A 93,922-nucleotide genomic window follows, 5' to 3' on the forward strand; every position below is an offset into this window, starting at 1 on the left:
CAACGATCTGCTGCAAGCCGCCGGTTTGCCCGCGCATACCCTGGACCGCCGGCTGAAATTCATCCTCGACCTGCAGAAAAAACACCTGCCCGCGTCCTTCAACCTGGCCGTGACCATTGCCCTTGAACACTACACAGCGATGCTGGCCGAGATCCTGCTGAGTGACCCGTCCCGCTTCGGCGAGTCACTCAAGGGCTATCAACAAATGTGGTACTGGCACGCTCTGGAGGAAACCGAACACAAGGCCGTGGCTTTCGATGTCTGGAACACCGTGATCAAGCCCGGGCCTAAGCGCTATCTGCTACGCACCGCAACCATGCTCACCACTACGGTGTTTTTCTGGCTGGTGGTGCTCGACTTCCATTTGCGCCTGCTGATCGCCGACCGCACGTCCGGCGGGCACTTGAAAGGCTTCTGGCGAATGCTGAAGTTTCTGTATGGGCCCAAGGGCGTTTTCCCACGAATGCTGGTGCCGTGGCTGCATTACTTCAAACCCGGATTTCATCCCTGGGACCACGACAACCGTGCCCGCCTGGCCGGGATTGACACGCTGGTCGACGACATCGAGCGGACCCAGCGCGGGTATTAGGCTTGCGCCAACGCGGCGCGCTCACGCACAAAGCCTTCCAACTTGTCCCCTGGCAGTGCCTTGCTGAAATACCAGCCTTGGATGATCAATTCGGCGCCGGTGTTCAGGAAGGCCAACTGCTCGGCCGTCTCCACGCCTTCCACCACCACCCCCAGGTTCAGCGCCTCACAGAAGCGCAGCATGCCAGTCATGACCTGGGCACCTTTGGGGTCGTGCTGGGCCACCACGAAACTGCGGTCAATCTTGATGAAATCCACCGGAAACTGATGCAGGTAACTCAAGGCCGAAAACCCGGTGCCAAAGTCGTCGATATAGACCTTGGCGCCGATGGCTTGCAGCTTCTGGATGGTCTGGCGCGTAACCTGGATATCGTTGACCAATGCATCTTCAGTGATTTCCACGGAGACTTGCCCGTGGGCCTGGGCCAGGATTTCTACCAGGCGCTCTCCGTAGGCAGCGTCGGTCAGGGTCGCGCTGGAAATATTGATGGTCATCGGCAGGGCAAAGCCGAGCTTCTGCCACTTCTGGTATTGGCGCACCGCTTGGGACGCTACCCACACATCCACGTCGGGCATCAACCGCGCCTGGGCCAACCATTGCAGGAACTCCCACGGCGAATGCACCTTGCCCTGGGCATCTCGGGCACGCATGAGGGCTTCGCAGCCGGTGCACAGGCCGGTGCGGGTCGAGACTTGTGGTTGGAATTCGAGGTAGAACTCGTAGTCGCTGATTTGCTGGATGCGGCTCAGTTCATTGGCCTGACGCGCCAGGGTCTTGTGGGACGCGAGCACCGAGTCCAGTTCACGCAGCCGGCCCTTTTCTTCAAGACCACGGAAGGTCATGTCCAGGGACTTGAGGTAGACCGTACCGCCTTCAGCGGCCTGGCGATGAATGGCACGCACGTACGGCGCATACACCAGGGTGCCCAGGCCCAGAAGCCCGAGCTGCAGCGCCACTGCCGCGAGGTCGCCATGCGTGCTCAAGTAGGCATTGAGCAACACCGGCGCGGTGAACGGAACGCTGACCACCGCCGGCGAGACCCAGCCCATCTGCACCACTGTCAACGCCACCATGGCATTCAACGCGGGCACGACCAGAAAGGGAATGAACAAGCGCGGATTAAGGATGATCGGCAAACCGAACAACAGCACTTCACTGACGTTGAACAGTGACAGCGGCAGGCTCGCCATCGCCAACAAGCGCATGGACTGGCTCTTGGAGAACAGCAGGATCGCCAGCAACAGGCATAAGGCTCCGCCCGAACCGCCGATAAACGCGAAGCTGCCCAACAAGCCGCTGTTCAGCATGTATTTGATCGGCTCGCCCGCCGCCGACGCCGCATTGTTCAGCACCACAGCCTGGTCCAATACATCGAACAGCGGCTGCATCGCATACACACCGTGGATGCCGAAGAACCACAGCAGCGAATTCATCAGGGTCACAAACAGGCCGCTGCCGTAGGGCGATTCCAGGGCATGGAGCACTTGGGGCCCTTGAAGCTGCGCCACATAAGGGATCTGCAGCAGCAAAGACAACACCACCACCAACAACAGCGCGGTGATGGCGCCCGGTACCACCATATTGATGGTGCCCCGCAGGTTGTGGCCTACCAAGTCTTCATTGACCAACCGAGTCCAGCGGTAACGGTGCAGCCAGGCAATTGCCGGCACATTCAACAACGGCGAGGCAATCGCTATAAACAGGACGAAGGTGGCCGAAGCCCGGGGATATTCACGCAGGATAAACGTCGCCACCACCACATGGGCCAGGCACAAGAACGCTACCGGCAGTTGTGGCAGACGATGCTGGATTGCCAGCATGTAACCGATGGACGCAGCGACCAGCAGCGGGATCACGGAGCTGATCTGGTTATGCAAGCCGGCGAGGAACGCTACCACTTGCGCATCGAAACCCAGCACCCGTGCGCATTCAGACAGGATCAGGAAGCCTGCCGACACCAACAGGCATGGCAGGATCCACAACAAACCTTCGCGAATCGCTCGAAGAGACTCAGTGCTGGCCAAGGCAGCCAGGCGTTGGGTGAAGAAAAGCTTGAACAGCGTTTGCGCCATGACCCATCCCTCTGCCCATCACCCACTGTCCCTGGAAGGCAGGGCCGGAAACACAGAGTTAACGCTACACGTGCTGGCACAGTGAGCGAAAGCCTTTTGCCATTCACCCTGATGTTTTTTCCGTAATGGATGACAGGTAATTCCCTAGATTTTCTAAAATAATTGAATTTTCTTACGTAGACCACTGACTGAATCTGCTTCGGCACTGAGGACCTACCTGCTATTGTTTTTACTCACCGCCATAATCCAAAGCCCGGCCATCGAATGGAGTAAGCCCTTGTCACCACCCGGCGATAACCACCAGTTGGCATTGAACAGGTTCCTCAACGAACACCCCGATGTCGCTGCAGAACTCGATACCCTGAACCCGCTGGCCGCACAAGCCAAGGGTGAAACCCTGGCGCACTACCGCGCCGAACGGCTGCACGAGGCCTTCGAAGCCGAGGCCGAACGCCTGGGCCTGTTTGCCTGGGAGTTGACCCTGAAACTGACCGCCGAGTCCCCCGAAGCGTTTGAAACCCAACGCCTTGAAGTACACAAGGAAGTGGCGCAGATGGCGGGATTGAGCTGGGAAGAGTACCGTCAGATGCATGATTTGGCCGGTTGACGCATCAGCCCATGAACCATAGGCACCGACGGGCTGCCAACCCCTCGTACAGCTCGGCAACATCGACGGTTCGCTGCTCTGGGTCCATGGCCAGTGCTGAACATAACAAAGGCCAGTACTGCCTGGGCAGTTGCCTGGGCCGCGGCAATCGTTGATTGCGTTGACGCTCTACGGGCCGGCGTCCCTCAGCCATTTCGTAGAGCACTCGGGCCGCCCCATACAAGTCCGCGCTCGCCGACGGCAACCCGCCTGCCATCAGCTCCGGCGCTGCATAGGCGGGAGTCCAGGCATTCAGCCGATTGCGGCTCAAAACGGGTAATCCAGCCTCTGCCTGGGCTTGTGCGTGACCCAAGCCAAAATCGAACAGGCGTACCCCCTGCTCCCCCACCATGATATTCGCCGGTTTCACATCGCCATGCAGGACACCTTGCCGATGGGTATAGGCCAGTGCCTCCAGCAGTTGCAGGGCCATGGGCTGCAACGCTTGCCATGGCAATCCCTGCGGAGATTCCGGGAGTACGCGGTCGAGCGTCAGGCCGGGCATCAGTTCCATGGTGAAGAACGCCACTTGGTGTGCCGTGTCTACCTCGAAAGAAAATGCACGCACCACATGGTCATGTCGCAGGCTTCGGGTCAGGGCGAACTCGCTGTAGAGCAGTACATGCGCGTCGGTGGCCGCGGATAGGGTCTCGCCTAACAATTTCAGCGCCACGCGACAGTCTGGCTCGCCGAACGCTTCATGCAGCAAGTCCCGCGCGCGATAAACCACACCCATGCCCCCGGCACCGAGGATTCGCTCAAGCTGATAGCGCCCCGCCAGCACTTTCGGCAGGCCTGTCGCCGCGCTCATGGCTGGATCACTACGGCGGTGAGGTCATCCCGCGCCGGCCCCTGCAGCACGCCACTGAACAACCGATCCACCACCTGCCGTGGCGTGCCCGCGCTCATGGCACTCCCCAATTCCTGGTGACTGAGCCCCTGGTACAGTCCGTCGCTGCACAACAAAAACACATCACCGGGCTGGACGCGCAGCTCCAGTATCTCAAGGCTCAATGGCTGCCTTGCACCCACCGCGCGGGTCAATGCTCTTGCGCCAGGATGAGCCTGGGCCAGGTCCGGGCTCAACTGTTGCGTGTCGATCAGTTGCTGCTGCAGGGAATGGTCCCGCGACAGTTGATACAGCCGCTGCCCTCGCCACAGGTAGCATCGGCTATCCCCGGCCCAGACACAGGCGGCGCGGTGGTACTCCAGCAATAGCACCACCACCGTACTGCCCATGATGCCCGCTACGCCATCAGCGGGTTGTAACTGACTGTCGAGGCCACGCAAGCATCGCCGAACAGCCTCGATCCGTTGGTCAAAATCGCCTTGGCCTGGCAGTGCGGCAAGGCTGCGGACCACCCATTGGCTGGCCACATTCCCGGCATGATGCCCGCCCATACCATCCGCCACCGCCCAACAGCCACGTTGCGGGCAATCGAGAAAGGCATCCTCGTTGCGTGCACGGCTCTTGCCTTGCGCCGTGCGCCCGGCACTGCGCCATGGCTGCGCACCGCTCACAATTGCTCCGGCAGGCGGAAGCTGCGCCATGTCGCCATATGGAACGGGCTTGGGTCGCGTTGACTGGTCAGCAGGTAATTGGCCCGTAGGCCAGCCAGGTCAGCCTTGAGCACCTGCGCATTCCTGCCGCTCGCGGGCTCGCTTTGCATCAGGTCGAAAAATCGGAACATAGACCAGGCGCCACTGTCTTTCTCAATACCCATTGGCCGTTCGGCGACGCGCTCCAGTACCAGGCTGCTGCGACCATTCTGCGCCTCGCTTGGCCAACGGAACGTCATCGGCATGATCGGGCCATGGCGGTATTCCAACTGCTGATCACCCACCCGCAACGTCGCCCGACTGACCGCCTGGTCAAGGCTGTAGGGCGCCAGCGTGAACCGTACGGCCCAATCCCCCTGATCCTCGGTAAAAAAACCTTGGCGAATGATCTGAGCCTTGGTCAGTTGTTCCAGCAAAGAGCGCGACATCGGCAGGCTGCGCCCCTCCATCCCCCGCAGGCGATAGCGGTTGCCCTCAACGATGACGAACGGCCGCAGGTAACTCTCATAAAAGCGCGCCATGGCGCCCCGTGGCTTGAAAAACGCCTGGAAGTCCGCCAGGGCAACGTCACTGCCCGCATGCGCATCGAAGGGGTAACGGCGCTGAATGGCTTTCGCATAGAACCCGTAGACTTCGTTTTGATAGTGCTGATTCACAAACCCGTAAGCGTCATCGAGCAACTGGCGCCAGCTTTGGTCGGCAATGCCTTCGAACCACCCTTTGAGCGGCTGCGGAAAGCGAGCCGCCGTATCACGTAGGTTGCCCAGCAGGGGCTGCTGTCCATCCATTCGTTGCCTGGCCATTTTGAACGCTGCCTGCTCCGGCGAACTGTCCCGGCTCACTGTCGACAACTGCAACTGCAGTTCATCCAGCAGGCGCAATGCCTGCGTCAACTCGCTCCCTGGGTTTTGCTGTTCGTCCAGCAATTGGTGCAAGGGCTCGAAACGGCGTTGCAAGGCACGCCGGGCATTATCAGGCAGCACCGCTCTGCTCAGCCCCCTGGACGTCGCCGCGCCCAGCTCGCCGACTGGCTGGACTGCCGTTTCAAGGCGATCGGAGACCGACACAAATCGAGTATTTTCGCGCACCTGCTGCAATAGCTGCACCAAGGCCGATTGGGCCGACGTAAGGCTTGCGAGTTGCTCCGCGCCGTGTTGCAGGCTGCCACTTTCCCGCAGTCTGATCCGACCGAGTGCGTCGCTCCATGCATCGGCGTATTCACTGAAATAGCGCTGTTCCAGCTCCAGCATCAGCCTGCGTAGATCCGCGGCGCGCAGGTCCGCCCCCTCTCCAAGGACCCAATTGTCCTGAGCAACGGCATTGACCATCTGAGCGCCCTGCTGTTCGAATAACTGCAGGTATTTCCTGGTATAAAACCCAGGTATAGGCGGCTCGCCCCTGGAAAACGCCGGACCTTCGGCCAAATGATAGGGCTCCAGGCTCCGCGCTTGCTCCCGTAGCGCCCTGTAGACCACCTCCGCCAGCGACTCACCGCGTAATTCCAAGCGAGCCTGGGTCACCAACTCTTCATTCAACGGTGCCAGAAACGGCTGTTCTAGGAGCCGCGCAAAGTGCTCATTCAGGCGCGTGTTCGCCGAAGCGTCTCCCGACCACTGGCCAGACATATGCTCCACCAGCCAGCCCTTATCACGCCGCCCTTGCAGGTTGAGCATCAGATAGGCACGCAAGCTATCCAGCAGTTGTTCGCGGTCACCCAGGCTGCCTCGCACCCGCCCTTCGAGCAGGGCGGTCACGTAGGGCAGAAACTGCTGCTGCAAGGTGTGCTCATAAGCTGCGGTCAGCGGCGCAATAATCAGCGCCCCTTGATACAGGCCGGCCCGCTCTATCCACCGTGCCTCGGCCTGCGGCGAGAACACTTTGGTTGCCGCCAGGCGACTGTCCAGCAGCGTCAGCAAGGCAGGATGCTCGTCCACCCCTCGCGATGTGGCGGGCTGGGTGTTGTTGATCAGCCCCATTAGTTGCGATAGGCGCATATGGTTGAACGAGTAGCTGTGCGCCCACACTGCCCCCGCCGTCCCGATGACCACAGTTGCTGCCAGCACCATCAACCCATGGCGTCGACGTATACGCTGCCGCTCCGGGGTAAGTAGCCTGGCCAGGTTGGCCTCGGCAAAAATCACTCGTTTAAACAACCCTTGGACAAAATGAGAACGTACATCAACGGTTTTCGCACAGGTCAGGTAAAAACCTCGCAGGGCATTGACAGGCTGATTACGACTGACAGAAAACGCCGCTTCGATAAACAGGCACAGGCTGTCACCGATGCGTGCGACCTGCCGCGGAAAGTCAAGCATGCGTCCTCGACACTCGGTATTTCGCTCTTGCTGCAAGCGCGGAATCAGTTCTCCACCCAGGCGTTGCAACAGGTTCTCGAACACGTCCTTCGCCTGGGCGCGGTCCGTAACCAGGCCCCCTCCCAGAACCTGTTCTATGCCATCGCCCTGCTGAGCATCAAAAAACTCGGCAAAACCGGCCAGCCGATCAGACTGGGTCAACACCAGGTACACCGGCACATCCACCTGCAGCGTCTGCTGGAGGTCCTGCAAGCGCGTACGCACATCGCGGGCATGACGCTCCAGGTCGTGCTCATTGCTGCTTGAAAGTGTGTCGACCGACAACGTGACGACTACGCCATTGAGTGGCCGCGTCCTGCGCCGCCACTTGAGCAGATCGAGCAGAGTCGCCCATCCCGCTGCATCCACCGAAGGGTCCGGCTGGCCCAAGTAACGACCCGCGGCCTCGACCAGTACCGCTTCTTCGGCAAAATACCAATCACAGCCAGACATCGCCCCCTTCGGGGCCGCGTCAGGGCGGTCGAGTGGAGACAGCGAGCCACTGGCCGCCAGCAGGCTGGTCTTGCCACTGCCTTGCTCGCCAATCACCAGATACCAGGGCAACTCGTCGCGCCAACGCTCACTGTGTACACCGTAGCGTCGTGAGCTTTTCAACGTCTGCAGCGCTTCTTTGAAGCGCTCCCGCACCTGGCGTATTTCATCGTCGATCAATGCCTTGCGCTGATGACGCGCATGCTCTTGCGGCTGATTCAACCGAGCGGTGCGACGTGCACCCGCCACGACCATCGCCAGCCCCCACAGCAACAGCAACCCGCTGATGGTCAGCAAACGAGACGTTGGACTTTGCCAGAAACGGTAGTCATCCACCGCCAGCAATGGCCCGAAAAACCACACCAGCAGCGCACTGGACAGCACCAGCAGCAAGCTCCATACCCAACTTTTGCGCAGCACCCTACCCACTCCTTTGAAGAATGTGTTCATCCATTGCTCCCAGCGTTACGAGTGTGTCCGAGACAGTCCTGACACCAAAGATTGAAGAGGTTGCAGCGCGGCCTCGCGCTCCTGGCTCAGCACCCAGGCAAACCCTGAATACATCACAAGCAAACACGCCAGCACACAGGCAGTAGCCAACAGGGCGGAGACAATACGTATCCGAGGGGCTTTCCCCCTCTTCGGGGAAATGGATAGCGGCACCCGATCACCTCGCACATGCCTGACCTGGCGAAAAACAGCATCCTGAATCGTTTCCAGTTGCTCCCTTCCCCGCTCCATGACGCGGTATTTACCTTCGAACCCCAACGACAGACACAGGTACATAAGCTCAAGCATGGCAACGTGCTTGACGGGATCACGGGATAAACGCTCCAGCAACTGGAAAAACTTTTCACCACCAAAGGTTTCGTTGTGAAAACGGCTCAACAGGCTCCTCTTCGACCAATCGCTGCAACTGCCCCACGGCGTAGTGACTACCGCCTCGTCGATGACACTGCACAGCACATAGCGCGCCGACATCACCTGGCTATTCTCTGCCCCAACGTGCAAGGCATGGGTTTCAAATGCGCTGATGCCTGATGAAAGCTGATCATTGAGCGCCTGCAAGCTTTCCCGAGCCGGGCTGGCCCTGAGCTGGGCAACCTGTGACAGAAGTTCCCAGGCCGCTGCCAATAGCACGTTGGGGCCCATATTGAAACGCTGCCCCGGCAGGTTGGCGGTGTAGATCATGCGGTCTTCCAACTGTTCGAAACGTGGTGGCGACGGGAAATCCGTGACGGCCCCCTGTGCCGGGCCGTGCCCGTCACGGTCAAGCAATATGGTTTTTTCATCCTGCGGGTATTCACTGTCCATCGTCATGGTGTTCAGTTCCTGATAGCCCAGAAGTTGAGTTCCAGCTCGGCGAACTCGCCGCTGGCGTGGAAGGCAAAACCACCCGACTGCTCCAACTGTGCGATGTCACGGGGACTGAGTTCGAGCATGAAATAGGTCTTGGCGGCGTGGTACGGAATCTGCCGCGGAGCGACCGGCAGCGGCTGGACCTTGATACCGGCCAGGTGCAGATTCACCAGCTCGCGGATGCGTTCAACGGGGCCTATCTTGAGATGCGCCGGCAAACGATGGCGAAGCTCCTCCGACTCACATTGGGCGGTGGCGGCCAAAATGAAGGTGGCGGTACCCAGCAACTTGAGATCGCTGACCGGGCAAACCAGCACTCCGTATTGCCGCTGTTGCAACACCAGTTCGATGGCATGTTGCTCCAGCACCGAAGACAACGCGGTGCGAAGCCCCTCCATCAGCCCTCGAAAGCTCGCGCCCTGATCGCCATGCCTGTAGTGCACGGCAAGTTGCGCGCGTTTGTTGTCGTTGGCAAACGTCGACAGTTCACCGAGGATCGCGAGCAACTCCCGGTACAGCAACTCCGGACGCACTTGAGCCTGCGCCAGATAGTGACGCAGGATCAACTCGGCACGATTGATCAGTTGCAGCATCAGGAAATCACCGACCTGTGCGCCTGTCGAGGCACCCGCTCCCTGGACTCGCGCTGCAATCGCATCGCCACGTGTCGCCAGCAGGCTAATCACCTCTTTGACGCATGACGCCACATAACCGGAGCCCTGGAGATAGATGAACGTCGGTACAAAATCCGCATCCAGGTCTACGCCGCCGTCGCGAGTCGAATCCTGCACCTGGGCGACCTGCAGTTTCACGTAGAACGCATCACTGGGCCCCTCGCCCAGCATCAGGCGCAAGTCCGGGCGTGCGCAGTTGATCTGGCAACGAGAGTCGACGCCGGCGTTGGCGTCGCCGATCTCCGTTTCACAGGAGACGTAACGTGCCAGCACATCGCTTTGCTCCTTCCTGCGCACTTCAACCTGATTCTCCGTCGCCAGCGGCAACGCCAGGTAAACAGCTTGCCTGCCCGCATTGGCAGGTACCTGCAACACCAAAGGTTCCATTGCGCCGCTCAACTCGAACAAACTGCCGTCAGGCAATACCCCGCTGGCCTGGTTGACAACAACCTTGCCTAGATTGAGATACTGCATATCGACGTCCAAGGTCAGGAACCCCCACGCATCACTGCTCAGCAACCTTGTTCGGTTGAGCTGTCGATGGAAGTAACGGTCATTGTGTTGCAAGTGCTGGGGACGCAACAGCATGCCCTCTTGCCAGATAACGTTATGGACCTGCATCTCAATCCTCCGTCCTGTCAGTCTGAGGGGTTGCCATCCGCAGCCCCGTCTGATCCAGCACAACGCCGGCACGGGTCAATTGCCCGGGAGCCACCGGCAGCACCAGCCTCCATTGCACATGAGGCAAGTCGCGATAGGCCGCCAGCACACCGACGTAGCGGCTATGGGGCTCTACACTGAGTTTGAGTTCCAGCTGTTCACCAGGACGCAATGCCAACTCCTCGCTGCGGACCCAATCCCTGGAGAGGGTCTGCTCGGCGCGGTCGTAGAGGCTGAAAAAATCGGCGTTTTCAAAGGCCACGGGGTGCCGCAGTTCAAGCAGGTGCACCACCACGGGTGAAGGGCGACCGTGAAGGTCGGGGTTTACTTCGTCACCTGCGATCAACGTCAGGTCCAGTTTGGTCAGGGTCGAAAAAGGTGAAAGGCTGCCACATCCGGCCAACAGGCACAGTGCTGACAGCATTGATAGGGCAGCAACTCGATACATGAACGTCATCCTGGGCACGCTGCATTCAGGGTAGAAACCAGGCGCACCTGCTCCTTGTAGGCATTGGAAAAGTCATTGCGCAACAACTGATCGCCCAAAGAATCTTCGTCAACCAGGCGTAGATAGTGGCGTCGGTATGCCCGCCAATGTACCGCCTCGGTAAAAAACCTGGGTGGCCTGCCCTCGCGCTCGAAACACAGCAACAAGTGTTCCGGCGCAAAAGCTGCCAATGCACCACGCACCGCGGCCCGACTGGCCACGACCATGGCCAGTTGATGAACCTGCAGGTCTCGACAGACCTGGGCGACCGCTTGCTCGGCATTGAGTTCGCCCGGTTCACCAGCGCCCAGCAGGGACGCCATGGCGGCCTGGCTGTCGGCACACGCTTTCAACGGATTGCGTATGTTGAGCGCTGGCGGGGTCAGTGCAGCGCTGATCTCGCTGTTCAACTCATCGCGGGTTCGCAGGCTTTGCTGCAGCCCTTCGATGGCATGCCTGAACAGCCCTGCCACCTTGATCGCAAGGGCTTCGCGACCTGGGGTATCAAGCGTGTCCAATTGCATGCCCAATGCTTGCGCGAACTGAGGCCAGAACGCTTGCGAGGCTGCAGGCGCGGCCATGACGGGGTCGGGAGGTAGTACTTTCCTGTCGGGTCCAGCCCATGTCGGCACAATCAGATGGTCACGATCCACAGGCCCCGGAATGGGTGACTGGCAAGATACCTGCGTTGACGCATCGAGAGCGTCCAATTCTGCCGAAGCGCTAACACGCAACTGCTCGCGATCCAGCGCATCAACAGGGTCAAGCCCGAGGAACGCATCGTCTGGAATCACGACATTCTGAGCAAACGACCGCCGTTCATTTGCCACCAGGCGGGCACGAATTTCCAGCCGACCCAATTGATACACTTCACCCTCCATGATCGGCCGCGCCTGCCCTTTGTCCAGACGTTCCATGCTGCCGGACACACCGATGCCGTTGCTGCTGATATCCGTCAGGAAGTAGCGGCCTTCTCGATAACTGACCAAGGCGTGATGACTGGAGATCAGCCGATGGGCATCGGGGAGGATCCAGTCACACCCCGCCCCCCGGCCGATCACACCGCCGACACCGTCAAATGTCTTACGGGTCGGCGGTTCATTGTTCACGGCACTGCAGACTTCAAACACTAATTGCATGGCAGAACTCTCCTGCTCACTGCCCACGACGGATCGCCTGAGGATCACCCAGCGGGCGGTAGTTGGCGTCATCAAAGACATAATTGGCGTTACAGCCACTCAACAAACACAGTGCAAGCACCAGCGCTTGCCACGGATGAAAAAACATCAGGTATCTCCCATGAAAATCAGATGGCGACACGTCCCCGCTCAACACTCTTCACGGACTTCGCCTTCGGGGATCTTCAGACGCGCCAGGCGATAGAGCAGCGTGCGGCGGGCGACACCCAGCTCACGTGCAGTTCGGGTGCGATTACCACGGTTCTTGTGTAAACAATCGATCAGGAACACTCGCTCCACCCGCTCCAGACGTTGGCGCAACGTCACATCGACGGATTCATTGGCAGGTGGCGTAGGCAAGGAAAGATGGACGGGCAAGATCACCCCGTCATCGCAGAGCAGTACCGCACGCTCCACCAGGCATTTGAGCTCACGTACATTGCCGGGGAAGGCGTAGCTCGACAGTTGATCGAGGGCCGCACTGGACCACGACACCGATTCACGTCCAAGTGCAATGGAGGCCTGCTGCCCAAACTCCCGCGCCAACAGCAACACATCACCGTCGCGCTCGCGCAAGGGCGGCAGTTCGATGGGAAATTGCGCCAGCCTGTAATAAAGGTCTTCGCGAAAACTGCCTTGGGCTACCATCGCGGCGAGGTCGCGATGCGTCGCAGCGATGATTCGCACATCAACCTTGTGTGCCGCAGTGGCGCCCAGCGGGCGAACTTCGCCGTCCTGTAGAACCCTCAGTAACTTGGCCTGCAGCGACAGCGGCATATCGCCGATTTCGTCCAAGAGCAGCGTGCCTCCATGCGCGGCGTCAAACAGCCCGACATGGTTGCGTTCAGCCCCCGTGAAAGCCCCTTTGCGATAGCCGAACAGTTCACTTTCCAGCAGCCCTTCGGGAAACGCCGCACAGTTTTGCACCACGAACGCTTTGCTTTTTCGCGGCCCTGCAGAATGGATAGCCCGCGCCACCACCTCTTTGCCGGTCCCCGTCTCGCCGCGCAGCAATACGGTGTAAGGCGTCTGCATGACCTTACCGATGAGGCGGTACGTCTCATCCATGGCGGTACTGCTGCCGATCAGCCCAAATTCCGCACGGGGGGCCGGTTTGCAGTCACTCAGGACGGCGGTGCTTTCTGTGGAACGTTGACTCTTCAGCAGAATCCGCTGCATCAAGGCAAAACTTCCCAGTTGGCTCAAGGAGAGTGAGTAGTCCTGCAAATTTTTCCGGTGTTGGCTAGCAAACAGCAACACGCCGTTGATAGCCTTGTCGCGGTTGAACAACGGCACACATGACAACGCCTCCCAGGAGGTCGCCAGCACGGGCAGAAACCCGCATTCGTACACGCTGCCCGTGAGGTCTTCCAGGCTAAGAGCCGTTTGATGACGGACTACATAGTTCAGCACCTGCTCATGCTGGAAGTCCTGGGTGCCGGCCGGATCTCCGGCGCAAAGCGCTCCGGACACGTGCTGGGCAAGCAGCTCAAGCCGGCCAGTGGACTCATCACGCCAATACCACTGACTGAGTTCGCACTGGCTCAACTGCGCCACCGCCGTAACACACAGGCCAGGCAACGTGGCTTCGTCACCCTCGACACCCAGGCGAATGAACCAGCCGAGCAGCGCTTCGGCATAAGCCAGCGAATGGGGTTCCTGGTTGGACCGGTTATCCCTCATTGGCTGAACTCACAGATAGGAGCCCCATTCCCCGCCAGGTACGCATGTACATGCCCCAGGGGTTCGTCTTGGGCCATCGCCTCCAGCAACCGGTCCACTACCTGCGGCAACAAATGAAGCTCGATCCACTGGTCAATGTAACGAGCGCCACTGTCACCGTGTGAGCAACGCTCGACCATGTGTGCAACCAGCTCAGGCGTATAGCTGAATGCCAGCTTGCGCAGGCTCAATCTCTGCCCCAGGCGTTCCAGCTTGAGCCTTGCCAAGTCATGCAGGATCCCACCCGTCACCGGGTAATAGGGCAGCACCCGCATCCGTGCCAGTAACGCAGGTTTGAAGTGGTCACGCAGCAGCGGACGAATTGCCTCTTGCAGCACTTGCACGTCAGGTCGCTGACCGTCTGCGCACAGTTCACCGATGCACTCGCTGCCCAGGTTGGACGTCATCAAGATCAGCGTGTTGCGAAAATCGATTTCCCGGCCTTCCCCGTCATTGGCCAGGCCCTTGTCGAAGATCTGATAGAACAGGTTCAATACTTCCGGGTCGGCCTTCTCGACTTCATCAAGCAGCACCACCGAATACGGGCGTTTCCGTACGGCTTCGGTCAGCACGCCGCCCTCGCCGAAACCGACATAACCGGGAGGTGCGCCAATCAAACGAGACAGCGAGTGTTTTTCCTGGAATTCGGACATATTGAGGGTGGTGACAAAACGCTCACCGCCATACAACAGATCACCCAGGGCCAACGCCGTCTCGGTCTTGCCCACGCCACTTGGGCCGACCAGCAGGAACACCCCGACCGGAGCATCGGGTTTATTGAGCCCGGCCGCAACGGCGCGCAGATTGCGGTCCAGGGCCTGCACCGCTTGTTCCTGGCCGAGAATGCGCGTGCGTAGAGCATCAGCGAAACCCAGCATCCGTGCACTGTGCTCACATGCCACCTGTTCAACCGGGATGCCGGTCCAGCCACTGATGACCTCGGCCACCAGGCGCGGGCATACATGCTGCGTCAATGTTTGTTGTTCCGGCCAACACTGCTCCAGATGCTCACGTTCGCTTTCCATCTCCTCCATGCGAAGGTTCAACCCGTGCAGTGTTTGCTCATCCACGGGAATCCCTGCATCCCTGTCACGACTTATTGCCTGATGCTGGCGCACACCTTCCGCCTGCGCCGCGTACAGGCGTTGCAATGCCTCCGGCGCCATCTCCCTACGGGTACGCAAGCGAGCGCAAGCGGTGTCCAACACATCCACCGCCTTGTCGGGCAACTGGCGCCCAGGCAGGTAACGGGCACTCATTTGCGCCGCCGCAACCACCGCATCGTCCCGCACGTAAACACCATGGCTACGCTCATACACCGAAGCCAGTCCACGCAGGATCGAAACCGCCTGTTCGACACTGGGTTCGCCGACCGTTACAGGCTGGAAGCGCCGCGCCAATGCCGGATCTTTTTCGAAGTATTTCTTATATTCCGACCAAGTGGTGGCAGCGATGGTGCGCAAGTCGCCACGGGCCAAGGCCGGTTTGAGCAGATTCGCCGCATCGGACCCACCCGCCTGAGCGCCTGCACCGACCAACGTATGTGCCTCATCGATGAACAGGATCACCGGATTGGCCGATGCATTGACTTCGTCGATCACACCCTTGAGGCGCCGCTCGAATTCTCCCTTGATGCTGGCACCGGCCTGGAGCAGGCCCATATCCAGCGTCAGCACCCGTACATCCTTCAGCGCTCCAGGCACCTGCGCGGTGGCAACGCGCAGCGCGAGCCCCTCGACAACGGCCGTCTTGCCCACCCCGGCTTCGCCTACAAGGATTGGGTTGTTTTTACGCCGGCGCATGAGGATATCGATCAGTTGGGCGATCTCAGCATCGCGGCACAACACCGGATCGATACGGCCTTCAAGTGCCTGGCGCGTCAGGTCGTGAGTGAAGCGCTCCAGCAATGACTCAGCCGACAGCGCAGGACCATTGCCAGGCGCTTGGCTCAACACGAAGCCAAGTACACGCTGCGAATCCAAACGCTTCAAAAAAGCCTGATACGCACTCCCCGCATGGTGCATCGGGTGACGCAACAGGGCCAGCAACAGGGCACCATGATCGACTTCAGTCTGGCGCAGCTCCAGATGGGCAACCATCGATGCCTGCTGCAGCCATTGCACCAACGCATGGGCAAACACCGGGTTGCGCGATGCACTCGCCTCCCCCTTGGGTTGCAGTACGGCTTGCAACGTACCGACCTCAATGCCTGCATCTGCCATTGCCCGTACCAGAAGGCCGTCATGATGCTCCAGCAGGGCGAGCAACAAATCTTCCACCAGCACTTCCCTGCCGCCGCGTGTTACGCAACGCTCAGCAGCGCGCGCCAAATCTTGGCGGGCCTGGGTGGTCAATGTCTGGATAAGTTGTTGCAGATCAACATTTATCATAATGATTCATCCCTCATGAGCGTTGCTCGGCACCATGACCACACCGTCGGCGTAGTCATGTGCCAGCCAAGTGGTCCAGCCGAGGCGACAGACATTGTGTTCGCCGATGTGCAACGGGCGGATCTCTTCCCTGGCCAGCACCAGGCGCACGTCATAGTCCAATGGATCCCGAGTCGTCAGGCGCACCAACGAACACAGCAGCGGGTAGTCAGGCCCAGTGGGCAGAAACCCATGGAGTTGCTGCCAACTCAGGCCTTGCAGATGCACCCTGAATTTGCCACTACGGTCGGCAACCCGGCAGCCCAATACCTGGTCATGGCCAAGTACGCTATTCGCGGTGCCGAGCCGGTTTTGCTGTGAATCGGCGACGACAACCGTACGCAGTACCCACTGCTCAATGAACAAGCGGTGGTGCTTGAAGTAGTAACGCAACACCGCCTCGATCAAGGCTGCCGAATGCGCCCGCAGGCCAAGTAACCCCAGGTAAGGCAACAGCCGCTTGCAGTTCAATTGCGTGGCACTGCGAATCTGCTGACCGCTCAGGCCGATCAACGCAAACATTTGCTCGGAAAAGGTGTCACGCGCGCCTGCCTGGAAACGCATTGGGTAACGGTACTTACGCCAGATGGGTAGCATCAGTCGTTGCAGACGGTGATGAAACACGTCCAGAAATGCTCGCGTAGTACTGCCACCCGCCCCGTCGGCACACGCCTGCTCGCCATAAAACGCCGGCAATGGCGAACCCGCGCCAGACAAGCCCAAGAGATTGAGGCGAAGACGCGCACGCAACTGCGCGTGTTCAATGAAAAACTCCACCCGGTCAATATCGTGACCGGGAAAGCCAAGACCTGGATTGGCTTGAAACTCCAACAGGTCATACAACGCGTCGTCATCCAACTGGGGATGGGCATCGCGCAAGCGTTTGATCACCTGCAAAACCGCCTGGAACAGCGAATACTCGCGGATGCCCCGGGACAGTCGCGTCAAAGCAGGGGCTGCTGCCCCATCCGTGGTGGCCATAGGTACACGTCTCCTTGTGTGCTGATGACTCTTAGTTCGTGGTAGGCGTTGAGGCTGGCGTAAAGTGCGAAGAATTCATTGAGTACCGACGCGAAGACGAACACTTCGCCGTGCCCCAAAAAGCCTTGGGGGTCGATGCTCAGATCAATTCGTATCCCCCGAAAAGGCAAGCCACGGTGCAATCGGTCGACCGTCGTATGACTGACAGAGCGCATTGCGCCCAGCTTCCTCTCGCTGACTTTCTGCGCTTGTCGGTCGTGGTAGCGTGGCAAGTCATAGGTTTGAAGGACCACCTTCAAAGCGTTGATGTCGCTCAACGACAGATAGTTGAGCGACAGGTTACTGATCAATCGCCAGAGAAAATCCTGATCCAGGGGCGGTGGAAAACTGGCTGTCGGTGCGCAGATATTCCGAAACGACAACCCCTCTGGCGTCTGTTCGCAAGGCCGGTTGATGCCCCCAAGCGGCAACATCCGAGGCAAGTTGTGATTGGTACAGGTCAACTCGATCGACAGTGTTTGCTGCTCAGAATCAGGGCCATTGCCAAACGCAAGCCAGGTTTCAAGCCCTGGATGTTGTGTCGATGGCCGTTGACGAATGCTATAAGTCGCCGGGCCATCCGACAGGTCGGAATCGCCATCATGTTCGAAGGATTCGAAGGGTACGTAGGTCTTGTATCCACGCCCACCCGGTTGCCACCCTGTGACACTGTCGACGGAAAACACACTCGCGTTTTCCCGTGAGTATTCGCCGGGGACGAGCAAATACTCATCCTGCTTCCCGTCTAGACGGATGGGCACGGCATCATGCTTGAACAGGTTCACGATGGGGGTGCAGTACAGTTTGACGTTTTCCAGGGTGGGTGGCCGGGACTCACGCCATGGAGTGCGCAACTCGAAGCGCAACATCACTCCGCACACCTGCTTGAGCAATTCGCCAGGTAATTCCTGCAGCACGCCCAGCCCCCTCACATCGACAAACAGATACTTGTCAGGGAAGGAAAAATACTCCTGCAGGTGGCGATAGCCGGAAAAGGTATTCGGCGGATACGGGATCAATGCCTGCTCCTCACTGAAACCCACCGGCTGCACCTGGTCGGCGCCAAGGCGCAATGATAATGCTTGACCATCGAGCCCGTTGACCGGCCGACCATCGTGACCGAAAGGTAGCAACTCGATACCTTCAAGCTCACGCAGCAGGCTCAGGTACAGCTCCTGGCTGATGTAGCGATCCCCAGCCAGATGCAGGCGCAACTGGTTGAAGGTCCACTCACTGAAATTGCCTTCGGCGCTCATGTCCAGCCGCAGGCTCAACATCCCACGTCCCGCCTGGGCGCCATACTCCAAGGCACTCAGTTGCAGCGGTAGGACCTGCGTGGCATAGCAGGTCCGAAAACGGCATCGCTCGTCATTGACTGCGGCGCTTTCAACCGGCGTGTCCCTTGCCACCCACACGCCTGGGCCTGAGTGCTTCAACGGATCAAATTGCAGCATGCTGAACGCAGGCATCGGGCGCATGTAGTTGGGCCAGAGCAAATGCATCAGAGAATGGGTCAGTTCTGGAAGCTCATCATCGAGTTTCTGGCGCAAGCGCCCCGTAAGAAACGCAAAACCTTCCAGAAGCCGTTCAACATCGGGATCCCGACCGGAGTCTGCAAGAAAGGGTGCCAGCGCAGGGTTGCGCTCGGAGAACTGCCGCCCGAGCTGCCGCAACGCACTGAGTTCGCTTTGGTAATAATGATTAAACGACATCCGGCAAGACCTCTATCCGACCGGAATCGCACAGTCGCGCGGTGAATACCACGGGTTGCTTGACGCCTTTGATCATCAGCGTGGCGTCAATCGCGAAGGCAAGGGCCAGTGGGTCATGATCCCGCGGCAACGACCTGACCCGAACATCCTTCAAGCGTGGCTCGTAGGCGCGGATGAATCGCTCGATCAACAGGCGCGACTGAGACAATGACTCATGCAAGCTCTGGTTCATGTCATTGAGGTCGGGCAAGCCATAGTCCGGCAGTGTCTGCACACTGCCTGCGCGGATACTCAGCATTTTTCCCAAATGGGTCGCGACGGATGTCACGCCGGATACAGAAGCATCCGGATGCTCAAGGCGCTGGAAAAGGCTTTGATGGTTGGGCATTCCCTGGCCTCTGCTCATTCTTTGTCGAGTTTTCCGACCAAGGACAACGTGAAGTCCGCCCCCATGTACTTGAAGTGCGGGCGCACACTCAGGTTGACGCGATACCACCCGGGCTCGCCATCAACATCACTGACAACAATGCGGGCCGCCCGCAAGGGGCGCCTCCCACGCACTTCGGCGCTGGGGTTTTCCTGATCGGCGACGTACTGTCGAATCCACTTGTTGAGCTCCAGCTCCAGGTCGGTGCGTTCCTTCCACGACCCCAATTGCTCACGCTGCAGGACCTTGAGATAGTGGGCCAGGCGATTCACCACCATCATGTAGGGCAATTGGGTGCCCAGGCGGTAATTCAGCTCGGCCTCCTTACCCTCCGGACTGAGACCAAAGTGTTTCGGCTTCTGGACCGAGCTGGCGGAGAAAAACGCGGCATTGTCGCTGCCCTTGCGCATTGTCAAGGCAATGAATCCCTCTTGCGCCAATTCGTATTCGCGGCGATCCGAAACCAATACTTCAGTCGGAATCTTGGTTTCGATTTCACCCATGCTATGAAAATGGTGCAGCGGCAAGTCTTCCACCGCTCCACCGCTTTGAGGGCCGATGATGTTCGGACACCAGCGAAACCGCGCAAAGCTATCAGTCAGGCGCGTGGCAAACGCGTAGGCCGTATTGCCCCACAGGTAGTGTTCATGGCTGTTGACCACGTTTTCCTGGTAGGCAAAGGTCTTGACCGGACATTCAAGGGGATCGTAGGGCGTACGAAGCAGGAAACGCGGCACGGTCAAGCCGATATAGCGTGAATCCTCGCTTTGGCGAAAACTTTGCCATTTGGCGAATTGAGGGCCTTCGAAATGGTCCTTCAGGTCTTTGAGATCCGGCAGGCCGGTGAAACTTTCCAACCCGAAGAACGCAGGGCCGGCAGCGGCGATAAACGGCGCATGGGCCATGCAGGCCACGCTGGACGCGTACTGCATCAGCTTCACGTCGGGTGCACTGGGGGAAAGAAAGTAATTGGCGATGATCGCGCCCACCGGCTGACCACCAAACTGACCGTATTCCGCACTGTAGATATGTTTGTACAGCCCGGACTGGGTCACTTCCGGTGAGTCCTCGAAATCCTCCAGCAGATCTTGCCGAGAGACGTTCAGCAGTTCGATCTTGATGTTCTCGCGGAAGTTGGTGCGATCAACCAACAACTGCAGGCCTTTCCAGGAAGCTTCCAAGGCCTGGAAATCCGGGTGGTGCAGAATTTCATCCATCTGAAGGCTGAGCTTCGTGTCGATCTCGGCAATCATTCGATCGACCAACCGCTTCTTGACGGGCTCGCCACGGTTCTGCGGCTTGATCAACTCTTCGATGAACGCCGAGACGCCACGCTTGGCAATGCCATACGCCTCGTCGTCCGCACTCAGCAGAGTCTGGGCAACGATGTTATCGAGAATGCTGTATTGATCAGCGATTTGTGCAGGCAGCGAGTGCTGTTGTGTCGTCATGAGCTCAGTGTCCTTTTACTGAAAAATGTCAGGCGTCAGGTGTGTCCAGTCCAAGCTCAGCCAATACCCGAGCACGGGAATCGTCATCGGCAAGGGCGTGTTCAATAGCTTTGCGAAAGCTCGGCGTGTTACCCAATGGTCCTTTGAGCGCCATGAGCGCCTCGCGCAACGCCATCAGCTTTTGCAGTTCGGGAACCTGCTCTACCAGGTTCGCCGGATTGAAATCCTTCATGGAATTAATGCGTACCTGAATGGCCAGTTCCTCAATACCTGCATCCTCCTGCAGACGGTTAGGCACGTTCAGCGTCAGGCTCAACGCCTGTTTGGCCAACACGTCATCCAGGGTGTTCTTGTCGATCGCAATAGGCTTGCGATCTTCGAGCTTGCGCACATCTTCACGCTGGGTGAAATCACCCAACACCAACAACTTCAATGGCAGTTCGACTTCTTCCTGCGCCCCGCCGATGGCAGGCTTGAACGTGATGTTGATGCGCTCCTTGGGGGCGACCGAACCTTCTTTGGCCATGGTGTTTCTCCTTATTCAAGTGGCTCGAAAGCCTATTCAAGTACCGCTTCCAGATCGAAGAGGCACAACCTACGATGGGTCTCTTCCTTGCGCTCGCGCACGGCATGGTCTTGTGGCAGCAGGTCGCAGCAGCGATGCAGAAGCTGGGTTACCTGAAGGGCCAGTTCCGGCTCCCAATGTTCAAGACCTGTGTGTTGCAGTTCGTGGTCCAGATGTTCGAGCTGGATCTTCGCCAGCTCGTGCTTGCCGGCTTGTACACACAGCCTCGCCTGGGCAAGCCGCCAATGAAATCGCGCGCGCTCGCTGCGAGCGGCGTACATGCCTTGTTTGAGTTCATGGATTGCGGCTTTGAGCCCGTCCTTTCGCAACCGGGGTGCCACTGCCTGCAAGGCGATCTCCCAAGGCTCGGCTTCGGCATCAATCATCACGGCGGCTGGTTCGGGTATTTGCAGACGACGGCTGACCTGCAGCGTGATCCAGTCACGGCTAGCGGCATCGGCAAAAGGAACGCCGTCGTGAAAACAGAACGACGGCAGGTCCGGCAGACGTTGCAGCAGCAAGGCGAAGGTCACTTCCAACTCAGTCGTGGCCTGTTCGGCCTGCAAGGCTTCCAGGCATTGCCAGAGCATATGCAGCCCGTCGAACCAGAACATCGCGCCGGCGAGACTGGTTTCGAGTTCCAGTATCAGATCGGCGTAATGCCCCTGAGCAAAACGCTCCTGATAACGCTTGAGCTTGTCAGGGGCAGGCCCGCGCAACGCGGTAATCCGTTCGCTGTCGGCATCCGGATACCCGCTCAGTACGAGCCAGTTCAAGGTTCGGTTGAGGCGCAAGGCACGCAGATCGGTGGCGTTCTGGCGCAACCACCAGGCACACAAGGAACGGGCCTGCTCCTGCAGAGTGCGTAGCAACTTGTTGGCGTCTTTTTCGTTGTCCACCACGGCTTCAGGTTTGAGCAGTTGGCTGGTCGCGTGCCTGACTTGCGCTATGACACTGCTAATCCCCGCCGCCGGAACATCGTCCTGAACAGCCAACTCCAGCCGCTGAGCCAATTGCCTGCGGATCGGCAGCAGCAAAGGCGCCTCATCTCCCAAGTGACTGGTCCATACCTCATCCAGGCAAACCAGTTGCTCAAGTACTGCACGAAACAAGGGCTGCTGGCTCTGCAGGGGCAGGCCTTGCGTAAACAGAGGTTCGAGACGCAGTACCAACCAAGCGAATGCCGCACCACGAGTACGCAGTTTTTCGGGGTAGACCTCCGACCAATGGTGCTCGCAGAGATAACGCAGCAATCCGAGCCCGGCTAGCAGGCCTGTATAGGATTCGCACTGGTGCAACGCCCAGGTCAGCCAGACGGCCGAGCGCAGATCCTTGGACTGATGTCGCAACATTAGCTCGCTGGTTTCCAGGACCTTGCGCCAATCGGGCTGGCTGCTGCCATGAATCGATTGCGCCTTCGCCAATTCGGATTCCAGGCATTCATATTCACTCGAAAAGCGCATATCGCTGCCCGCAAAACTTGATTGCGCACACGGCCACCTTGCAACTTCAAGATAATGATCACACAGCGTGTCCAAATAAGACATTTCACACCAGGCGCAACTAACCGAGACAGGAATAGCCAACTAACTACACATAAAGTGCGCAGCAAAAAGCCATCTAAACCCTGCAGGAATCTCTGCAAAGCTCCGAAACCTTAGCTACGACTAAAACATTCAGCAAGCGAAGAAATAATACTTAATCCTTTTCCTACAACACCCTTAAATCAGCCACTGCGCAGCATTTTGCGCACTCATTCATGCCCGCTCGTTTGGATTGACGTTACAAGCCAGCCATTCAAATAAATTCTCGACTGAGCAACTAAGTGCGCACTGATGCGCAAGAAAAACCAATTCAAACCAACCAAACACACCCTGACCGCTCAATAACCCTAACTTATATAAAGCCTAACCCTAACAATCATTACCCCACACACTTTCAGGCACGCTTCTTGTAATAGGCAAATTCCCAGCCGCTGCATTTATCGCTGGGACTACCCCTTCAATCAGACAAGGAAACTCGTCATGCCAACACCCGCGTATCTCTCCGTCACCGGCGTCAAACAAGGTTTGATCACGGCAGGCACGTTTACCCAGGACTCGGTAGGTAACATTTATCAGGAAGGCCATGAGGATCAGATCCTGGTCCAGGCCTTTTCCCACCAGGTGATCATTCCGCGCGACCCTCAATCCGGCCAGCCAACGGGCCAGAGGGTGCATAAGCCCATGATGATCAGCAAAGTCTTCGATAAGTCCTCACCGTTGCTGTTCAGTGCATTGACCAGCGGCGAAGAGGTCAAGTGCCGGCTGGAATGGCTGCGCACCTCGTCGGCCGGCACTCAGGAGCACTACTTCACGATTGAGCTTGAGGGGGCGACCATCGTGGATATCCAGTCACGCATGCCCAACTGCCAGGATCCGGACAACGCCCACTTCACCCATCTGGAGGATGTGTACTTCACCTACCGCAAGATCGTGTGGACCCACGAAGTGTCTGGCACTTCCGGGTCCGATGACTGGCGCAGCCCGGTCGCCGGTTAACCCGGATTAGCCCGGGAACGGTGCCAAGGAAGGCGCCGCTCCTGACGATTGGCTAAACCATAGCCAAAGGGTGCTTGCGCTTGGGTGCGCCAAACACGCGATCAATCGCGTCCAGGTCGTGCTCATCCAGCACCAGTTTGGCGGCGGCGGCGTTGAGACGCACGTGCTCCGGGGTGACGGCCTTGGGGATCGCGATCACGCCGTTATGGCGTAACACCCAGGCCAGGGCGACCTGCGCAGGTGTGACCTGATGGCGACGGGCAATCTGCTTAAGAGTCGGACTGGACAACAGCTCACCACCCTGGGCGATCGGGCAGTACGCCATCAAGGGTAAGTGATGCTGTTGCCACCAGGGCAGCAGGTCGAATTCGATGCCGCGCTCTGCGATGTTGTAGAGCACCTGATTGGTGGCGCAGGCCGGGGATGCGAGTTCCTGCAGGTCGGCCACATCGAAATTGGAAACACCCCAGCGGCCAATCTTGCCGGTTTCACGCAGACGTTCGAAGGCTTCGACGGTTTCTTCAAGAGGGTGTTGGCCGCGCCAGTGCAGCAGATAAAGATCAATGTAGTCCGTGCCCAGTCGCTGGAGGCTGGCTTCACAGGCACGGGGCACGCCCTTGTGGCTTGCGTTGTGCGGGTAGACCTTGCTCACCAGGAACACCTGGTCGCGTCGACCCCGAATGGCTTCGCCGACGACCTTTTCGGCGCCGCCTTCGCCATACATTTCGGCGGTGTCGATCAGGGTCATGCCCTCGTCGATACCCAGTTGCAGAGCGGCGACTTCGGCGCGGTGCTGGTCGGGATTTTCGCCCATGCGCCAGGTTCCCTGGCCGATGACAGGAACGGGAGCGCCCGCCAGATCAATGGTACGCATGACAACCTCCTGGAGTGTTCGCGGATTAACAGTGTGGCATTGGCCGGACAAAAGGGTTCAATCGAAGTAAGGTTAGCCTCTGCCAATCGCCAGGAAGAATCTGCAATGCTGTTTGTCGTCATGCTCGGGGGCAAGCACCCACGGGCAAAGATTGAAGTTCACGATGTGGTGTTCGCTGTGGCGGACACGCTGGAAGCGGCCTACCCGCAATTACGCGCCGACTGGTTCGGCAGCCCCAAGGGCGTACATATCGATTCTTGGATGGCAGTAGAGGGTGTGGACGGTTGGAAAGTCGAACTCAGCCATCTGGCACCGGCTGCTGGCGCGCATCACCTGTATTTCATCAACCTTGGCGGTTACGAAGCCAACAGCTTTGGTGAAGCCCATCACTACCTGCTGGTGGTAGCCCGCAGCAAACAGGAGGCCATGAACAAAGGCAAGCAACACACGCTTAGCCAATGGTCCCAAGCCCACACTGATGGAGTGCTGGACATCGACGACTGCCTGCCCATCGACCTGGTGAGCGGTCGCTATATCCACTTGGTGCAGGGCCCACACCGACCGATCCTGCAGCAGAACGACTACATCGTCCTGAACTGAACCCTACCCGAACGGGGTATGGCGCCTACCGGCCATCTGCCTGACAGTGCAATCAGTCCCTCAGCCTGATAACAAGCACAACTCAAGGTGGGTCCCCATGCGTAAAGCCTTTATCGCTCTGTTCAGCGCCGCATTGCTCGTCTCCTCCACCTTGACTCAGGCCGCCGACGACCCAGGCAATACCTTGCGCATCTACAACTGGGCGGACTACATCGGCGACACCACCCTGGCCGATTTCCAGAAGGCCACAGGGATCAAAGTGATCTACGACACTTACGATTCCTACGAAACCGTGCAAGGCAAGCTGCTTTCCGGGCACTCCGGGTACGACCTGGCCCTGCTCAACGCCTCCCTGGTGCCGCTGCTGATCAAGGGCGGAGTCTTTCAGCCGCTGGACAAGTCCCAACTACCCGACTGGAAGAACCTTGACCCTGTGGTGCTGAAAAGCCTGCAAGCCCACGACCCCGGCGTCACCTATTCCGCGCCCTACACCTGGGGCAGCAATGGGGTGACCTACAACGTCGACATGATCAAGGCGCGGATGCCGGACGCCCCGCTCGGCTCCCTGGCGATGATCTTCGATCCCAAAATCGTGTCGAAATTTGCCGACTGCGGCATCACCTTCATGGACTCACCCACCGACATGATTCCTCTGGCCCTGACCTACCTCGGCCTGGACCCCAACAGCGTCGCGCCAAAAGACTTGAAGGCTGCCCAGGACGTGCTGATGGCCGTACGCCCGTACATTCGCAAATTCGACTCCAGCGGTTTCATCAATGGCCTGGCCAATGGTGACCTGTGCCTGGCAACCACGTGGTCAGGCGACTACGCCACCTCCCAGGCACGGGCGACGGAAGCCGGCGCCACTATCAAGCTGGACTACTTCATTCCCAGAGAAGGCTCGTTGATCTGGTTCGACAACTTCTACATTCCCACCGACGCCCCCCATGTCGCCAATGCCCACAGGTTCATCGAATTTCTCCTGCAACCCAGCACGATGGCCGGCGTCAGCAACACCATTCACTACGCCAACAGCAACCTGGCGTCCAAGCCGCTGGTCAACGCCGATATCCGCGACAACCCGGCTATTTACCCGGACCCAGCGACGATGCAACGCCTGTTCACCCAGCAAAGCCAGTCACCCGCCGCGGTGCGCCTGATCACCCGTACGTGGAACGCCGTTAAGACCGGCAAATGACTTCCAGCCATTGAAGGTAAATGCCATGACTCTGCCCAATCCTGAATTCTTCGCCCAGTTCAACCACGAGCAACTGGACGCTGCGGATAAAGCCCACTATATGCACGGCTTCCACATGTTCGACGAGCACCGCGAACAGGGCTCATTGAATATCGCCGCAGGAGACGGTGCCTATATCTATGACACCCACGGCAATCGTTACCTGGACGCGGTCGGCGGCATGTGGTGTACGAATATTGGCCTGGGCCGTGAGGAAATGGCCGACGCCATCGCCGACCAGGTGCGCCAACTGGCCTACTCCAACCCGTTTTGCGACATGGCCAACGTGACCGCCATCGAACTGTGCGCCAAATTGGCAAGCCTGGCCCCGGGCGACCTCAATCATGTGTTCTTGACCACCGGCGGTTCCACTGCGGTGGATACGGCCTACCGGCTGGTGCAGTTCTATCAGAACAGCCGCGGCAAACCGACCAAGAAGCACATCATCTCGCGCTTCAGTGCCTATCACGGCAGTACATTCCTGACGATGTCCATCGGCAACAAAGCCGCGGACCGCGCGCCGGAATTCGATTTCATGAGCGACCTGTTTCACCACATCTCCTGCCCTAATTACTACCGGGCGCCGGAAGGGATGAGCGAAGCGGACTTTCTCGACTTCCTGGTGAATGAGTTCGAAGACAAGATCCTGACCCTCGGCCCGGACAACGTGGCCGCGTTCTTTGCCGAACCCATCATGGGCTCCGGTGGTGTGATCATTCCCCCCAAGGGCTATCACCGGCGGATGTGGGAAATCTGCCAACGTTACGACCTGCTGTATGTCGCCGATGAAGTGGTCACCTCGTTTGGACGCCTGGGCGCATTTTTCGCTTCCGAGGACGTCTTTGGCATGCAGCCGGACATCATCACCACCGCCAAGGGCTTGACCTCCGGCTATCTGCCGCTGGGCGCGTGCATTTTTTCGGAGCAGATCTGGCAGGTGATCGGCGAGCCAGGCAAGGGCCGCTGCTTTACCCATGGGTTCACCTACAGCGGACATCCTGTCAGCTGTGTAGCGGCACTGAAGAACATCGAGATCATTGAGCGCGAGAACCTGCTGGCCCATGTCGAGGAGGTGGGCACCTACCTGGAGCAGCGCCTGCAAACCCTGGCTGCACTGCCGCTGGTAGGCGATATTCGCTGTCAGCGCCTGATGGCCTGTATTGAGTTTGTCGCCGATAAACACACCAAGGCATTGTTGCCGGATGCGGTGAATATTGGCGAACGCATCCACCTGCGGGCCCAGGCAAAAGGTTTGCTGGTACGCCCTATCGGGCATTTGAACGTGATGTCGCCGCCGCTGATCATCACCCACGCACAGGTGGACGAGGTGGTCGAGACCCTGCGCCAGTGCATTCTCGACACCGCGAGCGAACTTCGCCAGAGCGGCGATTACCAGGGACGATGAGCCGCAACGCCGAGCCTGCTTCGAGGTTTTTGCCGGGATGCTGGCCGGCGGGTAGACTGGCCAGCATGAACGCACCGATTGATCCGCGCCCCGCCCTCGGCACCCAGGCACTCGAAGCCTGGCACGACGCCTTGGCCCAGGCGTTTATCCAGGTCGATGAAGCAGCATTCCTCGAGCACCTCGCCGCCGCGCTGTGTGCCCTGTGCCCCATCGAATCGATGATGATCAGCCTGGAGCGTCAGGGCCAGGCGCCACGCCTGCTCTATCAGCAAGGCATCCCACCGGATCATCAGGACGAAATCATCCATCGCTACTTCTCCCGTGGCTACCAGTTGGACCCCTTCTGTCTGGCCGTCGATAAAGGCTTGGCGGAGGGCTTCTACTCGTTGGCGGAAATCGCGCCGGATGACTTTTTCAACAGTGAGTACTACAAGACCTATTATCTGCGCAGCGGCGGCGCGCTGGAGAGTTACTACATCGTTGACCTGTGCCCACGCAGCAAGCTTTCCCTGTGCATGTTCCAGGGACTCAGCGCCGGCCAATTCAGCGATGCGCAACTGGCCATACAGCGCTCAGCGCACCCGGTGATCCGCGCGCTGTTGCACCGGTTTGGCACAACAGGTGGGTTGGACAAGATGGTGGGCGACCCAGCCTTAAGCCAAACCCGCGTGCATCAACAGATCGAAGCGGCCTTCATGGGTTTTGGCGGTGGGCTGCTGACGGTGCGTGAGCGCGAAATTGCGCACTTGATCCTGCGCGGGCACTCGGTGAAATCGACAGCGCAAGTGCTGGGGATTTCGCCGGAGACGGTGCGCATGCATCGCAAGCATGTGTACACCAAGTTGGTCATCAACTCCCAGGCGGAGCTGTTTGCATTATTTATTGAATGGATGACGCGGCAGCAGTAGGGTTTACGCCCCTCCCTTTTCGCAGGCGCCCACCGATGACCTGGTTTTCCGACCCCGATGCCGTCGCCCGCTACGCCGAAGGTCCTGTGCGCCTGGTGCCCGGTTTCGATGGCCTGCAGCGCATGACCACCCTGTTGTTGCGCGAACACGTACCGGCAACGGGCAATGTGCTGGTGCTGGGTGCGGGTGGAGGCCTGGAATTGAAGCGGTTTGCGCACGCCGAGCGCGGATGGCGGTTCGTGGGGGTGGACCCCTCGGCTGAGATGCTGAAGCTGGCCGAGGCAACCTTGGGCCCGTTGATGGAACGGACCCAGTTGCATGAAGGCTATATCGACACGGCGCCGCTGGGGCCTTTCGACGGTGCTACGTGCTTGCTGACTTTGCATTTCATCCCAGCCGAGCAGCGCCTGCAAACCCTCAAGGCGTTGCGGCAACGCCTGCTGCCGGGCGCGCCGCTGATCGTGGCCCATCACAGTTTCCCGCAAGCGCCGCAGGACAAAATCCGTTGGTTGAAGCGCTACGCGGCGTTCGCAGCGGACTCGGGCGTGCCGGCAGCGGATGCCGAGCGGGCGATTGCGGCAATCAGTGAAAAGTTGCCGGTGTTGTCACCCGAGACCGATGAAGCCTTGATGAGAGAAGCCGGGTTTGAAGGTGTCGAACTGTTCTACGCCGGCTTCAGCTTCAAGGGATGGGTGGGCTACAAGCCGCGCTAGCGAGTTTACCAACTGCCGGAGGCGCCACCGCCGCCACTAGAGCCACCACCCCCTGAGGAACTGCTGCTGGAACTGGAGCTGCTGGAGCTCGAACTCGATCCACCGCCCGAAGACCCCGACCCGCCGCTGGTCTTGCCAAAGATGAACAGCGCGGCAAACGAGGCAATCGGGAACGCGTACAGCCAGCCATTACGGCCGAGTTCCATCAGCACCCCCGCCGCCACATACACGCCTACCGCTGCCAGCAGCCGTGCAACAAAACCCACGCGGCTCTGCTTCCAGGCGTCCTTCATGATCACCAACAGCACCAGGTACAACCCCAGAACGACCAGCGCACCCAATGGAAATACCAGCCAGTGGATAAAGTTGACGTCAGCATATCGCTGATCAACCACCACCAAACCCAGGATGTAGACCAGCAGGCCGATCACGCCGTAAAACACCGAACGTGCCATCCACAATGCACCGAAGGTCGCGCCGCCGATCAGCATGATCAGTGGCATCACCAGCAGAAACATCGCCCAGTCGCGGCCCTCACCCACGATCACCAGCAGCAACGTGGCAACCACCGCGGCAATCAAGGCGCGGCGCCACGGCAGTTTGCCGGCACTGATCAGCACGCCGCCAATGGCGCCTATGACAAACGCCAGCGCGATTGCGATGAACTGCGGATTGACCCTTGTCGCTGCGGCTTTAGGCAAATCACCGCCATCCACCAGTACCACCAGGTCGTTCACGCCCTGGGAGACACCGCCGACGAAATCCCCCTGGCGAAAGGCCGGGGTGATGTGTTCTTCGATGATGCGATGCGCGAGCAAATCTGTGACCGTGCCTTCCAGGCCGTAACCCACCTCAATGCGTACCTTGCGGTCGTCCTTGGCCACCACCAGCAGGATGCCGTCATTGACGTCCTTGCGCCCCAGCTTCCAGGCGCGGAACAGTTGGTTGGCGTAGTCCTCGATGCTCGCGCCGCCGGTGGTGGGCACCAGCAGCACAGCCACTTGTGAGCCTTTACGTTGCTCAAGATCGGCGAGTTGGTTTTTCAGACGGGTGGTGGTGCTGGCATCCAGAGTGTTGGTGAGGTCGATCACCCGTTGGTCGAGGGCGACGCCAATCGGCGAGGTATCCGCCTGGGCGGTGCCCAACACGCCTAAAAACACCAGCGCCATCAGACTCAAGACGGACTGCCGCAGAATCGCCATCATGTTTTGTTACCTGAAGTTTCTTCCTGAAGGCCGCGACTTTACCTTATCTGCGCTATATCGCGTGACCCCGCGCCGATGACTATCTAAACTCCCTCCACGCATAGCAAAACGCCATAACCGGGAAGCCCATGGACCTACGCCACCGCAATAATGTCAGTGTGATGGGCAACGGCCGCTCGACCCTGGTGTTTTCCCACGGCTTCGGCTGCAACCAAGCCATGTGGAATTATCTCGCACCGCAATTTTTCGAGCGTTTCCGCGTAGTGATGTATGACCTGGTAGGCGCCGGCCTGTCGGACCTCAGTGCATTCGACAAGGCCAAATACAGTGCCCTGGACGGTTACGCGCGCGATTTGAACGAGATCATCGACGCTTTCGCCGTGGGCCCGGTGATCCTCGTGAGCCATTCGGTGAGCGCCATGATCGGCACCCTCGCCGACCGCCACGCCCCCGGCCGCATCGCCGCCCACGTCATGATCGGCCCCTCGCCGCGCTATATCGATGCCGACGGTTATGTCGGCGGCTTCAAGTTGGCGGATATCCAGGACCTGCTCGACACCCTCGACAGCAACTACCTCGGCTGGTCCAGCGCCATGGCCCCGGTGATCATGGGCGCGCCGGGGCAACCGGCGTTGAGTGAAGAATTGACCGACAGTTTCTGCCGCACCGAACCTGAGATCGCCAAGCAATTTGCACGGGTGACGTTCATGTCGGACAACCGCCAGGACGTGATCGGCCTGGCCACGCCGGTGCTGATCCTGCAATCGAGCGACGACCTGATCGCCCCCGTGGCCGTGGGCGAGTACCTGCACAGCGTGTTACCCAACAGCACCTATTGCCTGGTGGACAACGTCGGCCATTGCCCGCACATGAGCGCGCCGCAAGCGTGCGCGGCGGCGATGGAAAGTTTCCTGGCGCCGTGGGTGGTCGCCGATGTCGGCTGAGTTGTTCGACAGCGCCGCCTGCGCCCTCGCCGTCACGGCGCAGGACGGCACGATCCTGCAAGCCAATTCGCGCTTCAGCGAGTGGCTGGGGTTCAGCACGACCGAGCTGTGCGGCAAGCGCTTCCAGGATTTGCTGACCATGGGCGGACGGATCTTCCATCAGACCCACCTGGCGCCGATGCTGCGCATGCGTGGCAGCGTCACCGAAGTCAAACTCGACATGCTGCACCGCGACGGCCACAAGCTGACCGTCCTGCTCAACGGCATCAAGCGTGAGCAGGACGACGGCACGCTGTACGACCTGGCGCTGTTCGGCACCACCGACCGCGACAAGTACGAGCGCGAGCTGCTCAATGCACGCAACTTCGCCGAAGCGCTGTTGCAGGAAAAGACCGCCACTGAACTAGCCCTCAAACAGGCCCAGGCCGAATTGAGCGAGGCCTATGCCATCGCCCAGCGTCGCGCGCTGTTTGCCGAGCAGATGGTGGCGATTGTCAGCCATGACTTGAAGAACCCGCTGACGGCAATCCGCATGGCTTCGGATTTTCTCAACCGTGGCGACCGCACCGCCAAGGAGCACCAACTGCTCGGGCACATTGGCCAGTCGTCCGAACGTGCCCAGCGCATGATCGCCGACCTGCTGGACTTCACCCAGGCGCGCGTCGGCCAGGGCATCACCATCAAGGCCGCGCCGTTGGATTTGCATGAGGTGATTCATCGGGCCGTGGATGAACTGCGCGTGGCGTTTCCCAAGGCAACGCTGGAGCATCTCGTCGAAGGCAATGGCGATGCGAGCCTGGACGCCGACCGCGTGCAGCAGATCATTGGCAACCTGGTGGCCAACAGCGTGGCGTATGGCGACCTGCAACGGCCCATCACCGTCACATCACGGTTGGGACAGGGTAAGTGCGAAGTATCAGTACACAACCACGGCAAGGTCATCCCCGAAGCCTTGCTCACCGAGCTGTTCGAACCTATGACCCGTGGGACCGACCAAGGCAGTGACGTGCGCAGCGTGGGCCTTGGCCTGTATATCGTTCGCGAATTGGCCAGAGTGCATGGCGGCGATGTGGCGGTGAGTTCCTGTGTCACGGGCGGCACCACGTTTACCGTCAACTTTCAGCCAACGTAGGCGCTGCCCTGCATCACCGGCTCTACGCTGCCCGTCAGCACCACACCGCCCTCGCCCGCCCAGTGCACGGTCACCGTGCCGCCGTCGCATTGCACTTCGACGGTATCGTCCAGCAGTCCTCGTCGAATCCCATTGACCACCGCGCCACAGCAACAGGAACCCGAGCCCAACGGCACACCGCCGCCGCGCTCCCAGATGCGCAGGCGGATATGGCCTCGGTCAAGCACCTGCACAAAATGCACATTGGTCTTGGCCGGGAACAACGGGTGAATTTCCAGCGCCGGGCCCAAGGCCGCCACATCGACAGCCGCGATGTTTTCCACAAAAAACGTGCAATGCGGGTTGCCCATGCTGCACGCCGCCGGATTGCCGTCGATGGACAAGGTATGGGTGTCCATGGACTCGGCCAACGGCACGGCCGACCAATCCAGCGACGGCTCGCCCATGTTCACCGACACTTGCCGCCCCGCTGCCCGCGTACACATCAGCAAGCCACGGTCGGTACGCAGCACCACCGAGTCCGCGCCCGCCTCATGCATCAAGCGATCGGCCACGCCACGGGTGGCGCTGCCGCAGGTGGCCAGCGGCGTGCCGTTGGGGTTCCAGAACTTGATGCGCGCGACGGCGTCATCACAATCGAGTATCACCGCCAGTTGGTTGAAGCCAATTCCGGTGTGGCGGTTGCCGAGTTGACGGGCGATTTTCGCGGTGATCGGATCGTCCAGGCCTCGGCGGTCGATGATGATGAAATCATCGCCATGGGCGTGCATTTTCACAAATGGCAAGGGCATGGGCTGTCCTGTGGTCGACCGGTGGTGAGCTGAAGGATACCCTGAACCGGCCCAACCTTATCGAGAGCCCCCATGCTAATTGTCTTCAGCGGACTGCCCGGCACCGGCAAGACCACCCTTGCCCAGGCACTGGCGCGCCAGATCGGCGCGGTGTACCTGCGCATCGACGTGATTGAGCAGGCAATCCGTGATGCGGGTGTGCTGGCGGGCGACGTGGGCGCCAGCGGTTATAGGGTGGCGAATGACTTGGCGCTGAGCAACCTGCGATTGGGGCAGACGGTAGTGGCTGACTGTGTGAACCCGGTCCAGGAAAGTCGGGAGGCGTGGAAGACCTCGGCGGCAACGGCGGGTGTGGCGTTGCTGGATGTTCGGGTGATTTGCTCAGACCGGCAGGAACATCAGCGGCGAGTGGAAACGCGTACGGGGGATATACCCGGCCTGGCCCCACCCACTTGGGAGTCGGTGCTAGCGCATGAATACGAGGCTTGGGCTGAAGTGCCGCTCACGCTCGACACTGCACTCATGACGCCGGATCAGGCTGTGACAAGGGTGCTGGCAACCCTCAGAGCACACTCCCCATCGCCTTCATCAACACCAGATCCCGTCCATAGATATCCGGCGCATACACCAAACTGCCCTCGCGATTGACCTCCACCGTCCAGTAACTCAACAACACCGGCACCGGCGTGGCCAACCTGAATTCATGAGTCACACCGGTGGCCAGCAGCTCATCGGTGCGGGTGCGCTCGGCCGGACTCACAAGCAGATCTCGCAGCAGTAGCGGCTGCTCGACCCGCACACACCCCGAACTGAACGCCCGCGGCCCTTTGGTGAACAGCGGCTGGCTCGGCGTGTCATGCAGGTACACCGAATACGGGTTTGGAAAGCGCATCACGATCTTGCCCAGCGGGTTGCGCGGGCCGGCTTCCTGGCGCAGCAGGATATTGCCGGGGCGAGCCCAGTCGATTTGCTCGGGCGCCAGCGGGTGGCCCTCGGCGTCAAGTACTTGCAGGTTTTGCTGGCGCAGGTATTCGGGGTTGAGGCGGATGGCCGGGAGTTTGTCCTCGCGCATGATGGTGGGCGGGATGGTCCAGGTGGGGTTGAGGGTCAAGCGGGTGATGCGCGACTTGAGCAGCGGCGTCTGCCGTTCGGCGCGCCCGACCTGCAGACGGGTTTGCCAGACCGGGATGCCACTTTGGTACACGCTCAGTTGTGCGGCGGCGACATTGACCAGCACGCCTTCGGGCTCCAGATCCTGGGCTAGCCAGCGGAAGCGTTCAAGGTTGATGCGCAGTTGTTCGCGCCGGACCAGCGGACTGATGTTCAATTCGGCCACGGTGCCGGCGCCGATCACGCCGTCGGCCTGCAGCGAGTGGCTGAGCTGGAAGGCCTTGACCGCCTTGACCAATTCATCGCGGTACTGCTTGCCGCTGGGGGCCTTGGCCAGGTAACCGCCACTGATCAGGCGCCGCGCCAGCTCCGGCACGCGGGGGTCTTCCATGCCGGGGCGCAGCAGCGGGCCACTGGCGACCGGGTCCCAATGCGGCAACGGTTGCTGGCGCACGCTGGAATAGGCGTTGCGCAAGCTGCGATACAAGTCGGCACTGGGCCGTGCCTGGTCGAACGCCTGGGCCATGTCTTGCAGGCCTGTGGCGGCAAACGCCAGCACTTCAACGTTAGGGTCGCGGGTGGGTGGTTGGGAATGCCACAGCGGTTCGAAACGCGATTGCTGCAGGCGACCGTAATGCAGATCCTGCAGGGCTTGCAGATAGTGCTGGCTGCTGGCGATGTCGCTGCACAGCACGTTGGCCGTGGCATCCTCCGCAGGCAAGCTATAGTGGGTGGGGTCCAGGCCGTCATCGGCGAGCATCAGCAACTGAGATTGCAGGGCTTGTCGGCGCTCATCGGCGGACCACAGCGGCACATTGCCTTGCTGCTGGTAGAAGGCTTGCAAGCGCAGTTGGGCGGTGGCGTCGAGCTGCGGCGCCAGGCCGGGGCAGACACTCGGCAGTTGCGCCAACGCCTGTTGCACGGGGGCCAGATCGACTGGCGCCGGGGTGGTTACCGGCAACGGCTCGACCGGCAGCGCGTCGGCTGTCGCGACCAATGGTGCAACGAGCAGGCAAATGCTCAAGTAACATGCGTGTTTTTTGAACAATTGACCAGGCTCCAATCCACACCGGGGGACACTTCGTAGATGCTGACTTTCATGCGCCGCCTCGGTTTGATGACCGTGGCGTTGGCTACCTTGAGCAATTTTGCGCTCGCCGCCAATCAGACCTCTCCTAACTTGTATAGCAGCCTGGCGCGCTCGGCTCCAGAACTCAATCCCACCGTACTCAAAAGCGCCCTCAACGCCGTGCAGTGCGCGGTCAATAACGGCGAGGAACGTTCCGAGCGCCTAGCGGTTATTGACTACTCCCAGCCTTCGACCGCCCGTCGGCTGTGGATCTTCGATCTGCGCAAGAAGACCCTGGTGCTGCGCGACCTGGTGGCCCACGGCGCCAAATCCGGGGAAAACTTCGCCACCCAGTTCTCCAACCTGGAAGGCAGCCACCAGTCCAGCCTGGGCTTGTTCCGCACCCAGGAGAGCTACCTGGGCACCCACGGCTATTCACTGCGCATGGACGGCCTGGAGCCGGGTTTCAACGACCAGGCCCGCGACCGCGCCATCGTGATTCACGCCGCCGATTACGTGAGCCCCTTGTGGAGCAAGCGCGAAGGCCGTATCGGCCGCAGCCAGGGTTGCCCGGCCGTGCGTCCGCAGGTGGCGCGCCAAGTGGTGGACAAGCTCAAGGATGGGCAGTTCATGTTTTCGTGGTACCCCGACCAGCGCTGGTTGAAGTCTTCGACCTACCTCAATTGCAAACCCCAACAGGTGGCGAGTAGTCGTACAATCCGTGGCGGATAGCCTGTCCCCATAGATAAAGAAGAGAACCACGCATGCTTCTACACCACTCCACCTGGATCGAGATCGGGCAGTTTCTGGAACGCAGCCGCACGGTGGTGATTCCCATCGGCTCCAACGAACAGCACGGCCCTACCGGCCTGCTGGGCACCGACTGGATGTGCCCGGAAATCATCGCCCATGAGGCGCAGAAGAACGCCGACCTGCTGATCGGCCCCACCTTCAACATCGGCATGGCCCAGCATCACCTGGGCTTTCCCGGCACCATTTCCCTGCGCCCTTCCACCTTTATCGCCGCGATTGGCGATTGGGTGCGCTCGCTGGCCGGGCATGGTTTCGAGAAGATCCTGTTTCTGAACGGCCACGGCGGCAATATCGCCACGATCGAAGCGGCCTTTTCCGAGCTGTACGCCGAGGCCAGCTTCGCCCGCCGCCCGGCCGGGTTTGCCTTGAAGCTGGTGAACTGGTGGGATTTGGAAGGGGTGAACGACCTGGCGCAACGCCAATTCCCGGTGGGCCATGGCAGCCATGCCACGCCGTCGGAGATTGCGGTAACCCAATGGGCCTACCCGGACTCGATCAAGACGGCTGATTATTCACCGCAAATCGCCAATACCGGGCCGATCCGTGAAGCGCTGGACTTCCGCGCGCGCTTCCCTGATGGACGCATGGGCTCGGACCCGGCGCTGGCGACGGTGGAGAAAGGTGGGGAGCTGGTGGCGTTAGCGGCGCAGGGGTTGGTCAAGACAGTGAACAGCTTCGCCAACGAAGCCAAGCCCTGAGCCATACATAAATCCACATGTGGGAGGGGGCTTGCCCCCGATAACAGTGTGTCAGCTACAGATGCTCTGGCTGATTCACCGCTATCGGGGGCAAGCCCCCTCCCACATGTGGTTTATGTATTGCCTGGAATTATTGGCATTCCTTGGCAGCAAGCTCAAGCCGCGACGGCGTAATCGTCGACGCCAGCGGCTTGCGCTCATACAAGAACACCTTGCCGCCGTCCTGGGACTTGTAGGCTTCCAGCACATCGTCGGCGGCAATCTTGCTGGTCAACACCACTTTAGCGTGGCGCGAGTTCTGCGTCACGGTGGAGGTGATCTTGTGTTTTTCCAGCTTGGGCAGCACGCACTGCACATAGGCTTCAGGCGTTTTGCTGGTCTGCAAGGTCAGGGTTGGAGCGTTGGGGGCGGAAACACAACCGGCCAACATCAGAGAAGCAAAGGCCAAGGCCGGGGCGAAAAAAGCGCGCATGAAAAATTCCTGATCATAAAAAATAAAGGTTCACATCAACCTGCACGAACCAACGCCTTGAGCGAGGCATCGAACTGCTTCAAGGCATCCAGTTGCACGTCCCGCTGCTGCTCGATCTGCGCAGCAATTTCCGGCGCGGCCTGGTCATGCACCCACACCGACGGCACCTGCTTGTGCACCGAGCCTTCGGCCTTGGCGATGTATTGCAGGTTCGCATCATAGAACCGCGCAATAAAACGCGCCTCGACCTGGTCGTTACGCTGGGTCAGCAGTTGGTTATGGGTATCGAGCATCACCACCACATCGGGGTGAGCCTGCACCAAGGCATCCAGGTTGTCGTAGACCGTCACCGACAAAAAGGTTCCCTGCAGCGAACTCATCAACCAATCGATGGCCAGTTCCGGGTCGGAGCTGTTGACGAACGCCTGGCGGATACGGCCGTCGAGGGCACCCTTGGCGCCATTCAAGGCCATGTCGTGGTAGCGTTCAAGGTAGCCGAGGTTGTCGCGGGTGCTGTCAGTCAGCAATACACCCACCGACTGCGCGTGTTGCAGGGAGTCTACGCTACCGTTGATAGGTAGCAAATGGCTCGTACGCAGATCATCGGCGATTGCCGCGTTGTTGATAGCAACCGTGCCGAGCATCAAAGCCATCAACGCCAGCTGAATAAACGTCCTCATCGCGCATTTCCTTGAACAGCGTCTCGATGGGGTGATTTTCCGCTTTTCCTGCAAAAACAGAACTTGCGATCCTTGATGGTGACTATTATCTGAACCGATAGTGCTGACATAAAACTTATAAGGACCACGCCATGAAGCCCCACCAGAAAACCTTCGACCGCATCCGCGAAGCCGTACTACCGGAGTTTCGCGAGCGGGTCGCCGATTACCTGGTCGACTATGAACACGTGCTGCAGGACGAGGCAGCCGACGCCGATCAAATCAGCGCCAGCGCCCAGCAACTGCGCGGTTACCTGCGGGGTTTGAACACCACACGGGTGCTGGGCATGGCGGATTGGGAAGACCTCGACCGCCGTGTGAAGGAGGATTGGCTACGCGTGGTGGAAGCCGAATAACTGGCGTGGCGTGTCGATCAATAAAGCCTGCGCGACTGCTGCCGACCAGCCCAGGGCTTGGCGTTGCTCAATCACTGCGCCATAGCCGATAGACGCTTCATGCTGAGTGTGCGGCCAGTCACTGCCCCACACCAACCGATGCAGGCCAAAGCTCTGTTGCAGCAACGGCATGGCTTGGTGGGCAAACTCAAGGTTCTGCGCCGCGCTGCCAGCCAAGCGATAGATACCCGAGACTTTCAGCCACAGCTGGCCGCCGAGCCCGAGCGCCAGCAAATCGGTAAAGCCGCGCTGATCGACGCCCAGTCGCGCGTCGGGTCGCCCGAAATGATCGATCACCAGTTTCACCCCGAACGGCAGCAGTTGCCGCACCAGGTGCGGCAGGTCGTCCAGCTCGCGGTGCAATTCCACGTGCCAGTCCAGCTCGACAATATGCTCAAAGAACACTTTCCATCCCGGCTCAGTGAAGTCCGGCAGTGCCCTGCCCACCAGGTTCAGCCGCACGCCCACGACACCTGAGCGCGCCATGGCGTGCAGGGCGTCGCGCGGGATATCGCATTCAACCACCACCACGCCGCGCAACCGATCGGGGGCCTGCTGCAAGGCGGACAGCAGGTAGCGATTGTCAGTGCCCAGGAAGCTGGGCTGCACCAGCACGCCATGGCTCAAGCCGTTGGCGTGCAAGTGCCCGAGGTAATCCGCCAGCGTGGCGTCGTAGCCAGGGGTGTAGCGACGTTCGCCGGCCAGGGTCAGCGTGCGACTGAACACATGGGCGTGGGCGTCGATGCCGGTGATGGAGCAGTTATCAAGCATGGGGTTCGTCTTTCAAGAGTAAAAAAGGGTCAAGCCTGGGCGCGCTGGCCGGTCACCACGTTGTCGGCGGGCGCTGCTTCCAGCACGCGGCCACGGGTTTCCGGCAGGCACAGTGCGGCGATCACCGCGACGCCGTAGGCAATCCCGGCATCGATGCCAATGGCCGAGCCGAGGGACATGGAGTCGCTCATGTGCCCCACCAGAAATGGAAACACGGCCGACAGCACGCGCCCGAAGTTGTAGCAAAAGCCCACGCCGGCACCGCGCACATCCGCCGGGTACAGCTCGTTGAACAACGCCCCGAGGCTGGCCGGAATGCCAGCTGCGAAAAAGCCCAGCGGGAAGCCGAGGAACAGCATCTGCGTGTTGGTCAACGGCAGGAACACATAGGCCTGCACGGTGATCACGCAGCACAGCGCGAACAGCACGATGTTCTTGCGCCGTCCGATGCGATCAATCAGCAGACCGCTGGCGATGCAGCCACACCAGAAGGCAAAGATGATCACCGCCAGGTAGCCGCCGGAGTTGAGTACCGACAGGTTGCGCTCGGTCTTGAGGAAGGTCGGCAGCCAGGTCATCACCGCGTGATAACCGCCGTGGGCACCCAGGCCCAGCAGGCCGCCGAACAACGTGACGCGAATCAGCTCAGGACGGAAGATGCCGGCCAGCGACTTGAAGAAACTCTGTGGAATCGCCTGTTCTTTTTGCAGGCGCTGGAAGCTGTCGGGCTCCTCGACATTGCGGCGCACCCAGATAATCAGGAACGACGGCAGCAAGCCCACCACAAACATCACACGCCAGGCCATGTCCTGCGGCACAAACGAATAGATCAGCGCAAACACCCCGACCGCTACACCCCAACCCACGGCCCAGGCGCTCTGCACGGTGCCCATCACCTTACCGCGGTACTTCGGATTGATGGTCTCGGCCATCAACACCGCGCCCGCCGCCCACTCACCGCCGATGCCAAAGCCTTGCAGCGCCTTGACGATCAGCAACTGGTGGAAACCCGTGACAAACGCCGACAAAAAGGTGAAGAACGAGAACCACAGGATCATCCACTGCAAGGTGCGCACCCGGCCGTAGCGGTCGGACAAAGTACCGCCGACCCATCCGCCAATGGCCGACGTGATCAACGTGACGGCGCTGATCAACCCTGCATCGCCCTTGGTCAAGGCGAAGGCAGCGATGAGTGCCGGGATCGCCAAGCCGAACATCTGCACTTCCAGTGCGTCGAGGGACCATCCGCCGAAGCAGGCCCAGAACGTTTTGCGCTCCCGAGGAGTGACTTGGCGATACCAACTGAACATGATTTTTATCCTTATAGGTCAAACGCGAGGCAGCCGGGCGCGAACCGTGCCGCAGCCGGGCCAGTGTTGGGCAAACAGTTAAAGGTGCGGGTGTCGGGTCAGCGAATGTCCACGCGGTAGCGGAAGTGCTCGGCGTGCCCGCGGGAGCGTCGCCACTCCAGGGGTTGGCCGGCGTAATCGCGGGCCAGGCGCTCGATCACCACCACCGGGCTGTTGACCGGCACCTGCAGCAAGCGCGCGTACACCTCGTTGACCGATTCGGCGGTCAGGGTTTCCTCGGCCGAGGCCACCACTTGCCCGCAGACGTCTTCATACACCGGATACAGCAACGGGCCTTGCTGGGACAGATCGATATCCAGCAACGCCTGGAAGCGCGTGCGCGGTAGCCATATCTCTTCGGCCAGCAGCGGCTGCACATCAAACAAACGGGTACGCAGGATGCGGATCACCTCGGCTTCGGGCGCCAGGCCCAACGCCTCACTGACCGCCGACGGCGCGGCCAGGGATTCAACCGTGAGGATGCGGCTCTCCGGCACTTGCCGCTCGCCCGCAGGACCTTGAAACCGGAAGAAGCGAAACAGCGAGGACTGGAATTGCGGGCGGCGCACGAAGGTGCCCCGGCCCTGCTGGCGCTCAAGAATGCCTTCGCTCACCAACGCATCGACGGCCTTGCGCACCGTGCCGGTGGACAGTTCGTACTCAGCGGACAGCACCGCTTCGGTGGGAATGGCTTCACCGGGGCGCCAGCGATTGTTGGCGATCTGCTCGACCAGGTGGTCGCGCAGGCGTTGGTAAAGCGGCAGACGGGCATCACTGGACAAGGTATTCATGGGGCCACATTCACTTTGTTATTTAGTCATATATATGAATATGGCGAGAGTATTTGTCCGCTGGGTGACGGCTGTCAAGCTCGTCACCGCACCTAGAGGATGAATGGTCGGTTACAGCACTGGGCGTTGCTGCTGCACCCACGCCTGCACGGAGGGCCGCTGCCACTGGCGCTGCGCGTATTCCACCAACTCGGCGGGCACGCTGTCGCCGTTGAGGATCAGGCGATTGAGCATCACCGCCAGGTCCACATCGGCAATCGACCACGCGCCGAACAGATACGCCCGGTTACCCGCCAACAGCGCCTGGGCCGCACTGATCAGCTTGCGCGCCGCCGCTTCGGCCACAGGGGACAAGGGCGGCATCTTCTGCCCGTAGAACACCACCATCGTCGAACGCTCCTGGCGGATCGGCAGCAAGTCACTGCGCAACCACGCCTGCACCTGCCGCGCCCTCGCCCGCTGCTTGGGATCGGCCGGATAGACCGGCGTCTCGGGGTAAGTCTCTTCCAGGTACTCAGTAATTGCCGAAGACTCCGACAGCGCAAAGTCTCCTTCTACCAGCGTCGGCACGCGCTGGGTCAGGGACAGTTGGGCGAAGTCGGCGGTCTGGTTCTGCGCGGCGTCCAAGTCCAGGGTCAAGGTGTCGAACGCCAGGCCTTTTTCCCGCAGGGTGACGAACACCGACATCGCGTAGGGGCTGGTATACAAATGATCAACATACAGGCGCAACGGACGCTGGCTCATAACGATTCTCCGTGAGTGGAACACCACGCTACGAGATGTGCGGCGAGAAAGACAATGCGCTGTTTTTATAGGGGCATTCCTGGTGGGAATAGCCGCATCCGCTGTGACGGCAACGCCTGCCAAGGTAGACTTGCCACCCTGCGCGCACCTGCGTAGCGCTGAAAAAGGATGTTCGTCTTGCACTTTCCCTTCGCCGTGTTTTTGTCGTTCTCCTGCGTTCCCTACGTTGCGTTGGCCAGTGATCTCCCCGCGCTGCCCGGTGAAGCGCAGTATCAGCAAGCCGCCGCCCTGTTGAAGAAAAGCGACGCCGAGTACGCCGACCTGATGCGCTCGGTGCTGGCCAAGAAAACACCTGCAGATGTGGACGAGAAGAAAGCGAACCTGGCGCTCATCCAACAACGCTTGAGCGAATCAGCGCAGGCAGGACATCCCGTTGCCGAATACCGCCTGATGCTCCTGTATCAGGTCTATTTGGTGCCCGGCAAAGAACAAGAGATGTGCCAACTGGCAATCTCAAGCCTGGAGCACGGCTTTGCCCCGGCCGCACTTTACGTCGACAACACTTGCCTGGACTATGTGATGGGCCCCAAGTATATGCCGGCGCTGCAAAACGCCCTGGCTAAAATGGACGACTTTGCACCTTACTACCCGCAGCCCGCCGTCTGGTTGACCTGCGGCGCGCCGCCCAAGGGCGTCGAGCTGCAATCAGGCAGCGAAAACGATTACCGCGCCGAACTCTATAAAGTGCTCGCCAGCCGAACCAATCGCAGAACCGCCCGGCCGTTGCGTATTGAATACCTTGAGAAAGCGCTGGCAACCAACGGCTGCCCCAACGCGCGCAAACGCCTGGAAATCGACCGGGACGCTCAATAGCCGCTAGCCAGAGAACCCGCCCGCGTCCAGAAACCTACGCTCGGCGTCGGTGGTAGCCCTGGCCAACACCTCGTTTCGATGGGGGAAGCGCCCGAACCGCTCAATGATGCGCGCGTGCTCCTTGGCCCAATGGTAAGTGTTGGCGTCCAGTTGCTGGTTCAGGACCAGTGAGCGCTGCTGATCCGCCGGGTCTTCGGAGTGTTCGAACGGCAGGTAACAGAACGCACGCAATGCCGGCTCAATCTGCTGATCCAATCCAGCGTCGACCATGCGCCTCGCATACAGGCGGGCCAATGGGTCGGTGGCGAACATATGGGCGGTACCGCGAAAGGAGTTGCGCGGGTATTGGTCTAGCAGGATCAGCAGCGCTAGGGCACCTTGTGCCGAGTCCAGCCAGTGTTCCAGTTCGCGCCGGGCGGCTTGCAGGTGGGCGGTGTGAAGGGTGTCGCGGAAAGTGGCGTCGAAGGCGTCATCCTTGGCGAACCAGCGTTTGGGGCCGGCGTGTTTCCAGAAGTCGAGGACGGATTGTGGGGTAGTCATGATGAGGGGCCTGCACAAACGATTTCACTGACAGTATCAGAATCCTTAGTGACGAATCGCGGCAACGCGTTAATTAATGTTATAGGATAACACCCCATTTCCGCCCTGCCCTGTGACCTTCGCCCATGACCGATGCTGTTCCCCTGCGCCAACGCCTGCTCTCCATCGATGCCCTGCGCGGCCTGGTGATCCTGTTCATGTTGCTGGACCATGTGCGCGAAACCTTCCTGCTGCACCGTCAGGTCAGCGACCCGATGACTATCGACAGCACCGAGCCCGCGCTGTTTTTCAGCCGCACCCTCGCCCACCTGTGTGCACCAGTATTTGTGTTGCTCACGGGCTTGTCGGCCTGGCTGTACGGCCAGAAATACCAGGGCCGGCGCGATGTGTCGGCGTTCCTGTTCAAGCGAGGGCTGTTCCTGGTGGTGCTGGAGTTCACCCTGGTCAACTTCGCCTGGACCTTCCAACTGCCGCCCAACGTGATCTATATGCAAGTGATCTGGGCGATTGGCGTGAGCATGATCGCCCTTGCGGCGCTGGTGTGGTTGCCGCGTCCGCTGCTGATCGTGTTGGCGGTGGTGATCATTGCCGGGCACAACCTGCTGGATGGGCTGCACTTCGAGGCCGGTTCGGCATTGCATATTCCATGGACGATCCTGCATGAGCGCAGTTGGATCGAAGTGGGCGACTCGCTGCGCCTGCGCGTCACGTATCCGGTGCTGCCGTGGATCGGTGTGATTGCCCTGGGCTACAGCCTCGGCCCGTGGTTTGCCAAAGGCATGCCGCCGGCGCTGCGCCAGCGTTATCTGTTGCTAGGCGGTGCAAGTGCATTGATAGGGTTCGTGGTGTTGCGAGCAGCCAACGGGTATGGCGAGAAACCGTGGCAAGCCTATGACAGTGGCGTGCAGACGCTGATGAGCTTTTTCAACATCACCAAATACCCGCCTTCGTTGTTGTTTCTGGCGCTGACATTGGGGATCGGGTTGCTGCTGTTGCTGGCGTTTGAGAAGGCGGGAAGCAAGCGCTGGATCAGCATGCTTGCCACCTTCGGCGCGGCGCCGATGTTCTTTTATTTGCTGCACCTGTATGTGCTGAAAATCCTCTACGTCACGTGTGTGGCGCTGTTTGGCCTGAATCACGGCAACTACTTCGGTTTTGACGGCATGGGTGCCATTTGGCTGGTCGCGTTGCTGCTGCCGCTGGCACTGTACGCGCCGGTCCATTGGTTCGCCGGGCTCAAGGCCCGGCGCCGCGACCTGGCCTGGCTCAAGTACCTATAGAAGCTCGATCTATGCGTGAGTCGAGGTGACAAGATCCACTCATGCGGCGACTAGGTGCACATAGAACGCGTGAAACATGAAATACGCACACACCGCCAGCGCCAGGCCCATGCAGCGGTTGAACACGGTAAACGCCGACGTCCCGTTGATTCGCCGCCCCAGCACCGTGCCGAATAATGCATAGAGCCACGGCGCACCAAACGCGCCAAACGCCAGCAACGCCGACACAACAGCAATCGACACCCCAGTGATATGCGCCGCCGGCAGCATGACGCTGGTGATCGGCAGCACCGCCATGATGCCCTTGGGGTTGAGCAACTGGATCACCAGGCCGTTCCAGAACGTGAGGGTCTTGGTCGGTGCGGTAGAAACTTTTTCATCGACCACCGTGCGCGCGGTGAACACCTGATAAGCCAGGTACAAGGTGTACACGCCGCCAATCAACGAGATATAGGGCAACGCCGCCTGGGAAATGATCGCCTCGCCGGTGTAGCCGAACAGCACGAACAACGCCAGCATCGCGCAGCCCACGCCGATGAAGAACCCGGTGGAACGGCGGAACTGGCCGGTGAGCCCGGCGTTGAGGCCCATGAAATTCACGGGGCCGGGGCTGTACATGACGCTGAAGGCGTAGAGGAAGATGTCCATGGAAGACCTGCAGTAGAGGGAGTGCGGCGAGTCTACTGAGGGGGGTTGGAGGGATTCTTGTACGTTTGTGGTTGGACTGGATGGGGATGCTGCGCATCCCAGCGGGAACAAGCTCCCTCGCCACAGGTATAGTGTTTGTCGAACTCTTCCGGATAAAACCAGACATGGATGCAATCAATCAAGGCAGTTGCCTCTGCGGTGCAATCACTTATCACGTTTCGACACCGCTCAAGGCCGCCACCCACTGCCACTGCAAAAAATGCCAGAAAGGGCATGGCGCTGCGTTCGCGACGTATGCCAGCGCGCGCCGATCAGACGTGACGATCCAGACTGTGCGTGACACGCTGAAAAGCTATGAGTCTTCGCCAGGTATCACCCGTCAATTCTGCTCAGAATGCGGTTCATCGCTGTTCTGGAGCGACGCTAAAGGAAAGTATCCAGAGTGGATTTCGATTGCGCTGGGCACGCTCGATACCCCGTTCAAGGTACAGAACCAGGCGCACAGTTGCATTGAGTCCAAGGCACCCTGGCTTGGTGGACAGTTCCTTTGAGTCCGCTCAACGCAAACGTTTCGATACGCAAACTGGAATAACTTTCAATATAGATCCCAGCCTTTCAAGGTCTTTAGGTAGAACTGGCGATAAGTACCCTGCGACGATTCGACAAGCCCGCTCGCCACAAGAGAACAAATGTGGGAGTTGTCGAGCTTCAGCGAGGCTACGATGGCAGCGTGTCAGGCGGCATCTCTATCGGCAGTGCCGCCGTCATCGCGGCCTCGCTGGGGCTCGACGGCTCCCACATTGGGTTTTGCAGTGTTAGAAAGGTCGTTACATCAACGGAATCGAGTAATTCACAAACACCCGATTCTGATCCTGGTCCCGCGCCACTTCACTGCGCGACACGCCATTGCGCCATCCGAACCCGACGTTCTTGAACGTGCCGCTCTGCACCACGTAATCCAGCGAGATATCGCGCTCCCACTCGCTGGCGTCGTTGCCGCTGGCAGTGCGGATGTGATCGCCCTTCAGGTACATCACCGACGCCTTCAACCCCGGCACGCCGAGTGACGCAAAGTCATAGGCGTATTGCGCAAAGGCGGTGCGCTCGCCGGCCTGGATGAAGGTTTGCACGGTACGGTCGGTGTAGAGGTACAGGCTGGAACCGCCCTCCCCTTTGTTCACCAGGCCGCCCTGGTTGAGTTGGGCGAAGTTGCTGTCGTCCGAAACTTGTTGGTAGCCGGCGGTGATCGCGTGCGGGCCCAGGGAGTAGATGAACGCCGCGCTCCAGGTGTTGTTGTCGATTTCACCGGTGCCGTTCTTGGTATAGCCGCCGAGTTTGTAACCTTCAGCACGGCCAGAAGTGGTGCTGTTCTTGCCGTCGGAAGTGGTCTTGAAGTAGTGCAGGTCGGTTTTCAACGAGCCGTAGTCGCCCAACGGCAATACGTGGATCAGCCCGGCGAAGTGCTGTTGATAATAGTCTTCGAGGTTGGCGTAGTAGTACTGGACCATCAGGTCCTTGGTCACCTGGTAATCGGCACCGGCGTAATTGAATTTGTTGCTTTCCTGGGTGCCGCCCGCCGCCGCCAGGCCGCTGCGGTCGCTGGAGCCACGGCCGGTGGTGTGTTGCAGTTGGCCGCCGATCAGGGTCAGGTTGTCGATGTCCTTGCTGGTGATTTGCCCACCTTCGAACGATTGCGGCAACAGGCGGCCGTCGTTGCTCACCAGGATCGGCAGGTTCGGCCGCAGGTAGCCGTAGCGCAGTTCGCTCTTGGCAAAACGGGCCTTGGCCGTGGCGCCGCCACGGGCCCAGTTGTCGGTGGCCTTGCCGTCGTCGTTGGGGATCATCGAGCTGCCCACGTGGCGGCCAGCTCCGCTGTCCAGGGTGATGCCGAGCATGCCGATGGCGTCGAGACCAAAACCCACGGTGCCGTCGGTAAAGCCCGATTGATAGTTGAGGATAAACGCCTGGCCCCACTCTTCGGTCTTCGACGGTGCGGCGGTGCCATCCCGGTTGTCGTTGTTGAAGTAGAAGTTGCGCATACTCAAATTGGCTTTGCTGTCGCTCAAGAAGTCCGCCGACGCCAAAGGGCTCAGGGCAACGCCCAGGCCGCCGGTCAACACGCTTAACACATTCAAAGTGGCTTTCATCACAACCTCAGTCAATTAACCCATGAGCGTCATAAAACGGATACGGCCCCGGGTAGTCCCCGAATACGCCGTTGTGGCTGATCAAACCCTGTTGCGCCTCCCAGCGATGCAACAGATAGCCCGCCGGCTCCAGGTTGAAATGCGCGGGCGCCGCTTCTTGTAGATCCAACACGATCTGGTGCGAGGTGCCGGGGCACACACAACTCAGGCTGCCGCCAAAACGGCGCTGCATCGGCCGGTGCAAGTGCCCGCACAGCAGGCGCTCGACTTGCGGATGGCGGGCGACGACACGCTCCAGCGCCGCCGCATTGATGAAGGGTTCGCGGTCCATATGGCCGATGCCGCTGATAAACGGCGGGTGATGCAGGATCAGCAAGGTCGGCGCATCCGGACGCAGGGACAATTGCGCGTCGAGCCAGTGCAATTGGCTGTCGAGCAACTGGCCGCCGTGGCCGCCGGGGATGGTGGAGTCGAGGCCGATCAGGCGCAGCGGATGCTCGTCCACCACCCAGTCCAATGGGCCCTCTGCGGACTCAGGCAAATAGGCGTGATCCCGGAACGCCTCCAGCAACGGCCCGCGCGTGTCGTGGTTGCCCGGCACCAGGTAGCACGGCATGTGCAGGCGGGCGAGTTCGGGGTGCAGCACGGCGTATTCATCAGCGCGGCCGAAGTCCACCAGGTCACCGCTGATCACCACAATATCCGGGCGTGGGTGGCTCGCGTTCAGGTGATCCACGGCGCGGCGCAGCGCACCCAGGGTATCGACAACGCCGTAAGTAAGACGCTGGCCGGCTTTAAGGTGCAGGTCGCTGATCTGGGCGACGAGGAAAGGACGATTCAACATAGATTCTCAAGCATTCAGGGTGAACAACATGTGCGGCGCAATCGCCAGGGCAATCGGCGCGCCGACGGCGTACAGCTGGTTGTCGCTGCTGTCGACCAGCAGCGGTTGCGGGCCGCCCACATCCACCAGCAGGCGGCTTTGTGCGCCCTGGAAAAACTGCGCCAACAGACGGCCGTGCAAGTGCCCTTCTCCCTCCATCACCTTCAGGTGTTCGGGACGGCAATAAACCGTGCTGGGCAGCTCGGCGGCCTGCCACGGCAACTCGCCGCCGCAGACTTTCAAGCCATGGGCCGAAGGCTCGATCACGGTGAAGGCATTGAGGTTGCCGACGAAGCCCGCGACGAAGGCGTTGGCGGGTTTCTGGTAGATGTCACGCGGGCTGGCCAGTTGCGCGACACGGCCGTGCTCCATGACCAGGATGCGGTCGCCCAGAGCCATGGCTTCGCCCTGGTCGTGGGTGACAAACACCGAGGTGATGCCGAGGCCGCGCAGCAGGTCATTCAGTTCGCTGCGCAGGCGTTCGCGCAATTGCGCGTCGAGGGCCGCCAAAGGTTCGTCCAGCAACAGCACTTTCGGACGCGGCGCCAAGGCGCGGGCCAATGCCACACGCTGGCGCTGACCGCCGGAGAGTTCGTGGATGCTGCGCTTGCCGTGATGCTGCAAGCCCACCAGCTCCAGCAACTCGTCGCAGCGCTTGTTGCGCTCAGGCACCGACATCCCGCGAATCTTCAAGCCGTAGACGATATTTCCCGCCACATCCAGGTTGGGAAACAGCGCGTAGTTCTGGAACACCATGCCCACGTCACGTCGCTCGATGGGCAGGCGCGTCACGTCCTGGTCGCCGAACAACACTTGGCCCAGATCCGGGCGTTCCAGGCCGGCGATCAGGCGCAAGGTGGTGGTCTTGCCACAGCCGGACGGGCCGAGAATCGCCAGGGTTTCGCCGCCTTCGACGGTCAGGTTCAAGTCATGCACGGCCACGGTGCCGTCGGCGAACGCCTTGCGACAGCCTTGCAGGCGGATAGTGATAGCGGTCATCGACGCTCTCCACGGGACAAACGGGCACTGATGGCCTGCAACGCAATCAGCAGCGGCACGATCATCAGCAAAAATATAAGGGTGTAGGCGCTGGCAATTTCCAGGCGCGCCGAGGCGTAGCTGTCGGCCAGGCCCACGGGCAGCGTCTTGGTCATGGGGGTGTGAAGCATCCAGGTCAGGTTGAATTCACCCAGGGACAAGGTCACCACCATCAGCACGCCGGCCAGGATTCCCGCGCGGCAGTTGGGCACCACCACACTGAAAAAGCGCTTGATCGGACCGGCGCCCAAACTGGCCGCCGCCTCTTCCAGCACCGGCAGTTGCTGGCGTTGCATCACCGCCATCACCGGGCGTACCAGGAATGGCAAGGTGAACAGCACATGCCCGACCAGGATGAACAGCCAACTGCTGCGAAAGCTGCCGAACTGGCCGTAGGTGAGCAGCAACGCCAACGCGCTGGCCAACCCCGGCATCGCCACCGGCAACACCATCAACTCTTCGAAAGCGCGGCTGAAGCGGTTGTTCATTCGCACCAAGGCATAAGCCGCCGGCACGCCAATCACGCAGACACACACCGCGCAGGCCAGCGCCAATTGCAGCGACAACCACACGGTGGGCGAATAGGCCTGCCACACCTGAATCAACCAATCGAAGGTCAAGCCACTGGACAGACCGACGAAGAAGTTGCGGGTCAAACCCGCCAGCAACGACATCACCACCGGCACCAACATGAAGGCGCACACCAGCAGGGTGAACAGCAGTTGCAGCACAAACAGCGATGAGCGTTTCACAGCACAGTCCCCGCGTTTTTCACCAGGCGCCGGGTCAGCAGCAACACCGCCCAGGTCACCCCGCCCAGCACCACTGACAGCGCAGCGGCGACGGCAAAGTTGGCGTAGTTGGTGAATACGTTGTAGATCGCCACCGGGGTGACATTCAGGCGCGTGCCCAAGGTAAACGCCGTGCCGAAGGCGCCCATGGACGTGGCAAAACAGATCGCCCCGCAGGACGCCAACGCGGGCGCCAGGCCCGGCACGATCACGTCACACACCACGCGCCAATGCCCGGCGCCCAGGGAGTGCGCGGCTTCTTCCAGGCTGCGATCAAGGCTCTCGCAGGCCGCCATCACCGTGAGGATCACCCGTGGAATCGAGAAGTACAGGTAGCCCACGAACAGCCCCGCCAGCGAGTAAGCAAAGATCCAGCGCTCGCCAGCCAGTTGCAGGCCCAGTGAGGCCAGCAGGCCTTGACGACCGGCCAGCAGAATCACCAGGAAGCCCACCACCACACCGGGAAAGGCCAAAGGAAAAGTGAGCAACGCCACCAGCGCCGAGCGCCCAAAGAACTGGTGCCGGGCGAGGAACACGCCGCTGATGCCGCCGATCACCAGCGCGACCAGCGTCACCACCACGGCCAGCACCAGCGTTTGCCCAAGGCTGCCCAGATACTGCGCGCTGCTGAGCACCTGCCAGTAACCACTGCCATTGCTGTCGCGGCTCTCGGCGCCGAGCACCATCAAGTGCGCCAGCGGCAGCAGCCAAAAGGCGAGCAGCACCGCAAAGGCCGGGGCCAGCGCCCAGGCGGCATGTCTTGCCGATGCTGCCACTTACTTGACCTCGTTCAGGTAACGGGCGGCGAAGGCTTCCTGCACGGCGGCCATTTTTTCGTAGTCCACTACCCCGGCGCGGGCGTAGTCGCTGTCGGGCAGGAACTGTGCGGCCACGTCAGCCGGCATTTTCATCGGGCGCACCGGGCGCAGGTAGGCCTTGGCCCAGAGTGCCTGGCCTTCGTCCGACAGCACGAAGTCGAGGACCTTTTCCCCATTGGCGCGGTGCGGCGCGTTGGCCACCAGGCTCATCACGTAGGGCACGCTGATGCTGCCTTCCTTCGGGATCACGAAGGCGACGTTGGCCTTATCTTTGTAGCGTGCGCGGTAGGCGTTGAAGTCGTAGTCCACCAGGATCGGCAACTCACCGGACAGCACCCGCGCATAGGCGGTTTGCTTGGGCACGATGGGGGTGTTCTTCGCCAACTTCTGGAAGTAGTCGATGGCCGGTGCGAAGTTGTCCAGGTCGCCGCCCAGGGCGCGGTTGATCGCCACGGCCGACACGTAGCCGACGAAGGCACTGGACGGATCGAGGTAACCGACCATGCCTTTGTACTCAGGCTTGAGCAGGTCGGCCCAGCTTTGCGGCACCGGCAAACCACCCAGCGCATCGACGTTGACCATGATGCCCAAGGTGCCGGAGTGGATCGCAAACCAGTGGCCAGCCGGATCTTTCAAGCCAGCGGGAATCTGCTCCCAGGCCTTGGGCTTGTAGGTGTCGACCACCTCGGCTTTTTGCGCCTGCAGGCCGAAGGTCACGCCGTAGTACACGACGTCGGCAACCGGGGCAGCTTTTTCCGCCACCAACTGCGCCAGGGACTGGCCGGAGTTCTTGTTGTCCAGCGGTACTTGCACGCCGGTGCTGGCGGCGATGGCCTTGAGCTGGGTGCCCCAGTCGGCCCAGTCCGGCGGGCAGTTGTAGCAGATCGCGGTTTCGGCGGCCTGGGCCAGGCTGGCCGCACCGCACAGCAGCACGGCTGCCAGGGTTTTACTGAGTGCGCGCATCAAGGGTTTCCTCGTGGGGTTGAGTACTGTCGCCCGGCCGGATATGGCAAGGCAGGCAATGGGACGTCGGGGCGTTGCCGGCGATTTGCGCCAGCAGTTGGTCAATCACGGTGCTGGCCAGCAAGGCGATGGGCTGCACCACGCTGCACAGGGTCGGGTGCATCTGGGTGCCGAGGCTGATGCCGTCGAAGCCCATCACCGACAGTTGTTCGGGCACGTTCCAGGCGTTGCGGCGCAGTTCGGCGATCAGGCTGATCGCCAGGAAATCGTTGGAGCACACCAGTGCAGTCGGGGCTTCGGCGCCTCGCAAAAAAGGCTCGATGGCGGTGAATTCAGCCTGGGTGTGGGCCGGCATTTCGATCACTGCGCGGGGTTCCAGGCCGTATTCGCGCATGGCGTCGCAATAACCGGCGTAGCGCAGGCGGGCACGGTCGGATTGCAATGCAGGGCCGGCGACCATACTGATGCGCCGATGCCCCGCCTCCAGCAGGTAACGCGTGGCCAGCGCCATACCTGCGCGGTTATCGACCGACACGGCGCTGTAGTTGGGATTGCTCGGTTGGTGATAAGCCAGCACGAACGGGGTTTGCTCGGTGTTCAAGCTGCTGAGCACGCTGTTGCTCTCGGCATCGGTGACCGTCAGCACCAGACCATCGACGCGCTGGCGCAACAGTTCTTCCACCACAATGCATTCGCGCTCGCTGCTGTAGTCGGTGGTCGCCAGCAACAGGCTGTAGCCGCGCGCCCGAGCGGCGCGCTCCATGGCCTGAAACTGTTCAGCAAACACCGGATTGAGCAGATTGGGCACCACCACGCCAATCAACTGGGTGGTTTGCAGACGCAGCTGGCGACCCAGCAGATTGGGGCGAAAACCCAACTCTCGGGCAGCGGCGAACACCTGCTCACGGGTGGTCGGGCGCACCTGGTCGGGGGAAGCAAAAGTGCGGGCGGCGGTGGCGCGGGATACGCCCGCCAGCCGGGCTACGTCTTTCAGGTCAGTCATTGTCACTCGCTTGAGATCGATCTCATTGCCGAGGACAGTAGCGGGGGAATGTGGCAGTTCGGCGGTAAGGAGATGACAGTTTGATGGCACCTGGCTTGCTACACACAAATCAAAATGGGCCGGGGTATGCCCATAGATAGTCATACTCCGCAGGTATTATTGAAAACCCAGGGCAGCAAAATCCGCCCACTAACCTTTCGATTCGATCCAAGTGCGGGCACAATGCGTGTCCTTTTTTGGCAGGCACCGCCGCAGGCTCTCAAAAATGATCAAAACGCCGTACTACCTCATCGATAAACAGAAGCTTCTGGTCAACATGCAGAAGATTGCTTACGTGCGCGAGCAGTCCGGCGCCAAGGCGTTGCTGGCGCTCAAGTGCTTTGCCACCTGGTCGGTGTTCGACCTGATGCAGCAATACATGGACGGCACCACCTCGTCGTCGTTGTATGAGCTCAAGCTCGGTCGCCAGAAGTTCGAAGGCGAGGCACACGCCTACAGCGTGGCCTGGGCCGACGATGAAATCGAAGAGATGCTGGATAACTGCGACAAGATCATCTTCAACTCGATCAGCCAGCTGCAGCGTTTTGCCGAACGTTCCGAGGGCAAGACCCGTGGTCTGCGCGTCAACCCACAGGTGAGCAGCTCCGACTACCTGCTGGCCGACCCGGCGCGTCCGTTCAGCCGTTTGGGCGAATGGGACCCGGTGAAGATCGAAGGCGTGATCGAGCAGATCTCCGGCTTCATGTTCCACAACAATTGCGAGAACGGCGATTTCAGCCTGTTCGACAAAATGCTCGGCACCATCGAAGAACGCTTCGGCGCGCTGCTGCACAAGGTCGAGTGGGTCAGCCTCGGCGGCGGCATCCACTTCACCGGTGAAGACTATGCGGTGGACGCGTTCTGCGCGCGCCTGAAGGCGTTCTCCGAAAAGTACGGCGTGCAGGTGTACCTGGAACCCGGCGAAGCGGCGATCACTAACAGCGCATCCCTGGAAGTCACCGTGCTCGACACCCTCTACAACGGCAAGCACCTCGCCGTGGTAGACAGCTCCATCGAAGCCCACCTGCTGGACCTGCTGATCTACCGCCTCAACGCCAAGCTGGCGCCAAGCGACGGCGAACATACCTTCATGGTGTGCGGCAAATCCTGCCTGGCCGGGGACATCTTCGGCGAGTATCAATTTGATCGTCCGCTGGCCATCGGCGATCGGCTGTCGTTCATCGACACCGCAGGCTACACCATGGTCAAGAAAAACTGGTTCAACGGCCTGAAAATGCCGTCCATCGTAGTGAAACAACTCGACGGTACTGTCGAGGTGGTTCGTGAATTTGGTTACGACGACTACCTGTCCAGCCTTTCGTAAGCTGGCGGATAAAGGAGAGATAAAGCAATTGAAAAAGAACGTTCTTATCATTGGTGCAGGAGGTGTCGCCAAGGTGGTGGCCCACAAGTGCGCGCAGCACAACGACGAACTCGGTCGTATTGCTATCGCGTCGCGCAACATCTCCAAATGCCAGGCCATCATCGACAGCGTCAAGGCCAAGGGTAGCCTCAAGGTTCCCGCCGACATCCAAGCCTTCGCGCTGAACGCCCTGGACGTGGAAGCGACCAAGGCCCTGATCCGCGAGACACAATCGCAGATCGTCATCAACGTGGGTTCCGCGTTCCTCAACATGTCGGTACTGCGTGCCTGCATCGACACGGGCGTTGCCTACCTCGACACCGCCATCCACGAAGAGCCGGGCAAGGTCTGCGAGACCCCGCCGTGGTACGGCAACTACGAATGGAACCACCTGGAAGAGTGCAAACAGAAGAACATCACCGCCATCCTTGGCGTGGGCTTCGACCCGGGTGTCGTCAACGCGTATGCCGCGCTGGCGCAGCAACAGCATTTCGACCGCATTGATTCGATCGATATTCTCGACGTCAATGCCGGCTCCCATGGCAAGTACTTCGCCACCAACTTCGACCCGGAAATCAACTTCCGCGAGTTCACCGGACAGGTGTGGAGCTGGCAGAACAGCCAGTGGACCAGCAACACCATGTTCGAAGTCAAACGCACTGATGACCTGCCGGTCGTCGGTTCGCAGAACCTCTACCTCACCGGCCACGATGAAGTGCACTCGCTGTCGAAAAACCTCGACGTGCCCAACGTGCGTTTCTGGATGAGCTTCGGCGAGCACTACATCAACGTGTTTACCGTGCTGAAAAACCTCGGCCTGCTCTCCGAAAAGCCGGTCACCACCGCCGAAGGCCTGGAAGTCGTGCCGTTGAAACTGGTCAAGGCCGTGCTGCCCGACCCGTCTTCGCTCGCCCCCGGCTACACCGGCAAGACCTGCATCGGTGACCTGGTCAAGGGCACCAAAAATGGCCAGCCCCACGAGATGTTCATCTACAACGTGGCCTGCCATGAAGAAGCCTTTGCCGAGACTGACAGCCAAGGCATCTCCTACACCGCAGGCGTGCCACCAGTGGCCGCTGCGCTGCTGGTTGCCCGTGGCGAGTGGGATGTGAAGCACATGGCCAACGTCGAGGAACTGCCGGCCGAGCCGTTCCTGAAGGCGCTGGACGTGATGGGGTTGCCGACTCGGATCAAAGACGAGAGCGGTGATCGGGCTTGGGATGCGATTGCCTGATTAGGCAATCGCTGACCGAACAAAACTGTGGGAGGGGGCTTGCCCCCGATAGCGGTAGATCAGTCACAGCTGTATTGACTGACACACTGCAATCGGGGGCAAGCCCCCTCCCACATTGGGTTTCAGGGGGCTGTTATTCCAGGTTCCGCGCCGAGTTACTCAGCGCCCTCGAACACTGCAACAACGCCGGCGCCAGCTGCCGCTCGGCATCCGCCCTGTTCCACCGACTGGTCGGCGCCACCACATGCACCGCCGCCACGGGCCGGCCATTGGCACCCAACACCGGCGCCCCGATGGTCATGTCACCCAGGAACAGCTCCTGGCCATTCACCGCGTAGCCCTGCTCGCGCACCTGTTGCAGCGACTCCAGAATCTTGTCGACTTCAGTCAATGTCTGGCTGGTGTGCGCAATACGCTGGCTGTTCTGGATCAACATCAGCGCTTCCTCCTGCGGCAAAGCGCTCAAATACGCGCGCCCCGACGCCGTGCAATACATCGGCACCCGCGAACCAATCGGCATGTGCACCGGCACAAACCCCGAGCTGACGAAACGCGCGATATAGGTCATGTCGTAGCCCGCAGGCTCGGTGAGGCATGACGTCTCGCCGGTCAATCGAGTCAGCTCCGACAGAAACGGGTTGGCCACCTCGATCAACGAATGCGCGTCCAGGTAACTGAAACCCAACTCCAGCACCCGAGGTGTGAGTTGGTAATGCCGTGTGCGGGAGTGTTTCCGAAGGTAACCCAGGCTTTCCAGGGTAAACACCATGCGCTGGGCCGAGCTTTTGGTCATGCCGGCGGCCTCGGCCACCTCTGCAAGGCTCATGCTACGGCGCTGTGCACTGAATGCCTTGAGCACCGACAGGCCTTTTTCCAGGGATTGGTTGTGCAGACTGTTGCGTTCTTCGGACATGGCGGACTCGCGGTCAGATCGATCAGGCGTGGCGATATTTCTACCTCAAATCACAAAAATAGACCACCTAATATCGCATACCGATACGAACGGTTCATTTTTTCGACTTTTTATACTGATATACGATTTTTAACAATCAAAATGGCACAGAGCTTGCGATTTTATCGGAAGCCGCTCGCGGTACTGACTTTCCGTTTTCCTTCTGGAGTAACCCGATGAACAGTCTTTCGCCCTTGTTTCGCCGCCTTGCCTTCGGTCTCTGTGCCACGTTCTGCGTCAGCGTTGTGCACGCCGAGAGTGCGTCCTCGTACAAAGTCGGTGCAACAGCCAGTGGTTCGCCGTTTACCTTCCTCGACATCAAAAGCAACAGCATCCAGGGTGTGATGGTTGATGTGGCCGAAGCCGTGGGCAAGGCCGGTGGTTTCACCAGCCAGATCGAGCAGACCAACTTCGCCGCGCTAATCCCCTCCCTCACATCCGGCAAGCTCGACTTCATTTCCGCCGGCATGCTCAAGACTGAAGAGCGCACCAAGGTCGTCAACTTCAGCGCCCCGGTGTATGCCTACGGTGAAGGCTTGATTATCAATACCGACGACAACGCCAGCTACCCCGACCTCACGCCCCTCAAGGACCAAGTGGTCGGCGTGCAGGCCGGCACCGTCTTCTACGACCAGTTGAACAAGCTCGGGATCTTCAAGGAGATCCGCACCTATGACTCCATCGGCGAGATGGTCCGCGACCTGTCCCTGGGCCGCATCAAAGCCGCCGTGGGCGACCAGCCGGTGGTGGCCTACCAGATTCGCCAGAGGCTGTTCAAAGGCGTGAAACTCGCCCCGGACTACAAGCCCACCAACGTCGGCGAAGTGTGCCTGGTGGTACGCAAGGGCGATTCACAGACCCTGGAGCGCCTGAACACCGCCATCGCCAGCATCAAAGCCGACGGCACCCTGGACAGCATCCTCAAGAAGTGGGGACTTGATACCCAGGTGCGCCCATGAACCCGGCCGAGTTCCTGCAAAACGCCCAGGACTTCCTGCCGATCCTGCTGCAAGGCGCCTGGGTGACGATCCAGATCACCGTGCTGTCGTTCCTGCTCAGCAGCGCGATCGGCCTGGTGCTGGCGCTGCTCAAGCTGTCGCCGATCCGCGCGCTGTCGTGGGCAGCCAGCACCATCATCAACGTGATCCGTGGGCTGCCGATCATTGTGCAGCTGTTCTACATCTACTTCGTGCTGCCGGACATGGGTGTGCACCTCACCGCGTTCTACGCGGGCGTAATCGGCATGGGCATCGCCTACTCGGCGTATCAGGCCGAGAACTTTCGCACCGGCATCATTGCCGTGGAACAGGGCCAGCGCGAGGCCGCCGAAGCCTTGGGCATGCGCTCGGCACTGATGATGCGCCGCGTGATCCTGCCGCAGGCATTCCGCATCGCCCTGCCGCCCTACGGCAATACCCTGGTGATGATGCTCAAGGACTCGTCCCTGGTATCGACCATCACCGTGGCCGAGATGACCCGCCAAGGCCAACTCATTGCCTCGTCCACGTTCCAGAACATGACCGTCTACACCCTGGTCGCCCTGCTCTACCTGCTGATGAGCCTGCCGCTGGTGTATGGCCTGCGCCGCATGGAACAGCACCTGGGCCGGAGGAAAAAAGCATGATCGAGATACGCCAACTGCAAAAACATTACGGCAGCCACCGCGTGCTGCACGGCGTCGACCTGGACGTGGCCAAGGGCGAAGTGGTGTGCCTGATCGGCCCCTCGGGCTCGGGCAAGTCCACCTTGCTGCGTTGCATCAATGCACTGGAAGCTTATGACGGCGGCGCCATCACCGTATTTGGACAAACCGTGCAACGCGGCAGCAAGACCGTGCACGCCCTGCGCAGCCGCATGGGCATGGTGTTCCAACGCTTCAACCTGTTCCCCCACCGCACCGTGCTGGAAAACGTCATGGAAGGCCCGGTGTATGTCAAAGGCGAACCTGCGCAACAGGCCCGCGAGGAAGCCCTGGTATTGCTGGAAAAGGTCGGCTTGAGTGCCAAGGCCGACGCTTACCCGGAACAACTCTCCGGTGGCCAGCAGCAACGCGTAGCCATCGCCCGCGCCCTGGCAATGAAACCCGAGGCGATGCTGTTCGACGAACCCACCTCCGCCCTCGACCCGGAACTGGTGGGCGATGTGCTGGCGGTGATGCGCACCCTCGCCGACGAAGGCATGACCATGATCGTGGTCACCCACGAAATGGGTTTTGCCCGCGAAGTGGCCGACCGCGTGTGCTTCCTGCACGGCGGCTACATCGTCGAAAGCGGCGCGGCGGAGCAGGTGCTGGGCAATCCGCAGCATCCACGCACCCAGGATTTCCTACGGCGTGTGCTGCATCCCACTGGCGATACGCGGAGCCTGTCATGACGTCATTGTGGTCAGCGACCGCACCGTCGGTGGTGCCGACGCCTGCGTTGAGTGAATCGGTGAAGGTGGACGTGGCGATTGTCGGCGCCGGGTATACCGGGTTATCCACGGCGCTGCATTTGGCCGAGCGTGGCGTGAGCGTGTGTGTGTTGGAAGCCAATGAGCCGGGTTGGGGTGCGTCCGGGCGCAACGGTGGGCAAGTCAACCCGACGCTCAAATATGACCCGGAGCAACTGGTGCAGATGTATGGGGCGGAGCGCGCCGAACCGTTGATCTCAACCGTATCGAACTCGGCGGACCTGGTGTTCAAGCTGATCGAAAAACACGGCATCGATTGCGCCCCGGTACGCAAGGGTTGGATGCAGGTGTCGTACACCGAAAAAGGCGTCGCTGGGTTGCATGCACGAGCAGATCAGTGGTCCCGGCGTGGTGTGCCGGTACATCGCCTGGATGCAGCGGCGGTAGCTTCACGCATGGGCAGTGACGCCTTTGCCGGTGGCTGGCTGGACGGCCGGGCCGGGGGGATTCAGCCGTTGGCATATGCCCGTGGGTTGGTCGGTGCGGCGTTGGCGGCGGGTGTGAGGATTCATGGGCAGAGTGCGGTGACGGGGTTGCAGCGCCAAGGTTCGGGCTGGCAATTGACGACGGCAACGGGTGCGCAAGTGAGCGCCGAGAAAGTGGTGCTCGCCACCAACGGCTACAGCGGCAACCTGTGGCCGGGCATGGCGCAAAGCATCCTTGCGGCCAACAGTTTTATCGTCGCGACCAAGCCTCTGACGGGGCATGCAGCCGAGAGCATTTTGCCGGGCCAGGAAACCGTTTCCACCGCACAAAGGCTGCTGCTGTACTTTCGCAAAGACAGCCATGGGCGCTTGCTGATGGGCGGACGCGGGCTGTTCAACGACCCCACCTCGCCCACGGACTTTGCTCATCTGGAGCGTTCGCTGGCGTTGCTGTTTCCGCAGTTGGGACCATTGGAGTTCGAATACCGTTGGGCTGGGCGTATCGCGATCACCCGCGACTTCATGCCCCACGTCCACGAACCGGCGCCGGGGCTCACGTTGGCGCTGGGGTGCAATGGCCGTGGGATTGCGTTGTGTACCAGCCTGGGGCAGCAATTGGCGGGGCGGTTAAGTGACGGCAAGGCCGAGTTTGCCTACCCGGTGACGGCGTTGCAGCGCTTGCCGATGCATGGGTTGCAGCGGTTTTATATTGGGGCGGGGGTGGCGTGGTACAGCTTGTTGGATCGACTGAATGTGAACTGACTCCAGCCTTCTCCTACATCCCAAAACGCAGTAGGGCTATGAATTAAAAGCTGAAAGTGGCGGTTGGCGCTTGAGACATTAGTCACTGGACTGATAGACCTGCTTACCGCCTACCCAGGTTTGGAGGACACGTGTCCTCCAGAGTTGTGCTGGGCTCACATGAAAAATATCCTGATCGACAAGAATGAAGTCCGCCCATTTTCCTGGTTCAAGGCTACCTTGGGTGGTTTCCTGATGGCCTGCGTAGGCAGCATCCAGTGTGAACGCCCGAAATGCTTCAAGGAGAGTCATGGCCTGCTCGGGGTACCACCCACCAATCGGAATGCCATTTTGGTTTGCACGTACGACAGCAGCATGCAGGCCGTAGAAGGGATTCGAGGACTCAACCGGGAAATCCGAGCCCGCAGCAACTTTCGTTCCCTGATTCAACAGGGAACGCCAGGCATAGGCGCCCTTGATACGTTCCGTGCCGATCCGGTCCTGCGCCATATTCATGTCGCTGGTAGCGTGGATAGGTTGCATCGACGCAATAAGGTCTAGGTCCACAAAGCGCGCAATATCCGCCATAGCAATGACCTGACTATGCTCAATACGGTTGCGCAGTTTCCTTCCATCGACGTTGGCGAAGGCGTACTCGAAACTATCCAAAACTTGTCTGATGGCCGCATCCCCAATGCCGTGCACATTCACTTGGAAGCCGGACTTCAGAGCCGTTTCAATTTTGTTTTGCATCTCCTGCTGGCTATCAAAAAGCAAACCTTTATTACCTGGATCATCCGAGTAACCCATAAACAGGGACGCACCACGACTTCCCAGTGCACCGTCGGCATAGAGCTTTACGCTGCGCACGGTGAGACGGTCATCGCCATACCCAACCAATGGGCCTCGCTTGGAGAACGCTTGGAAATCCTCCCCTATACCACCAATCATCGCGTAGACACGCAATGGGAGACGTCCTTGATCGGCGAAACGACTTAGAACACTAAACGTCTGGCTGTCGATACCCGCATCATGAACAGACGTCAAACCTTGTGCGCTGAGGTGCTCCAACGCTGATTGCAGTTCAACCTCCCGCTCCCTTTCACTTGGCTTTGGAATAACACGTGTGACTAAACCCATTGCGGCATCGACCATTACCCCTGTCGGAGCACCCTGCACATCTCTCTCAATACGCCCACCTTTTGGGTCTGGTGTTTTTTTGGTGATGCCTGCAAGCTGCATAGCCTTGGTATTAGCCCAACCAGCGTGAGCGTCTACGCGTGTGAGCCACACTGGCCTATCGCTTACGACCATGTCGATTTCAGTTGCTGTGGGAAACCGACCTAACCCCCATACGACTTGATTCCATCCTGATCCCGTCAGCCATGTTTCGCCTGGTCTGGCCATGGCGAACTCACTAATAGCCTCTTGTGCACTGCTCAATGTTTTCGCGCGACTCAAATCGATACTACGCAATGACTCACCTAGCCATTTGATATGACCGTGCGCATCAGTTAGACCAGGTAACAGGACATGACCCTTTCCATCTATACGAGTTGCCGGTGAGGAATCGGCAATAAGCTCGGCCGCCTTGCCGACCCCAACGACTTTACCTTCGCTATCGAAAACGAGTGCGTCAAACCGCAACAAACCACCGGCCGCCAGCGTGTAGCCTCGTACATTTTCAATGATCGTTGGGTGAGACCTAGCGTTACCGATTTCGGTAAAGACCGGAAAACAGAGAATCAAAATGGCGAAAAAAAATTTGAATACCATGCGTTTTCTCCAGTAATTCCTCGCACCAAAACCCACGAGGAACATGTCACGCAGTAAGAAAGAAGGTAATGAAAAAGGGAGCAAGAAGGGTCAAGATGAAACCACTCACTAACGCTATGGGTAACACGTCGGCACTGCATGCTTGACGCACAACCGGTAGCGTAGAGTCCAACGCTGTAGCACCGGCGGCGGCAATGCCAACCCTCGGCCAGTGACGACCAAAGAGATACAGTAAAACGATTGAAATCAGTTCACGACCCAGATCCACAAGTAATGCGATTGCGCCATGGGTATCACCAGACAGTGCCCCAATCATGACGCTGGAGAGCGTGAACCATCCAAACCCTGTCGATAGTGCTAACAGCACGCGAAGATCTTCACCCGTAATGAAATGAACTGAAAAGGCACCTAGTATCGACCCCATCACGACAACGAGCGGCACACTCAGCACGCTCCATGAAATCCAGTTTCGCCCGAGTTTAACGCCCGACAAATCGAGCCCTACCAGAAAGATCAATACCATTAACAGAAAGTGGCTAGACGGAAGCCACCGCTTTGCGTCGGTATATTCAATGTGGGTGATCGCCAGGTTGAGCAACGCGCCCAGAGCGACCATCGACAGCGCAATCAAACACTCCTTTAACGGTTTATACACAGCGCACTTATCAAACGGGGGTCGACCATTATTTTCCTTAACGACGATTCCTCTGTGCCTATAGCTAACAAGCCCCAGTAGCAAGCATGGAAAAGCCGTGGTAAAGAGGGTGACGAGCAATGATATTTTCAGCACGTACTCCATCACGTTCAATGAAGAAACGACTTCTCCAAATTCAGCGCCCACCAGAAAGAGCAACGCCCATATCAAGGGGCTAATCAAGCGGGTCAACCGGTAAGTCATCGTCGTCGGCAATAACAATTTCCCCAACAAGAAACCCACCCCCAAGACAACTGAAATAGGCAGCACCGCATTCAATGCCTGCATTTTTATAGCCTCTGGGCAGTGGATGAGAAGTCAATCAAAATAATGCAGCGCTCCGTTATCTCTTCACGCGCCTCATCACATTTTATAATTGGGCTTACGTAATGCGAAACTTTCGGGTCATGCACCACAAAACTTTCGAAGGTCGAAGAAAGCGTAAATCTCGCAAGGATCTGATCAATTGGAGCGTCCTCCAATCGCGTATTCCGGATGCCTGTCGTAGCAATAAAGTTTTCACCGCCCATCATGTGTTTGGAACGGTAAATCAGGTGCGCAAATGTGAAGGGCTCTCCATCCTGATGAAAAAAGTTCGGGGAGCTTATGCCTGGATCGCTCGGTCCAGAGGAGGTGAGTTTTACGAAGTGCACACCGAAATAGACGGGTAACTGCTGGCCATCACAGGACCAGAATGTAAGTGAAAAATCCTCCTCGATCAGCGCCCGCAGGATGGCGTTACTTTTCACCGATTCACTCAACGCATGAAAATATCGCACACTTAAATGATCGGGGTTATTACTTCCCTGGTCGTAACCTGCACGCCAACCACCGGCCTTATCTTCAACGGCGGGCAACCAATGACTTGTTTTATCTTCCCATGGAAGAATGACGCCATTGCCATATCTACGGAATCTACGCACCCCCACTGGCGCGTATTCGTCCTGCTCTAACCGGCCAAACTCTTGCCGTAAACCTGCAAGATCTTCGAGCCTATACGACTGACTCACTCGCGACATGTAGTGTTCATATCCATCTTCGGCTAACACAGGACGAGACATGGTGATTCCTCCCTGGATTGATGTTGACCAAAATAGGTATACATCCTTGGGAGACGCAAGATGGGGGATAGCCAACGGGAAACGTCTTACAGCGATTTAGGACCGGCTTGCGATACTGCCAATCGGCGGCGCCGCTTTTTTTTCGTATGTACGCATGCTTTTCAGTGTTACAGGTTCCAGGACATTTCCGACAAAGGCTTCAGGTTGTCGCCACCCTCTTCGCTTGACCACGAATGTTGGCAGCTCCACCAATCAAAGGGAGTTTCACCATGATTAAAGACAGCCCAAATCCCCCAACCGAAACACTCTTCACCGTCCGTCCCGACCTGGGCACCGAAACCCTGCTGGCCAACACCTCCCAAGACCTGGCCTGCCTCAACGACATCGCAGCCCATCTTGCATTTGAAGTCGACGGCACCCAACGCAACATGGCGCTAGGTATCTGCCGCATGCTTGAGGGAGTGCAACTACTGGTGGACAAGGCGCTCGACCAAGCCTACCCAGCAGCTTAAGTCTTGCGCAGGATCGTTCCCCAGCGCGGGAACGATCTCAAAACACCGACCACCCAATCCGCTCACTCAACAACTCCAACGCCTTCATCCCCGCCAGCGAGTTCCCCGCCGCGTTCAACTCCGGCGACCACACGCACACCGTGAACTGCCCCGGTACCACCGCGACGATCCCCCCGCCTACCCCGCTCTTGCCGGGCAAGCCGACGCGATAGGCAAAATTGCCTGCCTCGTCATACAGCCCACTGGTCGCCATGATTGAATTGACCTGCTTGGTCTGGCGCGCCGTCAAAATCTGCTCGCCGCTGTGGGCGCTCACGCCTTCGTTGGCCAGGAAGCTGAACGCTCGCGCCAGATCCAGGCAGCTCATCTGCAACGCGCAGTAGTTGAAGTAACTATGCAACACCGCATCCACATCGTTGTGGAAGTTACCGAACGACTTCATCAGATACGCCATGGCCGCGTTGCGCGCACCGTGTTGCGCCTCGGATTCGGCGACGATGCTGTTGACCAGGATCTGCGGGTTGCCCGACAGGCGCCGGACGAAATCGCGCATCGACAAAATCGGCACGGCAAAGCGCGATTGGTTGATGTCGCAGATCACCAGCGCGCCGGCATTGATGAACGGGTTACGCGGGCGGCCGCGTTCAAATTCAAGCTGCACCATGGAGTTGAATGGCTGCCCGGAGGGCTCGTGGCCCAGGCGTTGCCAGATGGTTTCGCCGCCGTGGTCGATGGCCTGCACCAGGCTGAACACCTTGGAAATGCTCTGCACCGAGAACAGCGTATCAGCGTCGCCGGCGCAGTAGGCCGCGCCATCGTTGCCGTACACGGCGATGCCCAGTTGGTTGGCCGACACATCGGCCAGTGCGGGGATGTAGTCGGCAACTTTGCCGAGGCCGATCAGGGGGCGTACTTCGTCGAGGATCGACGAAAGCATCGCCTGCATGTCTTGTCCTGTCATCTGGGTTTGAATCGCTGGTAAACGGGTCGCGGAGGATACTTCAATGCGCCCGAAAGCCCCACACAATCTCGACCACCCGTTCGGCGATCACCAAGTACACCAGGATCAACAATACCTGTAGCGCCAAGTGATAGCGCAGCTTGGCGAGCCGGCGAACACCGTCGCTGATATTCAGGAGCATGAGCAGCGTCGACAGGATGATCAGGCCCCAGCCGGCCACGTTGGAGGCGAACACCCCGATAAACAAGTCACGCTGCCCAAGCAACGTATTGGTCCCCGCTGCAAACAACAGTGCACACACCAGCAGGTTTTTCACGTTGTCGAAGATCTGCGTGCTCAGATCGTTTTCCAACAACGCCCTATAGCGTTTCCATAACGTGCGCATGGCAGGTACCGGATAGGGATCGCTCGTCAATCAAAGTAGTCCAAATGCCCGTACACTGCACCGTTGCGCTTACACCACGAGGATTTTTGCATGAAATTGATGATCGGCCTGGCCGCCCTGCTGTTGGTATCGGCTTGCACCACGACCGCGCCCACCACGCCACCCGCCCAAGACTCCGCTGCGTCGACGTGCCTGGCCGGCGGCGGCACCATGAAGCAAGTCGGCAAGTTGCAGAGCTGGAAGTGCATCACGCCGTACAAGGACGCGGGCAAGGCATGTACCGATTCGAGCCAGTGCGAGGGTGAGTGCCAGACCAGCGTGACCACGCAAACGGGCACCACACCGATCAGCGGCACCTGCCAAGTGGATAACAGCCACTTCGGCTGCTCGGCGACAGTGGAGAAAGGCAAGCTGGGGCGGGCGATCTGCATCGATTGACCGATATCCCCTGTAGGAGCCGGCTTGCCGGCGATGGCCTCCCCAGGTGCGATGCAAATCTTGAGGGCCTATCGCCAGCAGCCGGTGCCTACAAGCGGGCCAGCGCTTAGAAATGCGCCACATCCGACACCCGCTCATCCAGCACATCTCGCGCCAGCGCCCAGGCGCGATCCTTGGACTCCACCACCAACAGCGGGTAGCCCCAGGCCTTGCCGAACATCACGGCAAACGGCTTCAGCGCCAGGCGTTGTGCGGCGCTGGGCTCGACCTGGATCATGCCCTTGACGTAGGTGCGCAGCGCCTGCTTGTTTTTTTTCATCCATATCGACGCTTGCTTGCGCTCTTCATGAGAGTGTTCGTGGTTGTTCTCATCCACGGATTTCTCGTGCAGCAACAGGAAAGGTTGCTGGCGGGCCAGCAGACTTTCGAAGGTCAGGAAGGCATCCTCCGGCCCGCCCTCGTTGGGCGCGTCGAAGACGATTTTCACCACTGGGAATGTTGAGCTGTCGAGTCGCATGGCAAATCTCCTTGTTGAGAATGGATCTCACTATAGCGACCACCCCACTAGACGGCATTGCACAGAATAGCCAGAATGTTTCGCAATTCAGCCAAGCGTAAAGTCGCCATGCAACACCACCGCCTCGACCAACGTGACCCCTCCCGAGTAAAGGACGCCGACCTGCTCCCGCGTGCCGTGATCGCCGTGAGTGCCACCAGCACGTCCGAGAGCTGGGAGCATGCACCGCATTCCCATCGCAAGGGCCAGTTGATGTACACCCTACGCGGGGTGATTCATTGTCAGATCGAGGCCGGCATCTGGATCGTGCCGCCCCAGTGCGCGCTGTGGATTCCCGGCGGCCTGTCCCACGCCGCACGCGGTTCCGGCCAAGCGCAGGTGTATTGCCTGTTGATCGACCCGGACGCCGCCGGCGCCCTGCCCCCGCAATGCTGCACGCTGTCGGTGTCCGGCCTGTTGCATGAACTGATCAGCAAGGCCGTGAGCTTCCCGCCGTTGTATGAGGAGGACGGCGCGCAGGGCCGCCTGATCCGCACGCTGCTGGACGAACTGGCCCAGGCGCCCATTGAGGACCTGCACCTGCCAATGCCTCAGGACCCGCGCTTGCGGCGCCTGGCCGACAGCCTGCTGGCCGCCCCCAGCGACAAGGCCACCCTCGGCCAGTGGGCCGTGCGCATCGGCATGAGCGAGCGCAGCATGACCCGCCTGTTGCTGGAAGAATTTGGTCTGAGTTTCGGGCGTTGGCGCCGGCAGTTGCATGTGATCCTGTCACTGCAACGACTGGCCAGGGGCGACAGTGTGCAGCGGGTCGCCCTGGACCTGGGCTATGAGAACGCCAGCGGCTTCATCACCATGTTCCGCAAGGCGGTAGGCCAGCCGCCAGCACGTTACCTGGCTGATCGCGCCGGTGCGTCAACAGCCAACGCCGCCGCGACCATTGCATTGCACGCGCAACAGGCGCCGGATCAGCGCTGAACCGGAATGCGAATATCACCGCCGCGACACTGGGTCTTCACACTTTTGGGGCAGCCGGCAAAGCGCAGTTCCTTGCTCAGGCACACCCGCACTTCGGACAGCACCTTGCCCTTGCAGATCACCGCCACACTGTGATCGCCCATGGCTGGGTTTGCCTGGCGGAACAGGCGTTCGATGTCCTGTGCTTCAAGGTAATTGGGCACATTGAAGGGCTGCAGTTGCTGCGGAATCTGAACTGCGCCCAGTGCCGCATCAGTGGCATCCAGGTAACGCGTGGGCCCCAAGCCGCTGCACGTGCCGTGTTTGGCCCACTCATGCTTGAGCAATGCCTGTGTGGGAAACATCAGCGCGCCCTTGGCCATGTCGTCGGCCGACAACCGCGATTGCGGGTCGCACGACGCCGGCCACCCGCCACGGGCGTACTGCGGCCATAACCCGTGCAATACAAAGCCGTAGCCTTTACCTGTGCATTGCTCGTTGTTCGGGTGCGTCAAGCAGAACGTGGGCGACCACGACAGAGACAACACATAAAAATCAAAATCCCCTGCCGGGCGTTGCTCACGTGGCGCAGCCATTGCACTGGTGGCTATGACCAGCCACACCATCATCCAGTATTTCATCCGTCTATTCCTCGAAAAAACAGAACCCTATCGCAGCTATCCAGGATGATGGGGGTTACGTTGTAGCACCTTGTCGAGGATCCGATCGGTCTTCAACGCCTCGATCGCTTGGGAAGGGTGTTCCGCTTCCCCGCGAATATGGGCATTCATGGCCAGCACATGATGCCACTGGATATGCGCGTGGCAAGGCACCTCCAGCACTTCGTCCACCTCGCCTTCAAGGCGCAGCGGCTGGTCGTCGAATACGGCAAAGGTAATACGTCCCTTGCTGCCGATCAGCTCGACCTTGTCTTCGCGGCGGTCGGCGACAAAGTTCCAGCAGCCCATGCCCAACGCGCCGGACGCGAACGTCCAGCAGGCAGTCACCGCATCCTCGGCGGCGTAGCGCCCGGCCTGTCGTGCGGTAAATCCCGAGACCTCGACGATATCCCCGGCCAGGTACTGGAACAGGTCAAACCCGTGGCTGGCCAAGTCGGCAAAGTAACCACCACCGGCGATGAGCGGGTCGGTGCGCCAATTGGCGACACTGGCATCGTCGGCGCCCGGTGGCTTGCACAGGGTCCAGGTCAGGTGGCGCAGTTGGCCGATGCGCCCGTCCTGCAGCCACTGACGTACCTGCTGGAAACGCGGCAGCGAGCGGCGGTAATACGAGACAAACAGGTGCAGGCCGGCACGCTCGAAGGTGCGCTGCATCAATGCGCTTTGCTCGGCATTCAACGCCATCGGCTTTTCGACACAGCAGTGCTTGCCCGCGGCGGCCACCATCAGGCTGTACTCGAGGTGGCTGTCGGGAGGCGTGGCGATATACACCGCATCCACTTCGGGATCGTTGATCAGGGCCTGGGCGTCGGTGTAGAAGCGGGCAATACCGTGGCGTGTCGCATAATCGCGCACCGCGTCTTCACGGCGCCCCATTACGGCGACCAGCGCCGAACCTGGCGCTTTGTAGAAAGCGGGTCCACTCTTCACCTCAGTGACACTGCCACAGCCGATCATGCCCCAGCGTACGGTGCTCATCTGCTCTCCTCGTGCGTTTTGATCAATCGGGCAGTATCCACATCCCCACACGTCAGCGCCATAACCACTTAGCATGACAATTGCATTACGTTTTTATGACACTAATCCCGCTGCGGGGCACAGACGATGAAAATAAGGGCCACGGTCATTTGCGAACACGAAGGGCATATCCTCTTCGTGCGCAAGGCCAGATCGAAATGGGCGTTGCCGGGCGGCAAGGTCGAACGCGACGAGCGCCCGGTCGGCGCGGCTGAACGCGAGCTGGGAGAAGAGACCGGACTGAACGTCGACGGCTTGCTGTATTTACTGGAGTTGAAAGCCCGCGACACCGTTCACCACGTATTTGAAGCGTCGGTGGTGAACATCGCCGATGCAAAACCTTGCAATGAAATAATCGATTGCCAGTGGCATCCCTATGGTGCCATGGATGAGCTGGACACCACCGACGCCACCCGACACATCGTTAAATCCTTTCTACGTCGCCTGTAGTTCAGCGCTTTGGCCACTGGCCAACAGACCTCGCTTCACCCCGCCATTCTCTTTCTGCCGTTCGACAAAGGACCTGACGAACGCGGCAGCGGCTGCGTGCGCCACCGGTACGGCCATGGCTTGGCGGATGGTCATGAAATCGTCCTGCACCAAACGGCTTTGCGCGGTGACCTGGGTTTGCAGGAAGTCCCGCACCCCTGCCGCCGCATCCAGGCCTTGTTCGATAAACCAATCCACCGCTGCGGCCGAGGTCGGCGCGCGTACCAATTCGGCATGCTCGACCGTTCGGCTCAAGTACAGATCGTAGGCCGCGCCCTGGCCGACGGCGATGCGTCGGCCCGGCGCATCCAGTTGTGCGACGTGCGTAAAAGGTGAGTCCGCCGCCACCAGATACGTGCCCTTGATCGCTACATACGGCGCGCTGAAGGCGATTTCCTTTTCACGCACCGGCTCGATAGCCAGGAACGCCACGCGCCAGACGTCCTCGGCCAAGGCCGCGAAGACCTTACCCGCCGCCTCAAACGTGATGAGCTGCAACTCGACACCCAGCTCTGCAGCCAGCGCCTTGGCCAGCACCACGGAAACACCCTGGGGCTCTGCGTTCGTACCACGTTGCGCCAGCACCGGGTTGCCGAAGTTGATGGCGGCGCGCAGCACGCCATCGGGGGCCAATTGTTGCAGTACGCGGGGGTCAATCATCAAGCGCTCCTGGGCGGGTCCGTTGCACGGTCTTGCGGATCACAAACGGCAGCACGCCGCCGTGCACAAGGTAACCAAGCTCTTGCAGCGAGTCGAGGCGCAACACCAAACTGCATTGGGTGAGACCACCGTCGGCGCGATCGATCTGCAGGGTGATCGGGTTTGCGCCCACCTGCAGGTTATCCAGGCCGAGGAAGGTCAGGCGCTCGCTGCCCTCCAGCGCCAAGTCCTGCACTGTCTGCCCCTCGCTGAATACCAACGGCAACACCCCCATGCCGATCAGGTTGCTGCGATGAATGCGCTCGATGCTGCGCGCCACCACCGCCTTGATGCCCAGCAAACTGAGGACCTTGGCCGCCCAATCCCGGCTGGAGCCAGCGCCGTAGTTGATCCCGGCAAACAGCACCGTAGGCGTACCCACGTAGCTTTGCGCAGCCAGGTACAGCGGCTGATAGTCCGTATGGTCGGCGTTCCACGCCCAAACGCCTTGGCGCGGCGCTTGCGTCGGGTCCAACAGGTTGTTCAGGCGCGGGTTGGTAAAGGCGCCACGCACCATCACCTCGTGGTTGCTGCGCCGGGTCGAGTACTGGTTGAAATCCGCCTCGGCCTCGCCCCTTTCACGCAGCCAGGCACCGGCCAGGCTCTGCGCCGGGATGGTACCCGCTGGCGAGATATGGTCGGTGGTGACGTTGTCGCCCAGCACCACCAACACCCTGGCGTTGCGCACCGATAAGCGCGTCACCGGTAACGCCTGAACATCCGCTAGGTACTGCGGGCGGCGCAGGTAGGTGGAGTCGGGATGCCAGGCAAACTGCACGCTGCCATCGGCTTCCAGCGCCTGCCAGTGAGGCGTGCCTTGCCAGAGCAGTTCACTGCGTTGCTGGAACAACGCCGGCCGTACCACTTCAGAGACTTGCGCCGACACCTCGGCGTCGCTGGGCATCAGCTCATGCAGGTACACCGGCCTGCCCTGTGTATCCAGTGCCAGTGGCTGGCTGGACAGGTCTATGTCGATGCTCCCGGCAATCGCATACGCCACGCACAGCGCGGGCGATGCCAGGTAGCCGGCCGGGACTTTCGGGTTGACCCGCCCCTCGAAATTGCGATTACCCGACAGCACCACCACGCCCCTGAGGCCCTGCTCGGCGAAGGTCTCCACATGCGCTTCCAGGCTGCCAGAGTTACCGATGCAGGTCATGCACCCAAAGCCCGCCAGGTCGAAACCCAGCGCAGCAAAATCCTCCAGCAAACCTGCTGCTTCCAGATAGTCCGCGACCACCCGCGAGCCCGGCGACAGTGAGGTCTTCACCCACGGCCTGCGCCCCACGTCCCGTGCCCTTGCATTACGCGCCAGTAACCCGGCCTGGATCATCTGCGCCGGGTTGGCGGTGTTGGTGCAACTGGTGATCGCCGACATCACCACCGCGCCGTGGGTCAGCGGCGCATTAAACGATGGCTCTAAAAACTGCTGCCCGGCCTCGCCTTGCACATGCTGATGAAACGAGGCACCAGCGCCCGCCAGCGACTGACGCTGATGGGGCTGATGCGGCCCGGCCACACTCGGTTCCACCTGCGCCAGGTCCAGCTCGATCAACTCATCGAACTGCGGCTCGGGTTCCCCTTCCTGGCGCCACAACGACTGCGCCGCCATATAGGCCGAGACCTTGGCCAGCAGCGCCGCCGGGCGCGCGCTCAATTCAAGGTAAGACAAAGTCTCGTCATCAAACGGGAAAAACACCACGGTCGCGCCATACTCTGGCGCCATGTTCGCCACCGTGCCTCGCGCCGCCCAACTCAACGACGCCAACCCCGGCCCGGTGAACTCGACAAACTTGCCGACCATGCTGCGTCGACGCAGCAACTCGGTCACGGTCAACGCCAGGTCCGTCGCCGTCACGCCGGGGCGCAAGGCATTGCTCACGCGAATTCCCACCACCTGCGGGAACGGAATCGGCACCGGCTCGCCCAGCATTGCCGCCTGCCCTTCCAGCCCGCCCACGCCCCAGCCCAACACACCGATCGCGTTGATCATCGGCGTATGGCTGTCGGTGGCGACCATGCAATCGGGGTGCAGCAGCACACCGCCGTCAGCAGCGGGACTTTCCCACACCACCTGCGCGATGGACTCCATGTTCATCTGGTGGATGATCCCCGTGCCTGGCGGGATCACCTTGAAGTTGTCCAGGCTGGCCTGGGCCCACTTGATAAAACGGTAGCGCTCGCTGTTGCGGCGAAAGTCGATGTCCAGGTTGGCTTCCACCGCCCCCGCTTCGGCGTAGTGCTCGACAATCACCGAATGGTCGATGGTCAGCACCGCCGGAATCGCCGGGTTCACCGCCGTCGGGTCACCGCCGAGTTCCGCCACCACATCGCGCATCCCGGCAAAGTCCGCCAGCGCCGGCAGGCACGTGGTGTCGTGGAACATCAGGCGATTGGGCTGAAATGGCACCTCACAATCAGGCCCCTGTCCCGTGGCGCGCGAAAGCACGGAAGGCAATGAGGCTGGGGCACAACGGGCGATGTTTTCCAGCAGGATGCGCAGCGAATACGGCAGCCGGTGCAATTGCGCAGGTGTCAGCAGCTTATGCAGGTCGATGTAGGCGTAACGTTGCCCGTCGATGTGCAAATGGTTGAGAAAGTCACTCATAGTTGCGCGAAGATCCGTTCGATACGCGCCAGGCCCCAATCCAATTCGTCGCGGGTGATGGACAACGGCGGCGCGATGCGCAGCACGTTTTCATGGGTTTCCTTGGTCAGCAAACCTTCGACAAGCAACGCTTCGCAGATTGGCCGCGCGTCGCGGTCCAGCTCCACGCCGACCCACAGCCCACGCCCGCGAATCTCGCGAATCGCCGGGGAGTTCATGGCCTGGAGACGTTCCACCAGGTAATGGCCGAGCTGCGCGCTGTTGTCGATCAAGCCTTCGTCCTCCAGCACGTTCAAGGCTTCCAGGCCAATGGCGGCGGCCAGCGGATTGCCGCCGAAGGTCGAGCCGTGGCTGCCGGCATCAAACAGATCCATGATCGAGTGATCCGCCAAAAACGCCGACACCGGCATGATCCCGCCACCCAGCGCTTTACCCAGGATCAGCGCATCCGGGCGAATGCCTTCGTGCTGGAAGGCAAACCACTTGCCGGTGCGGCCCAGGCCCGACTGGATCTCATCGAGGATCAGCAAGGTGTTGGTCTCATCGCACAAGGTGCGCAGCTCGCGCAGGAACCCGGCTGGCGGCACGCGAATACCGGCTTCACCCTGGATCGGCTCGATCAACACCGCGCAAGTGTCAGCCGTGATTGCCTGGCGGAAACTCTCGATATCGCCAAAGCGTGCCTCGGTAAAACCGTTGCAGAACGGGCCGAAGTCGGCCTTGTAGTCCGGCTCGGACGAAAAGCCAACGATGGTTGAGGTGCGCCCGTGGAAATTATTGTCGGCCACCACGATCTTCGCCTGGTTCGCGGCGATGCCCTTGACCCGATAGCCCCAGCGACGGGCCGCCTTGATCGCGGTCTCAACGGCTTCGGCGCCACTGTTCATCGGCAGTGCGGAATCAAAGCCACTGATGCGGCACAGCGCCTTGAGGAAGTTGCCCAACGGCTCACTGTAGAACGCCCGGGACACCACGCTGATCTTGTCGATCTGCGCCACGGCGGCGGCGCGGATGCGCGGGTGCACATGGCCGTGGCTGACGGCGGAATAGGCCGACATCATGTCCAGATAGCGCTTGCCGTCATCGCCAATGGCCCAGACGCCCTCGCCCTTGACGATGACCACCGGCAGTGGCGAATAGTTATGGGCGCAAAATTGGTTTTCGAGAGTGATTGCCGGGTTGGAGTGCATGGAGAGTCCTGCCTAGTAAATATCTGATCAAGCGCTGAGCAGCTTGCCGCTGCGAATCGGTGTAGCCCCGGAGACGCGACCCAGCGGGTCCCCCGGTTTCACAAACCGCACATCACGGCGCATGTACAGCACACCGGTGTTGTGACTGTTGACCGTGACGGTCTTGCCGCTGTGAGGGTCGACGATATCGAACAGCGCCTGCCCTGCTTCGATCCGGCTACCCACCGCCGCACGGTGCACCAGCACCCCGGCGCTCGGTGCGTAGAACTGCTCGCTGCCCGCCAGCGGCGTGGCCGGGCTGCGCAGCGCCGGCAAAGGGCGCGGGGTGCCATCGATGGCGCCGAGGTGGGTAAGGTAATCGATGATCGCGGTGGCGTCATGGTCCGCCAGCTCGTAAGACACGTCACGCTGGCCACGGTGCTCGACCGTCACCGCGATGCTGCTGTCCGGGATCGGGAAACGCGCGCCAAAACGCTCGCGCAGGTTGACCCACAGCAGGTACAGCGCTTCGTCGAAGGAATTGGCCTGGGAATCGGTCGCCAACAAAGTCGCTTCAGCACCGATGTAACGGGCCAATGGCTCGATGGTCGGCCACACCGACTCACCAGTGTAGAGGTGCATTGCCGCTTCGCGAGAGCAATGCAGGTCGAGCACGATGTCGGCATCGTGGGCCAGCAGCATCAGGGTCTGTTGCAGCGACTGGTACTCATCCATCGGCTGGGCGACGCGCAGGCATTCACCCCAGGCCTGACGGATCAGCGTGCGGTTGACGTCGATGTCCTGGCCGAGCCGGTGCTCGATTTTTTCGGCGATGGCCTGATAAGGCACCGGGAATCCACGGTTGTAGTTGCGACCGCTGCCCAGTTCAAAACGGCCACTGGGCGCGCCCAGGATGTATTGGCCCAGGCCGGCCGGGTTGGCCACGGCCACCAGCACGATCTGCGCGTTGAGGCGGTCGGCATTTTCCAGCGCCGCCAGTTGCTGGCGCAGGTGCGCAGCCACCAGCATCGCCGGGGTTTCATCGGCATGCAGCGCCGCCTGGATATAGATTTTCCGACCGGCACCCACTGCACCGTAATGCTCACTTTCCACGTACCGGTGGGTGCCCTGTGTCGCTTGCAGCAAGGGGTGTTGTTTAAGTTTCATAACGCAGAAGTCTCGATATTCGAGTGACAGAACTTGAGAAAATACTAACGAGACCGGGTGATCGCCTGTAAGGGCGGCCGGGGCTATCTTGATCTTTAAAACCGATCAGCCCAGGCCGCCCCGCCTGTGGCTACCAGAGCGCCAGGGTGTAGCCCAGCAGCACTCGGTTTTCGTTGACGTCGTTGTAGAAGTTGCCCTTGGCCAGGGCGTTGCGCCAGCGCATCGACACGCCCTTGAACGGGCCGGTCTGCACCACGTAGCTGATGTCCAGGTCGCGCTCCCATTCACGGCCTTCGCCGTTGAAACCGATCACCTCAGCCGAATCACCCTTGGCGTACTTGATGCCGAACAACAGGCCCGGTAGGCCCAGGTCGGCGAAGTTGTAGTCGTAGCGCGCGTGCCAGGCGCGTTCCTTGGTCTGGGTGAAGTTGGTGAACTGGTATTCGGTGAACAGGTAGCTGATGGAGCCATCCAGGTAGGTGAACGGCGTGGTGCCGTACTGCTGCTGGAAGCCGCCGCCGATGCTGTGACCGCCGTACTGGTAGGTCAGGCGTGTACTCAAGGCACGGTTGTCGACGTTACCCGCCAGGCCCGCGCCGTCCTTGTCGGCCTTGAAGTAGCGCACGTCAGTCTTCAAGTTGCCCGGCCCCAGGCCAAAGCTGTTCTTGAAGCCGCCATATTGCTGGTGGTAGATGCTGTCCAGCTCGGCATAGTGGTAGCTGAGCAAGGTGTTGGGCGTCAGCGAGTAATCACCGCCGGCGAAGCGAAACTGGTCGCTCAGGGCCGTGCTTTTGTAGACCTTGCTGATGGTGGTCAGCTTCATGTCTTCGTAATTGGTGGAGTCACGGTCCTTGGCCTGGTCCAGTTGGCCGAGGCTGATCTTGAGGTTGCTGATGTCGTTGGACACCAGTTGCGTACCGCTGAAGGATTGCGGGAACAGGCGGCTGGTGTTGGGTTGCAGGGTCGGCAGGTCCGGCACGAGGTAACCCACGCGCAGCTCGCTCTTGGCCAAGCGGGCCTTGGCGGTCACGCCCAGTTTGGAATAGCTGTCGGAAGCGCGCTTGTCACTGTCACGCTGCAGCAAGCCGGTGCCGGACTTGTCCGGGCTGGAGTCGAGTTTCACGCCAAGCATGCCGATGGCATCCAGGCCAAAGCCCACGGTACCGTCGGTAAAGCCCGACTTGATCCCCAGCAAAAAGCCTTGGGCCCATTCGGCACGCACCGATTGGCTGGCCTCTTCACGGTAGTCACGGTTGAAGTAGTAGTTCTTCAATTCCAGCGTGCCGCTGCTGTCCTTGATGAAGTCGGCATGGGCGGCGAACGGGATCATCCCGCTGCTCACGACGCCTACGCCGGTGATGAGTTGAGTCAGGGATTTTTTCATTTTTTTAGCTCCTGGCAGTGTGGGGGTTGGGGTGTTTTTATTGTTCTTCGGGCATGGCTTCGCCGTTCGCGCAAATCCGGGATTTGCGCGGCGGGCAAAGTCAGTCCTGGGTTACAGCGCTAGCGGTACGGGGCCCTGGCGGATGCGGTAGCCACCGTTTTCAAGCTTCTCCAAGGGGCTGGCAGCGGCCAGCAACTTGCGGGTGTAAGGGTGTTGCGGGCGGTCGAAGATCTCATCGCGGGCGCCCATTTCCACCACCCTGCCCTCGCTCATCACCGCCACTCGGTGGGCGATGCGTTCCACCGCCGCCAGGTCGTGGGAGATGAACAGGCAAGCAAAGCCGTATTGCGCCTGCAGGCGTTCGAACAGCTCCAGAATCTGCTTCTGGATGGTCATGTCCAACGCCGAAATCGGCTCGTCGGCAATCACCAATCGAGGATGACGCACCAGTGCGCGGCCAATCGCGACACGCTGGCGCTGGCCACCGGAGAGCTGGTGCGGGAAGCGGTCGACAAACTGCTCGGCTAAACCAATGTCCAGCAAGGTCTTGGTGACCCGTTCACGTTTCTGCTCGGCACTCATGCCGGGCACATGGCGCAGCGGTTCGGCAAGGATGTCGCCGATTTTCATGCGTGGATCGAGGGACGAGTACGGGTCCTGGAAGATCATCTGGCATTGCAGGCGATGTTCGCGGTTGCCGGACTTGAGAATGTCCACTCCTTCAAACTCGATAGCGCCGGCACAGGCCTTGTTCAGGCCGACAATGGCGCGGCCGAGGGTGGTCTTGCCTGAACCGCTGCCGCCCACCAGCGCCAGGGTTTCCCCCGGTGCAATGCTGAGGTTGGCCGAATGCACCACGCGTTTGAACGCGGTGCGGCCCCACAGGCTGCGCGGGCCAGGATGCTCGATGCACACGTCCTTGACCGTCAGCAGCGGGCCGTCGGCCTGGGGCAAGTCCGCCAGTACCCCGCGACGTGGCAAGGCCTCCAGCAACTGCCGGGTGTACTCGGCCTTGGGCGCCAACAGAATCTGTTCAATGGTGCCCTGCTCCACCGCGCGGCCTTCGCGCATCACCACCACCTTGTGGGCGTAGCGCGCCACCAGGGACAGGTCATGGCTGATGAACAGAATCGCCGTGCCCTGCTCGCGGGTGAGGTCGAGCATCAGCTTCAACACGTCCAGCTGCGCCAGGCAATCCAGCGCGGTGGTGGGTTCATCGGCAATCAGCAGCGCCGGGCGCAGCAGCATCACCGAGGCAAGCATAATGCGTTGGCGCATGCCGCCGGAGAACTCGTGGGGGAACGCCGTCAGGCAACGCTCGGCATCCTTGATGCCAATATGGCCGAGCATCTCCAGGCTGCGCTCGCGGATCTGCGCATCCGTCAGCTTGGTGTGCAGGCGCAGGCCCTCGGCCATTTGCTCGCCGATGCTCATGGACGGGTTCAACGAGACCATCGGTTCCTGAAACACCATGCCGATCTTGGCCCCACGCAGCTCGCGCAGTTGCTCAGGCTTGAGGCTGTTGAGGTCATGGCCCTGGAAGCGGACCTGACCGCCACAGTGTTCCAGCGGTGGCGGCAACAGGCCGATGGCGGCGCGGGCGGCCATGGTCTTGCCGCTGCCGGACTCGCCCACCAAGGCGACGATTTCGCCGGGAGCGATGGTGAAGCTCAGGTCATTGACCGCCAGCGGGCCGTGGGCGCCGATGCGGATTTTCAGGTGATCGACTGCCAGTAATACGTCAGTCATGCTCATTTACTCATCCGTGGATCAAGGCGGTCACGCAAGGCGTCGCCACACAGGTTGAACGCCAGCAACGCCATGGCGATGCAGACACCGGGAAACAGCCCCAGCCAACTGGCCGTGGCGATGTAAGGCCGGCTGGCCGCCAGCATGTTGCCCCAGGTCGCCGCCGGTGGCGGTACGCCCAGGCCGAGGAAACTCAACGAACTCTCCGCAAGAATCGCCCAACCGAACATGCTGGTGGCCAGCACGCACACCGGCGCCACGCAGTTCGGCGCGATGTGGCGCAGCATGGTGTACAGCTCGGAATTGCCGATCACCCGTGAAGCTTCGACAAACTCCTTCTCCCGCAGCGACAGCACGGTGCCGCGCACCACCCGCACCACTGAAGGCGTATAGGCCAGGCTCAGGGCGAAGACGATGCCGTACAGGCTCGGGCCGATGATCGCCATCAGGCCCAGGGCCAACAGGATGCCGGGGAATGCCAGCAACGCGTCATTGACCATCATCAGGCCACGGTCGACCCAGCCGCGCAGGAAACCAGCGAGCAAGCCGAGGAAGGTTCCGGCGATGATCGCCATGCTCACCGTCAACACGCTCACCCACAGGCTGGTGTGCGCGCCGATCATCAGGCGGCTCAACACATCGCGGCCATATTCATCCGTGCCCAGCCAGTGTGCGGCGGTCGGCGCCTGCAAGCGCGCCAGCAAGTTCAGCGCCAGCGGGTCATGGGGCGTCCACACCAAGCCGAGCGCGGCCATGATCAACAGCAAGCCCAACAGGAACGCACCGATCAGCGCGTTCAACGGCGGCACGCGCCAGGCCCTGGGGGCACGCACCGGTGCAGGCAACAGCACCTCGGGTGCAGCAGGAAGTGGCTTATTCATAACTTAACCCTGGGGTCGAAGAGCGGGTACAGCAGGTCCACCAACAGGTTGACCAGCACATAGACAAAGGTCACCAGCAGCAGGCAGCCTTGCAGCACCGGGTAGTCCCGGGCGTAGATGGCGTCGACCATCAGCCGGCCGATACCCGGCAGGGTGAACACGGTTTCCAGCACGGCGATGCCGCTGAGCAGGTTGCCAAGGATCAGGCCGATCAGGGTCAAGGTCGGTGCAAACGAGTTGCGCAACGCATGGCGCCACAACACCGCCCGCTCCGACAGGCCCTTGGCGCGGGCATGGGTGATGTACTCCAGGCGCAGCACTTCGATGGCACTGGCCCGTGCCATCCGCGTGATCGCACCCAGCTCCACCAAGGTCAGGGTGACAATCGGCAGCACAATGAAACTCAAGGCTTGCCACGGTGATTGGCCGAACGACACGTAACCCACCACCGGCAACCAGCCCAGCTTGATGCCAAACGCATACAGCAACAGCAGGCCGAGCCAGAAGCTGGGGATCGACAGCAACAGCGTCGCCGTCGATACCACGCCGAAGTCCAGCGCGCTGTCCTGCTTCCACGCCGACAGCAAACCCGCCGGCACCGCAATCAAGGCCGCCAACAACACCGACACCAAGACAATCCCGGCACTCATCTGGAACCGATCCAGGATCAGCGGCAACACGGCCTCATTGGTGGTGATCGAATGCCCAAGGTCACCGCTGAGCACCGCCTTGAGCCAGATCACAAACTGCACCGGCAACGGCTGGTCCAGCCCCAGGGACGCACGCGCCACCTCCAGGCTGTGGGCATCGGCCATGTCGCCAAGCATCAACAACGCGGGATCACCCGGAACCAGGCGGATGATTGCGAACACCATCAGCGAGATCAGCAGCAAGGTCGGAATCGACATCGCCAGGCGTTGGGAGATAAAACGAAACATTTTTAATTGCTCCCGGCGGCTGGGACGCTGACGGTCCAAAGGCGCGGCTTGGACACCGGCCAGGTGCGCAGGCCCTTGACGTAGTCACGGCTGGCGGCAATTGCGTTGCCGTTGTACATCGGGATCATTGGTACGTCCTTGATCATCTGCTGGTGCAGTTGATCGAACAGCGCCTGGCGCTTGCTGATATCACCTTCGCGCTGGGCTTCACGCAGCCACTCGCGGGCCTGGGGGTTATCCCAGACCTTGCGTGACTCTTTGTCCTTGTCGCCGGTCATCGAGTCGAAACTCAAGGCCGGGTCGAGGCGCTCGGAATACGGGAACGCCATCATCTGGTAGTTGCCGCTCTGGTAGCGCTCCAACTGCGTGCCCCACTCCAGGGTTTCCAGCTCCAGGTTGATGCCACTGGCCTTGGCCATGGCCTGCACGAACACGCCCATGTCGAAGATCGCCGCGTAGCGCTTGTTGACGATCAGCTTGATCGGCTCGCCCTTGTAGCCGGCTTCCCGCAGCAGTTGCTCAGTCTTGGCCGGGTCGAAGGTGAAGCCCTGGTCTTCGACGGCGGTGTGGTAATGGCTGCCGCTGGCAACCATCGAGTTGTTGGCCTTGGAGCGACCGCCGGTGAGCGCCTCGACGATTTGCGCCGAATCCAGGGCATGGGCGATGGCCTGGCGCAAACGCACATCTTTAAGCAGCGGATCACGGGTCTGGAACAGCAAGGCATTCACCGACATGGTACCGCTGGAGGTCACGCGCACGCCGGAATGGGCGGCCAGCTCAGTAGCGTCCAGCGGGGTGACATCAATCAGCAGGTCGACGTTTTTCGACAACAACGCGGCTTTGGCGGCGGCCGGGTCCGGGATCACCAGCAAACGCACGCGGTCCAGGGTGGTGGATTTGTTGCCGGTGTAGCCATCGGGCTCTGTTTCGTCGCGCGGGGTGTAGTTGGGGTTGCGCAGCAACTCGACGTATTGGCCAGGCTTCCACTCACCCAGCTGGAATGGGCCGGTGCCGACCGGAGCTCTCCAGCTGCCATCGGCGTTAAGCGAGTCCGCCGACAGAATGCCGCTGCCGCCACATTCAGGCAGCGCAGTGCTGGTCAGGAACAGGCCGTTGGGCTTGTCGAGGGTGAACACCACGGTGAGAGGGTCCGGGGCGTTCATGTCGACGATCTTCGCACCGCCATGTCCATCGAATTCAGGGGCGCAGCGCCACTGGGTCTTGGGGTCGAGGAAGCGCTTCCAGGTCCACAGCACGTCAGCGGACGTCAACGCCTTGCCATTCTGGAACTTCACCCCGTCGCGCAGGTGAAAGGTGTAGCGCAAGCCGTCGTCGGACACCTGCACGTCCTTGGCCAGCAGCGGGCCAACGGTGGCATCTTCGCGGAAGGCTACCAGCCCCTCGGTGATGTGCATGATCACGGCGTCGGAGTTGGTGTCACGGTTCACACCCGGGTCGGTGCTGCGGATGTCAGCGTTGAGCGCCACCTTCAATACACTTTCAGCGTGGGCAGTGCCCACCAGCGCCGCAGACAAGGCGCCCGCCAGGATAAAAGTCTTGTTCATGGTTAACTGCACCTTAAATGTTCCTTACGCATGGGGTTCGGACGCTGGCAGGACCCAAAAAGAGGCACGGCCGAACACCTGGAGAGTTGTTGTTGTTTTAGTCGCCTTCACGGTTGGCGAATGTTCCTGGACCGATCTTATTCTTCACGCGGCAAGCTTGAGAAGAACGCTCCAGGTGATCAGGCTCGGCTTTTCCGATCACTTGCCAAGCCTGTCCTGACTTGGCTCCAGCCTACCGAAAAATCAGGGCCTGGAGCCGTTTGCATGCGTTCAAAAATAATGAACCTGATCGGCCAAACCGATCTGTGCGCACCTGTAGCCATCAGATAAGCTGACGGGTATTCAATGGTTTAAATGCTGAAACCTGAGGCAGTCCTTCATGACTCTCACCCACCTTCGTGCGTTCTGTGCCGTGGTCGAAAAAGGCAGCTTCCGCTCTGCCGCACGTCAATTGGACGTGGCGCAAAGCACCCTGACCCAGTCGATCCAGACCCTGGAAAAAGAACTCGGCGTGGTGCTGCTGCAACGCTCGAACCAAGGCATCAACCTGACCTCGGCCGGTGAAGTGTTCCTGGTACGCGCCCGCTCCATCACCCTCGACTGCGAACGCGCCCTGCTCGACCTGCAACCGTGGAAAGGCGAGCCCGAAGGCCATATCGATCTGGGCGTGACCTCCGAACCGCTGGCCGAACTGCTGGTGCCGGTGCTGAGCAACTTCACCCAGCGCTTCCCGCGCATCCAAGTGCATGTGGCCAGCGGCACCACCAAGGGCCTGGTGGAAAAAGTCCGCGATGGCCGTCTGGATTTCGTGCTGTGCCCGCTGGCGCCGAATGTCACCGACATCGACCTGTCCATCGACCGCCTCTACAGCTCCAGCGCCGGCATCATTGCGCGCAAAGGTCATCCGTTGGCACAGGCCAAGTCGGTGCAGGAACTGGTGGACTGCCAATGGATCAGCGTGCGCTCCACCGGTGTGATCGGCGGCGCCGAGAACCGCCTGGTCCAGCTGTTCCGCACCCAGGGCCTGGCACCACCGAAGATCGCCATCACCACCGATTCGCTGCTGGAAACCCTGCACATCGTCTCGGAAACCGACTACCTGACCATCGAGCCGCGCATGCTGCCGGGGATGAAGCTGTTCTCCAGCGCACTCACCACCATCGCCATCGAAGAACCCCTGGCAGCCCGTGATGTGTGTTTGATCAGCCGCCGTTCCGCGCCCCTCACCGGGGTCAGCCAGGAACTCACCAGCATGCTGATTTCCTATTCCCGGCTGGTGCACCGCAGCCGTTGATCCACCCTCTTGCCGAGCGTTTCCATGCCCCTGACCTCCTACGACGGTTTGCCCCGCGCCAGCGCCAGCAGTGTTGGCGTTGACCCCGACCGCCTGATCGCGTTTCTCGACGCCGTCAAGGCCGCCGGCCTCGACCTGCATGGCTTCATGTTGCACCGCCACGGCCATGTCGTCGCCGAAGGCTGGACCTGGCCGGTGGACCCCAACGAACCCCGCGTGCTGCACTCCATGGCCAAGAGTTTCACCGGTTGCGCCATCGGTCTGGCCATCGAAGAAGGCTTGCTCAAGCTTGACGATCCCCTGGTCACCTTCTTCCCCGACGAAGTGCCTGCCGACGCCGACCCGCGCCTGGCCGACATGACCGTCGAACACCTGCTGACCATGCGTACGGGGCACGCCAGCAATACGTCCGGCTCCGTATGGCGCGGCATCAGCACCAGCTGGATCGCGGAATTCTTCAAGATCCCACTGGCCTATGCGCCGGGCACCGAATACGTTTACACCAGCGCCGCCAGCTACATGCTCTCGGCGCTGATCAATCGCGTTGCCGGGCAGACCTTGCACGACTACCTCAAGCCGCGCCTGTTCATCCCCTTGGATATTCACAACGAAACCTGGGACATCGGCCCGGACGGCGTGAACCCCGGCGGCAATGGCCTCACCGCCCCCGTGTCGGCGGCGCTGAAACTGGCAGTGCTGCACGCCCAGGACGGCCTGTGGAATGGGCAGCAAATACTGCCGGCCGCCTGGGTCCGCGCCGCCACCCAACGCCAAGGCGGGCCGGACAGTCGTTACGGCTACCACTGGATGATGAAACCCAGCGGGGCCTTCAGTGCACTGGGGGTGTTTGTGCAGATGGCCGCCGTGTACCGCGAGTATGGCGCGACGCTGGTATTGGTGGGTGGGATGAAAAACTCGGCGGCGATCCTGCCGTATGTCGAAGCCCATTTCCCGGCGGCGTTTACCCGCGGCGGCAGCCCTGGCGCGGATGCACGCCTGGAACAGCGGCTGGCGAGCATGGCCGAGCGACCTGCGCTAGTGTCTTTATGTGCTGCGCCGGCGAATGGGAAGCGCGTGTTTGAAATGGCCGACAACGGATTGGGCGTGCAGCGGTTGTCGTTTGAGTTTGCAGGCGATGTCTTGACCTTCGAACTCAGCGACAGTCAGGCCACCCATTCGTTGAAAGTGGGCGTTGATCACTGGCTCAGCGGCCTGACCAGCATGCCCGGCCGGGCGTTGCATCACGGTTATGAATTCAACGGCGCGCAGATCGTTGCCGGTGCCCGCTGGCTGGACGCCAGGACACTGGAAATGACCTGGATCTACCCGCAAACGGCATTCAGGGATCGGGTGGTGTGTGTGTTTGACGGGGATGGCGTGAGCGTTGCGCGCACGGTTAACGTCAACAGTGCGGAGCGCGAGCAGGCCGTGTTGATCGGCAGGTCGCGCTAAGCGACCTGCCGATCGCCGCAAGGAGGCTTAAGCACCCGGCTGCAGTAACAACGCCACCAGCGCACTCCATCCCGTCTGATGGGATGCGCCCAGCCCGCGTCCGGTTTCCCCGTGGAAATACTCGTGGAACAACACCAAATCACGGCTGGCCGGGTCTGCTTCCAGCTGGGCGTACCCCGCCATCGACGGCCGTGAGCCATTTTCATCACGCAGAAAGAGACGCGTCAGGCGCTGACTGAGGCCGTCGGCGACGTCCTCCAGGGAGGACAGGTAACCACTGCCGGTCGGGTACTCCACCGAGAAGTTGTCCGCGTAATAGCGGTGAAACTCCCGCAACGACTCGATCAGCATGTAGTTGACCGGCATCCACAACGGCCCGCGCCAGTTGGAGTTACCGCCGTACAGCCGCGAGTCGGATTCGCCCGGCTGATAACTCGCACTCAGGGTATTGCCGTTCATCTTCAACGCCAGCGGTTGTTCGGCAAACGCCTTGGACAGGGACCGCACGCCAAAGGCCGACAAGAACTCTTCGTCATCCAACATGCGCCGCAACAGGTCCTTGGTGCGCTCGCCGCGCAGAAGCGCCAGCAACAGGCGATTGCCCTGCCCCGGCTCGTTCCAGCGCGAGACCAGTTTGGCCAGGTCCGGCCGGTGCTTCATGAAGCCCAGCAAACGCTCGCGTAACCCTTCCAGGCCTTCATGCTCGCGCTGCTCCAGCACCAGCACGGCAAACAGCGGCATCAGCCCGACGATCGAACGCAGGCGCACCGGTTCGTTCTGGCCATCGGGGCGATGCAGCACATCGTAGAAGAACAGGTCCTGCTCGTCCCACAGGCCTTCGGCGCTGTCGTCGACGCGGTTGATGGCGCCGGCGATATACAGGAAGTGCTCGAAGAACTTTACGGCGATGTCGACATACACCCCGTTGCGCTTGGCCAGCTCCAGCGCGATGCGCATCAAGTCCAGCGCATAGGCCGCGACCCACGCCGTGCCATCGGCCTGATCCAGCTGGTAACCCGGAGGCAACGCAGCCGAGCGGTCGAACAAGGCGATATTGTCCAGCCCGAGGAAGCCGCCTTGGAACAGATTGCGCCCTTCGGCGTCCTTACGATTGACCCACCAAGAGAAATTCAGCAGCAGCTTGTGGAATATCCGCTCCAGGAAATCCATATCGCCTACGCCAGTCAGCGCCTTGTCCTGCTGGTAGACCCGCCAACTGGCCCAGGCATGCACCGGCGGGTTGGCGTCGTCGAAGCGCCATTCGTAAGCCGGCAACTGGCCATTGGGGTGCATGAAGCGGTCTTTTACCAGCAGCAACAGTTGCTGCTTGGCATAGCCCGGATCGATCAGCGCAATGGCCACTGCCTGGAAGCCTTGGTCCCACGAGGCGTACCACGGGTACTCCCAGGTGTCGGGCATGGAAAGGATGTCGAAATTCGACAGGTGCCGCCAATGCGTATTGCGGATATGCAGGCGCTCGGGCGGCGGCGCAGGTTGTGCCGGGTCGCCGTCGAGCCATTGGTTCACGTCGAAATAGTAGAGCTGCTTGGACCACAGCAGCCCGGCCAGGGCCTGACGCTGCACATTGCGCGCATCCTCATCGGCGATGTCGCGTTGCAAGGCGGCGTAGAAGTCATCGGCCTCTTGACGGCGTTGTTCGAACAGTTTGCGGGCGTTGACCGGCGGCGCGTCGACCGGGGCAAAACGCAAATAGAGGGTTTTGCTTTCCAGGCCTGCCAGGTCGAGGATGAAGCGCGCGGCGACTTTGGTGCCGCCGTCACGGCGAATTGCCGATTGAACACCGCCGACCACATAATCATTGATCCCATCCTTGAACGGCCCCGGTGCCGGCTGCCCATCCAACCGGGGGACATTGGTTTCGTTCTCGCAGAACAACCATTCCACGCCGTCCTGGCCCCAGGCACTGAGATGACGATCCGCCAATTCATGATGACGCGCCAGCACCTGTTCACCGTCCCGCATCAACTGCGGCTTGGGCGCGTCGAAGGTCCAGCTCCAGTCATTGCGCGCCCACAGCTGGGGCAACACCTGCAAACGCGTCGGTTGCCCCGAACGGTTGTGTACGGTGATACGCATGAAAATGTCGTCGGGCTGGTGCTTGGCGTATTCGACGCTGACATCGCAGTAGCGGTTGTCTTCGAACACGCCGGTGTCGAGGATCTCGTACTCGGCATCCGCCAGGCCACGGCGGGCGTTTTCGCTGATCAGGTCGGCGTAGGGAAAGGCGGCGTGGGGGTATTTGTAGAGCATGCGCATGTAGGCATGGCTCGGTACGCCGTCGACGAAAAAGTACAATTCCTTGACGTCTTCACCGTGGTTGCCTTCGGCGTTGTTGAGACCGAACAGGCGCTCCTTGAGGATCGCGTCACGCTCGTTCCACAGGCCCAGGCCCAGGCACCAGCGTTGCGCCTTGTCGCTGAAACCCGCTAAACCATCCTCACCCCAGCGGTAGGCACGGCTGCGCGCGTGCTCATGGGGAAAGTAGGTCCAGGCGTCGCCGTCGGCGCTGTAGTCTTCGCGCACCGTGCCCCATTGGCGTTCGCTTAAATAAGGGCCCCACTCGCGCCACCGCTCGGCATCCGGCTGCGCCAGGCGTTGGCCTTCGAGGGTTGCACGTATTCGGTTGTCGGGTGTGGCCGTCATCGGGTCCTCCATCGCCTACCAGGTGAGAGGCAGTGTAGAGCCCAATGACGCCCGGGTGCACATGAAGACTTAGAAGATCGCGTAGGTGTAGTTGAAGATCAGGCGGGTCTGGTCCTGGTCGGCGGTGCCGGTGTTCTTGCCGTGATAGGTGCCGGTACGGAAAGTCGTACCAAAACCTTTCAGGGGACCGGCCTGCACAACGTAGTCAAGGCGGAAGTCGGCTTCGTTTTCTTTCTGATCAGGGCCACCGGCTACCTTCGACTTGATGTCCCGGCCATCCAGGTAAGCCACGGACGCCTTCAGGCCCGGCACGTAGGCCTTGAAGTCATACGAGTACTGACCAAAGTTGACCTGCTCGCCCGCGCGGGAGAACTGGCCGACCACAGCATCGGTGAAAAGGTAGAAGTCGCTGCCGCCAGCGCCTTGTGCATGCGGATCGGCCAGGCTGCCCTGGTTCACCCACACAAAACCGCCGTCGTCACCCACGCCAATGTGGCCGAGCATCAAGCTGCTGCCGCCCAACTGGTAGGTGAAGGCCGCGCTGTAGGTCTTGTTGTCCACTTCGCCGGCGTGCTTGGCATAGCCACCGTTGTTGTTGAACTGGTAGCCGCTCTCGCCGTTCTTGCCGTCGCTGCTGCTGTCGAAGTAGCGCAGGTCGGTCTTGAACGACTGGTCATTGCCCAGCGGCAACACGTGGACCAAGCCGAAGTAGTTCTGTTTGTAGAAGTCCTGCAACTGGGCATAGTAGTACTGCAACGTCAGGTTTTTCGCGATGACGTTGTCGGAAGAACCGAACGGTTTGTAGTCCACCCCACCGAACTTGAAGCTGTCACTGTCGCGCGTCCCACCGGCCACGCTCAAGCCCGTAGAGTTGCTGGAGGCACGGCCTTCAGCGCGGTTCAGTTCACCGCCGGTGAAGGTGACATTGGGGATGTCGTTGGAGGTCAGGATGCCGCCGTCAAAGGTCTGCGGCGCCACGCGGCTGTCGTTGGACACCAGGATCGGCAACACCGGCGCCAAGCCACCCCCCACATGCAACTCGGTCTGGGAAATGCGGAACTTCACGTTGCCCGCCGCGCGACCGAAAGAATCGGCAGGTTCAGTGCCGTTGTTCTTGGTCGGAAAGAAGCTGTTGCCGTTGCCCGACAGGCCTGCGCCCGCCGTGTGGCCATCGCCACCGTCCAGACGCAGCGCGCCGAAGGCCATCACATCAAACCCCAGGCCGACGGTGCCTTGGGTGAAGCCGGATTTGTAGTCAAAACGCAGCGCGGTTGCGGTTTCGCGCAGGTCGTTGTTGGTCCCCGAGCGGTTATCCGCGCTGTAGTACATGGTCCGCGAGCTGATGGCCGCGTGACTGTCTTCAAGGAAACCGCTGTGACCGTTGCCCGTGCCCAGCGAACCGAGCCCGAAATCATCAGCGAATGCCTGTTGTGCAAGAACGGCGGCGGTGATCGACAACGCCAGTGTAGAAATTTTCATTAACGACAGCCCCTAAACATTTTTTTATGTGTCTGGTGTGCATAACGGCGTTTTCATCCTTGCAAACGTGACGATTCTTTCATGCCGACCGGGGCGGACTCCGTGAAGAATTAGTTAGGAAAACCGCCCTTAAATGAAATTTCTCAGGGGCTGGTTTTTGTCATATTCACGTCATCTCATTCATTTGCAGAATGAAGTCCTGAGGATTCTTCGTTTGCAAGCGCGCCTTGCGCTCAACAAAATCCAGGCACAGGCCACCTCTATCGTCATCGCCATCAGGAATTTTTCTATGCCTAGCACCGCACATGTCAGCCCAGACGAGATCCGCAAGGGCTTTTCCAAGGCCATGTCCGACATGTACCGAAATGAAGTTCCCCTGTATGGCGCGCTGATGGAGCTGGTGGCCGAGATCAATACCCACGTGCTCGACACCCAGCCACAGCTGGCGCAGCAACTGCGACGCACCGGCGAAATCCAGCGCCTGGACATGGAACGCCACGGCGCGATCCGCCTGGGCACGGCAGAGGAACTGGCGACCATCAGCCGCCTGTTCGCAGTGATGGGCATGCAACCGGTGGGCTACTACGACCTGACACCGGCTGGCGTGCCCGTGCACTCCACCGCATTTCGCGCCGTGCATGAACAGGCGCTGCAAACCAGCCCGTTTCGCGTATTTACCTCATTGCTGCGCCTGGAACTGATCGAAAACCCCGACCTGCGCGCCTTTGCCGAAACCGCCCTGGCCAAACGCTCGATCTTCACCCCCGGCGCCCTGGCGCTGATCGAACAGGCGGAAAAAGACGGCGGCCTCAACGTTGCGGATGCCGATGAGTTCATCCGCCAGGCCCTGGAAACCTTCCGTTGGCACCACACCGCCACCGTCACCAGCGCGCAGTACCAGCAACTGAGCGACCAGCATCGCTTGATCGCCGACGTGGTCGCCTTCAAAGGCCCGCACATCAACCACCTGACCCCGCGCACCCTGGACATCGACCAGGTCCAGGCTGCCATGCCCGGTAAAGGCATCACGCCAAAAGCCGTGATCGAAGGACCGCCTCGCCGCCGCTGCCCGATCCTGCTGCGCCAGACCAGCTTCAAGGCCCTGGATGAACCCATCGCCTTCACCAACGCCCAAGGCAGCCACAGCGCACGCTTCGGCGAAATCGAACAACGCGGCGTAGCACTCACGCCCAAAGGCCGTGCGCTGTACGACCAGTTACTGAACGCCGCGCGTGACGAACTGGGCGCTTTCCCCAATGAGGGCAACGCCACGCGTTATGTCGAATTGATGGAACGGCACTTCCAGGCCTTCCCGGATGATCACGCGCAGATGCGTGAACAGGGCCTGGCCTACTTCCGCTACTTCACCACCGAGCAGGGTCTGGCGGCGCGTGGTTCGGCTGATCAACCGCGAACCCTGGACGCATTGATCGCAGCGGGCCACATCGATGTGGAGCCTTTGGTGTATGAAGATTTTCTGCCGGTGAGTGCGGCGGGGATTTTCCAGTCGAACCTGGGGGATGCGGCGCAGAGTCACTACGCGGCCAACTCGAACCAGGCCGAATTTGAAAAGGCGCTGGGCCGTCGGACCATTGATGAATTGAAGCTGTATGGCGAGACGCAGCAGCGCTCGATTGATGCGTGCACACGAGTACTGTTGGCCTGAAATGAAGTACCCACCCGGCTCACCAGCGCAATCCTTGCGCCGCAACAGTCCCCAGAGCCGGGTGGGCGGTGGGCATCATAGGCAGTGTAAGCCGCCCTGTCCTTCAGACAATTCTGAACAAATGTGTCCGCCCCTGCTGTAGGAGCGAGCTTGCTCGCGAAAAACCTGAGAGCGCCGCGATGAACCAGAAGCGCTGCGTTATCGTTGACGTTTTTCGCGAGCAAGCTCGCTCCTACAGGGGAGTGTGTTTTGGGCTTATGCCAACTTCGCCACAATGTCGTCTTTGATCAACAGCCGTTTCTTCTTCAGCTTCTCCACCTCCTCATCGCTGGCACTCGCCGACTCTGCCTTCAGCACCTCCTTGTCAGCGTCATCGTATTGAGTGAGCAGCGAGTCCAGGCGTTTGTCGCTCGCCCTGCGTTCGTGAACGACTTCCTTGCTCAACCCCAAGTCCTGATACAGGTCGTGTTTCACTGGCATGGCGTACCTCCGCACGTTGATCAATGGCTTACGCCCTAGAAGCTAGACCATTGCGAGGGGTCTTGTCATGTTCGGAGTCAATACAGCCCCGTTCGTCGCGGCGCAGGTGTTTGGATCAAACCTTTGCGGCGCCCTGCCCTCCACTCTAGATAGCCATTCGAGGGAGACCGGTTCATGACTCATGCCGCCACCGCTGTCGACACCCAATGCATCAACACCATTCGCACCCTGGCCATGGACGCCGTGCAGAAGGCCAATTCCGGGCATCCGGGCACGCCCATGGGCCTGGCGCCGGTGGGTTACACGCTGTGGAGTCGCTTCCTGCGTTATCACCCGGAGCATCCCGACTGGCCCAACCGTGACCGTTTTGTGTTGTCGGTGGGGCATGCGTCGATGTTGCTGTACTCGCTGCTGCACCTGGCGGGTGTGGTGGAAATCGACGCCCATGGCAAGCGTACGGGCCAGCCGGCGATCAGCCTGGACGACATCAAGCAATTTCGGCAGGCCGATTCGAAAACGCCGGGCCATCCCGAATACCGCATGACCACTGGCGTGGAAACCACCACCGGGCCACTCGGCCAGGGCTGCGCCAACAGCGTCGGCATGGCGATGGCCGAGCGCTGGTTGGGTGAGCGTTTCAACCGTGATGGCCAGGTGTTGTTCGATTACGACGTCTACACCCTGTGCGGTGACGGCGACATGATGGAAGGCATCAGCAGCGAAGCTGCGTCGATGGCCGGCCACCTGAAGCTGGCGAACCTGTGCTGGATCTACGACAACAACACCATCAGTATCGAAGGCCACACCGAATTGGCGTTCAGCGAAGACGTGATCCAGCGCTTCCAGGCCTATGGCTGGCACACGTTGCACGTGACCGACGCCAATGACTTGCAGGCCTTGAGCGCGGCGCTGGAGACCTTCAAAAGCAATACCGGCGCACCGACCCTGATCGTGGTCGACAGCGTGATCGGCTACGGCTCGCCCCACAAGCACAACACCGCCGCCGCCCATGGCGAACCGTTGGGCGATGAAGAAATCCGCCTGACCAAGGCCGCTTATGGCTGGCCGCAGGATTCAAGTTTTCTGGTGCCGGACGACGCGCGCACCGTCTTGCGTGATGCCCTGTTGGAACGCAGCCAGGCGTTGTACGAAACCTGGAGTCAGCACCTGTCGCAGTTGGAGCAGTACGAGCCGGAACTGGCTGACGAGTTGCGCCGCATGCGTGCAGGAGAAATGCCCGAGCATTGGCAAGACGATTTACCTCACTTCGACAGCGATCCCAAGGGTATCGCCAGCCGCGCCGCAGGTGGCGAAGTGCTGAATGCGTTTGCCCAACAAATCCCGTGGCTGCTGGGCGGCTCGGCGGACTTGTCACCGTCGACCAAGACCAACCTTACCTTCGACGGCGCCGGGCGTTTCAGTGCCGACGACTACAGCGGGCGCAACCTGCACTTCGGCATTCGTGAGCACGCCATGGGCGCGATCGCCAATGGTATGGCGCTATCCTACCTGCGGCCGTACACCTCGACCTTCCTGGTGTTCAGCGACTATATGAAACCGCCGATCCGACTGGCGGCGATCATGGAATTGCCGGTGGTGTTTGTGTTTACCCATGACTCGATTGGCGTCGGTGAAGACGGGCCGACGCACCAGCCGATCGAGCACCTCACGCAACTGCGCGCCACGCCGGGGTTGCTGACGCTGCGGCCCGGCGATGCCAACGAAACCCTGGAATTATGGAAGGTAGCCCTGGCGCAAACCCATCGGCCAAGCTGTGTGGTGTTGTCGCGCCAGCCGTTGCCGACGTTGGATCGTACGAAATATGCGCCGGCGTCCGGGGCAGCCAAGGGGGCTTATGTGTTGGCGAGTGCCAACGAGCCCAAGGTGATTCTGTTGGCGACCGGCAGCGAGGTCAGCCTGGCCGTGGCGGCGTATGAACAGTTGGAAAACGAAGGGATTGCCGCGCGGGTCGTCTCGATGCCGAGTTGGGAGTTGTTTGAAGACCAGGACCAGGCGTATCGCGACAGTGTGTTGCCGCCAGCGGTGAAGGCGCGGGTCGTGGTGGAACAGGCTGGGCCATTGGGTTGGGACCGGTATGTGGGGCAGACCGGGGCCAAGGTGGTGATGAACAGCTTTGGCGCGTCGGCGCCGCTGGCCAAGTTGCAGGAGAAGTTTGGGTTTACGGTGGAGAATGTGGTGGAGCAGGCTTTATCGCAGGTTCAACTGATTCAGGGTTGAGCTAAAAGTGGGATTGCTCGCGAATGCGGGGGGCAGTTTTTTGGGGTGGGGTACATATCCGTTATTTAGGTAATGGCTGATATTGGTTCCGCCCTTACGGCGGCTCACTTTTGATAGAGCGCAAAAGTAAGCAAAACGC

At 60.4% G+C, this 93,922-nt stretch carries 88 protein-coding genes (1 of these 88 running past the window's edge); 31 read left to right on the forward strand and 57 right to left on the reverse strand.

All coding sequences use genetic code 11. The annotated features are described in order from the left end of the window. On the forward strand, positions 1-589 hold the 3' portion of the coding sequence (locus tag HX793_RS23110) for a metal-dependent hydrolase (protein ID WP_177096587.1). The gene continues 245 nt to the left of window position 1, outside the view; only the last 589 of its 834 coding nucleotides appear in the window; its start codon lies beyond the left edge, outside the window; it ends in the stop codon at positions 587-589. On the opposite strand, the gene HX793_RS23115 is transcribed toward HX793_RS23110, so the two are convergent. Further along, positions 586-2,661, reverse strand: coding sequence for an EAL domain-containing protein (locus tag HX793_RS23115; protein ID WP_177060718.1), 2,076 nt, complete (start codon positions 2,659-2,661; stop codon positions 586-588). The two genes, HX793_RS23110 and HX793_RS23115, sit on opposite strands and share 4 nt — an antisense overlap. A gap of 277 nt (positions 2,662-2,938) precedes the next feature. Here HX793_RS23115 and HX793_RS23120 point away from each other — a divergent pair, with 277 nt between their 5' ends. After that, a complete protein-coding gene (locus HX793_RS23120; RefSeq protein WP_177053129.1) occupies positions 2,939-3,268 on the forward strand; it encodes a DUF6388 family protein in 330 nt (109 codons plus the stop codon). A gap of 4 nt (positions 3,269-3,272) precedes the next feature. On the opposite strand, the gene HX793_RS23125 is transcribed toward HX793_RS23120, so the two are convergent. Genes HX793_RS23125 through tssA form a run of 16 tightly spaced genes read right to left on the reverse strand, consistent with a single transcriptional unit; the run spans position 3,273 to position 22,944 of the window. Continuing rightward, the gene (locus HX793_RS23125) at positions 3,273-4,118 is read right to left on the reverse strand and encodes a serine/threonine-protein kinase (protein ID WP_177053128.1); all 846 of its coding nucleotides are present in this window, start codon (positions 4,116-4,118) and stop codon (positions 3,273-3,275) included. Then, a complete protein-coding gene (locus HX793_RS23130) occupies positions 4,115-4,858 on the reverse strand; it encodes a PP2C family protein-serine/threonine phosphatase (RefSeq protein ID WP_218178752.1) in 744 nt (247 codons plus the stop codon). The genes HX793_RS23125 and HX793_RS23130 overlap by 4 nt, the downstream gene beginning before the upstream one ends. Then, positions 4,825-8,163: a type VI secretion system membrane subunit TssM gene (tssM, locus tag HX793_RS23135; protein WP_177096585.1), complete on the reverse strand. Its 3,339-nt coding sequence runs from the start codon at positions 8,161-8,163 to the stop codon at positions 4,825-4,827. Before tssM ends, HX793_RS23130 begins: the two co-directional genes overlap by 34 nt. A gap of 15 nt (positions 8,164-8,178) precedes the next feature. Then, positions 8,179-9,033 carry a type IVB secretion system protein IcmH/DotU gene (gene icmH / locus HX793_RS23140; protein WP_177096583.1) on the reverse strand — a complete coding sequence of 285 codons (855 nt, stop codon included), beginning with the start codon at positions 9,031-9,033 and terminating at the stop codon, positions 8,179-8,181. Between the two features lie 5 nt (positions 9,034-9,038). Then, on the reverse strand, positions 9,039-10,367 hold the full coding sequence (gene tssK, locus HX793_RS23145; RefSeq protein ID WP_177096581.1) for a type VI secretion system baseplate subunit TssK: 1,329 nt from the start codon (positions 10,365-10,367) through the stop codon (positions 9,039-9,041). Position 10,368: 1 nt separating this feature from the next. Beyond that, entirely contained in the window at positions 10,369-10,854 is a 486-nt protein-coding gene (gene tssJ / locus HX793_RS23150) for a type VI secretion system lipoprotein TssJ (protein WP_177053123.1), read from the reverse strand. A 5-nt stretch (positions 10,855-10,859) separates the two neighbouring features. After that, the gene (gene tagH / locus HX793_RS23155; protein WP_177096614.1) at positions 10,860-12,032 is read right to left on the reverse strand and encodes a type VI secretion system-associated FHA domain protein TagH; all 1,173 of its coding nucleotides are present in this window, start codon (positions 12,030-12,032) and stop codon (positions 10,860-10,862) included. 16 nt (positions 12,033-12,048) lie between these two features. Continuing rightward, positions 12,049-12,180: a hypothetical protein gene (locus HX793_RS23160; protein ID WP_016980208.1), complete on the reverse strand. Its 132-nt coding sequence runs from the start codon at positions 12,178-12,180 to the stop codon at positions 12,049-12,051. Positions 12,181-12,221: 41 nt separating this feature from the next. After that, a complete protein-coding gene (locus HX793_RS23165; RefSeq protein WP_177053121.1) occupies positions 12,222-13,754 on the reverse strand; it encodes a sigma-54 interaction domain-containing protein in 1,533 nt (510 codons plus the stop codon). Further along, positions 13,751-16,183 (reverse strand): AAA family ATPase, encoded by a 2,433-nt coding sequence (locus tag HX793_RS23170; protein WP_177053120.1) that lies wholly within the window; start codon positions 16,181-16,183, stop codon positions 13,751-13,753. Before HX793_RS23170 ends, HX793_RS23165 begins: the two co-directional genes overlap by 4 nt. A gap of 6 nt (positions 16,184-16,189) precedes the next feature. Continuing rightward, complete coding sequence (gene tssG, locus HX793_RS23175) at positions 16,190-17,203, reverse strand: type VI secretion system baseplate subunit TssG (RefSeq protein ID WP_177053119.1); 1,014 nt, start codon at positions 17,201-17,203, stop codon at positions 16,190-16,192. Further along, positions 17,167-18,954, reverse strand: a complete 1,788-nt coding sequence (tssF, locus tag HX793_RS23180) for a type VI secretion system baseplate subunit TssF (RefSeq protein ID WP_177060744.1) — start codon at positions 18,952-18,954, stop codon at positions 17,167-17,169. Before tssF ends, tssG begins: the two co-directional genes overlap by 37 nt. Continuing rightward, on the reverse strand, positions 18,944-19,342 hold the full coding sequence (tssE, locus tag HX793_RS23185) for a type VI secretion system baseplate subunit TssE (RefSeq protein WP_177053117.1): 399 nt from the start codon (positions 19,340-19,342) through the stop codon (positions 18,944-18,946). The genes tssF and tssE overlap by 11 nt, the downstream gene beginning before the upstream one ends. Before the next feature lie 14 nt (positions 19,343-19,356). Then, the gene (tssC, locus tag HX793_RS23190) at positions 19,357-20,832 is read right to left on the reverse strand and encodes a type VI secretion system contractile sheath large subunit (RefSeq protein WP_177053116.1); all 1,476 of its coding nucleotides are present in this window, start codon (positions 20,830-20,832) and stop codon (positions 19,357-19,359) included. Between the two features lie 28 nt (positions 20,833-20,860). Continuing rightward, positions 20,861-21,358: a type VI secretion system contractile sheath small subunit gene (gene tssB / locus HX793_RS23195; protein WP_177053115.1), complete on the reverse strand. Its 498-nt coding sequence runs from the start codon at positions 21,356-21,358 to the stop codon at positions 20,861-20,863. A 32-nt stretch (positions 21,359-21,390) separates the two neighbouring features. Continuing rightward, a complete protein-coding gene (tssA, locus tag HX793_RS23200) occupies positions 21,391-22,944 on the reverse strand; it encodes a type VI secretion system protein TssA (RefSeq protein WP_177053157.1) in 1,554 nt (517 codons plus the stop codon). Positions 22,945-23,421: 477 nt separating this feature from the next. Here tssA and HX793_RS23205 point away from each other — a divergent pair, with 477 nt between their 5' ends. Next, positions 23,422-23,937 carry an Hcp family type VI secretion system effector gene (locus HX793_RS23205; RefSeq protein ID WP_010209954.1) on the forward strand — a complete coding sequence of 172 codons (516 nt, stop codon included), beginning with the start codon at positions 23,422-23,424 and terminating at the stop codon, positions 23,935-23,937. Positions 23,938-23,989: 52 nt separating this feature from the next. Here the strand turns inward: HX793_RS23205 and HX793_RS23210 are convergent, their stop codons facing one another. Next, entirely contained in the window at positions 23,990-24,811 is an 822-nt protein-coding gene (locus HX793_RS23210) for an aldo/keto reductase (RefSeq protein ID WP_177096571.1), read from the reverse strand. 105 nt (positions 24,812-24,916) lie between these two features. On the opposite strand from HX793_RS23210, the gene HX793_RS23215 reads away from it, so the two are divergent. The 5 genes from HX793_RS23215 to HX793_RS23235 all read left to right on the forward strand — a co-directional run bounded on the left by HX793_RS23215 (position 24,917) and on the right by HX793_RS23235 (position 29,674). Continuing rightward, positions 24,917-25,411 carry a DUF1543 domain-containing protein gene (locus HX793_RS23215; RefSeq protein WP_177060748.1) on the forward strand — a complete coding sequence of 165 codons (495 nt, stop codon included), beginning with the start codon at positions 24,917-24,919 and terminating at the stop codon, positions 25,409-25,411. Positions 25,412-25,508: 97 nt separating this feature from the next. Further along, on the forward strand, positions 25,509-26,609 hold the full coding sequence (locus HX793_RS23220; protein WP_177060750.1) for a polyamine ABC transporter substrate-binding protein: 1,101 nt from the start codon (positions 25,509-25,511) through the stop codon (positions 26,607-26,609). 25 nt (positions 26,610-26,634) lie between these two features. Continuing rightward, the gene (locus HX793_RS23225; RefSeq protein WP_177060752.1) at positions 26,635-28,053 is read left to right on the forward strand and encodes an aminotransferase; all 1,419 of its coding nucleotides are present in this window, start codon (positions 26,635-26,637) and stop codon (positions 28,051-28,053) included. A 65-nt stretch (positions 28,054-28,118) separates the two neighbouring features. Further along, positions 28,119-28,961: a helix-turn-helix domain-containing protein gene (locus HX793_RS23230; RefSeq protein WP_177053110.1), complete on the forward strand. Its 843-nt coding sequence runs from the start codon at positions 28,119-28,121 to the stop codon at positions 28,959-28,961. A gap of 35 nt (positions 28,962-28,996) precedes the next feature. After that, positions 28,997-29,674, forward strand: coding sequence for a class I SAM-dependent methyltransferase (locus tag HX793_RS23235; protein WP_177060756.1), 678 nt, complete (start codon positions 28,997-28,999; stop codon positions 29,672-29,674). A gap of 5 nt (positions 29,675-29,679) precedes the next feature. Here HX793_RS23235 and HX793_RS23240 read toward each other — a convergent pair whose 3' ends face one another. Next, positions 29,680-30,879, reverse strand: a complete 1,200-nt coding sequence (locus HX793_RS23240; protein ID WP_177053108.1) for a TPM domain-containing protein — start codon at positions 30,877-30,879, stop codon at positions 29,680-29,682. A gap of 128 nt (positions 30,880-31,007) precedes the next feature. Between HX793_RS23240 and HX793_RS23245 the strand changes: the two genes are divergently transcribed. Both HX793_RS23245 and HX793_RS23250 read left to right on the forward strand, forming a co-directional pair. After that, positions 31,008-31,823: an alpha/beta fold hydrolase gene (locus HX793_RS23245; RefSeq protein WP_177053107.1), complete on the forward strand. Its 816-nt coding sequence runs from the start codon at positions 31,008-31,010 to the stop codon at positions 31,821-31,823. Beyond that, complete coding sequence (locus HX793_RS23250) at positions 31,813-32,955, forward strand: PAS domain-containing sensor histidine kinase (protein WP_177096569.1); 1,143 nt, start codon at positions 31,813-31,815, stop codon at positions 32,953-32,955. Before HX793_RS23245 ends, HX793_RS23250 begins: the two co-directional genes overlap by 11 nt. Here the strand turns inward: HX793_RS23250 and dapF are convergent. After that, positions 32,943-33,746: a diaminopimelate epimerase gene (gene dapF, locus HX793_RS23255; RefSeq protein ID WP_177060762.1), complete on the reverse strand. Its 804-nt coding sequence runs from the start codon at positions 33,744-33,746 to the stop codon at positions 32,943-32,945. The two genes, HX793_RS23250 and dapF, sit on opposite strands and share 13 nt — an antisense overlap. Before the next feature lie 72 nt (positions 33,747-33,818). On the opposite strand from dapF, the gene HX793_RS23260 reads away from it, so the two are divergent. Further along, positions 33,819-34,394 carry a P-loop nucleotide/nucleoside kinase family protein gene (locus tag HX793_RS23260; protein ID WP_177096567.1) on the forward strand — a complete coding sequence of 192 codons (576 nt, stop codon included), beginning with the start codon at positions 33,819-33,821 and terminating at the stop codon, positions 34,392-34,394. On the opposite strand, the gene HX793_RS23265 is transcribed toward HX793_RS23260, so the two are convergent. Beyond that, complete coding sequence (locus tag HX793_RS23265; protein ID WP_177060766.1) at positions 34,309-35,904, reverse strand: L,D-transpeptidase family protein; 1,596 nt, start codon at positions 35,902-35,904, stop codon at positions 34,309-34,311. The genes HX793_RS23260 and HX793_RS23265 overlap by 86 nt on opposite strands. A 39-nt stretch (positions 35,905-35,943) precedes the next feature. Here HX793_RS23265 and HX793_RS23270 point away from each other — a divergent pair, with 39 nt between their 5' ends. Together HX793_RS23270 and HX793_RS23275 are read left to right on the forward strand one after the other, a co-directional pair. Further along, positions 35,944-36,657, forward strand: coding sequence for a murein L,D-transpeptidase catalytic domain family protein (locus HX793_RS23270; RefSeq protein ID WP_016977141.1), 714 nt, complete (start codon positions 35,944-35,946; stop codon positions 36,655-36,657). A gap of 32 nt (positions 36,658-36,689) precedes the next feature. Further along, complete coding sequence (locus tag HX793_RS23275) at positions 36,690-37,436, forward strand: creatininase family protein (protein ID WP_177053103.1); 747 nt, start codon at positions 36,690-36,692, stop codon at positions 37,434-37,436. A gap of 130 nt (positions 37,437-37,566) precedes the next feature. On the opposite strand, the gene HX793_RS23280 is transcribed toward HX793_RS23275, so the two are convergent. Together HX793_RS23280 and HX793_RS23285 are read right to left on the reverse strand one after the other, a co-directional pair. Beyond that, entirely contained in the window at positions 37,567-37,908 is a 342-nt protein-coding gene (locus HX793_RS23280; RefSeq protein ID WP_016977143.1) for a hypothetical protein, read from the reverse strand. Positions 37,909-37,943: 35 nt separating this feature from the next. Then, positions 37,944-38,588: a hypothetical protein gene (locus HX793_RS23285; RefSeq protein ID WP_016977144.1), complete on the reverse strand. Its 645-nt coding sequence runs from the start codon at positions 38,586-38,588 to the stop codon at positions 37,944-37,946. A 131-nt stretch (positions 38,589-38,719) separates the two neighbouring features. Between HX793_RS23285 and HX793_RS23290 the strand changes: the two genes are divergently transcribed. After that, positions 38,720-38,983, forward strand: a complete 264-nt coding sequence (locus HX793_RS23290; protein ID WP_016977145.1) for a hypothetical protein — start codon at positions 38,720-38,722, stop codon at positions 38,981-38,983. Here HX793_RS23290 and HX793_RS23295 read toward each other — a convergent pair. The 4 genes from HX793_RS23295 to yfcF form a co-directional block, all read right to left on the reverse strand. Beyond that, a complete protein-coding gene (locus HX793_RS23295; RefSeq protein WP_177096565.1) occupies positions 38,960-39,793 on the reverse strand; it encodes an amidohydrolase family protein in 834 nt (277 codons plus the stop codon). The genes HX793_RS23290 and HX793_RS23295 overlap by 24 nt on opposite strands. A 29-nt stretch (positions 39,794-39,822) precedes the next feature. Beyond that, on the reverse strand, positions 39,823-41,103 hold the full coding sequence (locus HX793_RS23300; protein WP_177053100.1) for an MFS transporter: 1,281 nt from the start codon (positions 41,101-41,103) through the stop codon (positions 39,823-39,825). 98 nt (positions 41,104-41,201) lie between these two features. Beyond that, positions 41,202-41,933 carry a GntR family transcriptional regulator gene (locus HX793_RS23305; protein WP_177096563.1) on the reverse strand — a complete coding sequence of 244 codons (732 nt, stop codon included), beginning with the start codon at positions 41,931-41,933 and terminating at the stop codon, positions 41,202-41,204. Positions 41,934-42,044: 111 nt separating this feature from the next. Then, the gene (gene yfcF, locus HX793_RS23310; RefSeq protein WP_177060771.1) at positions 42,045-42,677 is read right to left on the reverse strand and encodes a glutathione transferase; all 633 of its coding nucleotides are present in this window, start codon (positions 42,675-42,677) and stop codon (positions 42,045-42,047) included. 177 nt (positions 42,678-42,854) lie between these two features. On the opposite strand from yfcF, the gene HX793_RS23315 reads away from it, so the two are divergent. Then, positions 42,855-43,550: a hypothetical protein gene (locus HX793_RS23315; protein WP_177060773.1), complete on the forward strand. Its 696-nt coding sequence runs from the start codon at positions 42,855-42,857 to the stop codon at positions 43,548-43,550. Between the two features lie 3 nt (positions 43,551-43,553). On the opposite strand, the gene HX793_RS23320 is transcribed toward HX793_RS23315, so the two are convergent. Beyond that, positions 43,554-44,090, reverse strand: a complete 537-nt coding sequence (locus HX793_RS23320) for a DUF924 family protein (protein WP_177060775.1) — start codon at positions 44,088-44,090, stop codon at positions 43,554-43,556. Positions 44,091-44,215: 125 nt separating this feature from the next. Here HX793_RS23320 and HX793_RS23325 point away from each other — a divergent pair, with 125 nt between their 5' ends. After that, a complete protein-coding gene (locus HX793_RS23325) occupies positions 44,216-45,370 on the forward strand; it encodes an acetyltransferase domain-containing protein (protein WP_177060776.1) in 1,155 nt (384 codons plus the stop codon). 39 nt (positions 45,371-45,409) lie between these two features. On the opposite strand, the gene HX793_RS23330 is transcribed toward HX793_RS23325, so the two are convergent. After that, the gene (locus HX793_RS23330; protein WP_177060779.1) at positions 45,410-46,018 is read right to left on the reverse strand and encodes a LysE family translocator; all 609 of its coding nucleotides are present in this window, start codon (positions 46,016-46,018) and stop codon (positions 45,410-45,412) included. A gap of 164 nt (positions 46,019-46,182) precedes the next feature. Here HX793_RS23330 and HX793_RS23335 point away from each other — a divergent pair, with 164 nt between their 5' ends. Then, positions 46,183-46,569: a GFA family protein gene (locus HX793_RS23335; protein WP_177096561.1), complete on the forward strand. Its 387-nt coding sequence runs from the start codon at positions 46,183-46,185 to the stop codon at positions 46,567-46,569. Between the two features lie 276 nt (positions 46,570-46,845). Here HX793_RS23335 and HX793_RS23340 read toward each other — a convergent pair whose 3' ends face one another. The 7 genes from HX793_RS23340 to HX793_RS23370 are packed head-to-tail and all read right to left on the reverse strand — an operon-like array spanning position 46,846 to position 53,661. Beyond that, complete coding sequence (locus HX793_RS23340) at positions 46,846-48,165, reverse strand: OprD family porin (protein WP_178905546.1); 1,320 nt, start codon at positions 48,163-48,165, stop codon at positions 46,846-46,848. 7 nt (positions 48,166-48,172) lie between these two features. Continuing rightward, positions 48,173-49,006 (reverse strand): phosphodiesterase, encoded by an 834-nt coding sequence (locus HX793_RS23345; protein ID WP_177053155.1) that lies wholly within the window; start codon positions 49,004-49,006, stop codon positions 48,173-48,175. A gap of 9 nt (positions 49,007-49,015) precedes the next feature. Continuing rightward, complete coding sequence (locus HX793_RS23350; protein WP_177060782.1) at positions 49,016-50,047, reverse strand: ABC transporter ATP-binding protein; 1,032 nt, start codon at positions 50,045-50,047, stop codon at positions 49,016-49,018. Next, positions 50,044-50,838, reverse strand: a complete 795-nt coding sequence (locus tag HX793_RS23355) for an ABC transporter permease (protein ID WP_033896708.1) — start codon at positions 50,836-50,838, stop codon at positions 50,044-50,046. The genes HX793_RS23350 and HX793_RS23355 overlap by 4 nt, the downstream gene beginning before the upstream one ends. Further along, positions 50,835-51,653 carry an ABC transporter permease gene (locus tag HX793_RS23360; RefSeq protein ID WP_177060784.1) on the reverse strand — a complete coding sequence of 273 codons (819 nt, stop codon included), beginning with the start codon at positions 51,651-51,653 and terminating at the stop codon, positions 50,835-50,837. Before HX793_RS23360 ends, HX793_RS23355 begins: the two co-directional genes overlap by 4 nt. Further along, a complete protein-coding gene (locus tag HX793_RS23365; RefSeq protein WP_177053091.1) occupies positions 51,654-52,658 on the reverse strand; it encodes an ABC transporter substrate-binding protein in 1,005 nt (334 codons plus the stop codon). Beyond that, positions 52,642-53,661, reverse strand: coding sequence for a LacI family DNA-binding transcriptional regulator (locus HX793_RS23370; RefSeq protein WP_177053090.1), 1,020 nt, complete (start codon positions 53,659-53,661; stop codon positions 52,642-52,644). The genes HX793_RS23365 and HX793_RS23370 overlap by 17 nt, the downstream gene beginning before the upstream one ends. A 265-nt stretch (positions 53,662-53,926) precedes the next feature. Here HX793_RS23370 and HX793_RS23375 point away from each other — a divergent pair, with 265 nt between their 5' ends. Both HX793_RS23375 and HX793_RS23380 read left to right on the forward strand, forming a co-directional pair. Continuing rightward, positions 53,927-55,024: a carboxynorspermidine decarboxylase gene (locus HX793_RS23375; RefSeq protein WP_028616547.1), complete on the forward strand. Its 1,098-nt coding sequence runs from the start codon at positions 53,927-53,929 to the stop codon at positions 55,022-55,024. Between the two features lie 28 nt (positions 55,025-55,052). Beyond that, positions 55,053-56,297: a saccharopine dehydrogenase family protein gene (locus tag HX793_RS23380; RefSeq protein ID WP_177053089.1), complete on the forward strand. Its 1,245-nt coding sequence runs from the start codon at positions 55,053-55,055 to the stop codon at positions 56,295-56,297. A gap of 133 nt (positions 56,298-56,430) precedes the next feature. Here the strand turns inward: HX793_RS23380 and HX793_RS23385 are convergent, their stop codons facing one another. After that, a complete protein-coding gene (locus HX793_RS23385) occupies positions 56,431-57,210 on the reverse strand; it encodes an IclR family transcriptional regulator (protein WP_177053088.1) in 780 nt (259 codons plus the stop codon). Positions 57,211-57,425: 215 nt separating this feature from the next. On the opposite strand from HX793_RS23385, the gene HX793_RS23390 reads away from it, so the two are divergent. The 4 genes from HX793_RS23390 to HX793_RS23405 are packed head-to-tail and all read left to right on the forward strand — an operon-like array spanning position 57,426 to position 60,887. Continuing rightward, complete coding sequence (locus HX793_RS23390) at positions 57,426-58,208, forward strand: ABC transporter substrate-binding protein (RefSeq protein WP_177053087.1); 783 nt, start codon at positions 57,426-57,428, stop codon at positions 58,206-58,208. Beyond that, positions 58,205-58,873 (forward strand): amino acid ABC transporter permease, encoded by a 669-nt coding sequence (locus HX793_RS23395; RefSeq protein ID WP_016977168.1) that lies wholly within the window; start codon positions 58,205-58,207, stop codon positions 58,871-58,873. The genes HX793_RS23390 and HX793_RS23395 overlap by 4 nt, the downstream gene beginning before the upstream one ends. Next, complete coding sequence (locus tag HX793_RS23400) at positions 58,870-59,622, forward strand: amino acid ABC transporter ATP-binding protein (protein WP_177053086.1); 753 nt, start codon at positions 58,870-58,872, stop codon at positions 59,620-59,622. The genes HX793_RS23395 and HX793_RS23400 overlap by 4 nt, the downstream gene beginning before the upstream one ends. Further along, complete coding sequence (locus HX793_RS23405; RefSeq protein WP_177053085.1) at positions 59,619-60,887, forward strand: NAD(P)/FAD-dependent oxidoreductase; 1,269 nt, start codon at positions 59,619-59,621, stop codon at positions 60,885-60,887. Before HX793_RS23400 ends, HX793_RS23405 begins: the two co-directional genes overlap by 4 nt. Positions 60,888-60,965: 78 nt before the next feature. On the opposite strand, the gene HX793_RS23410 is transcribed toward HX793_RS23405, so the two are convergent. The 3 genes from HX793_RS23410 to HX793_RS23420 are packed head-to-tail and all read right to left on the reverse strand — an operon-like array spanning position 60,966 to position 64,397. Further along, a complete protein-coding gene (locus tag HX793_RS23410; protein WP_177053084.1) occupies positions 60,966-62,642 on the reverse strand; it encodes an amidohydrolase in 1,677 nt (558 codons plus the stop codon). A gap of 46 nt (positions 62,643-62,688) precedes the next feature. Next, a complete protein-coding gene (locus HX793_RS23415; RefSeq protein ID WP_177053083.1) occupies positions 62,689-63,624 on the reverse strand; it encodes a LysO family transporter in 936 nt (311 codons plus the stop codon). Positions 63,625-63,626: 2 nt separating this feature from the next. Further along, complete coding sequence (locus HX793_RS23420) at positions 63,627-64,397, reverse strand: 2OG-Fe dioxygenase family protein (protein WP_177053082.1); 771 nt, start codon at positions 64,395-64,397, stop codon at positions 63,627-63,629. 269 nt (positions 64,398-64,666) lie between these two features. On the opposite strand from HX793_RS23420, the gene HX793_RS23425 reads away from it, so the two are divergent. After that, the gene (locus HX793_RS23425) at positions 64,667-64,909 is read left to right on the forward strand and encodes a DUF6124 family protein (protein WP_177053081.1); all 243 of its coding nucleotides are present in this window, start codon (positions 64,667-64,669) and stop codon (positions 64,907-64,909) included. Between the two features lie 37 nt (positions 64,910-64,946). Here HX793_RS23425 and glsB read toward each other — a convergent pair whose 3' ends face one another. Beyond that, entirely contained in the window at positions 64,947-65,855 is a 909-nt protein-coding gene (gene glsB / locus HX793_RS23430; RefSeq protein ID WP_177053080.1) for a glutaminase B, read from the reverse strand. 55 nt (positions 65,856-65,910) lie between these two features. Then, positions 65,911-66,255 (reverse strand): hypothetical protein, encoded by a 345-nt coding sequence (locus HX793_RS23435; protein WP_177053079.1) that lies wholly within the window; start codon positions 66,253-66,255, stop codon positions 65,911-65,913. Between the two features lie 90 nt (positions 66,256-66,345). Here HX793_RS23435 and HX793_RS23440 point away from each other — a divergent pair, with 90 nt between their 5' ends. After that, entirely contained in the window at positions 66,346-66,693 is a 348-nt protein-coding gene (locus tag HX793_RS23440; RefSeq protein ID WP_177005121.1) for a hypothetical protein, read from the forward strand. A gap of 106 nt (positions 66,694-66,799) precedes the next feature. Here HX793_RS23440 and HX793_RS23445 read toward each other — a convergent pair whose 3' ends face one another. Then, entirely contained in the window at positions 66,800-67,210 is a 411-nt protein-coding gene (locus HX793_RS23445) for a hypothetical protein (RefSeq protein ID WP_177053078.1), read from the reverse strand. Between the two features lie 108 nt (positions 67,211-67,318). Between HX793_RS23445 and HX793_RS23450 the strand changes: the two genes are divergently transcribed. After that, positions 67,319-68,185: an AraC family transcriptional regulator gene (locus HX793_RS23450; protein WP_177053154.1), complete on the forward strand. Its 867-nt coding sequence runs from the start codon at positions 67,319-67,321 to the stop codon at positions 68,183-68,185. Here the strand turns inward: HX793_RS23450 and HX793_RS23455 are convergent. Both HX793_RS23455 and HX793_RS23460 read right to left on the reverse strand, forming a co-directional pair. After that, positions 68,176-68,805, reverse strand: a complete 630-nt coding sequence (locus HX793_RS23455; RefSeq protein WP_177053077.1) for a ribonuclease T2 family protein — start codon at positions 68,803-68,805, stop codon at positions 68,176-68,178. The genes HX793_RS23450 and HX793_RS23455 overlap by 10 nt on opposite strands. 36 nt (positions 68,806-68,841) lie before the next feature. Beyond that, complete coding sequence (locus HX793_RS23460; RefSeq protein WP_016977181.1) at positions 68,842-69,822, reverse strand: Gfo/Idh/MocA family protein; 981 nt, start codon at positions 69,820-69,822, stop codon at positions 68,842-68,844. A gap of 126 nt (positions 69,823-69,948) precedes the next feature. Here HX793_RS23460 and HX793_RS23465 point away from each other — a divergent pair, with 126 nt between their 5' ends. Continuing rightward, a complete protein-coding gene (locus tag HX793_RS23465) occupies positions 69,949-70,311 on the forward strand; it encodes an NUDIX hydrolase (RefSeq protein ID WP_177053076.1) in 363 nt (120 codons plus the stop codon). On the opposite strand, the gene HX793_RS23470 is transcribed toward HX793_RS23465, so the two are convergent. The 9 genes from HX793_RS23470 to HX793_RS23510 all read right to left on the reverse strand — a co-directional run bounded on the left by HX793_RS23470 (position 70,297) and on the right by HX793_RS23510 (position 82,510). Beyond that, positions 70,297-71,010: a transporter substrate-binding domain-containing protein gene (locus tag HX793_RS23470; protein WP_016977183.1), complete on the reverse strand. Its 714-nt coding sequence runs from the start codon at positions 71,008-71,010 to the stop codon at positions 70,297-70,299. The genes HX793_RS23465 and HX793_RS23470 overlap by 15 nt on opposite strands. Beyond that, complete coding sequence (gene acnA / locus HX793_RS23475; RefSeq protein ID WP_177095713.1) at positions 71,003-73,657, reverse strand: aconitate hydratase AcnA; 2,655 nt, start codon at positions 73,655-73,657, stop codon at positions 71,003-71,005. Before acnA ends, HX793_RS23470 begins: the two co-directional genes overlap by 8 nt. After that, positions 73,654-74,847, reverse strand: a complete 1,194-nt coding sequence (gene rocD / locus HX793_RS23480; RefSeq protein ID WP_177095711.1) for an ornithine--oxo-acid transaminase — start codon at positions 74,845-74,847, stop codon at positions 73,654-73,656. The genes acnA and rocD overlap by 4 nt, the downstream gene beginning before the upstream one ends. 27 nt (positions 74,848-74,874) lie before the next feature. After that, positions 74,875-75,993, reverse strand: a complete 1,119-nt coding sequence (locus HX793_RS23485; RefSeq protein ID WP_177095708.1) for a succinylglutamate desuccinylase/aspartoacylase family protein — start codon at positions 75,991-75,993, stop codon at positions 74,875-74,877. A gap of 130 nt (positions 75,994-76,123) precedes the next feature. Beyond that, positions 76,124-77,377: an OprD family porin gene (locus tag HX793_RS23490; protein ID WP_016977186.1), complete on the reverse strand. Its 1,254-nt coding sequence runs from the start codon at positions 77,375-77,377 to the stop codon at positions 76,124-76,126. Between the two features lie 111 nt (positions 77,378-77,488). Then, a complete protein-coding gene (locus HX793_RS23495; protein ID WP_016977187.1) occupies positions 77,489-79,132 on the reverse strand; it encodes an ABC transporter ATP-binding protein in 1,644 nt (547 codons plus the stop codon). Then, the gene (locus HX793_RS23500) at positions 79,129-80,007 is read right to left on the reverse strand and encodes an ABC transporter permease (protein WP_095016587.1); all 879 of its coding nucleotides are present in this window, start codon (positions 80,005-80,007) and stop codon (positions 79,129-79,131) included. The genes HX793_RS23495 and HX793_RS23500 overlap by 4 nt, the downstream gene beginning before the upstream one ends. Continuing rightward, a complete protein-coding gene (locus HX793_RS23505) occupies positions 80,004-80,945 on the reverse strand; it encodes an ABC transporter permease (protein WP_016977189.1) in 942 nt (313 codons plus the stop codon). The genes HX793_RS23500 and HX793_RS23505 overlap by 4 nt, the downstream gene beginning before the upstream one ends. A 2-nt stretch (positions 80,946-80,947) precedes the next feature. Then, on the reverse strand, positions 80,948-82,510 hold the full coding sequence (locus HX793_RS23510; RefSeq protein WP_177053070.1) for an ABC transporter substrate-binding protein: 1,563 nt from the start codon (positions 82,508-82,510) through the stop codon (positions 80,948-80,950). A gap of 379 nt (positions 82,511-82,889) precedes the next feature. On the opposite strand from HX793_RS23510, the gene HX793_RS23515 reads away from it, so the two are divergent. Together HX793_RS23515 and HX793_RS23520 are read left to right on the forward strand one after the other, a co-directional pair. Beyond that, complete coding sequence (locus HX793_RS23515; RefSeq protein ID WP_016977191.1) at positions 82,890-83,804, forward strand: LysR substrate-binding domain-containing protein; 915 nt, start codon at positions 82,890-82,892, stop codon at positions 83,802-83,804. Positions 83,805-83,828: 24 nt separating this feature from the next. Next, complete coding sequence (locus tag HX793_RS23520) at positions 83,829-85,256, forward strand: serine hydrolase domain-containing protein (RefSeq protein WP_177095706.1); 1,428 nt, start codon at positions 83,829-83,831, stop codon at positions 85,254-85,256. A gap of 27 nt (positions 85,257-85,283) precedes the next feature. On the opposite strand, the gene HX793_RS23525 is transcribed toward HX793_RS23520, so the two are convergent. Then, positions 85,284-87,920, reverse strand: a complete 2,637-nt coding sequence (locus HX793_RS23525) for an MGH1-like glycoside hydrolase domain-containing protein (protein ID WP_177095704.1) — start codon at positions 87,918-87,920, stop codon at positions 85,284-85,286. A gap of 69 nt (positions 87,921-87,989) precedes the next feature. Then, positions 87,990-89,399: an OprD family outer membrane porin gene (locus HX793_RS23530; protein WP_095016592.1), complete on the reverse strand. Its 1,410-nt coding sequence runs from the start codon at positions 89,397-89,399 to the stop codon at positions 87,990-87,992. A gap of 289 nt (positions 89,400-89,688) precedes the next feature. Between HX793_RS23530 and hglS the strand changes: the two genes are divergently transcribed. Beyond that, positions 89,689-91,065: a 2-oxoadipate dioxygenase/decarboxylase HglS gene (gene hglS / locus HX793_RS23535; RefSeq protein WP_177060819.1), complete on the forward strand. Its 1,377-nt coding sequence runs from the start codon at positions 89,689-89,691 to the stop codon at positions 91,063-91,065. 255 nt (positions 91,066-91,320) lie between these two features. On the opposite strand, the gene HX793_RS23540 is transcribed toward hglS, so the two are convergent. Continuing rightward, positions 91,321-91,545 (reverse strand): DUF465 domain-containing protein, encoded by a 225-nt coding sequence (locus HX793_RS23540; RefSeq protein ID WP_095016594.1) that lies wholly within the window; start codon positions 91,543-91,545, stop codon positions 91,321-91,323. A 174-nt stretch (positions 91,546-91,719) separates the two neighbouring features. On the opposite strand from HX793_RS23540, the gene tkt reads away from it, so the two are divergent. After that, complete coding sequence (gene tkt, locus HX793_RS23545) at positions 91,720-93,783, forward strand: transketolase (protein ID WP_177095702.1); 2,064 nt, start codon at positions 91,720-91,722, stop codon at positions 93,781-93,783. Positions 93,784-93,922: the final 139 nt, after the last annotated feature.

It is taken from the genome of Pseudomonas reactans (assembly GCF_013387025.1).
Lineage (GTDB): Bacteria > Pseudomonadota > Gammaproteobacteria > Pseudomonadales > Pseudomonadaceae > Aquipseudomonas > Aquipseudomonas reactans.

Bases quoted from the DNA above. Each gene is read 5' to 3' on its own strand.
- HX793_RS23215 (WP_177060748.1), top strand. From the start codon at position 24,917: ATGCTGTTTGTCGTCATGCTCGGGGGCAAGCACCCACGGGCAAAGATT.
- HX793_RS23300 (WP_177053100.1), bottom strand. From the start codon at position 41,103: ATGTTCAGTTGGTATCGCCAAGTCACTCCTCGGGAGCGCAAAACGTTC.
- HX793_RS23425 (WP_177053081.1), top strand. From the start codon at position 64,667: ATGATTAAAGACAGCCCAAATCCCCCAACCGAAACACTCTTCACCGTC.
- HX793_RS23500 (WP_095016587.1), bottom strand. From the start codon at position 80,007: ATGAATAAGCCACTTCCTGCTGCACCCGAGGTGCTGTTGCCTGCACCG.
- HX793_RS23465 (WP_177053076.1), top strand. From the start codon at position 69,949: ATGAAAATAAGGGCCACGGTCATTTGCGAACACGAAGGGCATATCCTC.
- HX793_RS23130 (WP_218178752.1), bottom strand. From the start codon at position 4,858: ATGGCGCAGCTTCCGCCTGCCGGAGCAATTGTGAGCGGTGCGCAGCCA.
- tssJ (WP_177053123.1), bottom strand. From the start codon at position 10,854: ATGTATCGAGTTGCTGCCCTATCAATGCTGTCAGCACTGTGCCTGTTG.
- HX793_RS23325 (WP_177060776.1), top strand. From the start codon at position 44,216: ATGACCGATGCTGTTCCCCTGCGCCAACGCCTGCTCTCCATCGATGCC.
- HX793_RS23400 (WP_177053086.1), top strand. From the start codon at position 58,870: ATGATCGAGATACGCCAACTGCAAAAACATTACGGCAGCCACCGCGTG.
- HX793_RS23350 (WP_177060782.1), bottom strand. From the start codon at position 50,047: ATGACCGCTATCACTATCCGCCTGCAAGGCTGTCGCAAGGCGTTCGCC.
- HX793_RS23205 (WP_010209954.1), top strand. From the start codon at position 23,422: ATGCCAACACCCGCGTATCTCTCCGTCACCGGCGTCAAACAAGGTTTG.
- HX793_RS23340 (WP_178905546.1), bottom strand. From the start codon at position 48,165: ATGAAAGCCACTTTGAATGTGTTAAGCGTGTTGACCGGCGGCCTGGGC.
- HX793_RS23390 (WP_177053087.1), top strand. From the start codon at position 57,426: ATGAACAGTCTTTCGCCCTTGTTTCGCCGCCTTGCCTTCGGTCTCTGT.
- HX793_RS23125 (WP_177053128.1), bottom strand. From the start codon at position 4,118: ATGAGCGCGGCGACAGGCCTGCCGAAAGTGCTGGCGGGGCGCTATCAG.
- HX793_RS23295 (WP_177096565.1), bottom strand. From the start codon at position 39,793: ATGCTTGATAACTGCTCCATCACCGGCATCGACGCCCACGCCCATGTG.
- HX793_RS23250 (WP_177096569.1), top strand. From the start codon at position 31,813: ATGTCGGCTGAGTTGTTCGACAGCGCCGCCTGCGCCCTCGCCGTCACG.
- HX793_RS23420 (WP_177053082.1), bottom strand. From the start codon at position 64,397: ATGTCTCGTCCTGTGTTAGCCGAAGATGGATATGAACACTACATGTCG.
- HX793_RS23385 (WP_177053088.1), bottom strand. From the start codon at position 57,210: ATGTCCGAAGAACGCAACAGTCTGCACAACCAATCCCTGGAAAAAGGC.
- HX793_RS23160 (WP_016980208.1), bottom strand. From the start codon at position 12,180: ATGTTTTTTCATCCGTGGCAAGCGCTGGTGCTTGCACTGTGTTTGTTG.
- tagH (WP_177096614.1), bottom strand. From the start codon at position 12,032: ATGCAATTAGTGTTTGAAGTCTGCAGTGCCGTGAACAATGAACCGCCG.
- HX793_RS23495 (WP_016977187.1), bottom strand. From the start codon at position 79,132: ATGAGCATGACTGACGTATTACTGGCAGTCGATCACCTGAAAATCCGC.
- tssG (WP_177053119.1), bottom strand. From the start codon at position 17,203: ATGGCCACCACGGATGGGGCAGCAGCCCCTGCTTTGACGCGACTGTCC.
- HX793_RS23410 (WP_177053084.1), bottom strand. From the start codon at position 62,642: ATGGTATTCAAATTTTTTTTCGCCATTTTGATTCTCTGTTTTCCGGTC.
- HX793_RS23240 (WP_177053108.1), bottom strand. From the start codon at position 30,879: ATGATGGCGATTCTGCGGCAGTCCGTCTTGAGTCTGATGGCGCTGGTG.
- tkt (WP_177095702.1), top strand. From the start codon at position 91,720: ATGACTCATGCCGCCACCGCTGTCGACACCCAATGCATCAACACCATT.
- HX793_RS23455 (WP_177053077.1), bottom strand. From the start codon at position 68,805: ATGAAATACTGGATGATGGTGTGGCTGGTCATAGCCACCAGTGCAATG.
- HX793_RS23260 (WP_177096567.1), top strand. From the start codon at position 33,819: ATGCTAATTGTCTTCAGCGGACTGCCCGGCACCGGCAAGACCACCCTT.
- HX793_RS23230 (WP_177053110.1), top strand. From the start codon at position 28,119: ATGAACGCACCGATTGATCCGCGCCCCGCCCTCGGCACCCAGGCACTC.
- tssM (WP_177096585.1), bottom strand. From the start codon at position 8,163: ATGAACACATTCTTCAAAGGAGTGGGTAGGGTGCTGCGCAAAAGTTGG.
- HX793_RS23220 (WP_177060750.1), top strand. From the start codon at position 25,509: ATGCGTAAAGCCTTTATCGCTCTGTTCAGCGCCGCATTGCTCGTCTCC.
- icmH (WP_177096583.1), bottom strand. From the start codon at position 9,033: ATGACGATGGACAGTGAATACCCGCAGGATGAAAAAACCATATTGCTT.
- HX793_RS23445 (WP_177053078.1), bottom strand. From the start codon at position 67,210: ATGCGACTCGACAGCTCAACATTCCCAGTGGTGAAAATCGTCTTCGAC.
- tssC (WP_177053116.1), bottom strand. From the start codon at position 20,832: ATGACGACACAACAGCACTCGCTGCCTGCACAAATCGCTGATCAATAC.
- HX793_RS23515 (WP_016977191.1), top strand. From the start codon at position 82,890: ATGACTCTCACCCACCTTCGTGCGTTCTGTGCCGTGGTCGAAAAAGGC.
- HX793_RS23440 (WP_177005121.1), top strand. From the start codon at position 66,346: ATGAAATTGATGATCGGCCTGGCCGCCCTGCTGTTGGTATCGGCTTGC.
- tssA (WP_177053157.1), bottom strand. From the start codon at position 22,944: ATGTCTTATTTGGACACGCTGTGTGATCATTATCTTGAAGTTGCAAGG.
- HX793_RS23540 (WP_095016594.1), bottom strand. From the start codon at position 91,545: ATGCCAGTGAAACACGACCTGTATCAGGACTTGGGGTTGAGCAAGGAA.
- HX793_RS23470 (WP_016977183.1), bottom strand. From the start codon at position 71,010: ATGATTGACCCCCGCGTACTGCAACAATTGGCCCCCGATGGCGTGCTG.
- HX793_RS23280 (WP_016977143.1), bottom strand. From the start codon at position 37,908: ATGCGCGCTTTTTTCGCCCCGGCCTTGGCCTTTGCTTCTCTGATGTTG.
- yfcF (WP_177060771.1), bottom strand. From the start codon at position 42,677: ATGAGCCAGCGTCCGTTGCGCCTGTATGTTGATCATTTGTATACCAGC.
- HX793_RS23505 (WP_016977189.1), bottom strand. From the start codon at position 80,945: ATGTTTCGTTTTATCTCCCAACGCCTGGCGATGTCGATTCCGACCTTG.
- HX793_RS23275 (WP_177053103.1), top strand. From the start codon at position 36,690: ATGCTTCTACACCACTCCACCTGGATCGAGATCGGGCAGTTTCTGGAA.
- HX793_RS23365 (WP_177053091.1), bottom strand. From the start codon at position 52,658: ATGCGCGCACTCAGTAAAACCCTGGCAGCCGTGCTGCTGTGCGGTGCG.
- HX793_RS23530 (WP_095016592.1), bottom strand. From the start codon at position 89,399: ATGAAAATTTCTACACTGGCGTTGTCGATCACCGCCGCCGTTCTTGCA.
- tssE (WP_177053117.1), bottom strand. From the start codon at position 19,342: ATGCCCAACCATCAAAGCCTTTTCCAGCGCCTTGAGCATCCGGATGCT.
- HX793_RS23485 (WP_177095708.1), bottom strand. From the start codon at position 75,993: ATGAAACTTAAACAACACCCCTTGCTGCAAGCGACACAGGGCACCCAC.
- hglS (WP_177060819.1), top strand. From the start codon at position 89,689: ATGCCTAGCACCGCACATGTCAGCCCAGACGAGATCCGCAAGGGCTTT.
- glsB (WP_177053080.1), bottom strand. From the start codon at position 65,855: ATGCAGGCGATGCTTTCGTCGATCCTCGACGAAGTACGCCCCCTGATC.
- HX793_RS23225 (WP_177060752.1), top strand. From the start codon at position 26,635: ATGACTCTGCCCAATCCTGAATTCTTCGCCCAGTTCAACCACGAGCAA.
- HX793_RS23405 (WP_177053085.1), top strand. From the start codon at position 59,619: ATGACGTCATTGTGGTCAGCGACCGCACCGTCGGTGGTGCCGACGCCT.
- HX793_RS23285 (WP_016977144.1), bottom strand. From the start codon at position 38,588: ATGAGGACGTTTATTCAGCTGGCGTTGATGGCTTTGATGCTCGGCACG.
- tssB (WP_177053115.1), bottom strand. From the start codon at position 21,358: ATGGCCAAAGAAGGTTCGGTCGCCCCCAAGGAGCGCATCAACATCACG.
- HX793_RS23290 (WP_016977145.1), top strand. From the start codon at position 38,720: ATGAAGCCCCACCAGAAAACCTTCGACCGCATCCGCGAAGCCGTACTA.
- HX793_RS23165 (WP_177053121.1), bottom strand. From the start codon at position 13,754: ATGAGGGATAACCGGTCCAACCAGGAACCCCATTCGCTGGCTTATGCC.
- HX793_RS23520 (WP_177095706.1), top strand. From the start codon at position 83,829: ATGCCCCTGACCTCCTACGACGGTTTGCCCCGCGCCAGCGCCAGCAGT.
- HX793_RS23490 (WP_016977186.1), bottom strand. From the start codon at position 77,377: ATGAAAAAATCCCTGACTCAACTCATCACCGGCGTAGGCGTCGTGAGC.
- dapF (WP_177060762.1), bottom strand. From the start codon at position 33,746: ATGCCCTTGCCATTTGTGAAAATGCACGCCCATGGCGATGATTTCATC.
- HX793_RS23335 (WP_177096561.1), top strand. From the start codon at position 46,183: ATGGATGCAATCAATCAAGGCAGTTGCCTCTGCGGTGCAATCACTTAT.
- HX793_RS23460 (WP_016977181.1), bottom strand. From the start codon at position 69,822: ATGAGCACCGTACGCTGGGGCATGATCGGCTGTGGCAGTGTCACTGAG.
- HX793_RS23375 (WP_028616547.1), top strand. From the start codon at position 53,927: ATGATCAAAACGCCGTACTACCTCATCGATAAACAGAAGCTTCTGGTC.
- tssK (WP_177096581.1), bottom strand. From the start codon at position 10,367: ATGCAGGTCCATAACGTTATCTGGCAAGAGGGCATGCTGTTGCGTCCC.
- HX793_RS23450 (WP_177053154.1), top strand. From the start codon at position 67,319: ATGCAACACCACCGCCTCGACCAACGTGACCCCTCCCGAGTAAAGGAC.
- HX793_RS23245 (WP_177053107.1), top strand. From the start codon at position 31,008: ATGGACCTACGCCACCGCAATAATGTCAGTGTGATGGGCAACGGCCGC.
- rocD (WP_177095711.1), bottom strand. From the start codon at position 74,847: ATGCACTCCAACCCGGCAATCACTCTCGAAAACCAATTTTGCGCCCAT.
- acnA (WP_177095713.1), bottom strand. From the start codon at position 73,657: ATGAGTGACTTTCTCAACCATTTGCACATCGACGGGCAACGTTACGCC.
- HX793_RS23115 (WP_177060718.1), bottom strand. From the start codon at position 2,661: ATGGCGCAAACGCTGTTCAAGCTTTTCTTCACCCAACGCCTGGCTGCC.
- HX793_RS23305 (WP_177096563.1), bottom strand. From the start codon at position 41,933: ATGAATACCTTGTCCAGTGATGCCCGTCTGCCGCTTTACCAACGCCTG.
- HX793_RS23510 (WP_177053070.1), bottom strand. From the start codon at position 82,510: ATGAACAAGACTTTTATCCTGGCGGGCGCCTTGTCTGCGGCGCTGGTG.
- HX793_RS23270 (WP_016977141.1), top strand. From the start codon at position 35,944: ATGCTGACTTTCATGCGCCGCCTCGGTTTGATGACCGTGGCGTTGGCT.
- HX793_RS23235 (WP_177060756.1), top strand. From the start codon at position 28,997: ATGACCTGGTTTTCCGACCCCGATGCCGTCGCCCGCTACGCCGAAGGT.
- tssF (WP_177060744.1), bottom strand. From the start codon at position 18,954: ATGTCGTTTAATCATTATTACCAAAGCGAACTCAGTGCGTTGCGGCAG.
- HX793_RS23210 (WP_177096571.1), bottom strand. From the start codon at position 24,811: ATGCGTACCATTGATCTGGCGGGCGCTCCCGTTCCTGTCATCGGCCAG.
- HX793_RS23370 (WP_177053090.1), bottom strand. From the start codon at position 53,661: ATGACTGACCTGAAAGACGTAGCCCGGCTGGCGGGCGTATCCCGCGCC.
- HX793_RS23395 (WP_016977168.1), top strand. From the start codon at position 58,205: ATGAACCCGGCCGAGTTCCTGCAAAACGCCCAGGACTTCCTGCCGATC.
- HX793_RS23330 (WP_177060779.1), bottom strand. From the start codon at position 46,018: ATGGACATCTTCCTCTACGCCTTCAGCGTCATGTACAGCCCCGGCCCC.
- HX793_RS23320 (WP_177060775.1), bottom strand. From the start codon at position 44,090: ATGACTACCCCACAATCCGTCCTCGACTTCTGGAAACACGCCGGCCCC.
- HX793_RS23415 (WP_177053083.1), bottom strand. From the start codon at position 63,624: ATGCAGGCATTGAATGCGGTGCTGCCTATTTCAGTTGTCTTGGGGGTG.
- HX793_RS23170 (WP_177053120.1), bottom strand. From the start codon at position 16,183: ATGATAAATGTTGATCTGCAACAACTTATCCAGACATTGACCACCCAG.
- HX793_RS23525 (WP_177095704.1), bottom strand. From the start codon at position 87,920: ATGACGGCCACACCCGACAACCGAATACGTGCAACCCTCGAAGGCCAA.
- HX793_RS23435 (WP_177053079.1), bottom strand. From the start codon at position 66,255: ATGCGCACGTTATGGAAACGCTATAGGGCGTTGTTGGAAAACGATCTG.